Origin of the sequence: Bacillus cereus group sp. BfR-BA-01347, from assembly GCF_022663835.1 — a bacterium.
Taxonomy (GTDB): domain Bacteria; phylum Bacillota; class Bacilli; order Bacillales; family Bacillaceae_G; genus Bacillus_A; species Bacillus_A thuringiensis_K.
Window position 1 is genome coordinate 1 of sequence record NZ_JAKUGG010000004.1, and the last position, 115,343, is coordinate 115,343.

Genomic DNA, 115,343 nt, shown 5'->3' on the forward strand with positions numbered 1-115,343 from the left:
CTTGTAAGGCTTCGATTGATCCTTCATCTACTGGTTTTATTTTTTTATCTTTCATGGTTGGACGCCCCTTTTTCTTTGATTGTAGGGCATCCAATCCTCCTGTTTCATAAGCTATTTTCCATTTCCGAAGTGTTTCATAAGACGGTATATTGAAAAGTGCCGCTGTTTCTCTGATAGATGTCCCGTGTTCATTCATATAATAAAGTACATCTAGTTTATACTGGGCTGGGTAGAATGTATAGCACTTTTCAAAGGCCTTTTCACCTGAAGACTCATATCGTCTAATCCACTCACGAAGTACGCTAGGGTTAACTCCTATAGATTTAGCAATTGTTTTTCCACTTTCTGTACCATCTAAATATCGTTTCACCGCTTGGATTTTTTCTTTTGAAGAAAATTTAGCCATAAAAAATGCACCTCCAATTGTTAGACTGTGTCTAACAATTGGGGTGCACTTCATAAAGGAAATGGCTTTTAAATTTCCATAAAACAACCAAACTTTATTTCCCATCACATTGTTCTCATTATTATTTTGGCGATGTTAATGATTAATATTTATAGCCTGTACTATATTCACCTGTAAGAATCACTATATAAAAAAACATGTTAAACATTTTATAAAATATTTAATTTTACTAGTAAAGCTAATAAAATTTGGAGAAGAATTTGAACATTTACTGCTATGTCTGTATCCGTAGTCGTAACTGTAACATTTCTAGAATTTCTAATAACAGTTTCTTGTTTATTAATTTGTTTAATAGATGATTTTTGAAACAATTCTTGTGCTACACGATCAGCTTTTTCACTATCTGCTATAGAAATACTTATTATAACCACAATAGCTGCTTGTAAAGCTGCTTGAATAGATAACGCAGCTTTTGTATCAGTAGTAGTAACTTCTACATCTGCTGAATCAACTATTGTAATAGATTCTTCAGAAATTTGATAAGTTTTACTTTCTTGCGCAGCTGCTTCTGAAACGCTAGCATTTTTAAAAGACGGATGAGGATTTGAAGAATCTAATGCACTCCACTTTTTATTTCCATCTGAATGACATGTTTTTTCCATAAGTTCACCCCCTTTCAATCTAAATAATTATTAACCTGTGATTGTATTTCAGAAATAATACTTTTAATTTGCTGCTTTTTTTCTGGCGATAAATTTTTTAGTTTTTCTTCATTTATCCCATGCCTATTAAAAATATCTGAGAGTAAAAGGTCTATAATTATATTCTTTTGATCTTTATCAAACTTAAAGGAAGAAAATTTATTTAAATCATCCATTTACAATGTTCACTCCTATCAGTTTTCTATAAAAATTTCAAATAACTACCAGCATTATATGTATTTAAATAACAATTGCTTGGACAAGTAACTTAATCTTCTATTTTCCCTTCTTTTTACTAATGAAATCAAAAGGCTGTCTTCTAATGCGAAGACAGCCTCCCGTTACTTAACATATATAAGTTTTAATTACTGTTAAATAATAAGTTCACCTTTGCTATTGTATAGTTATCCCCACTTACCTTCCCATCAATCTTGAATTTTAATTTAGTCATAATAAGAAGTCCAAGCTTGTACCACATATTACAACAAAAAAATATTTACTTTGAGTGAACCATTATAGCTAAATATAAATGGGATAGACACTTTATAAAATGTTTAGTTTAACTAGTAACGCTAATAAAATTTGAAGGAGAATTTGAATATTCACTGCAATATCTGTATCAGTAGTTGTTACGGTTACGTTTCTGGAATTTTTAATAAATGTTTTTTGTCTATTAATTTGTTTAATAGATGATTTTTGAAACAATTCTTGTGTTATTTTATCTGCCTTTTCACTATCTGCTATAGAAATACTTACTACAACCACAATAGCTGCTTGTAACGCAGCTTGGATGGATAGCGCAGCTTTTGTATCTGTAGTAGTAACTTGTACATCTGCTGAATCTACTATTTCAATATATTCCTCAGAAACTTGATCGATTTCATCTGTTTGTATAGCTTCTTCTAAAAAATTTGCATTTTTACTATATGAATAAGAATTTACTGATTCGGAATCCTGATTTATTGGCTCAGAAACCTGTTTTTTTGGTTCACAATCCTTTTTTATTGGCTCAGAATCCACTTTTTTTCGTTCAGAATCCCGATTTAATGGATCCCGGTTTTTCTTTCGTCTACAAACTTCACAATCACACATAAAATCACCCCTTTTAAACTAAAAAATTAGCAATATTAAAATATTGGCTAACTACTAGCATTTTATGTATTTTTTAATAATTTGTTTGGACAAGTAACTTGAATTTATATTTTACTTCTAATTCTTTTTTGTAATAACAAAAAATAGCCTTCTAACAAGAAGACAACCATCTTTTATTTCACATTTATATAAAAGACCCATACTTAAATACACTTAACTTCATATAATATTTTTAGAATGAGTAGTCGTTACTGAAGGGCACTTTTCGAAGTGCTCTTATCTTTAATCTCCCTCTTTTTCAGGAAGAGTTTTTTTACTAAATCCTAATATGATTTGTATCACTAAGGCTGGCGATTACCACATTTCCTTAATAGCTTCAATGAATACAGTAGCTACTAATTAAAATATCCCTATGATTTTCTCTACACTAAAAAAATCGTGCGTTATCGAACACATGAACTATTTTTTATTTTGACTATGTAACACTAAATTCACAACATTATTATCCTATATTTGGTGAAGCCTACATTTCAATGCCAGCAACCCCACACTTTTAACTAATAACTTAAACAAATGTGCTATCTCAAGGTTCCTTTGATATAGTATCTTATGTTCTATATAATGAAGAGAGCGCTAGTATTCGGAAGGAGGATGTATATGAGTATTCAACTAGCTACATCTAACGATTTAAAATGGATTAATAGTCAATATGAATCAATAGGATTTGTACGAAGTGATTTAAAGAGAGATAAAGTTGCAATTATTACATATAACAACGAGTATGCAGGTGTTGGCCGATTAGTCCAAATAGATGAAGATACTTTAGAAATGGGCGGGATTTTTATTCTGCCTCAATTTAGAGGGCTACAATTAGCTGGTGAGCTTGTTTCATTTTTAGTAGAAACTGCGAAAAAATCACAAATACAAGATGTATATTGTCTTCCTTTTGAGGAATTAGAAAACTTTTATAAGAAATATGGCTATACTGAAGTCGATACTACGAAAGAAGTAGTCCATCCAATTATTCTAAAAAAATATAATTGGTGTTTGGAGAATTACGATAAACACGTTCTACTCTTCAAATTGTAAATGTAATAAAAAAATATATTCTCAATTGCTTTTCTATCCGTACTCCTAATCGGAGCTAAGGATTAATCAAAGATATTTTATCTCTCCTTTTATAAATGGTTGATTAAAACTCAATGTTCCGTTAATACTATAGGTAACATGATTGTATTTCTCCATTCTCCCTTGGAGAAGAGCAGTTAGCTTTTGCTAGCTGCTCTTTTATTTTTTCAAAAAGTCACATAAATATCTTTAATTCCAAACATTCAAAAGATAAAATGTGATAAGATTGTTATGAAGATATTTACCAACTAATAAATGCGCCCTAGACTTACGTACTAGGGCGCATTTATTTTTTAGTATGTAACTATCTATTATCCACAAAATAAGTATCATACGCTTTATCAAAAACATATCCTAACTTTTCTGCTAGGTTAGCAGATGTAGTATTCGCTGCGTCCCAGTTTGGATACTTTCCATTTTCTAAGCAATCCAATATAAGAGCTGCACTAACTACAGTTGCCAAACCTTTTCTTCTATGATTGTGATCAGTCGCAACTTCAATTTCAATTCCATCATTATAAATACTATACGAGGATGCACCACATACAACTTCTCCGTTATATAAAATGCTATAACCTATACCACGGTTTATATAATCTTCTACCGACTGAAATTGACTTATAAAATCTTCAGAGATTTTATGTAATGTAGGGCTATTTGCGATATGCTCATCTATTCTTTTTAACTCATATCCTTTTGGAAGTATTGATATAAAAGACTGTAATTTTGAACGATTAAAACCTTCTGAATTTCGTTTGAACTTATAGCGTAAAAACTTATCTATTTTTCTTTCATGGAATGTTTCTAAGCGTTGTTTCCACTCTTCACTATTTAAGATAACTAAAATTCTTTCAGGAATATTACGTAATAACTCTTCTGTTTCTTGCACATTTGGGTCTCCAGCGTAAAATGTGAAAATTCCTACCGTAACTTGTGCTACTGTTGGATTTTCAAGATCATTTACCCAAGCAGTCCCCATATGCCCTTGTAAATAAGAAAGTAAAACAACGTTATTGAAATCCTCAAACATAGAAACTAGTTTTTTTCTTGTATGTATATTCGCTTCATATATCATTTACATTCCCGCCTTCTTTAAAATCAATCGTATTCTAAATCTTTAAGAATCAACTTATATAATTTTTCACTCAACCGCTTGTTATATAAGCAAGCACTATTAAACTAAAATTTTATATAATTATAAATTATTCACAAATATAAAATTATTATAACATCTAATAAAAAAGAGTATCTCACTTTTTAAACTTTTGAATATACATCGTGTATGTATAAACCCTCAACATAATGTATGAGGATTTATCAAAAAATGCGTTACAACTCCTTCTTAGAAATAAAAGATTCCATTTCACCATTTTTATATACTTTAGTCAATTTAACAACTGACTTGTACGTGTTAACCTCATCCCTTATCATTTTTTTCAACTCTTCTATTTCGATATTACCAGTTCCACTCTCTACTTTTAAACAATTTGAAATGTTTAAGTATCCACTAGATGCGAAAAGAATAATGAATGTAATATCAGGAAAATTAATGAACAGTATTCCAAACTTTAAAGGGTTCGCAGCAGTATCGGATAAAACTAATCGAAAATCTAACAGTTCAGGTACTTGAACAAAGTCCTTAGAAACAATCGCTTTACCTACAATTGCAACTTGCTTTACTACATTCCCAAGTTCATCTGTAAATTCAGTACATATAGGTGTATCTATTGTTTTAGCTTGTAAAGATACATTTAATTCTACATTATGAAAATCGAAAAAGATTGTACTACCCTCTGTTAAACATTGCGGGCACACATTTCCTAGCAAGCTAAAGTCCTCTTCAATATATTTAACTTTTGTTTTGCAACTACATACTTTCCCTATTCGAATCGCATCAATCTTTGAACAATCGACAAATATAACCTCATTGTCTTCTTGTACGAATGATACGATACCTGTTTTCTTATTAAATGAAAGAAAATAAGATACAACAATTTCCTTTCTTGCTATTATGATATTTTCAACTTTAGTATACGCTTCTAGACTTTGTAAAAACTCACATATACTATTTTGGCAACACCCACAATCACGTTTCGGTTCACAACCCACTTACACTCCATCCCTTCTCTATATAGAATTGCTACTACATATATATGAGTAGCAAATAAGAAAAGCTTGGACAATATAACTTTAACGTAACATTATCGTTACCTACTCGTACATTTATATGGAAATTACACCAATTTTGAGTAAGGACACATAATTTTTACTATAAATACATATAACAATTTCATCTTTCATAAAAAAAACGTTATAATAAGGTGTAGCCTCTACGATTACGTTATAAAGGAGATTAAAACTATGGCTAAAATTAAAGTGTACCAAGCAAAAGAAGAAAATATGGATGCAGTAAAAAATATCATTGATGTTGAGGAACAAAACCCAACTGCTGAAAATTTACAAAATCTATATGCGTGTGTATTAGATACTGAAGATATGGCATTGCCTGAATCATATATTGAAGAAGATATCTTAATTGATTCTATTGAAGTTATGGTTAACGCTTCTCAAAGCAAAGTAAGAGACTTAGGCGCATACGATGTAATCGAAGTTCAAAACAAAGGCAAGAAAACGCAAATTTTATTACTTGCAGACGAAGAATACGAAATTATCGAAGGCTAATCTAACACCGTACATACGAAAAAGCTCCTTTCCAATTGGAAAGGAGCTTTTTCATTACGCTTTTGATGTTTCACTCTTTTTATTCATTTGTTCTTTCTTAATTACCATACGCTCATTTCCCATAAAGAAAATGAATATGAATGCTAATCCAGCTGGTACCAATGCCCACATGAATGTTTGAACAATTGAACTAGAAAGAGCGTCAATAATCTTATCTAATATTTGCGGAGGGATTTGAGATCTTGCCGATTCTGATAAAATGGCTCTTGAATCCCCTAATTTTGTATTCATTCCCCCGCTCATACCTTTAAACGCTTCTTCTAATTGATCTTGGAAACCTGTTCTTTGGATCATTCCGAAGATTGTAATGCCTAGTGTCATTCCTAATGAACGAATGAAGTTACTCGTTGAAGTCGCAGACCCGCGCTGTTCCATACCGAAGTTGTGAATAGCTGCCATACTTAGTACAGAGAATGAGAAACCGACTCCAAATCCGATAATAATCATATAAACTGTTAATAATGCACGACTTGTTTCTGGTGTTAACGTGCTTAATAAGAATAATCCAATTAGCATAATAACCGCAGAAATAATCATAATGTTTCGGTAGCTAAGCTTAGTTGTTAAAAATCCGCCTAACTGCGCTGTTACGACTGACCCTAACATCATCGGTAAAAGTAATAATCCTGAGTTTGTTGCAGTCCCGCCGTATACACCTTGAATGAATAACGGAATGTATACAGTTGCTGACATAAATGCAGCCCCGTAACATAATGCAATAATTGTACTCATTCCGAATAAGCGCTGTTTAAACATCTCAAATGAAATAATTGGTTCTTCTACTTTTCGTTCAATAAAAATGAATGCGATGATTAAAATAGCGAATCCACCAAATAAACTTAAAATAAAGCTAGAATCCCAATCATATTTTTGTCCGCCTAGTTCAAGCGCAAACATTAAAGAAACTACTGCACCAACTAAAGTAATTGCGCCAAACCAATCAATTTTTTGCTTTCTATGAACGCGTGATTCTTTATAAAAGAATGTAATAAAAATAAGTGCTAAAATGCCAAGTGGTAAGTTAATATAAAATACCCAGTGCCAGCTAATGTAATCGGTAATATATGCGCCAAGTAATGGCCCGAAAATACTAGATAATCCAAATACAGCTCCAAATAAACCACCCATTTTCCCGCGTTTTTCAGGTGGGAAAATATCAAAAACGATAGTAAACGCGATCGGCACTAATGCCCCGCCGCCAATACCTTGAATAGCACGATAAATACCTAACTGTGTAATATTTTCAGCAGTACCACAAAGTGCCGAACCAATCATAAAGACGATTAAACCGAAAATAAAGAATCTCTTTCTACCATACATATCTGATAGCTTACCGAAAATCGGCATGCCTGCCATTTCTGCGACCATATAGGCAGAAACGACCCATACAAAGTTTTCGAGGCCTCCTAAGTCACCAACGATTGTTCCCATCGCCGTTACGACAATGGTATTATCCATCGATGCCATTAAAATACCTAGCAATAAGCCCGCCACAACAAAGCCGAGCTTACTATTCTTCTCAACCATATCTCTTGCTCTCCCTCATACTACTTATATTTGTTTATGTTCTTTTACGACTGCATTACCTTTTTGATTAAAACTAGTATGATATTCTACAACACTAATTTCACATCCAGGACCAATTGTGACGTTGTTGCCTCTTACAACTTCAGCAATCGTATGTTCTAAATAGATATCATCTCCTTCAACAATCGAAGTTTGGAGGTTTCCAGCATGACTAGTAAAAGGAATAAATCTCGCTTTTTTACGAACGGTAATTTTTTTACCACCAATTTCTCTTACCTTACTGCCTTCATAACGAAGTGAGATTTGAATATTTTCAGCATTAAGTAATCCATCACTTTCAAGACCACCAGTTAATGATAAATCTTCTACTTCAATATCTCCCTTTACATTTAAAGCACCTTTTACATCTACGAAATCACCTGAAAACTTTCCTTCAATATCTATCATACCTCTAACTTTTGTTTTTTCAATATGAGCATCACCATGAATTTGTGTATTACCATATACTTTTACATATTCCGCATCTACATTTCCTTGTACTTCGTTATCTCCATACACGACATAGTTTTTCACTTTTACATTACCGCGTACATCACTCGTTCCGTACGTTTTAAACTCATTGCAACTCATATCATTCGTAATTGTTCCTTCACCGCGAATCTTCACTTTATTATAATCTCCGCCTGCTGAATTACCAGAACCATTTACTGTGAGACTATGTGGATGTTCCATACTGATTTCTCCCTTCCGTTAAACCTGCTTAATTTCTTTTACATTTGCATTTTTATCAACAGTAAGAACACCAGTATATTCAATCAGTTCAATCTCACAGTTTGCTCCTACTGTAACATTGTTTCCTCTTACCGTTCTTATGTGAGCATAATCAATATCGATATTGTCACCTTCTAATAGTTCAGCTTCTAACTGCAAGCCAAACACTGTTTTAAATAGTCTACTAAATGTACCTGATCTATGTCTTACTTTAATCGTTTGACCACCAATTTCTTTCGCTCGACATGTACCGTGAATATTTATATTAATTTCATCTGCGCTTAATAAACCACCGATTGTAAATTGTCCTTCTGAAGAAAAAGTATCCACTTCACAATTACCGTCAATTGTAGCTTGACCATTGACTTTAAATTCTTCACCAGTGACATTTCCACCTATTGTACCTTTTCCTGCAATTTTCAAACTGTTTGCTTTTACATTTTGCGTAATTGTTGCTTTTCCATCAATTCGCATCGTTTCAGCTTGAACTGTGCCATCAACTTTACCAGATCCGCTAATTCGTGCACTGCTACTTTTCAAATCGCCAGTAACTGCACCGTAACCGTTACATTCAAATTGCTCACATTCAACATTTCCATTCACAGTTCCTTTTCCGTTTAATTGCACTTTATGAAACTCGCCACCATTCGATGAACCGTAACCATTTATAATCAAATTATCTGTACGCATACTTTCTCCTCCACTACAACAATTTAGTTTTTAATGCTTCGGTATATTTCATAATCGCTTCGCGTAAAACGATTTTGGTGCCTTTTTCAAAAATTAAATCGTCCACGTTTGAAACTAATAAACATGTAGAAATCCCTAACTTTCGGACAATGATTAAATCACAAGTTTTATGTTTAATTGCTTCATAATTTTCACGTAAAACTTGCAAGACCATTTTTCCTTCTTCTAAACTAATCTCTCCTGATTGTAGTAATTCTTCTAACATGTACACATAAAGAATGTCTACAAATTGAAACTCTGCTGTTTTATTCGTTTGTTCTATGAAAAATTGTAAAACTGGTTCTGATGCAATCCCCTTGCATAAAATGTCTTCCTTTGTTAAAAGAATTTCTCTCACACTCGGCGAAAACATGTTCGCTAGTTCATCAAGTGATAAATCCTCTTTCATCGTTTGGATTTTATCGATACGCTCTAATATCTTTTCTTTCGGAAAAAATGTCTCTTGACCTGTAAACGTTGATTTTCGTACAAACCAATCTTCCGGAATTAAATTTTTTCTTTTCCACCTATATAACTGTCCGTATGAAATACCAGTTAGTTCTAATAAATCTTTTTTTGAAATTAAATCTGTACTCAACTGTACAACACTCCTTCCTGATAACAATGTAACATAACACTGTTACGTTGTAAATAAACTTTTATCACAAGTAGCGTAACAATGTGTAAAACAAACCTATTCCTACATACAAAAAAGGCTCTTACACACCTTATGAAAATGTGCAAAAGCCCTTATATATCAAGACTTAAACCAAATATTATAAAAATCAATCCAACCTTGTGAATTAATCATTATATTTTGAACTTTTTCATGTGTACTTACCTCTTGTTTATTACGATATAAAGGAATAATATGAATTTGACGTAACAAAGTATCCTCGATATCGCGTAACAGTGTAACTCTTTTCTCTAATTCTTCTTGTCTAAAATAAGGAGACAACTTTTCATGAAAGTCCATGCTGCTTTGTCCATGAATAAAACTATTTTTTGTAAGAAACATATATAATAGACTATCTTCTATTCGTTCACTAATTGTGGCACTATCATGCATCATATCGGCCTTTTGTATCGTACTTACTTCCAATAGCTCTTCTATATCAAGAAAATTATTTTCTACACGAACCCCGTATTTCGCACACTCTTTTTGTATCCACTGTGCATCTTCAACATGATCTCGTCCTGTAAATGTGTAGAGTTGTAGCACTTCATTATGATAAGTACTCCTTTTAATTAAACTTTCTACATCTTCCTCAATCTCTACAATGCTTTCACCTGCTAATATTAGTTTTTTTGCCACTTCTCCACGTTCTCCGCCGAGTTCTTGAACGATTGTATAACCATGAATGATGTTGTATAACGCTTTCCGAAATAACGCATCTTGCATTGGTCCTTCTTTCGTAAGATTACATGTTATATATGTCACGTTCGACTCAAGCCGAGACAATTCTTTATTATGTTTTTCTTTATCTTTATACTGCGCCTTTACTAAAACATCGTATGTACTTACACCTTGTTCTACATTCCACAACTCAACACGATCTAAAAAAGGTCTTTCACGAAAATATAAAGGATGTCCTTCTAAAATGAACAGATTTTCATTACTTTTAAATAATTGAAAAGGCCCTGTTCCAATTAGCCCTCCTGCTTCATCTTCATTCACGATAGAACACTGTTCTGCACTTAGCATATGTAAAAACATTCGATTTTCTGTATGTAATTGAATTTCGAAAACGTAGTCATCCACTGAACGGATACTTTCAACGTGTTGTAACATCCATGCGTGTGCATTATTTTCCAGCTTCATAAATCGATTCAACGAGTATATAACATCATGTGCAGTAAGTTGTTTTCCATTATGAAAGTGAACTCCTTTTCGTAAGTAAAACGTCCATATTTTTTTAGCGTCATTATATTCCCAGTGAAATGCAAGTCTTGGCTCTATAATGTTTGTATTACCGTCTACATACACGAGTGTGTCGAATATATGTTTTACCATATGGCATTCTGAGCGCATTGTAGCGTATACAGGATCTAATGTGATATCTAAATTCATTTGTACTTGCAACCGGAGTACATCTCTTCTCCCTTCAGATGTCATTTCAACCTTATGACCAAATATTGAATCCACCCAGCAGTGATATTCTCCCTTTACCGATGGAAAATGCGAGCTATAGCGTTCCACAAATATGCTTCCGCTTTTCACATCCCCTTTTTTCGTTATTTCTTTTCCTCTATCTAAAATTAAAGAAATCGGGTGCTTTTGAAATATTAACTTAGAACGATTTCCTCTACCGCGACCTGGAAACCACTTAATCCAATTTAAATCATCTAATTTTTTTATAATTAATTTACTATTACGCTCTGTACAAAATAAAGTTTCAGATATATTTTGCACTGTTACTTCCAAACGTTCTCCCTCTTTTTTTCCTTTTCCATAAGCAATCCATAGTTCAATGTATTGATCTAAAATAAACATCAAAATCCCCCTAAAAGGTGAAAAATACTCCCTATTCTTTCTACCCTTTTTCCAACTCTCCTTTCATCTTATCATTTCAATATAGAAAGGAGGAATTAATATTGAATTATCTCTTACTTCGTTACAATAAACCTATTTTTATTAGACTGTGCGGTGAATTATTAACCCGAACGACTGAATCTATGTTAGCTCTCATTATGATTATTTACGTCAATAAAATGTTAAACGGCAATGTAATAATAACTATGCTGATTTTCGGCTTACAGCCACTTTCAGACATTTTATTTACACTTATTGCTAGAGGAATTACTGATAAATATGGTCGAAAAAAGATTATGTTACTCGGATTATTACTACAAGGTGTTGCAATCGGTAGTTTTGTTTTCGCTCAATCCGTTTTTATATTTGCACTGTTATATGTCATTAATGGTATTGGCCGTTCCTTATACATTCCAGCTCAGCGTGCACAAATTGCTGATTTAACAAAACAAGAGCAGCAAGCAGAGATTTTTGCTCTCCTACAAACGATGGGAGCAATTGGATCCGTAGTCGGTCCTTTAATCGGTGCAATTTTTTATAATACTCACCCAGAATATTTATTTATCGTGCAAAGTGTAACCCTTACGATATATGCCGTTGTTGTTTGGACCCAGCTCCCAGAAACCGTTCCACCTATAAGTAAGTCGAAACAAACAGTTGAGGCAAGTTCACCAAAACAATTTGTTTTTAAACATTATGCCATATTCGGTCTTATGGTTTCTACACTTCCTATTAGCTTTTTTTATGCCCAAACTGAGACGAATTATCGTATTTTTGCAGAACATGTATTTACTAATCTCGTATTCATACTCGCATTTATTTCAATATGCAAAGCCATTTTGGAAATCATTCTACAAATCTTCCTCGTAAAATGGTCTGAACGATTTTCTATGGCGAAAATCATCCTTATTTCTTACGCCTGCTATACAATAGCTGCAGTTGGCTTTAGTTATTCAACGACGATATTGTCGTTGTTCTTCACCTTACTCTTTTTAGTCATTGGAGAAAGTATTGCTCTAAACCATTTATTACGATTCGTTTCAGAAATTGCACCTCATGATAAACGTGGTTTATATTTTTCAATTTACGGTATACACTGGGATATATCTCGAACGTGTGGACCAGTTATTGGTGCAGTTTTATTAAGTAAGTTAAATGGAAGTATGCTGTTTTATATTTGTGCTAGTTTCTTATTAATTGGAGGTATTGTTCAAGCGCTATTTGTTCAAAATTTGGAACGTAAAAAAATCGTGAACCATCCTACACATAATTTATAGGTTACTACTTTTTCAGTAGATCAACATTTCTTATTGGATGAATGCTAAAAGTATTTCGCATATGACAGGAGACGTTCCTTATTTACAACTAAAAACACCTCACTTAAAGAAAGTGAGGTGTTTTTGAAATCACTTAATTTCTTATCCTGCCATTTTATTAATACTATCCTCTGGTGAAAATACGGAAATATGATCTACCTTACCAGTCGATTTTGGAATGACAAATTTCAATTCATACTGGTTATTTACTTTGTATACATATATTTTGTCTTCACCATTCTCTTTAACTGAAGATGGTTTTCCTAATGCTTTTACAATTTCTTGTAATGTAATCGATTTTAGTTCTGCATGATATGAGCGTACATCAAAAACTTGTGATCCTTTATTAAATCCGAAAACAACATTTTTATTTGTAAAAGTTGCGTACATTCCGTTCCCTGCTTGTTCGGTTTTATTTGCTTTCCCCCACGCTTTTTCAATTTCTTCAATATCCCCTGTATGGGCTCCAAATGGTACATTAGGTACTTTTCCTTCTTTTGCGAGTTCAAACAAATCTTTAACGTGGTTAATTGATTTTTGATTAAGTGTTCTATTTTTCGAATCTGACTCAGGTGATGGGTTTGTTGTTTTTTCATTACTTGGTTTTGCTTCAGGATTTTTCTGTTCTTCTGAAGAATTGCTTTGTTCATTTTTATTATTTTCCGAGGTTAGATTTGTTTCCTTTCTTTCGTCTGTCCCTTTACATGCTGCTAATGCAAATGTGCATGTAAAAGTGAGGAATATCATACCTATTTTCCAATATACCTTCATCACTTTTACCCCCTATTGTATTTTATTCATTTCGATAACCAACCGGATGCGAAGTATAATATCGATTAAGGACTTCTAATTCTAAATCGTCACTTTCCCATAATTTAAAAAACTTGGATTTATATTGTTAATCATCGTATTCATCTCCTTATTTAAACCTTCTCTTCTCAATGATAATATCCTCTATCTATATACTTAAAACATGCTGTTACAACAGCTCCTTGAAACAGAAAAAAACCAGTAGGAAATAATTATTCTTTTCCTACTAGTTGAAATGAAATTAAACGGTAAATCTTAGCTTCTTAAAAAATATAACGATAGTGTTTTTTACAGTTTCAAAATTATAAGCAAACGTATTGTCTCCACTTAATGATGAAATACATGTTAAACCTGCAGCTTTAATAAAAGCTTTTACATCTACAAGCATAGAATTAGCCTCCATGAATTTAATTACAATCATTATAACAGGTGTTTTACGATGCTAACATGAAAGTAATAAATACATTTCTATTATTAATTTATCCCGCTATTTGCCGGGCAGTAAGATCCCCACCTCAAAATTCAGCGGAAACAAAGAAGTTAGGTGGGGGCCCTGTTGTCCGTAAAAGCCCGATTGGTGAGGGCTGATAATCAGTGGGGATGAACAAAACCCCCACTGATTAAAGTTTCACTTATTTAGCTCACAGTACACCATTCCAATGTCATATAAAAAAGCTGCCCAAAAAGGGCAGCTTCAAATATGTATATTACACTTCCACCGTTTTACCATCTTCAACAATATGATAAAGTAAATGCGCTAAATGATGAATTGGACCGTATTCTTCCTCTTCCTCATCTGTTTCACCTTGGAACTCAAGATCGTTTAAGTACAGTGCTAAAAATTGATAGTATAGTTTTAAATCAAATCCGTAGCACGCAGTTGGCTCTTCATGATCACCTTCGTACTGTAACATTAAGTATTGATCGTTTCCTTCTGCATCTTCTGCGTCAAAGAATACGAAGAATCCAACGTTTGTATCTAAATCAAATAGATGACGAGTGCCTTTTTCTGTTGCTTTGTTAAAGTCCTCTTCACTTAATTTATGTACTGTTGTCGCTTTAGCATTATCTTCTTGATGGAAATTTACTGTAAATGTTTTCAATGCTGACACCTCCTGATTGTATAATACTAGCATAACATATAAAAAGGACTGCTTACAAATGTAAACAGTCCTTACATTCATTTTCGCATTGCTCGTAATAAGAAGCTTACGATAAAAATTAAAATAATCGCACCGATTAAAGCTGGAATAATTGCATATCCGCCAATGACTGGACCAAAACTACCAAGTAATTTCGAACCAACCCAAGAACCGATAATACCAGCAATAATATTACCTATTACACCACCAGGTACGTCCTTTCCAGTAATTAAGCTCGCAAGCCATCCTAATATACCACCGACGATTAAAGACCAAATCATATAATAACCTCCTTTACATTTCACCAATCAAAATATAATTAGAAACAATTGCTTACCATTAGTTATGTGACATTTTTCATAAGTTATTCATGTTGTTCAACTTTAAGATTTTTGAGAATAATACACACAGATTAAACCTTTTTTTGAACTAACGATTTATCCGACTTGTTATTACACACATTAAGGACAATCTGGCTTCAATATTGTTCGCATAAACTCTTCTTTAAAAGCTGCATAGTTAAAACCAACAGCAATTCTTTGAATCGGCCGATCATCAAACCTTGTTGGCTCAGCTATTTTTCTAAAGTCTGCTACACTTTGGCCCCTAGTCACATCATTTGTCGTACTAATCCACACTGCCGATTTTTTATATTCGAAAATACTGTCATTTATAAACGAGATAAACGGTAGTAAATCGTGTATAGGACTTCCACCAATACCCGGATATTCTTTTTTATAGAAATTCTCATAATAAAAATCAATCATTGGTTTAATGAGTTTCGCCTGTCCAGTTCCTTGTTTATCTATTATATTGGCCATTTCAGGTGTAATAAGCGCGCCCTGTGTTACATTTAACGGGTATATGCTAGCGTTTTTCGCATATTTCATAACAATATTTGCTGCAATTGGATCACCATAAAAATTCGCTTCAGATACTGGTGTAACATTACCTGGACATAGGAAAGCGCCGCCCATTATATAATACGAACAAATACGATCCATTATATTTGGATACAATAAAAATAACGTAGCAAGCGTCGTTAATCTCCCTGTCGCCACAATTATAATATCTTCTGGACAAGGTTCGATTAATTTGATTAATTCACAAAAATTTTCTCGTTTACAAATTCTCATCTCAGGTGGAATAATAGGACCTAAACCGTGGTCCCCGTGGATTTCAGGGAAAAACAAAGGCTCTTCAGCTGTCATCGGTCTACTCGCACCTTCAATAATTTTCACTTGTGTAGCATAGTACCTTTCCAAAAAATAAACATTTTCCGTAACGATATCTCGTGATACATTCCCGTACTCAGCAACAATACCTAGAATATCTAATTTACATGTTTTATTTGCATAAATTAACGCTACGGCGTCATCAATACCAAAGTCTCCAAAAAAGATAATTTTCTTATTAACTATTCTCACCCCTCTTGAGCATAATCTACTATTATTATTATGTGAAAAAGACAAGGCGGTGAAACAGCGCAAACTAAAAAAGCCGCCTATTTATTGGCGACTTCAATCTTTTTATAAGACAAATATGCAAGTACATTTTTACTTGAATCGTATTTCGGGTTATTTCCTTTTCTCGGCTCTCTCATATGTGTCTTTTCAAATCCAGGAATGTCTGGCATTTTCCCCATAAATTCAAGCATTTCTTCCTCAGTACCTTCAATGCGTACACGAATCATTATAACTATTCCTCAATTCTCAGTTTCTCTGTACTAAGTATATCGTACTTCAGAAAGACTGCAACACATTTATCTTTTTAACGTTGTACTTTTTTTACATATAAACATAGCCATTTCAGTATAGAACGATTCTATTTTATTATTTTTAAATTGAATATTAAAATATCCCTTCATTTCGTTTGGTGCTTTCATCATACATTCTGTTAACTTTTCACGCTTTTGTACAGGGACATCCATCATATTACACCACCAGTCAAAATCAAACTTCTTATCAAAAGTCAGACATGACTGCATTTGCAAACCGTTTTTTTCTAATAAAGTAAGCCATTCTGTCTTTTTTAGAGCTCGTTCATGACTTGGGTCACGCTTTTTTTCTATAAAATTATAAAATGTATCATATTCATTATTTTCTGGCGAAACATTATCTATTAAGATGAATAATCCATTATCCTCCAACGTACGATTTACTTCATAAATAAATTGAGCCGGACTCGTAAAATGATGGGCTGCAATCCGGCATGTAATTGTATCAAAAAAATGGTCTGAAAATGGTAAATTCTCTGCATTTCCTGCTACAAATGATACATTTTCATGACCATTCTGCTTTATAAAAACTTTTGCTTTTTCTAACATCTGTTCTGTTAAATCAAGTGCAACTACTTCTTCAAACATAGGTGCTAACATATTTGCCACATGCCCGCCACCAGTAGCAACATCAAGAAGACGATTATTATGACGAGACTCAACTTGTTGAACTACATATTGTAAATCCAGTCCTTTAGCATGTATTTTACTATTTACATATTTATCTGCATTACTGCCAAACTGTTTTTTCACAAGCTCTTCTTTACTCATATTATCATCTTCTTTCTATTGTTATTTACATATACGACTCATATAATTATTACAATTCTCTTCATGTATTTTCAAATCCTCTTTTCATCTCACTTCTCATCATGTTCCCTTATAATCAAAATAATATGATTACACGTTCTTCCATTAAACAAAAAAAGGCTACGGGAACTTGCCCCCTAACCTGACTAAATATTTACTACATTTTTATTTCTTCGTATATATCTATATAATATAAATCCTCTTTCAACTTCATAATAACATCTACTTCGTTATAAGTAGCCTCACGAGCATGTAAACCGAATTGATCCATACCAATCCATATCCACCCAGGTGTAAGATATAAAACATCTATATTAAAATAATCTAACTTAGTAAGCTCCGATGTAATAAATTTATCTTTATTAGCGATTTGTTTATCTATTAAACCGTATTCTTTTCCATTTTCAAATAGCGAAATAAATTTCCCTACAATCGGATGTTCACGAACAATAAAATGATATTCTTTTTCCTCTATATTTACCACAATCAAACGAGAAACAGATAAATCAGGCCCTGAATTCGACATATTTGTTTATTCACCTCCTTATATAGGCTTCTTAAATATGATAACAAATGAATATTCAAATTAAGTTAATATAATGTAAAAAATAAAAAAGCTGAATTCCCTTTAGAAATCAGCCTTTATAATTTGATTAACTTTATTCTTTTACAAATTATTATAATGTTTCTTTTTCCTCATCATTTCCGGAAACTAAACTTCCTATAGCATCTGCTGTTACTTCCACTACAAATTCACAAATACCAGCTACAACTTCTCCAATTATTTCATCCATCTTTTTACCCCCTTATTTTATGTAACCTATTTGCATTATAGAAGAAATTGGTAAATACAAACTATCGAAAAAGGTGACATAAACCTTACAGAATTGTAAGCTCTTTTATCCCTTTACTTATTCCCTTTGAAACTCCAAGTATTTTTAGCAGACATATAGGCCATCATAATATGAAGCAAGTAATAATCTAGTGTCAGGAGGCGTTTAATATGTATTACGTAAAATTAATTAAAGGTCAATCTTTCTACGCTTTTGATCATCGTTTCTTAGTGTCTGAAGAAGAAGAGGTTTCAGAGAAAATTTATAATTACTTACGACGTAATGAATTTTTTGAAGTACGTAAACAAGAATATTCTGCTTAATTACAAAAAGCATTAAGAAAAATATCATTTAGTTGGGATATATTCTTGATGCTTTTATGTGAATTGCTTCTTTCCAACACTTGTTTTCGACTTTATTAAAATATTCTAGTATTTGTCCAAACTACTCATCCTGTAAGTAAAACTGATGAAACAACTTTTGCAGTCCCATTTTCTCCAAATAAAGCAATTGTACGTACAAACATTTCAAGCTATAGATCAAAACGTTGGCAGTGGAACACACGAATATTCATTAACTGTAGAAAACCTTACTAGTGGTGCAAGCGCAGAAGTTGTTGGCCCACTATCTTTTAGCGTTTTAGCTATTGGACAAGAGCGTAAATGTTGCTAAGTGAATCTAATATTTAATTTTGTACTTGAGAAAAGCGAGGCGTAGTTATACGTTCTTGCTTTTTTATATGTACCTTTACTTTCTATTAGCTTTAATCATAAATTTTTTACGTTTTGATTCACTTATTTCATCAATTAACACATCAAACTTTTGACAAATCAAAAAGATTGAAATCCAATTATGAAACACGTAATATAGACTCTGACTCTAAAAAAGTTCGTATGAAAATAATACATAAATAAGGAGGTTTTATATACGAGTTTTTCATTTTAAAAGACGGAGAGGTTTTATGTTATGTGGCGTAATAAAAACGTTTGGATTGTTCTAATTGGGGAGTTTATTGCAGGTCTAGGATTATGGCTTGGTATTCTTGGCAACCTTGAATTTATGCAAAAATATGTCCCTTCTGATTTCATGAAATCAGTTATATTATTTATCGGACTATTAGCCGGTGTTCTAGTTGGACCTATGGCTGGCCGTGTCATCGATCAGTATGAAAAGAAAAAAGTTCTTCTTTACGCTGGATTTGGTCGAGTTTTAAGTGTTATTTTCATGTTTTTTGCTATTCAATTTGAAAGTATCGCATTTATGATTGCATTTATGGTTGCTCTTCAAATTTCAGCAGCATTTTATTTCCCTGCATTACAATCTGTAATTCCACTCATCGTACGTGAGCATGAGTTATTACAAATGAACGGTGTACATATGAATGTTGGTACAATTGCTCGTATTGCAGGTACTTCACTAGGTGGAATTCTTTTAGTTGTGATGAGTTTACAGTACATGTATGCCTTCTCAATGGCAGCATACGCCTTATTATTCCTCTCGACTTTCTTCCTACAATTCGAAGACAAGAAATCAACAACACCAAGTAAACAAGCTGCAAAAGATAATAGCTTTATGGAAGTATTTCGTATTTTAAAAGGAATTCCTATTGCTTTTACAGCACTTATATTAAGTATCATCCCTCTATTATTTATAGCTGGGTTTAATTTAATGGTTATTAACATTAGCGAAATGCAACATGATCCTACGATTAAAGGGTTCATATATACAATTGAAGGTGTCGCATTTATGTTAGGTGCCTTCGTAATTAAACGTCTATCTGATCATTTCAAACCTGAAAAATTACTATATTTCTTCGCAGTTTGTACTGCTTTTGCACATCTGTCATTGTTCTTTAGCGATATAAAATGGATGGCTCTTACATCATTTGGTTTATTTGGGTTTAGTGTTGGCTGCTTCTTCCCTATTATGTCGACGATTTTCCAAACGAAAGTGGAAAAAAGTTATCACGGTCGCCTCTTCTCATTCCGTAATATGTTTGAGAGGGTTATGTTCCAAATCGTCTTACTTGGCACAGGCTTCTTCTTAGATACAATTGGGTTACAATATATGGTTCTCATCTTCGGAGTCGTTTCATTATTGATTATTTCTATTTCCCTTTCTAAGCAGAAACATTATGAAAAACAGCATTCGCAATCTGCGAATTTATAAAATAAACAAAGAAGTATGGATCTAATATTGAATCCATACTTCTTTGTTTTATAATACGCCTATTTATTACGTTTATTGAAATTACCTAAAGGAGTATCCCCCTTTTATTTCGAATAGATTATAAAAAGTACTCTTTATAAAAGGAGTGGTAAAATGTCTGATGGCATCGAAGTATTTATTATCCTGCTCTTTGCAATTGTTCTGTTTAGCATCCTAAACTTTTTAGCCATTTCCTTATCTGGACATAGTTTAAAAAAAAGAATCGTGGCAGGTTTCATATTTTTACTACTGACTCCCATTATCTTTTTGACTATCGCAACATTTGCTTCTATATTCGATAAAGCAGGATTTGGCGCAGGTACGTTAGCCTTTATGATCGCAAGCGTATATATATTAAATGGAATAGTAATTCTGCTTTCCTCTTTATTTATCCTCAAAAAAGACATAACATAGGCTATAGTACTAGCATGAATCTGACTTTACACTAGATTCATGCTTATTTAATTTCTCCTAAATTTTTATATGAAATTAAATAATTCTTTAAAAAAATTTAAACTTTATTTATTATAATATCCCTATCGCATTCGCACGTTTATTCAAATTTAAAAGAAAGGAGCACAAAATGAAAAAGGTTCTACTTACAATTCCTATACTAATTATCCTACTTAGTGGATGCAGCAATAACGATATATACGGTTCTTGGGAAGTCGTTGACAATAAAAAAGGTGAATGTCCTGTATATTATAAATTTGAAACAGTTGTCAAAAAAGAAAATAAAGAGAAAATTGTGCAAAATTTAGTAGAAATGCAAACAACAAAGAATAAAGACGATTTATATAAAGGCTCATTTGTAAAAAATTCTAATGTATATCACATTGATTATGGTAATTCATTTACATCGGACCAAACTTTAAAAGTTGCCGACGGTACATTAAATGTATACTTTTTGACAGCCGAAAAATTATGCACATATAAAAAGAAATGATTACATTTCAGAGGAGACGCAGAAAATATTTTCTGCGTTATTTCACTTTAGAAATCGTCCACAAAAATAGCCCTTGTTTTCGTATTCTTTTTCATTCAAAACATGAGAAATATGCTTAATAAAAACTAGAAAATACCTTAAGTTATATAAAATGAATCATATAATACACATTTCAATTAACACATCTACGCTATTTACATCGATACTTTTCAAAATAGGCTGATCCTTCCTCTAAATTTGTCAATCGTTTTAATTTTCATAAAAAAATGATAAAATATAAACATGTGTTTTCAGAATAATTAAAAATGCAGAATGAAAGCACTGTTTTAGGAGGGGTTTTGATGACTTACACGTTAGCAACTAGAATGAAAGCATTCCAATCTTCTATATTTAGTGAATTAGGAGCCTATAAAAAAGAAAAAATTGCAGCAGGTCATAACATGATTGATTTGAGCATCGGAAATCCTGATATGCCGCCCGCTGATTTTGTAAGAGAAACAATGGTACATACAGCGAGTGAAAAAGAGAGCTACGGGTATACATTATCCGGTATTCAAGAATTTCACGAAGCTGTAACTGAATATTACAACAACACTCATAACGTTTTATTAAATGCGGATAAAGAAGTTTTATTATTAATGGGTTCACAAGACGGGCTCGTTCATTTACCTATGGTTTATGCAAATCCAGGTGATATTATATTAGTTCCTGATCCAGGATATACAGCTTATGAAACAGGTATTCAAATGGCTGGTGCAACATCTTACTACATGCCTTTAACGAAAGAGAATGATTTCTTACCAGACTTAGAAGTTATCCCTGAAGAAATTGCCGATCAAGCGAAGATGATGATTTTAAACTTCCCAGGGAATCCCGTTCCAGCAATAGCTCATGAAGATTTCTTTAAAGAAGTAATCGCATTCGCGAAAAAGCATAATATTATCGTTGTCCATGATTTTGCTTATGCTGAATTTTATTTCGATGGTAATAAGCCAATTAGCTTCCTCTCTGTACCTGGTGCTAAAGAAGTTGGTGTAGAAATCAATTCTTTGTCAAAAAGTTATAGTTTAGCAGGTAGCCGTATTGGATATATGATTGGAAACGAAGAAATTGTTCGTGCACTTACTCAATTTAAATCTAATACCGATTACGGTGTATTTTTACCAATTCAAAAAGCGGCATGTGCTGCACTAAGAAACGGTGCTACGTTTTGTGAGAAAAACCGTGAAATTTATCAAGAACGTAGAGATACACTAATCGATGGATTCCGAACATTTGGCTGGAATGTCGATAAGCCAGCTGGTAGTATGTTTGTCTGGGCTGAAATTCCACAAGGATGGACTTCTCTAGACTTCGCTTATGCATTAATGGATCGTGCAAATGTCGTTGTTACACCTGGTCATGCATTTGGACCTCACGGAGAAGGCTTCGTACGTATTGCACTCGTTCAAAATAAAGAAGTGTTGCAACAAGTTGTTGAAAACATTAGAAATAGCGGCATTTTCGTCCTTGAAAAAGTAAATGAATTAGTTAAAAATTAGTTCCCACTCCCCTGCTTAACTTTAGCAGGGGTATTATTAATTGGAGGTACTTTCATATGCATATTAAAGACACACTTCCCCATCGTTATCCATTTTTAATGATTGATAAAGTAACAAATGCAAAACAAGATGAATTCGTTACAGGATATAAACTCATTACAAATAACGAATGGTTTATAAATGATAGTCAAAAACATATGCCTCATATGTTAATTGTAGAAGCACTTGCTCAGCTTAGTGCATTTGTACATACAAGTGATTCTGAAGGACTAGGATTCCTCTCCTCTTTAGATGGAGTTGAATTCCACGGAAAAGCATATCCCGGTGATAAACTTGATTTACATTATGAGCTAACACGCAATCGCCGAGGTTTTGTTCTTGGTAAAGGTATTGCAACTGTCAACGACCAGCCTATTGTAACTATAGAAAAACTATTAATATATCAAGCAGATTAAAGTGTTCCTTATATCAGTTGGAAATATCTATTCTCAACCAATTAAGTAAATAGGAAAACATATTACGTAGTTAGGAGCAGGAAAATGGAACGTACTATCGGTATCGATGCTGGAGGCACATTAACGAAAATAGCTTATTTTAACGAAAAAAAGCTATTAACTTTTAAAAAATTTTATTCTCATGAACAACATAAAATAATAGATTGGATTAAAAACAACAATGGCATAAAACAAATATGTATTACGGGTGGTAAATCGAAATTATTACAGCAACTGCTTACAGGTTCATATAAAATAATAGAGCTAAACGAATTTGAATCTACTCTTGCAGGTGTCCAATACATATTAAAAGAAGAAAAACACACTATAAACAATTTTATTTTAACCAATATCGGTACAGGTACTTCTATCCATTATGTTTATAATGAACAATATATTCGCGCTGGTGGAACCGGAGTTGGCGGTGGGACTATTATGGGACTTTCAAAATTGTTAACAAATATAGATCATTTTGAAGATATAATACCTCTAACAAAAGTAGGATCTAGAAAAGAACTAGATATTACGGTTGGAGATATTTATGGTGGTATTCTTTCCCCTATCGATAATAACTTAACTGCTAGCAACTTCGGAAAAGCAGCCATTACAGAATCAAATAATAGTAGCTCCGATATACTAGCTACTGTGCAAGGACTTGTCGGTGAAGTCGTTACTGCATTAAGCCTTCAATTCGCTGAAACAAAAAACATTGAACATATTATTTATATTGGTTCGACTTTATGTAATAACGTACAACTTCAACATATTATTAGTAGCTACACCGAATATCAAAATAAAACACCAATCTTTTTACAAGATGGTGGTAATAGCGGTGCAATTGGTGCATTACTTCATGCTACGAAATAAAAAGCTGACTTTTGTCAGCTTTTTAGAAATGGCACTTCAAATTCAATAATTGATTCCCCGTTCTCTCCAATTCGCTCCACGCTTATTCTATCAATCACACAATTTAACTCCCCATGAAAACTAGGAATCTCCTTCACTACTTCAGCAGCTAATTCGGCACTTTCTTTTCTTCCGACTGTTACATGCGGGATGTACGGAATGTCTTCTTTCAAAAATTGTAATAAAGGTCCTGTATACAGCCTATCATGTAGTTCTTCTATTTGTTTTCTTCCTCCATCAACTTCTAAAAACAAATAGTTTCCTACACTAGTGATACGATTTGCAAACTCAATTTCAATTTTGCCTCCCCCTATTGATACATTAAAAATATGAGATTTTAATTCATCATTTGAAATATTACTCTTAAATGGGAATACGATTGTTATATGCGGTAGAATTAATCCAAATAAAGGATCATGTTTATGTCTAATGTTCTCTATTTTATCGATGGACATGTTGTTTAGAAAAAGTAAAATTGTACGCATTTTTATACTTCCCACTTTCTCGCGAAGTTTTTATATTTATCATATTGAATAGTAGCTTGCACTTCAACAAATTATTTCGCTTACACATAAAAACAAAAAACTTCTCAAATGAGAAGTTTTCATATAGCATGATTATTATTTTCCCGCCAAACTTTCCTAAACTTATACTTTGAACTGTTCCACCACCGGGTAAATGATTAACAATTGCAACCACATCTGAATTATTACCAACGTATGTCCCAGTATATTTCTTAAAATCATCTGACCTAACATCATATATATCTTTTATTCTTTCTCCGTCAGAACAAGCCGCAATGAATAAAAAAATTGTTAGCATAACGATCATGTTATGATGCATATATTTCATTTAGCATCCCCCATTTTTATCGATATTCGTTAATTACAATATTTACTTTCAAATCCCTTTTTAAATATACGCATTTTAATCAAAATTAAAAATTTTCATTTTTTATGTTTACAATTATCCATTAATTGTATATACTTACTAACGTAAGAAAAAAATTCTAAAAGGAGGTCGAAGGAAATGATGAAATTACAATTACATGCATTAACTTTAGCGTTAACTGCACCTGTGTTTTCTGGACAATTAAATATGAATTCGACCACCCTAATGGAGAATTGAAAATCGTACTTTATTTCATTTAATTCATAAATTCGCCACAGGAGGTCGTATACTTTCCTGTGGCTTTTTCACGCCCAGCCATAGGAGAACTGTATCTTCCTGTGGTTTTTTTGCGCGATTTTTTTAGTCTCTTACATTATTTTTCTAAGAAAGGAGCAACATTCAATGACTATTAGCGTATTGTTTTTAAGTATTACGATTCAAAGAAATACAATTTCCAAAGATGAAATTCTTCATAATCAGCAAATTGAAAAAGCTATGAATGATGTTAAGGAGCGCCAAGCACTTTACTGTGATCACCTGTAATTCCTTTTCGAAAGGAGGAATTCATTTATGACTTTTCATATTTTCTTTTTTACGACTGTGCTTCAAAAAAATACTTTATCTGAAACTGAAATCAATCGTAAACAACAGTTAAAACGACTGACTGATAAAATAACTGACATTAAAAGTTCGCACTACACTCAAATGTATTAAAAATATATTTTAAAGGGGTAATATATTCATGAAATTTAAAGCATTCTTTTTAACAATCACCATTCAAAAACGTAAGCTCTCACAGAAAGAGATTTTACGCGAGCAACACATCCAAAACATTATGGACGAAGTAAAAGAGCGCCAATCTTCTTATTACACTCGTCTTTTCTAAATCACTTATAAAGGGGTAATTATCTAATGAAATTTAAAGTATTCTTTTTAACCATTACCATTCAAAAAAATAAATTTTCCGAGTCTGAAATGCTCCATGAGCGACAAATTAATCAGGCTATGGATTCTGTAAAAGAAAGACAAAGTCATTACTGTAGTCACCTTTAATTTCTTATTACACTCGTTTTTTCTAAATCACTTATAAAGGGGCAATTATTTTATGAAATTTAAAGTATTCTTTTTAACCATTACCATTCAAAAAAATAAATTTTCTGAGTCTGAAATGCTTCATGAACGACAAATTAATCAGGCTATGGATTCTGTAAAAGAAAGACAAAGTCATTACTGTAGTCATCTGTAATTCCAATTCGAAAGGAGGAATTCACATATGAAGTTTCACCTTTTCTTTTTAACGATTACGATTCAAAAAGAAACAATATCTCAAAATGAATTAAAACAAGAAAGACAATATAATCAAGTTATTAATGAAATTCGAGATCGTAGAAGCAAATACTACATTCATCTTTAATCGTTTAACTATATAGAATTGAAAGGAGTAGATTATGATGTTAATAGCACGCTGTAAAGAAATGATTTGGATAGTTCAGAGGGATTCCACATAGTTTTATAGAGCTTATATCACACAAGTTCATCACTGAATTTGATATATAAAAAATATATAATAAAATCAAATCAACCCGCTTTTAATTATTTTTTTATAAACAAAAGATACACCACTTAAAAAGAGGTGTATCTTTCTCAGGTTTTACTATTTCCGATTACTTCTCTTCGTCTTAAACAATCTCACTAAGTTCGAAACAACTGTTTTTGTTACTGCATAAACTGGTACTGCTAAAATCATTCCGATGATTCCAGCAAAGTTACCTACCCCTAAAATTAGGATAATAATTGTTAATGGGTGGATGTTTAATTTTGAGCTCATAATACGTGGTGAAATAATATTACTTTCAAACTGTTGTACAATTGTTACGATAATAATTACGTATAAGGCTTGCATCGGAGATACGAACAGTCCTACAATAACAGCTGGTGCTGCTCCGATAAATGGACCTAAGTTAGGAATGATGTTTGTAAATGCTGCTATAATTCCTAAAACAAAAGCGTACGGTAAATCGATAATTAAATAACCGATAAAAGTAAAAGCACCTACAAATATACAAACGAGCGCTTGCCCTTGAATATATGCAGATAATGTTTCGTTCGTTTCCTTAATGATACGAAGCCCCTCTTCACGGTAAGACTCTGGTAATAAACTTACCGCTTTTCCTGGAAAGGCATGTCCATCTTTAAACATGTAAAATAAAATGAACGGTACAGTAAATACAACTAACGCAACGTTCGTGATAATACCAAATAAAGCCGTTGCACTCGACGTAATTGTATTTGGTATATCTTTTAAGTATTCAATCGCATTTTTTTCAATTGTTTCAATGGAAACGTAGTTTTGTGTAGATAACCATTCAAACAACCTATGATGTGATAATTCTTGTATGTATACTTTTCCCTCTTTTATGTAGCCTGGCATATTTTTTACTAAGTCCATTAGCTGTTGTGAAATCGTAGGAACAACTACTCCAACGCCAACCGCAGTTAATGTTATGATAAAAAGATATAACAGCAATATCGCTAAATTTCTAGGTACTTTTTTATTCTCCAAAAAGATTAATACAGGATTAAATATGAAGTATAAAAAAAGCGCGATTAAGATTGGGAAAAATAATGTTGATATGAAGATACCAATCGGTTGAAATAAAAATGATATTTTTGTGCAAATAAATATGATTCCTACAACCATTAGCACTTCTAATGTCCAAAAGTGCACTTTTGATTTCAAAAAAATGGCCTCCTTTAAACTAGCACTTCTCTTCATTGTACCAAAATAAGTATGAATTTCACATAATATTTTCCTTTACAATATTCCAAAATACCGATAAATACACTACAATGAGATTACATACAAATTTGCAGGTAAAGGTGATAAAAATGACACAATGCATCATTTGCAGAAAAGATACGAAAGAACTTAGTGAACAATATGTCATTCCAGAAATATTATGTGGATATTATTTCACAAACTCAATTTGTGATACTTGCCATGAACAAATGACAACAAATATTGATCGTCCTTTAATTAGGCATAAATTGAGTCAATTTAAGATTGAACAAATGAAAAGACAAATTGATTCCCCACTCTATACGAATGAGCACGGCGAAGAACTTGCGGCTGCTGAGACTGATGTTGTCGAAGTAAGCGACGAAATTCTTTATTCTAATGCATTAATTATGAAACTATGTAAAAAGCACGATATTTCCTTACATAATGAAATTTGGAAAGAGGAACGTGTAACGAAAGTAGCGAGTTCTATTCAACGTGAATTGCTATTAGATAACCGTAAATATAAAATGAGTATATTAAAAATGGCTTATACATTCGCTGTACAAACAGTTGATGGCTACTTTGAAAATCAAGATGCAATTGATATCTCTACCATTCTCTCAAATGCAGATTTCGTGGAACTAAAAGAAAAAAGCATTGTACGTGATTTAAGCAAAAGTTCTTTATGGAATACGCTAAATACAAGTAGTGAAAATCATTACTTTATTTTACTTAGCGATAAAGACGGTCTGTTTTGCTTCATTCGTTTGTTTGACATCTTTGATGTTGTCGTTCATTTATCAGAAAAAAGATTTGACCTTCCATCACCCATTGTCGGTGTAAATAATGTGAATACACAGAAATTTCATGTCCAAAGTTTAAAACAGTATATGGATGGGCTGTTTAAAGAAAAAGCACCTACTATATAACAAGGACCAGAACATACGGTCTCCTTTCTTGATGAAAAGACACTGTGTTATAATGAGTATGAAAAGAACAATACAATCACATAAACCAATTATAAATTGTATATAAATAAAAAAGACTAGTGTGCGGCTACACACTAGTCCACGTAACTTAGCAGATTGGATTGTTCATTTATCCTATTTGTTTCTTACAAACAAAACAACCCACATTCTATAGGCATAGGTGGGTTGTTATTTTTTGAGCTTGTCTATTAAAACGACGACGAACGTTAACAATGCAACGAGAAACAGTCCACCCTGCAGTAGCAACGCTATTTCACTCACGTATTATCACCCCCCTCCTACTCGGAGAAGTGATAATTGAACAACCAACCGCACCTTAAGTTACCCTTTAATTTTACCATATTTTCTAATAATTTACGATGAAAACCCGCAAGCGAATAACTTGCGGATTTTTTATCCCGTATTAACAGGCAATAAACAAAATGAAGCAATAAATAGATGAAACTTTATTTCTGACTATTTTTTTAATGCATATGCATCAGCAATCATTTCACCAACAATTTTATTTTCTTCTTTCTTCTCGTCTTTCAATAATGGGAATAACAATTCTGCCACATCATATGCTTCTTCTAAATGTGGATATCCTGATAAAACAAACGTATCAATTCCTAACGATTCATATTCTTTTATTCTTTCTGCTACTGTATGCGGATTGCCTACAAGTGCAGTACCTGCCCCACCTCTTACAAGTCCGATTCCAGCCCATAAATTAGGGCTTATCTCTAACGACTCTCTCGTACCTTTATTTAAATGTGTCATCCGTTTTTGACCAACCGAATCATATCTTGCAAATGTCTTTTGAGCAAGCTCAATTGTTTCATTATCCACATATTGAATTAAACGTTCGGCCTCTTCCCATGCTTCTTCTTCTGTCTCTCTTACAATTACGTGTAATCTAATGCCAAATCGTACTGTACGCCCCTTCTCTTCTGCAAGTTTTCTTACTTCTTCTATTTTCTCTTTCACTTGCTCTGGCGGCTCTCCCCACGTTAAGTATACATCACTATGTTGAGCTGCTACTTCTTTTCCAGCAGTTGATGATCCCCCGAAATATATTGGAGGATAGGGCGTTTGAACTGGTGGGAAGACAACTTTACTATCTGTAACTTTAATATGTTTTCCTTCTAAAGAGATCGTTTCACCTTGCAATGTCGATTTCCAAACTTTTAAAAATTCATCCGCTGCTTCATATCTTTCATCATGCTCAAGATATAATCCATCTCCTTGTAGTTCAACTGGATCTCCTCCAGCTACTACATTGATAAGTAGTCTCCCATCTGAAATTCTATCAAATGTAGATGCCATCCTCGCTGCAACTGTAGGTGACATTAGTCCTGGTCTCACTGCTACTAAAAATTTTAGTTTTTCTGTTTCAGCAGCAAGAGCTGAAGCTAACACCCAAGGGTCTTCACATCCTTGACCAGTTGGAAGTAAAACACCCGTATATCCTAAATAATCAGCTGCCGCAGCAACTTGCTTATAATAACCATATTCAGCTGCTCTTCCTCGTTTTGTCGTTCCTAAATATCGACCATCTCCATAAGCCGGAATAAACCATAATAATTCCATACCTTTACACACCCCTTATTTATTTTGAATCGTATACTAACACATTCTATATAAATTACCCCTAATAATTTATATGTTAATCCCCTGTCTCACCTTTAAAGTTATCTCGCCATCTTAAAAACTTCACTTCTAGTAAACGTACTAGAGAGTCAGAAAACTTCCCAACAAATGCAAATATAATTATGCCGACAAATACGATATCTGTATTTGAAAATTGCCTTGCATCCATAATCATATAGCCAATACCTTCTGTAGACCCCATAAGTTCTGCTACTACTAAACTCACCCATGTAACACCTAACGATAACCTTGCTCCTAGTAAAAGGTTAGGCAATGCAGCTGGTAAAATTAGTTTCGTGATTAATTTTCTTTTACTAAACTCTAACACTCTCGCAACATCAAATAACTTTGAATCCACACCTCTAATACCTAAAAATGCGTTTACGTATAAAGGAAAAAATGCACCATCTGCAATTAATAACACTTTCGATGTTTCACCAAAACCGAACCATAATACGAAAAGCGGTGCAACAGCTAAATGAGGTATAGTTCTTAACATTTGCACAGATGGATCTAAATATTGCTCACTTCTCGTTGAAAATCCAACAATCGTTCCTAAAATGATTCCTAAGCCTCCGCCAATAAAGAAACCAGCCGCAGCCCTAAATACACTAATACTTAAATGGCCGAATAACTCTCCTGTTTTAATAAGATCTTGGAAAGCTAGAAAAATATCTAATGGTGTTGGTAAAACTGTTTTAGAAACAAGACCGAATACACCAGCTAACTGCCAAATTATTAATATAATAACCGGTATAGTAATCGCCCTTACTAAAACTTTTACATTTAACTTTCGCACCTTCTTGACGCTGTTTTTCTCAATCGTTATACTCGCTGGTTTCATAACAGCTTTCGTATTTTCCACTTTACAAAACCTCTTTTCACTTCGCTTTCAATGCTTTTTCTACGAAAGAATTATTTACAACTTTTTCTGTCTTAATTTCTTTCTTTATAGAACCGAGCTTATATTGAAAATCCGCTGTCTTTTGTTGTTCTGCTATTATTTCCTTCGTTACTGGAACTAAAATTGGTTTGTCGTGATTAAACACTTCTTTTACGATCTTCGCATCTATCTTTTTTACAGAAGTATATACTTTTATTGCTTCATCTAAGTTAGCATCTTGCCATACACGTGCTTTCTCATAAACTTTGAGGAATTTCTCAACTAATTCTGGATGTTCTTTCGCAAATTTTGTTCTCGTAATTAAAAATTCTGGTGAAGAGACATTTAATGTTTCACCGTCTGCAATCACCTTCGCACCTTTATTTAACGTATGTAATGATATGAAAGGGTCCCAAATCGCCCATGCATCTACTGATCCTGATTCGAATGCAGGCTGCGCTTCATCTGGTTGTAATTGAATGACATTTACATCTTTTGAATCAATCCCTTCTTTATCAAGTGCTCGATATAATAAATTAAAAGCACTACTTCCTTTTGCTACTGCAATTTTTTTACCTTTCAACTTTTTTACACTCGCAATCTTGCTATCTTTTCGAACGAGAATTCCAGTTCCTTTTCTCGCATAACTTGTATTGGCGATTTCGGTAAATCCAATACCTGCTGCTTGCGCTGAAATGACTGGGGAATTCCCTACTTCACCAAAGTCTAATCGGTTTGATGCGATTGCTTCAAAATAAGGAGGTCCACTTTGGAACTCTGTCCATTTCACTTTAACTCCTTCTTTTTTAAACTCCTCTTCAAACCACCCCTTTTTCTTTGCTAGTAATAGCGGGCTTAATCCTTGTTGTATGCCAATTTGTATTGTTACATCTTCTTTTTTACTACTTGCTGTACTTTTTTCACATCCTAACAAACATACTGATATAGCTAAAGCAAAAGAAAGAATTTTTAATTTTTTATACATATAAAATCACCCTTTTCCTATATACTTGTTTGAATCAACCCTCCATATTCAAACTGCTGTAATACTTTCGTTCGAAGTTGTTGAAACGATTGAGAAGTTTTATTCCGCGGATAAGGCAAATTATTTTCAATCACTTTATGTATTTTCCCTGGTTTTGCACTCATAATGATGATTCGGTTTGAAAGATATATCGCTTCGTCTATATCATGTGTAACGAATATCATTGTTGTTTTCTTCTGCTCCCAAATATTTAGCAATACTTCTTGTAAATGACTTCGAGTAAAAGCATCCAGCGCTCCAAAAGGTTCATCAAGTAATAATACATTTGGATCTCTTAATAACGCTCTTGCTATCGCAACACGTTGTGACATCCCGCCTGAAATTTCTTTCGGATACGATTTTTCAAAGCCATCTAACCGAACGATTTCAACCCATTCTCTCACCTTATCTTTCACATACTTATCTTTTAACGACAAATCTGCCGCTATATTTTCTTCAACTGTTAACCATGGAAAAAGCCTATGTTCTTGAAAAATAAAACCTTGTTTCTTGCTGGTTTTTAAAATAGGCTCCCCGTCAATAACAACTTCACCTTCAAAATCATTATCTAGACCTGCAACAATTTTTAGTAATGTACTTTTTCCACACCCACTCGGACCAATTACTGTAACAAAATCCCCTTTCTCTAATTGAAAATTAATATTCTCTAGCACTTGAACCGTACCAGTTTGTTTCAAAAAACATTTTGATACCCCATCAATTGAAACAGTCATTTCTTCCCCTCCTTAAAATGATTCATATAAATGAACAGATTCAGTATTTGTGCAATAAAAAAACCAAAGGCATTTTATCTGTTGATAAAATGCCTTTGGTTTCTCCAATCAGCAATACGTTATAGAATTAAGTACATATTATACAAATTTTTCCGATAAGTCAACTAGGTTTTATTAAAACATACATATGATTTGTTTGAACATTTTACTTTTGTTTATTTAAACGATATCGTTTACTTACTATTTTTTATGATCTTTAATCCACTGTAACCAATAAGAAAACTCACACGCTAAATGCATTTGATGGGATTTAATAACTAAGCGACGAAATTTCTACAAAAAAAGAGTAATTTCAAGAAATATGCTACTAACCTTAGATTTATCAAAAAAGTTAGATCGTATAACTTAAGACTACTCATTCCTATTCAAAATATTTATGTAATTTAATTTTATTTCCTCTGCACCCTGGCTGTCTCCAAAACTATTGATGGAAGCTCTTTTTGAATGATTTCTTTTAATCCATAAAGAGCTTTCTTCACATAACCACCTTCGAAATTTCCTAATGGTTCTGGTACTTCATCCTCATCCAATATGAAGTATTCTCCATTTGGAAGTACCATAATATCGATGATTAAATCTTCAAAGGAAACCACTCCATCTTTTATTTGTGTGTTTTTTACGATATTAAAATATGAACCTAAATACTTTCCTTTTATATCTCTCCATACGTATAAATTGTACGGACGATCTTTCCAGTAATATGCGATTGTATAACTCCCTTTTGGGATTGTTAACTTAGTATCATTTGCAGTCATTGTAAATGAATACTGCACCTCGTGAAACAAAACGATACTTTGTGATTGTTTTTCAAGTAATAAGCAATTGTGATCTACTATTGTTGAGTTATACCGGATTTTTCTTTCTATAATTTCAATTTTCGATGTAAGTAACTTATTCATTATTTTGTTTCCCCTTATGCTAGTTCTATCCTCAATTATATCCATTTATGTAGTGATAAAGAAGTATATAGTTTTTTATATAATGATTTATACAAGTACATAATAAAAACTCCTTCTTATTTAGAAAGAGTTTTTCACTATCCATGTTTCATATTTTTTCACTTCTAACGGAAGCTCATTTGTTTTTATGCAACTAACAGCACTATTACTCATGTTTTAACTTTTCCTTAACCGCATCATAAAATTTTCGTTCTTCATCAACATTTAAGTAAACACGACTTACTGTTTTAGAAAAGCCGTATAACAACTGCGCTTTCACTGGCTCTTTTAATGTTATTTCAAAAGTAGCAGGTTCTTTTATGAACTCCATAACAGTTGCATCCAATACCTGTTTCCCTTCTTTTGCCGTTAGCAATTCCCCCTTGTAGAACGCAATACTATCTATTTGTGTAAATGGCATAACGATTTTCTTTCCTAATCCGATTTGAATGATTACTTGTTCTTCTGTTACGACAAGGGGATTTTTGAGCATCGCTTGTATTTCAGCTATAAAATAAATCATCGCGTATACATTTAAAATAAGTAAAATCCATGCTATTACTGAATTCCACTGATGTAGTAAATAATGAAAACCAATGCTTTCAATTACTGTTGCGTGAATAATCATGATATACACACCTATAGCACCAGTCTTTTTATGATATGAGTATACAGATTTACCTGTTGGTACTTTTTCACGCCACGATAAAAACGCATAATAGATTAACTTACACTCTGTTAGAATGACATCTACTAACTTACTTCTTTTCATAGTAGCGTCAAACGCTGCATCAATTGCATAAGAAAAGGAATAATTTTCTCTTCTATATTCTTTATATTTTTTTATTATTTTAGGAAGCACTCTAACAATTTTATAGAGAAGGAATAATTCTATACCTACAAATGCAATTTCAGCCGCAACAATAATATAAGAGATGAATGAAAAAGCTTGTAAATAGTCACTTGGAATAATAAATCTTGCAAAAATATAACCAGCTATTACAACAGGAACTATATACGTTAATGAGTATCTTTTTCGAATAATGAAGAAATACGTGATGATTGGAATGACAAACATGCAATCTAATAATGACCCAAGCACAACTTCTTTCGGCGCAACTGGTACAATTGGAAGGGCATACAATAAATAGTTTGATAGCATAATTAAAGAGACGAGTCCAATCCAAATATCTTTTCGCCTTTGTGATAGTGTAGCCTTCATACGTTCACTCCTTTATTTAAAAACCTCATTTAAATGGTCTTTATAAAATGAAATGGCACGTTCAAATTCTTTTACTTCCTCTACTTTCACGACAGTTTCAAGTAATAATTTCATCGCTGATTCGTGATCGTTTACGTTATATTTTGCTAATGATAAAAATACTTTCATCGGAGCGTTCTCTGGGAATTTTTTCACCCCAGCTTCTAATACTGTAATTGCCTTTTCATATTCCCCTATACAACGATATGTACTTCCTAAACCAATATAAGCACCGCAAAGCGATTCGCCATCAAGTCCATTTGCGATTGCCTGCTCATAATACGGAACTGCTTCTGTTTCTAGCCCCATTACATCATGTATCCACGCACACTGATACAGTACTTCTGCATCCTTTGTAAAGTTTGTTAATCCTATAAGCATCTCTTTAGACTGCACATACTTCTTTTCGTTTCTAAGTTTAATAGCTTGCTTTAATAAATGTTCCATAGAATCCACTCCTCACCAATTATTCTGTGTATAGCTCTTGATTGATATACGCTTCACATTCGTGTAAAAGTAAAATTCCCACCAATTAAAGTTTCGCTTACTTATTACTATGCGGATTCATTCTTATCTAAAAACTTAATTTTAAAAAGCAGTGACACGATTACATAATATCTCTAAGCTTTTGACAATTTCTTTCGCTGTTTCATCTTTCCCATTGCACAACTTCCCTTTACCATTCTGTCCAATTACATAATGCACAGCTCCGCGCGAATATAAAGAATGTGGTGAATTCGCAATCATTACATTCGCCCTTGCTTCTTTCATTCTATTTTTTGCTCTTTCAAACAGTTCTTCTTCACTTAAATCACTTTCAAGTTTAAAACCAACAAGCACTGTTTCTGGGTCCCATTCTTTTATTTGTTTTAATACTTTTGGAGCCTTTTGAAAATGAATAATCGGTGCTATATCACTTGAAATTTTTCCGTTCATATTAAGAACATTACCATCTTGATCACAAATCTTCTCCACAATCCAATCTGATCCAGCCGCTGCCATAATGACTGCATCAACCTTTTCATGTGTGATGATACTTTTCATTTTATCTTGTAAATCAACGATTCCTTCAAACGGATGTAATTCTAACCCTCTATGTACATCACTCGGTTTCTCCGCAAAATAACCGTGTAAATATATAACATGTGCCCCTTTAGCTAGAAGTTCTTCTGCGATTATCCTTCCAATTGTACCTTTGGCCATATTCGTATGCCCGCGTACTTGATCCCATTTTTCTAGACAACCACCGCTCGTAATTAATACCTTTTTCCCCTTCATTGTAACCATCCCTTACTAATTTTTCTTACGAAACCATTCTGTTCCAAAGTCAACTATATCACGCTGTTTCATTAGACGACACGTTGCATTCCCTATCTTCCCATTTTTTACAGTTCCTTTTCGCTCAAACTCCACACCAATTTCTACAAACTTCTCAGATTCGTAATCCATTTCAACAAACTCTTTCCACACTCTTTCACCGTTTTCTATAATAGGTGCTCCTACTTGTATTAACTCACATGCACCAGAACGCACCTCGGATAAATGAACAGACGTATTGGAATCATATCCAACACCAATTAATAATACGTACCCGTCTAAATCATATATTTTTCTTAATGGAGATTCTTCTCCAAAGCTCATTGATAACGAATGGTTCATTGTTATTTCTACTGCATGTTTTCCCCATGCAGCAAAACTTCCTAACGGATGATTACTACGTACTACATTCGGATATGTACGAAAACATTCAACTATTTCACCCATTCCCCTTGTTGGGGTTATACGTGAATCAAATGCTGGGACGTTATCTCGGATAATTTGCCACCAGTCTTCCGGTACAGGTGGTCTTGACCAATGTTTCGGATCGGACAAATCCGAAGATTGCGTTGGCATTATTATCGTTCCTTCTTCCGTAACAACTTTCATTAATGCTTCTACTACAGCAACCGCACCACCAGATATCCACCCGATAGAACTTAGTGATGAATGAACGATAATTGTCATTCCTTTTTCGACTCCTAATGCTTTTAAATCTTTTGTTATTGTTTCGATTGTATTTGGAAATTGTGTACTTGCAACTATTTCATTCATTTTCATATTGGTTCCCCCACTAGCTACGTAAATTTAAACTTTTATATAAATATATTATCATATTTTTCTTAATTTTTAACTTAATCATTTTTCATATCTATAAAAAATGGTAATATTATTACACAAAAATATTTAAATTATAATATTAAGATTTAAATTAAAAAAGAAAGTGAAGATTTTACATCCAACCATAAAAAGCTGTTTTATACATAGACGAAAGAGCTCATCACAAATGATGAGCTCTTTGTTTACTTTATCCTTCAATTGTAACCCCAGTAAACATTGATAAGTTTCCCGTTTTTTTCTCACCTACACGTAAAAATAAGCCTGCTGCTCTTCCGCTTATACAGTGAGAGCCAATTAATAGTTTACCAGTATATGGACCATCCCATGTGTCAATGGTATAGTCAGGCATTTCTATGTATTGCTGGTATATCTTCCTTTGTTCAAAGTAATACTCTGTTTTATCTTCAGCTAATAATTCATCATTTTCGTATATAGATACTCCGCCACCTTCACGACCAAATACAGGTTTTGAAACGTATGATTCATGTCTTTCTAGAAATCGCTTATTTGAAAAATATGTTGGTAGAAAGTATTTATAAATAATGTCTTGCTCTTCTTCTGTAAAGAAAACACTTTCTTCATAAAACTTCCAAATTAGTGCGAGTACACTTTTGTTTTGCATAACAAACGCGGCTGGCGGATTAATAATTTTCACTCTTTCTTGCGCAATATGATCTAAAAATTGCAAACCAATCCTTTTCCCATTCTTATCAACGTCCGTTACTAAATACTCTATTGGATACAGTCTATATAAATATTTTATTTTTTCTCCACTTGGCGTATATATACCATCTTCCGCAACGACAATGTCTTGTATTCCTACATAGTCCGTTGACTGATTTAAGCAATACGTTCTTAAAAACTGGACCGTTTGTCTATCTTCATCGTGCCAATCATAACTAGTAAAATATATCGTCTCTTCAGGGCCTATATGATAGTCATGTTTAATTTGTTCCCATGCTTGCACAATATGCTCTTCTATATGGTTTGGGTGATTTACATCATGATAACGGCATAACACTTCATTTGCGACAGACGGTTCTAAATAGCCTGTTGGCGTATCACAATTTACTTCTATTAATTTTATATCGTCACCATTTACGATAAAATCAAACCTTGTAAAATATGAAAATAAACCATTATGTTTCATTCTCGCCATTTCCCACGCTTCAGCTGGAAATCCAAGTTTTTGAAAATCTTCTGTCGTATTTACAATATATTGATACGTTCTATATAACACATACATGATTTCTTCTGTCGCTTTTGAGATAGCAGTATAAGTTTTTGCTGGCATGCGATACATCCCTGTTGCCATATATTGATTCCATTCTTCATTCTCTAACAGACTAGGCCAAGTGAAACCATTCCTACTAGCCTCTTCTGCAAGTGAAAACCATACTTTCATATACTCTTCTTGCTCTCGTTGTGTATACATTACTCCATTACCCTTTCGTTTTAGGATCCTGCTGGCGCTTTTGCGTTTCCAATTCCACTTGAACCAGAGTTTACTTTCGGTGTTTGCGTAGTAGATGATTTTGGCGTATTTGTATCTGGTGTTACTTTATTGGATGGATTTGGCTGCTGTTTATTTAAATCCACTTTATTGGAAGAATTATTGTTACCGTTAGAACCACCAGAATAACCACCGCTACTACCGCCACCTGTTCTACGCTCATCTTTTTCACGATATGGAATAACATTATTTGCATATGGTTTCTTCATTAAATTTGGTTTTGCTGTATAATTCATATTTGAAGTTCTACTCGCTAATAAATATCCTGCTACAAATGGAAGTATCGGTAAATGAGAGTTTTCATGATAAGATGAAAATGACGGATTATTTTCCTTGCATAACTCATCTGTCTCTATATTTTCATTGGTTGGGGCTTTATCATCACAATTTAATGTTTCTTGTTCATTTCTTTGTTTTGCACCATCTGTTTTAACAGCTGTACTTTCTTGCTGAGCAGTTTCTTCTTCATAATCACCACAACCTGTTAATAAAAAAGATGACATCCCTATTGAAGTAGCTATTTTTATAAACTTACTTTTCTCCATTCTCACGTGTTATACACCTATCTTCTTTTATCTATATTTTTCCAGATACCTATATTATATAATGAAATTATTATTTTTTTCAAACTATATTCAATATGTACAATTATATATTTTCATGCTATTTTTCCATGTAACAATGAAATCTTTCTATCCCTGGATATTTTTCTCCTAAACTTTTAACTTGAAAACCAATTCTTTTATAAAATTCTACCGCCCCATCGTCTGTCTCCGCTTCTATATAAGTCAATTGGTATACTCTTACAATCTCTTTAATCATTTGCAGTGCAATTCCTTTTTGACGATAATCTGGAGCCACTGCTATATGACATATTCTTGCTTTAGTTTCTCCGATTATTTCAATACCTAGACAAGCTTTTTCTTCATATTTGTACAAAGTCCCTTTATTACTTTGATAAAATATTACTGCCTTCTTTAAGCTTATTTCATTTGGACCGACAGCATATTGTAGCACATTTAATATTGAATCTTTTTCAATTTGTTCAACGCGCTGTATATTCATACTTTCATCCCTTTCTATGAAAAAAGACTAGCTCTTAATAAAAAGAGCTAATCTCATTACGCCGTTATTTTTTCTTCTTTTTTTACAACGACAGCCACATAACTATGAAGTATCATTCCAATAATAACGAGACTCATACCAATCCAAGATAATGATGACGGAATTGGTGCAGATAACCAGATCAGCTCTCCTACTAGCGCAAATAAAACTTCACCAGACTGCGTCGCTTCCACTGTTGCTAATTTTTGCGGATCATCTTTTACAAGATCTGTCGCAAAGAAAAATAATACTGTCGCGATTAACCCAGAGCTAACTGCTACAATAAAACATTGAAAAACTTGGCTACTTGACGGTAATCCGCCAGTTGATACTTCGTAACCAGATAATAAAAACCAAAATGGTAAACTTGCTAATGTCATACCGAGTACTCGCTGAAATACATCTAATTCCCCTTTACAAACTTGCATCATTTTTCTATTTCCAAGAGGATACGCAAATGCTGCAATAACTACAGGAACTACACATAAAATGGTTTCACGAATACCTAATGAAGAAGCATGTTCTACTTGCATGAGAACAACACCGAATAAAATAATGCCCGACATAACTAATTCCTTCATCGGAAGTTTTTTATGTAGTGGATCCACCGCAAAAAATGGTGTTAACAAAATCCCTGCAACGATTGTAATTTGCCATGTTGATGCAACGAGCCAACCTGGTCCGAACGCTCCAGCAAAACTAAGCGGTGCATAAAAGAGACCAAATCCAACGATACTCCAAACTAACCATTCTTTCGGATTGTTTTTCATATATTGAAAGAGTTGCTTTAAGTTCCCTCTATACATAACAATAAGTAATAGCATTGGAACCATAAAATAATACCGTAATGATGCACTCCAAATCCAGCTTCCACCTTCTAAGTCCATTGCCCTGTTTAAAACAAAAGTAAAGGCAAAGAAAAATGATGCCAGTATCCCTATAACAATTGCTTTCATTGTAAAACCCCTTGTATTTAATTTTTAATCTCTATGACATATATTTTAGTATACGCGATGAAAAATCTACATACAAACTTACATTTCATTTTGGGATAATGAAGGAATTGTGGTAGATTTACATGGGAATAAAGTGCATTGGTATGAAATCGAGGTCATTACATACCAAAATTTTCAAGGGGCAAAATCTACTTTAATCTCGACCCACTATACTCACCATGAAAATATACGCATCCGCTATAAAAGATGGCTACCAACTATTGCACATTCAATTTACTGGTTTTCTATTGAGAAACCAGTAAATTGAATGATAGCTTGGGAAGAAAAGCGAACGAATAAAAACAAACGCCTCCTTTAATTATTATTTAGAGGCGTTCGTTCATTCAAAAATTAAAGAATATGTAGTTTATATTCTCTGTATAATTTCCTCAATCGACTTATATGAGCTTGATGATACCGATTATGATCTGCTATATGCCATATTCCCCATCTTATTGTCGCAGTTTCCCCTTTTTCATACAAAACTTTCTCTCTTAAAAGAACAACACCATATGTTCATCATCACTATACACACCATTCATTTTTATAGCCCTTTTTTCAATTCCGTACGTTTTAAATCCCATTGATTCATATAATCGTTTTGCTGGTTCGTTCGTTGACACAACCCCTAAATTGAATTGCTCTAGCTTCATCTCTTTTGCCCTTTCAATTGCTTTACGTATTAAATCACGTGCAAGACCACTTCTTCGATTTTCAGTATCTACATACATCGCAACGATATGTCCTTTATGCTTATATGCGTCCTTTTCTTCTGTTAATAAAGTAACAACCCCAACTAAACGATTTTCATTATTAAAAGCACCAAATGTAAAACTACTGTTGGATGAAAGATTACTAGCAACACGTTCAAGAGGTTTTTCTTGACGTACTGCTTCTTCATAAGTCGTTACAAATGCTTCTGGATTTACTTGTAATGCTTGTAAACGTAACTCCCAATATTGTTTTGCATCCGCTTTTGTAAGTAATCGAATCATTTTATCTTCCCCTTTTTAATTTACATAATATTTTTATAGGCTACTTTTTTTGATTCATACTCTTCTTTTAATATACTGTAACGATTGCGATGAATGAACTTCCCCTGTCTCAATCGATCATTTCTCATTAACCCTTCGCATACAAATCCGGCATTTTCATAACTCTTTTTAGCTTGTGTATTATCTTCATCTACACGTAACCAAATTTTCTCCAATTCAAACTGGGAAAAACCTATTTGTAACATGCTGTTTAGAGCTGCCATTCCAAATCCTTTACCCCAATAGTCTTTATTTCCAATCGCAATTCCTAGTTCTGCATTTTTATTTGTTTTATCAAAATTTTTAAGGTCTACCCATCCAATATGTATACCTGTCTCAGTAACGATTGCCCTTTGTTCATAACCATTTTTTCGGCTTATACAAGCTTCAATCCAGTTTCTCGTATCTCCACGAGTGAACGGAGGATATTGATCTGGTACAACTAAATGCTTTGTTACATTTCTATCTAATGACCATTGATAGCGATCTTCTACATCATCTATTGTCAATTCTCTTAATTGAACATATGGTACATTCATTGTTCTCTCCCCTTTTTATTTACCAATAGAAAATCCTTCGAACACTCTTCCACCATACTGCTCTAACGTCTTTTCTATAAAATGAATTAATTCATTTTTCTCTCCCGTTTTATAAAAATAATCAAAAGCCGCTACAAATTTGTTTGCATATTGCTCATCATATCTTCTTAGCACTCTAATAAACCATTTTGAACTCCCAAGCCACATACCATTTACTCTTAATACATATTCATGTACTAAATCCGCTAATAAATTAGCGATAAACAATTCTTCTTCTCTTTTCGTTGCACCAATAAAGTCATCTAAAGTATCCGTAATAAAATATCGCTTCTGCTTAATCGTTTCTTCGGTCCATTTAGCTGGTCCTTTATGTAGTAAATCATTCGCTTCTGTTTTTAATTTCTCAACAATTTCCTGTTCCCCTTTTAATGCAATCCCTTCTGAAACTAATTGTGGTAACGACGGTCTCCCTCGATCACAATCCATTTTGAAAAAAGTTTTATATGTTTCAAAATTATGAACAAACACCTCAACAGGCCATCCATTACTATAGAAAGATTCTCTATAACAAGAAGTTAAACTGTGGTCAACTATTACAATATCAAGGTCAGATGTTTTCGTCGCTTCTCCTCGTGCAACGCTTCCGCCGAGTAAAGCTACATCACAATTCGGAAATTGTGATGTAATTATGTTTTGTGCTGCTTCGATTGGTTTCATAACCGCTCCTCTTTTCTTATTCCACTTTCTTTTTTTTAGCTCTTTCTCTCGCTTTTTTTATATAGCTTTCTGCATCTGGTGTTTTACATGATGTTGCACCGTGATCAACCTCTACTTTTCCAATTTCACTTGCAATTTCAATCGCTTGTCGCTCTAAGTCTTCATTACGAATTCCTATTGCGATTAAAGCACTATTCATCGCTTCTTTTTTTCTATTTTTTTCATTATGTATATTTTCTTTAATCTCTTCTAAGTACGAAGAGAAGAAATCATCATGTAACGTTTTATTTTTAATCGCTATATTTGCTAATAAAGACCAGCCAGCTCTTCCAATCCATTCATCATTAGACTTTGTCCACTCTTCCATTCTTTCTATTGCAATTGGCGAAGTACATATAGATGTCATAAGAACATCCATTAAACAGTAATAATCAACATCCTGAACCCAACTATTAAGCTGCTCTGTCGTTATTTTCTTCGGGTCTAAAATATAAGTTGCTAATGTCATCGCGTCCATATTTTTCGTTTCCCACAATTCAACTGCTAAATCGTGATCTTTTTTTATCATCTTTTTTAACAATTTTAAATTTGCAAAACTAACTCCAAATAACGGCTCTTTCGCTCCGTGGTTTTTATACGTTTTTCGATTTTGTTCTGTTCCATATCCTTCTAGTTGCTGCATTACTTCCTCAAGTAACATATACCCACCTCTTTATCTTTTATGTTGACTCTATATATGTATGTACGATATATTCTACATTACTTTTTGGTTTACCTATATTTATTTTTAAAATACGGTATGTGAAATTTCTAAACATTGCACAACTACACTATCAAAAAACTGTATATTTAACATGTACAGTTTTTTGATGGTAACAATTTTCCGTAGAATAAGATATAAACTACGAAAGAATTTTTAATGAGAGGTGTATTTCCAACATGTTTAGAAAACTCTTTAAAATGGTTTACTATCATACTTTTATACCTCCTTCATAAATTATGTGTATTACATTTGTTCTTAGCCAAAATCTTTCTACATTTTAATAACTCTCTCAATAAGATTTTCTTATATAGAAATCCCTACAAACGCTGTAGGGATTTTTGTATAAATCATTTTGTTACACTCTTTTTCATATGATAATAGTTTCTTTATTCAGATGCATTCATAAGCACAATTCTCCAACCATCTGGATCCTCTATTGTGGTTCCTTTCTCTATCCAATACGGGTTTTCTGGTTCCACCTCATGATAGCCCATATTACTTAATCGATTTACTATCTTTTCAATTTCATCTTTATTAGGAATATAAAAAACTAGTAAATTATCTTTTGTCGGTGCTGGACATGGACTTCCATTAACATGTGTAGTAAACTCCAAATGATACTCTTCATCTGGTAATCCAAACATAACCCCGTCATATCCTTCGTGATTGTGAAATTCTCCTATACGTTTTAGTCCTAATCCTGTTTCATAAAAACTTATCACTTCTTCAAATTTATCTGTTGGTCTTGCAATTCTAAATTGAACCCAATTCTTCATGCAAATCTCCTCCTTTTCATTTTCCAAAGCTTTATAGTAATTAGTATAGGTTACATATATTTCCTTTAACATCCCTCATTAGTGTGAGCTTCCTAAGTTGAAAGACCTATTAGTTAATAAACAATAGGTCTTTCGTATAAAATTCATATAAAACTAGTTATATAAATGTAGAGATGAAATATAAGCTATTACGTATGAAATAATTCTCCTTGCAGAGCCTTTATATACCGATCAGCAAATCTTTGTACAGCTTCATTCGCATCTTCCACCACACCATGAAATGCATTATATAGTCGGCTAAATACAAATATTCGAATCAATAATTAGAACGAAAATGAAGTGATACGAAAGTATGATTAGCCTTCTTTCGGTTTTAAGACTTTAGTCTCATTCCTATAAATTTTTTATTTCCTACTTCCAAGGTAATAGTTTTTAATTTTATTAAAACTTTCTAATATATTTAACACTTTAATCGTTAAAAGAAAGCACAAATCTTCATAAAATAAACGAATCAATTAATTTTTTGTCACAACTTTAACACAACCATACCTACTATTACACATCAGGAGGGTATTAGGTTTAAATTAAGGAGAGAGATAATTATGCTGTATGAAGTATTTGATACGGAAGGCAGTAACAATATAAAGTTTGTTGATAAAACTAACAGGTGAATTTAATATGATAATTGAAGAGTTTGTAAAGAAAGATTAATATTGATTTCAAGCTTCATTTTAGGGGAAATAAACATTACAAACTATATGAATTAATAAGTAGCATTAAAGCAAAATTTATATCCACGAAATATTTAAATTCATATACAATTTTATACAACCACTTTTTATAAAACAAGAAAAGTGGTTGTATGTGTTAGAAAGTATTCTTTTTTACAAAATCACGCTACATATTTCATTAAACTACAACTACTCGTTTTCTTTTTTCTTCTTTTGTTCCTCAGAAGGTTCTTCTGTTGGGTCTGGTTCTTGTTCATCCTTTTTGTTTAATTCATTATTTTTTTCTTTAGCAGGATCTTGTTTGTCATTTTTTTCCTCCTGCCTTTGTTCAGAAGGTTCCTCCGTTGGATCTGGCTCCTTTTCGTCTTTTGGAGCTGGATTACAACCAATTAATAATCCTACTGTAAATATGCTTGTCATAAATATTGAAAACATTTTTTTATAATTCAATTAAAACACCTCCTAAAATTAATATCCCTTATATTGTTTCCAATTAATAATTCAATTTATCCAATTATTTGTGACATTTCTTTAAAAATGACATTCCTTTAAAATCTTGCATACATTTGGCTAAACTTTTTTACACTTGTAAAAAAGTTTCTTTGCATTTCCCTACCTATAATTGCTAATATAGTAGAGTAGAACTTTTATAGAGAGAAGGAAAATTATGCACAATGGAATTCGAATGACAACTTTAGTAAAAAGGGCTATGTTAGTGTGTGCGGGGGTATTATTCACATACGAAGCGGCTTTTGGATCAGTACATACCGCTCTAGCTAGTACAGAGGATGAAGCAAAATCTGTTCAACTTGTAAGTGAGATTCAAACATCTCTTGCTCCGAAAGAAGCGCCAAAACATTATAACGGGCAAGTTAGAAAAGTCGCTTATTTAACATTTGATGACGGTCCTGGAAAATACACAGCTGAGCTTTTAGATATGTTAAAGAAAGAAAATGCAAAAGCAACATTCTTCCTAATTGGTTCAAACGTAAAAGCTTTCCCTGATCTTGTAAAACGCGAAGATGCTGAAGGCCACTACGTTGGGATGCACAGTATGACTCATAACTACAAGAAACTCTACACTGAAGGTCATTACGTAGATGAAATGAAGGAAGACCAAGGCTTAATCGCTGGTGTTTTAGGTAAATCACCAGTATTAACTCGTCCATCTTACGGCTCTATGCCAGGATTAAACGAAGCTCTTCGCAACAAAGTTGTAGAAAATGGCTTAAAAGTTTGGGATTGGACAATTGATTCTTTAGACTGGAAATATAACAAAATGCAAGTTGATGCTGCATCTGCTAAAATTGTAGAAAACGTGTTACATGGTGCTACAAATCCAACAGAAGTTATCCTTATGCATGATATTCATCCACAATCAGTAAAAGCAGTTCCTGGAATTATTAAAGGACTGAAAGAAAAAGGATATGAATTAGAAGCATATAATGAGAACGAACACTTCCCATTAAACTTCTGGCATGATAATCGTATGTAATGAAAAGACTTGATTTCCTCTAGTAGGTTATCAAGTCTTTTTTATCGTTTTTAGAATTTCCTTATAGAGAAAACCTATACACGCTTGCACCATATCAATATTATACGTCCCTTCCCTTTTATCAAATAAATTTAACTTTGAAATATCACATGCTATCTTTAACCTAGTTTAAATAAGTCGATATTATATGATCGTATTTATAGTACAAACTGAAGAAGCTTGGAATCAATTTAAGAAAGAAACGCGATAAGTAAAAAACTACAAAAGCGACTTATTCAAAATAAAAACATACATATCAGAATACAGACAAAAAAAGGATTGAATATACAATTTCAATCCTTTTTTTATATTATCAACACTTTAGCACATATTACTCTTAAGGAGTGATATGTATATGGATTTTCTTTCACCTGAATATTTGTCTGCCCTACTGGCCATCATTGTAATCGATTTAGTGTTAGCCGGAGATAACGCCATCGTAATTGGATTAGCAGCAAGAAGATTACCGAAAGATCAACAAAAGAAAGTTATTATATGGGGTACAGTCGGGGCAATCGCTATTAGAGCCCTCGCTACCTTAGTTGTCGTTTGGTTATTAAAAATACCTGGTTTACTTTTAATTGGTGGTGTACTCCTTATATGGATTGCTTACAAATTAATCGCTGAAGGCAAAGATCATGATATTAAAGCAGAAGAAGGATTTTGGTCTGCCATTAAAACTATTATTATTGCTGATGCGTTAATGGGCATTGATAATGTACTCGCTGTTGCAGGAGCTGCCCATGGTAACTTTTCTTTAGTAATCATTGGGCTATTAGTTTCTATTCCTGTAGTTGTATGGGGCAGTACATTGATTTTAAAATGGGTAGATCGTTTTCCTGTCATCATTACGATTGGAGCAGCCGTTTTAGCTTATACTGCCGCGAAAATGATTGTAGATGAGAAATGGTTCGCTGGATTTTTCGAAAGTAACCCTTTCGTTAAATGGGCATTTATCATTATTATCATCGTCGGTGTAGTTTTCTTCGGAAAGGCAAAACAAAAAGCAAAAGCTGGTTCTGTCTAATAATGATGGTATATTTACAAATAAAAGGCACTATTCATATGAATAGCGCCTTTTATTATTTATTTAGCTTCCCCTTCCGGAGTCGTTTTTACTTTCGTTTTGTTTTTATCACGGTTGTTATAGTTATACTTCGAACGGTCTACTGGAGTAAATCCTTCCGGTGTGTAGAATCGTAATAAGTCACCATTTACGACTTGGTCAGAGTATTTTAGTGAGTTTTGAACCATTTGTTCATTTTTCTTTATTTCATCTGTAAATTCTACTGGTTTTCCAGTAGTTGTATCATAATATTTGCCGTTTAGTGCCGTAACTGTTGGGCTTACGTAATTACCGTTACGGAACGCAACGACTTGTTTATGATCTGGTGATAATAAATCAGAACCAAATTGAACATAATTCTTTGTATCTGTACCTAGTAAGTGTAATAGTGTTGGAAGAACGTCAATTTCACCACCGTATTGATGTTGTACGCCACCTTTCACTCCTGGTACACGAACGATTAAAGGTACACGTTGTAACTGTGCATTTTCAAATGAGTTCATTTCTTTACCCATTACTTTTGACATTGCTGCGTTATGGTTATCTGAAATACCGTAATGGTCTCCGTACATAACGATAATTGAGTTATCATATAAACCAGATTGTTTCAAGTAATCGATGAAGCCTTTTACAGATTCGTCTAAATAGCGTGCTGTTTGGAAGTACGTATCTACTGATGAATCACCTGTTGTTGCTGGTTCAATCGTTGCTTCTGCCTTATCAATTGGATAAGGGAAATGGTTTGATAACGTAATAAATTTTGTATAGAACGGTTGTTTCAACGTTTGTAATAACGGAATAGATTCATTAAAGAATGGTTTATCTTTTAATCCGTAGTTTACTACGTCTTTTTCATTCATATCATAGTATGACGCATCAAAGAATTTATTAAAACCAAATGATTTATAAATATCGTCACGGTTCCAGAATGTTTTGTAGTTACCGTGGAATACTGCTGATGTGTATCCTTGTTGTCCTAAAATAGCTGGTGCTGATTGATACGTATTATGAGATTTCGTTGTAAAGACAGAACCTTGCGGTAAACCAAACATTGAATTCTCTAACATAAACTCCGCATCAGATGTTTTCCCTTGTCCTGTTTGATGGAAGAAGTTATCAAAGTATAGTGTATTCGCATCTTTTGTAAATGAGTTTAAGAACGGTGTAACTTCTTGACCATTTAATTTGTAATCAATTAAGAAGTTTTGGAATGACTCTAAATGAATGTAAATTACGTTCATTCCCTTTCCTTTACCGAAATACTCAGGATTTGGACTTGCATAAGTTGATGTTAAATAATTTCGTACTTCTGTCATATTATCGCCATCAGCTAATGCTCGTTCTGTCGATGCTTTCGCACTTTGAATTCCATCATAAATTGTGTAGTTGTATGCACCTAAATATTTCACAATATAATTACGGTCAAACGTTCTAGTTAATAATTCAGGACGGTCAGACTCTGCAAGACCTAAGTTAACACTGAATAATAAAATACCTGCTACAAATACTAATGATAATTTATGCTTCGCAACACGAATTGGTTTCGGATTTGCAAATTTCGTTGCTACTAATCCAATTAAAATAATTGTATCTAAGAAGTATAGCGGATCATAAAGATGTAGCAACGCAACAATACTACCACCTAAATCTCCAAAGTTATTCGTTTGTGTTAATGTCGGGAACGTAATAAAGTCACTGAAAAAGCGATAATATACTACGTTTGCGTATAAAAGAATCGACAATAACAAGTTGATAACAATTAACCAAATATAAGATCGTTTCCCTTTTGCAAATAATGCAAGTCCTAAAAATAGAACTGCTGAACTAAGCGGGTTAAAAAACAGCAAGAATTTTTGAATTGTGTTTGAAATTCCTAAATTAAATTCCGTTACATAAGCTGCATATGTTTTGAGCCAAAATAAAATAACGGCAAACAGAAAGAATCCAAAATGATTGCTTAACACATTTTTGCTCTTTAATAAGAACTGTTTCATTTCTCCACCTCTTTTAATCATCCAAGGCTTATTTTTTATAAGTCTGTCTCTCTATTCAAATTTTCTTCTTCAAATAGATTATCTTTATTTAACTATATGAAGAATATTAGTAATTATAATTTGAAGCTAGTATTTATTCAACTATTTCTTTCTAGACATTTTGACCTTGGTTTCTATTTAACAAAATAAATTTGTAACATTTCCTGTTTTCTCCCAAGATTCATCCACTAATTATGACACCCCATACTATATACCTTTATAAACTCATTCGCAAACTATTCTATCTCCAAATTTGGTACATATTTCACATGATAAAATAATGCGATTTGATTATATTACTCCACTTACATTTCCTTTCTTCAACTAACTCTTTAAATCTTAAACTCATTACATCCCTTCCATACATAAAAAATTCTCATGTTCATTGATATTATATTTGAATAATTATTCATTTGATCTCCCAGCGATGTTACGTTTTCTCGACAAAAAAACTCGCTCTTTTTAGAGCGAGTTTTTTCATTATATATTATTGACCTTTGTACATTGCATCTACTTGTTTTTGAAGTTCCTCATTTTCTAAGAACTCATCATAAGTAGCCTCTTTATCGATTACACCGTTTGGTGTTACTTCGATAATGCGGTTTGCAATTGTTTGTACGAACTGATGGTCATGAGATGTGAATAAGATTGTACCTTTGAATGCGATTAAACCGTTGTTTAACGCTGTGATTGACTCAAGGTCTAAATGGTTCGTTGGATCGTCAAGTGTGATTACGTTCGCACCACTTAACATCATTTTAGATAACATACAACGAACTTTTTCGCCTCCAGATAATACAGAAACGTTCTTCTTAACTTCTTCACCTGAGAATAACATACGGCCTAAGAAACCACGTAAGAAGCTTTCAGACTCATCTTGTGGAGAGAATTGACGTAACCATTCAACTAAGTTGTAATCACTGTTCTCAAAGTACTTAGAGTTATCTCTTGGGAAGTAAGATTGAGAGGTTGTAACACCCCATTTGAATGAACCACTATCCGGCTCCATTTCACCCATAAGGATTTTAAATAATGTTGTCATTGCAATATCGTTACGGCCGATAAATGCAACTTTATCACCTTTATTTAAAGTGAAGTACACATTATCTAACACTTTTTCACCATCAATTGTTTTAGAAAGACCTTCAACAGTTAATAAGTCATTTCCTACTTCACGCTCAGGTGTGAAGCCAACGAATGGGTAACGGCGTGATGACGGTCTAATATCATCTAATGTAATTTTGTCTAATAATTTTTTACGAGAAGTTGCTTGTTTCGCTTTAGAAGCGTTTGAACTAAAGCGTGCAATGAAGTTTTGTAACTCTTTTACTTTCTCTTCTTTTTTCTTATTAGCATCTTGTGTTAATTTTAAAGCTAATTGGCTTGACTCATACCAGAAGTCATAGTTACCAACATAAAGCTGAATTTTACCGAAATCAAGGTCAGCCATGTGCGTACATACTTTATTTAAGAAGTGACGGTCATGGGATACTACGATAACTGTGTTTTCAAAGTTCATTAAGAAGTTTTCTAACCATTGAATCGCTTTTAAGTCCAAGTGGTTGGTAGGCTCATCTAATAATAGAATGTCAGGTTGACCGAATAAAGCTTGAGCAAGTAATACTTTTACTTTCTCTGCCCCAGTTAATTCTGACAATTTCTTATCATGAAGATCTTCACCAATACCTAAACCTTTAAGAAGGATTGCAGCTTCTGACTCAGCTTCCCAACCGTTAAGCTCAGCGAACTCACCTTCAAGTTCAGCAGCACGCATACCATCTTCATCACTAAAGTCTTCTTTCATGTAAATAGCATTTTTCTCTTGCATTACTTTGTAAAGTTGCGTGTGACCCATAATTACTGTTTCTAATACTGGGAACTCTTCATATTCGAAGTGGTTCTGTTTTAATACTGCTAGACGCTCACCTGGCGTAATATGTATGTCACCTGTTGACGGTTCAATTTCTCCAGATAAAATCTTTAGAAATGTTGATTTACCAGCACCGTTTGCTCCGATTAAACCATAGCAGTTACCTGGCGTGAATTTTATGTTAACATCTTCAAATAATTTGCGATCCGCGAAACGCAAACTAACGTTACTTACTGTAATCATTTGTGTCCTCCTACTAATACCTAGGGTTTCTCAACCCTACTCCAATTTTAACAGAAATCCATAATTTACGATTCCTTTATTTTCATCTGTAAACAATTCTACTAGAACATGCTAATCATTACAACTTATAATTATGATATAAGTAGTTTTATTACACTTTTTAAAGAATTATTTAATAATATCCTCTAAAATCCATTAACAAATTAAGGCGCTAAACACATATATAATTACAAGAATTGCTACCATTATAACCGAAAAAGACGCAGGTCTAAAATCCATGCCCCTCTCATCGCTATTACACTTTATATTTTTTGAAAAATTCACGAAGCGCAATCTCTATAATATCATCACGATTGATTCGAAGCACATCTTCGGCTATACCTAATTTTGAACATGTCTCCTTGCCGAGATACACCGTCCTACTAACCTTTTCTTTCGCCCCACCTTCCCTAATGCGTTCATGTAACGAATGAATCAGACTAGCATTCTTAGGCGACGAACTCTTTTCCTTTTCTTGCATAAGCGTATTAACTGCGCTTTTAATCGAAACCCATTCGTTTTGCATTTTCCGTAATTCACTTACATCTTTTTTCGTAAGTACATCGTCTGTAGTTGCTACCTTCGCATTATCCGTAATTGCTATAAATTCTCGGATATCCGCTTTTAAAGGTGGTTCTCCTTGCCCTGTAAAATGCCAACCTAAATCACTTTTTTTACTATATTCATACCCCGCATTTTTCATCCCCCTTAGCAACCTTTTATCACATATGCCAATTTCTTTTCCAACTACCTTAGCGGTATTTCCTTTGAGTAATTTTATTAACTCTTCAATCTTCATAATTTATCCCCCTTCAATTACGCAACTTGCTAAATAATCCTATTATTACAATAAATGGATGATACTTTTTTAAATATAGCACATAAAAATAAAAAGATGTAGCGAATCTGCCACAACCTTACTTTTGTTCTTACCTTAATCAACTTAAAATGAACTAGAATATACTTAACTATAAAGCTGTTCATCACATTAAATCTAATTGCCTTAAAACGCTAATCTCGGCATCGTAGTTTTTGAATGTAGTTTATAAAAAAGAAAAGCGACGCCGTTAAGCATCGCCAATCTTTACTATATTTCTTATATTCCGCGAGCACGTTCCCTAGATCGTTCTAATCGCGACAATTCCTGCGCTACCTTCTCGATGTCTGCGTCTTCGCGTACGTTCATTTCCGCAACTTGTATAATAACCTGCTTCGGCTTCTCGGTGCTGACGTTCTTTCCTTTGTCCCTACTACCGAATAAATCACCTGCGACACTCGGACGATTTGCCGTCTCAATCGCTTTGAATAAATTCGCTTGCTGCGCTTGTGTTAATACCATTTCATTTTTGAGTAGACGTGCATCTACTTCGTCGAATTTCGGGCGGTGCGCTGCTAATCCGTATGGAGAACCGCCGTTATGATACTTCGGCTTTTTCGTAACTTGTGATAGTGTGCCGCCGTTGTGACGTTTTTCCGCATTCGAGAAGATATTTGATACTGTACGTTGTATCGACTCTTTAATATTAACGAATACGTTTTTAGTCTCGGATTTTGTCGCTTCCTTCTTAACTCTATCTAGCTCCTTATGCGCTTGTGAAGCGTCCATATTTAGATTTTTTTGTACTTCTCGTCTCATTTCCGCCTCGGCGTCGGCGTTTTTTTGTTGTACGTCGGAAATATCGCCTTTTGTCTTCTTCGTATTCTCTTTTTGCGCATCCTTATCGGCTTTTGCATTTTTGGAATCGAAGTCGGACGTGTCACCCTTCGTCTTCTTCGTATTTTCTTTAGATCCTTTCTTGTCGGCTTCGGCATTCTTTTTATCGTGATCCGACGTATCACCCTTCGTCTTTTTAACGTTTTCCTTAGATCCTTTTTTATCCGCTTCGGCATTCTTCGCATCAAAGTCGGAAGTATCTCCCTTCGTTTTCTTGTTGATCGGCTTTTCTAGTTCGTTATTCATATCGATAGCCTGATCTTGTACCGCCTTAACGCCATCTTTAAACATCTTCGCTTGATTTTCCGCTTGCTGAATGCTGCCCTTCGCATCTTGCAACTTATCGACCATTTTGTTCGATGCGTCTAACGATTGCTGCTGCTCCTTAGTAAGTCCGCCCGCTGCCTCTTTCTGCTTTTCTAGCGCTTCGACGTTCTTTATTTCACCCTTTAATTTATCGTTAATCATACTAACCGCGTTCGACATTTCACCGCTAACGCCCGCCGCTGCCATTTGTTCCTCGATAACGGCTTTTGTAATTTTATCGTACTGCATCGATTTACCGTTTAACGCTAAAGTCTGCGCATTAAATTCCTGCGTTGCCGATTGTGCTTCGCGATATTCTTCACGCGCTTTTTCCGTGATCTTGTTTTGTTTCTCTAGCTGCTCGCCCGCAAACTTCGCTTTCTCCGTCATTTTTCCGTTTGAGTCCGCTAATGTAGAGTTATAAGCCGCCTGTAATCGCTCGGATTCCTTTTGCTGCGTGTTATACTCTTTTTCTAACTTCGGAAGATCCTTTTTAACTTCACGCGCCTTTTCTAATGCCTTCGTATAGTTCTCTAGATCCTTCGCTTGATTCATCATTAATTTAGATTGTGCTAAAATTAACTCTTCTCGCTGCATTTGTCGATACTGATCCGATAACTTACGTGCTTCGTCCGTAGTTTTAATAATCGCATTCCCTTTACTATCAAACGCCGTAACCGTCGCGGGCGCTTTTTGTATGATCTCATCATTGACCTTTAGAAGTTTAGCTAATTCATCTTTTGATAGTCCTGATTTCTTCGCTAATGCTTCGTATTCTGCGATTAATTTTTGCTTAGAATCGCCTTCTTCCGTACGTTTGATCTCGTTTTGTATATCCTTATAACGAAGTAATTCGTCAGTAGTTAATTTAACTCTTCCTTTTAGTTCGTCGTGCGTATTCGCAAGATCGTCTAACGTTTTAGCTTGTTCACCTAATTTCTTATACGTTTCGAGATTTACGTCTTGGAAATCTTCCGTATCTTTCTTCGCACTCTTAATATATGTCGATAAACCTGCGACCGCTGCGCCTACTAGTGATATAGCTGCAACGTATGGATTCGCCTTCATAGCGCCTTGTAATATCTTTAGCGCACCGACTACCTTTCCGATATTCGTCGTTACTACCATTAATCCCGTTGCCGCTCCCGCTGCTGCTAATCCTGCCGATAAGAATGCGGGATCGATGCTTGCTAATCCTGATACAAGCGCCGTCGCTCCATTAACTACCGCCGTAAATGCAGGTAATAACGTTGTACCTAGCCCGATTGCTAATCCTTCCATTGCCGATTTTGCTTGATTCCATGCGCCGACGAGCGTTTCTTGTTGGATCTTCGCTACACGTTCCGCAGTTCCGCCCGATAATTCTAATTCTGTTTTATAATCCTGTAATGATCCTTGTCCCTGCTCTAGTAATGCTAGGAATCCCGCACTTGCTTCCGTTCCTACTAATTGTGCCGCAGTTACGGTTTTTTGTGCGTCTGTCATTCCGTCCATCTTAGAACTAATGTGACCGATCAATTCGGGTAGCGGTTTGAATTGTCCGTTTGCATCTACTACGGAAATTCCCAGTTCATCGAATGCCTTCGCAGTTTGTCCCGTTGGATTCGCTAATGATAATAGCGCAGCCCTTAACGATGTACCCGCTTGTGATCCTTGAATACCTGCGTCGGACATCTTCGCTACCGCCGTAGCTGCGTCCGTCATATCCCAACCTAATGCACTTGCTACTGGCGCCACATATTTCATAGCCATACCCAACTGATCTAAATCAGTATTTGCAGTCGTCATTGTCTTCGCTAAAATATCGACGGCTTTCCCCGAATCTGCTGCATTAAGTCCGAACCCAGTCATAATATTCGAAGTTATGTCGGCGGATCGTCCTAGATCCATTTGTCCAACTGCTGCTAGATTTAATACGGAAGGTAACGCCGACATACTATCGGATGCGCTGAATCCCGCCATAGATAAGAACGATAACCCTTCCGCTGCTTGTGACGCGCTAAACTGCGTCGTAGCACCTAAATGCTTCGCCGTATTTTCTAATTGTTTAAATTCGGAATCGGTCGCGCCTGATATCGCCTTTACCTTCGCCATTGATTGCTCGAAGTTAGCCGCAGCCTTTACGGAAGCACCGACACTTGCTACGATAGCTACGCCCGCTACTGCTGACGCTTTACCTAATGCCGACATTCCTTCCGAAGTTTGTTTTGATTTAGTTGATGTTTGTTGCATTTGTGTTTGTGCTTCTTGCATTCCCCGTTTAAATTGTGCATTATCGAGGGTTAATTTTGCTTTTATTTCACCCGCATTTGCCATCTTACATCGCTCCAATTCGTGTTAGTGCGGCATAGTAACCGCCAATTGACGATGTATATCGATCTCCTTTCTTTATGTTTAAAATACGGTATGTGAAATTATAGATTACCAAAAATTAGCGTCGTACCCTCGTTGCCTAGCGTCATACGCATAGATACCGCCGTCACCTTTTAACGTAGTACGTTCTCGTGCTTCCCATACATACGTAGTATGATTATACTCAATTATATAATTATCGTATCCGTAAACTTTCCGTGCTTGTGCGATTACATCTTGTAACGTCCCTTTTAAGGTATTGTTTTCCTTATTCATTCATACTACCTCCGATAATATAGAAATATGTAGGGCGTTATCGTACGCCCTTGACGTTTTATTATTGATATTCCCGCAGTACTATCGGATTAAGTGACCGAATTTGTGCGCTTTTAGATATGCCTGATACTGATCGTTATATTTTTCCATATACGTTTTACGATCGTTGGCATATTCGAATGTATTTTTTGATACTTCACGAAGTCCGCGTTCTAGTGCGATCGTGTTAACGAAGTTAGCACCTTTCATTCTCTTCGCCGAATCTAGTAATTTAGCGAATTCTTTTTGTTCGCCGCTAGTCGTTTGATTTTCTAACTTTGTATTAATATCACCTAACGCCTTTGTTAACATTAATTTGTCAGTCGGATTTGCTGCGCCTTGAATCGCTGCTGCCGCCATTTCCGTAAAGTTCGCGTGTATTTGCTGCGCGTATGCTTGTCCTTGTTCTGCTAACGCTGCATACTTTTGAATCGCTACTAACTTCGCCTTTGCCGTAGGTGCAAACATAACGCCGTTTGCTGCTTTCTTCGCATCCATATCGAATAGTGCTTGTTCTCGTTCGCTAGGTGCTTCGACGCCCTTTAATAGAACGTCTTCCGCCGCCGTGATTACTTCGCCAAGAACCGCCGAATAGTTTTTATGCTCGTTCTCGATATGAGTTAATAGCGCCGCTTCTCGTTGTAACGTATGTTTCTCGCGCTTCTCGTGCTTACCTTGTGTCGATAACGTCTTATCTTGGTTAATTCGTTCGCGTGACTCTCTTAATTGTGGAATAAAGTCACGTGCCATATATCCAGTTAAGTTATTTTTAATTTGATGCGCCTCCATTAATTTCCCTTGCATTTCCTTTACGTTTATTTGTGTGCTTTCTACTGTTATTCTCCATTACCTCCAATTAGTTTTAGTTTATTTTATTTGATGTTGCTTGGTTTTCTTTGCTCATTAATTTGGTGAATGTAATTCACTCGATATACGGCGTATAGTACGGCGTGATCTTTCCGTTTGCTGCGCCATGCTTGATGAAATAAGTTGTTTAAAACTTCGTATGATATAGCGATATCGCCTTTACGAATTGGTGACGGCTCTACGGTAATTCCCGCACGTTCTAATAAAAATCCGTCGCCTTCTATATCGACGTGGCTTCCATGATCTCGCAAAATCATACTTTTAAACCTCGCCATAACTTCGTGATCCAATCGCACCCTTTACCGAATAGTGATCGTTCTTCCTTCGGTATTTCTTCGATGTTGTGACGTTCTTTCAGTTCTGCTAACGCCTTTAATCGCTTGTTCTCATCTTGCTCTAACATTTCTAAAATCCATTCTTGTACGTGTGGATTCTCGATATTACGCTTCGTTTCAGTCGTCTTTTCAGCTTCTACTAGTAAGCATAAAATCTCGCTTTCTTTTAGTAGTTCGCCGTAAATTACGTTAGTATTTGTCATAACATCGAACGCCATATTCTTCGATGGATTACGAGAATTTAAAAATACAATCTCGCGTAGCTTATTTGGAATCGTGCCGCCCTCTTCGACTAGTTGATCTAGTGGCGTAACTATATTCGCTATTACATATCCTTCTTCGTACATTACTGCGATAAGAAACCACTTATCGACAAATTCATGTACGTCTGCGATAACTAATGGTCGTAAACTTTCTTTTTTGTTTTGTTCTCTCTCGTGAGTTCCCACTATTTACTCGCCGCCTTTTCTTTTAGTTTTATAGATAAGTCTTGCAATGGTAGCGCATACATTACCGAATCTAGTAGCCTAAAATCTTCTTCACCGACAAAATCTACGATCTTTTTAACGCTATCTACGTTCGGAGTCGATCGACCGATTTCCCACGCTGAAACGCTGCGTTTGTTTGTCCCGATTAAGTCGGCAAATTCTCGTTGTGATACGCCTGTTAGCGTTCGGATTAACCGTAATTTCTCTTTAGTAATTTGATACATTGTATCGCTCCTTCTTTCCGTGTTACATTGACCTATCACCTAATAGATTTTGTAACATCGAGTATTTAAATAAAAAGGTGTGGCGGGTGGGCAATTTCCGCCGACTACATGCAAGGTGACCTTTTCCGCATATTGCCTATATAGGTCTTTAAATTTGCCCTCAAGTGTTTTATTTCTGTAATAAACCGAAACGCTACCGCAGCCAATGGCGTTTAAATGCGGTAACATCATTCATAGGAAGTTACTAATACGTTGCAGACGGTAAAAGCGAAACCATCCCAAGGAAATGAAGTAAGGTGACGAGCCTCGCTCCGAATGTGATACTATTATCATTGAAAGTCCTACGGTGAGTAATCGAAGAAGTGGCGCGATTAGAGGAAATCACATCTATACTTCTTCTCACTATATATGTCCCACCAATCAGCACTTTCTTGTATACGTTGACCTATTATTTAGTAGTTTTTGTAACATCGTTCATAAATTCACCGTTTAGTGCCCGACGTATAGCCTTTGATTTCCTATCTCTCGCGTTATAGCACATTTTGCAGCGTGGTTTAGATCCACCGCGCCCGTTACTGTAAAAACTATCTAACGGCAACGTATCGCCACAATCTTTACACTCACGATGATCTATAATTTCCCCGCTAACTTCGATTGGAATAATTAACGTATGTGTATTCGTAGTCTTCGCAGCGACATTGCACGGCTTGCAGCGCGATTGTAATCCGTCGTGCGCCTTCGAACTTTTATGAAAATCCTCTAGCCATTTCATTTTTCTACATTTTGTACATTGTTTTTTATTTTTCATCTTAAAAACCTCCGATTATTTTTATAATTTAGTCGTCTAATATTCTCGTAATCAATTCCGATCGATCCCCCTTCTCTTCGTAGGTTTCTATTAAAGCGATATTCCTTCGCCTTCTCTTCGTTCTCTATTCGCCTTCATATGATCGGGCATTCGCTCCATATCGCGTAAATCGTGATCTTTTAATTCCGCGCATAGCTTCGTATATCTCTCGTTTGCTGACGTGAATCGAGATAATAAGACGCTTTTTTCTAGCGGTTGTAACGGAAGGGAGCGATTAGAAAAACCTTTTCCGCGTGATACGACTCTAATCAATCCGACGTCTTTTAACGTTTTAATGTATCCTTTTACCGCGTTTGGCTTCTTATTCATTAGTAACGCTAGTTGACTTTGTGTAGGATATGCGCAGCCATCATCTTCGTTGAAATACTCAACTAGAATCATATAAAGCATTAGCGTTGCTTCCCTGACGCCGTAGTCCGATAAGTATAAGTAGTTCCTTAGATCGCTAGGAATACGAGTCCAACGAATACCGTCTTCAAAATTGCCCTTGTTGAATGTCGGCTGCGCTGCGTATTTCTTTAATATTTCCGATGCTGATTCGATTTTCTTTTTCTTGTTGTCCTGCATTCTTAACCTCTCCTTCTGACATGGTATCTTTCCGAATACTACTAAGTATCGTGCCAAATACTACTAGGTACCTTTCCGAATACCAGTTAGGTATCTTTCCGAATACGTAATATATCTTTAAATAAATCTTTAAAATAGAACTTTAAAATATATCTCTGCTTCGAATTCAAAAACCGAATTCTTACAGTTACGCATATAAGGTAGTAAGTAATTTAATAGTGAAGAGAATTTATATAATATATCCTCGCCGCCTCGTTATACGTTTTGTTGCTGACTCTTATATAAACGCTTGTACTTTATCGTTTTGGGTTAACGTCGATAATTTCTTTTTACCGTATCGCTTGTTTACCCTGACACTTATATAAACGCTAGCTTACGAGAATAAGGGCGATATCTATTAAAATTAGGTTAATGCGCTGAATCGCTAATAAGGCGCACAAGAATCGCTTGTATGACGTTTTAACGCAGAATAGGCACAAATATATCAGAAGGCGTCAGAAGAGCGCACACAAGACGATATATGACGTCATGAATTTAAAATGTGGGAGCGAATTTTTTACGAAGTGTGACCGCTGGATTTCGTTAGGATAGCGATAAGATGAATAAAAGAGGAATTTCGGTAGGAATTTCGGTAGGATCTTCGGTAGGATCTTCGGTAGGATATCGTTAGGAATTCGTATAGGCTGCGCAAAAGTGTCGTTAGCTGCTGCGTATAAACCCTTCGAGTTAAAAATGGTGCGCGCTTTGTGAATACCGTTGCTGCGGGTGCTTCGACGGGGCGGTTGGGGGGCACGAGATTTTTCGTTTGAAGGGGCGGCGACGTGTCGTGCCGTGCTCTCGACTCTTCCGACTCGCTGCGATGCGTTCACGACAATCGCTTCGACTCGTTCATTCGCTTGTTACAAGTCTTTGTTAATAGTTTTGTTAATTCGCTTGTTAATCGAAGAGAGAACAAAGAAAGAAGTTTAATTAAATTCTTTTATTCTTTTTAATAGAAGAAAGATGAACGAAGATACTCGAATCATTCCGAAGACAACGATCAAAAAGAACGAAGACAAGTGTTTTATAATTCTTCTCACGATTCCTTTACGCAGCTTTTAAATAGATTCGAATACAAATACATACGGAAGGCGCAGGCAGCAGCCGTTACATGACGTACAACGAACGTATAACACTATGGTATGATGTCGTGTAGGTATGCAGCATATTCGTGTAGACATGTCGATCTATTGGCGTGTAGTCTCGTGACGTTAGCGCATCGAAGGGAATAGCAGCGGGAATATATTGAGCAGGTACGGTAATATATAAGAGGCATTTGTACGGACATATAGCGGGCTTGTTATATCGGGGTAACACGTATCGAGGATATACGATTGGGTATCGGGCTATTGTGAAATACATATCCCCTATTGATCGATATATATACAACAACTAGGAAAACCGAGAACATATAGCAGGGTGTGTTTATATCATATGCGGATATGGGCAATGTCATAATTATTCTATGTCATAACTCTTGAGTATTGACATGAAAAATAGAATGCTTTACTATAAGGGTATCAACTTATGTCATATCTTTATGTCAAAATGCAAGGCGCAGAAATGGGGAATTATAATGAAATATGGATATGCTCGTGTTAGTACAATGGCGCAGGAATTCGAGACACAATTACAAACGCTAAAAGATGAAGGCTGCGAAGTTATTTATTCGGAAAAGTTTACGGGAACAATGACAGATCGTCCCGAATTAACGAAGGTACTCGAAGTACTATGCGAAGGAGATACGCTTGTCGTAACGAAGCTAGACCGATTAGCACGTAATACAAAAGAAGGTATCGCCATAATCGAAGATCTTTTTAATAGAGGCGTAAAGGTTCACGTTTTAAATGTTGGGTTACTAGAAAATACAACTATGGGACGCTTTTTTATGCAAACTATGTTAGCAGTAGCGGAAATGGAACGTAATTTGATCGTAGAACGTACACAGGAAGGAAAGGCGCTCGCTAAACAGAATCCGAACTTTACGGAAGGTCGCCCGAAGGTACACGCTAATAAGAAACTTGACGAAGCTATGCGAATGAAAGCGGAAATGAAGTACAGTTTCCGTCAATTATCAGAAGTTACGGGAATATCAATGAGCACATTACAACGACACGCACGTAAATTAAAAAGCGAGGGCATCGGGATTTGATCGGTGTCTTCTTTTTGTGCGCAGAAATTACCGAACACATAAACCCCTTGAGTTGTCGACGACTCCTTTAAACCCCTGCGGTGCTGCTGAAATCGGAAATAAACGAAGTCGTACCGCCCTACTAACGCCCTGTATTCGATTCCATGTAAACATTTGTAATCCTATCGGTACCTTTATCGTATCAGTGTATTAGCGAATCCCTATCGATATAAAAGCGCTTTAAACATTGATATGACGACATTTATCGCCACAATTAGATACCTAATAACGGTATATTTATCACCATTTTATCGAATTATTGAAAGTTTACATTGCGTAAATAGATAGCGGGAATGTAACGTTTGTGTATCAATATTCCCTATCGATTAAAATCGATCCTTAGATTTCTATTAGTGCATATATTGCATAATTTACGATAAGTTTTACGTTATAAAATAGAAAAAATCCCGCCGTTTCATCGATAAAATTACATAAGTTACATTAAGGCTAGCGCCAACGTAACGCCGATGCTTATGCATAATTAATAAACGCCCCTAAAGCCGATTTGTAGGAGCGTTTTATTTACGTTATTTTTATATTTCGTCCTTAATAACGTAGTTTTTATATTTTTTCTGCAATTGATTCTTGCTCAATTTCGTTTTGAACCCTATCAAATTCTAATGTTGCATTATCAGTGTATTTGTTTAAGACATTCGCCATTATCAATCTATCCATATTTGGATTTAAGAGTAAAAAAGCACCCGCAATTTGAGTTAATGATATGATCGTTAATTGCCCTGGTATTGATAAACCGTAATTACTAGGTCCGAAAACATATCCATATTGATGCACTCTTTCGTCTTGAATATTTCCTAAGCTATTATACAACCCTGTTGGACTAGCATGGACATGATAGTTTGCTTGTTTATAATAAATAGCGAGGTGGTCTATCCCTGCCAATTTCTCTAAATCACTAAAATATATTCTATCTTTAGAAGGAAACAAAGTTTTTGCCCATGAATACGGTTTATAGAAATTTTTACCATGTTTCTTTAAGATTGCGTTATACTCTTTTTCTATATTATCTGCTTCTATTCGATCTATTTCAAAGTCACTATCTTTTTTCCTATATTTAGTTAACTCTTGATAATCTTCAACTATCGAATAATCTACAAATTTACATATTAAATCTTTTGTAAATTCTTTATCTTTATACCTTAAAGTTAAATTATGAAAATATACACTACATTCATGAAGACTTCTCCATCTAGACATTGCCCCATCTGAAAATCCAGATTTAAGTAAAGTATATATCTCTTTACTTATAACTACAGCTTTTGCAAAAAGTTTCATAAGTACGTCAAAAGTGACGGAAACAGAATATTTATTATCTTTCACCTTAGCATAGGTTTCCATATATTCATCTATAATAGCCATCGCATATTCTTCAGCAAGCTTTATAACTGAAGCTAAATCATATAAAGCATCTAACCACCTAAGTTGAAGCTGTGATTCAAATTCTTGTCTAATTAACCTTTCTTCCTCTACCATTTGGGGTGCTGTTTGTTTAAAGGTCGTATAAAGTGGGCTTGCATACTTATCAATGTTTTCCGTTGAATACACTCCTTTTATAGCGGATAATAATTTATCTTCATCAATTTCTTCTCCATTTTTTAATTTTTCTCCAACAACTTTTTTAACCATGTTACCAAGTTCATTTTCAAACGTATTTAAGCTCAATAAAATACCCCCATGCTTTATAGTTGTAGTTGTTCTTATCTTATAGAATATATTTCCATAATAATTGCGTCAAGGTTTCGAAAAAACAAATGATGATGTGTGCAGACTCCCCTACGCAATCACTCACGATTACTTTTATTTCGCGCCTTTAGGTATATGTCGGTTAAACATGCCAAACCTACCGATAATCCAAACGCTACGCCGAACGCTGCTACGTATAGATTACCGAATGCTTTCGCTGCTGACATAAATAAAAATGCGAATATGATTAGGTACGTTACTTTACGATTATTTTTCATAGTATAATTCCTCCACCTTCTTTCTTAAATCGAACCTTAATGCGTTCTTTTTTCTTTCCTCTTCCGCATAAAGTCGCCAATCCTAGCAGTAATAACCGATGCGACTACGGCTAATCCGAATACTACTGCCAGTCCGCCTATAATGACGTTCCCTATTATCTTCGTAACTATCAAAAGTACGAACGCAACTATTAACAGAATCGCGGAAGGTTTCCGTCCCTTTTTTATTTTAATTTTTATCTTCACGCTATATCCTCCCTTCTGGCATCCCTTGTACGCAACCTCTTCTTAAAACTTCTTATCGAACTTCTAGCAGAATCAAATGATCGCCCCGTCTTTTTCGATAATACTCTAGAGATTTCGGCTTCCGTAACCCTATCGTAATTCTTCGCCGTATGTATCATCGCATCTAACACAATAAAATCTATTTCCTTTACGCATATAGTCTCGTATAACCATGCGTAATTCTTTTGGTATGTACTTACATTATAGATCGCTTTTTCTTCGGTGGTATTTGTACATTCCCCCACCTTTCTAAATGCGTTACTATCTTCTATAAGCGTTAACTTGTCTCGTTTTCCGCCTCTTCTTCCGCAATAATCTCGTAACGATCGATAAATAAAGTACTTCACTCTTTTGTCGAAGTCTCCTCGATCTATATCAAACGTTCTTATCGCATATCTTATTCTACGGAAACAATCATCGATGAAATGTACCTCATTGTTTATACGATGCCAATTAACGTTGGTTAGGCGCTCTATTAACGGTATATAATGCGCCTCAATCCTCGTTCTATATTTATTATTGTATATTCCCATGTAATAATCTTCCACTTCTTTTTTAGCTAGTATCGCTATTCTATTTAATGTTTCGTTTATATTCTCGCCTTCAATTGCGTATTGTCCGATAGTAAGTCTACTTTCCATGCGTAAGTCTTCCACCTTTTATAGCACCTGTACCCCCGATATTCAACTCACTCCGCTAGTGGCGTTTAATATCGAATTTATGCTATTTACAATCGGTGACGCACTTACTAGCAGAATGGAGCGATAACAGGAAATAGGCGCGAGTTCGTTCCCTACTCGCAGTAAATGCGAATAGAGAAGCGGATCAAACTAGCGTCATGTCACGCATAACGAGGTTTCTAGTACTTGCCGTTCCTGCCCGTGTACTTCCGTACTCAACGACTTTCTACATACAAGTTTGCCCCTGTATGCGATATCTTTCGTTGATTCCTGCGATCGTAATCGCAACAAACACCACCCTAGCCGATTATGTGCGCTACCCACTAGACCTACACACGCAAGGGAACGGTATTACGTTAATCGTGTAGCGCTAGTGTTTGCGGCGGTCTAGCTCCCCTTTTACGTTTTTATAGCGGTACGGCTTCCGCTTTTTGACTCACCGCATCAGTACTTAAAAAAGACATTACTAAAGACGCCTTGCAATCTTCGAATTTTTTCGATAGAATGCAAAGTAGATGGTCGGACTGATACGGCTTGTCCGTTATTTAGTTTCGATGTTTGTAGTTTTGAGTCTCCGATTGCCGTCGGGGACTTTTTTCTTTTTAATTAATCGCTTAATTTTCTTAATGGACTGTATTTTTTATGTAATTCTGTTATATCGTCAAACATAAAGTGCGTGTATCTCCTTGTCATCGTAATATCGCTATGACCCATTATTTGTTGTAGTGAAAATAAATCTCCACCGTTCCTTAAATATATGGACGCAAATGTATGTCTAAAAATATGAGGACTACACCTAGATTGAATATTTGCTAATTTGGCATACTTATAAATCATTTGTCTTAATCCACTATTTGTTAAAGCATTTCCAGATATTCCGCAAAACAATCTTTTTGTATGTACTTCCCCTCTAATCAGTAACCATCGCTTTAGTGCGTTCTTGGTGTTATCTGTAATCGGTACTTTCCTTTGATGAAAAGTTTTAGTGTGTTTCACTAATAGTAAATCTTGTTCCCATACTACATCCAATACGCTAAGGTTTAATATTTCATTTTGCCTTAATCCTGTTTCTATTAAAACTAATAAAATGGCATAATCTCTAACACCATTCCAAGTCTTTTTGTCTACCTTAGAAAGTAAAGTTTTAAGTTGTTTTGGTGTAAGGACTTCAACTTCTTTTGTACGAGTCTTTAATTTTTTAATATCTTTTATTGGATTTATGGGAATGTGTTTGTTCTCAAATAGAAATTTAAAAAATGTTTTGTTTGCCCTAATTACAATGTTGATTGTTGAAGGCTGCAAATTTCTTTTTTCTTTACAGAATACAATAGCATCCTCTATCTGTTCTTTCGTTACCTCGTATGGCTTAATTCCAACAGGTAATGCCCTTAAAAGTGATTTCAATTGGGCTTGATAGTGAAATAAAGTCGCTTCCCTCAATCCTTTTAAAATGCCCGCTTTATGAAAAAGTTCAAAAGCCTCCTCCCAACTCTCGATATATTCCTCGGCTGCTTCTAATTCTCCGAGAACATCTAATTCTTCCATAGACAATCTGAAATTTCTTTTTGTTTTACTTTTTTTAGCCATTAAAAAACCCCCAGTTTACGATTCAATAAAGCAGAACCGCAAACTAGAGGTTGTTATAACTGGGTTTATATAGGTTTTATAGAGGAGTCAAATAATTTGCGATCCGCGAAACGCAAACTAACGTTACTTACTGTAATCATTTGTGTCCTCCTACTAATACCGCTTATTTCAGCGTTTTCTCACCGATTGTCTTAAAAAATCGCATATTACGACTCAATTATTGTAGACTATAGCTATTATATAGTAGAAGCTGGATGAATAGCAACGGTTGATTACCTTTCTACAATGAAATCGGATAGTTTTTGTCCATTCCCCTAGCTATTGTATGTATATCATCGACCTCTTTCTCATATAACCTTTCACTGCTCATTCTGTAATATATCGGATTCATTTTCTTCTGAAATATTATATACCGAAAAAACTGTAGAGAAATCATTCCCTACAGTCTCTTCTTATTTCGTATTTATTATTTTCTCTTTGTAACTCTTCATTTTACTCGTTAACCCTATTAACGCTGGTAATAATATCGGCATCACAATTAAAGCTAATAGAAGAAGTGCAACGCCAACTACTGATGCAACTTGTATAAGTGTTAATACACCTGATGGAATTAATGCTGCAAATGTCCCGCCTAAAATTAGCGCAGCTGATAATACAACTCCTCCTATATGACGAGATGCAGTTACAATTTTCGTTACCGAATCCCCTTCTATCTCGTTATAGCGCATCATTACGAAAATACTATAATCCACTCCTAAAGCGACAATCATAATGAAGCTAAAGAATGGAACATTCCAGCTTAATGACTCTACATGTAATACATGTGCACTAATTTGTTCGCTTATACCAAGTGATGCAAAGTACGCCAATAGTAATGAGCCAATAATAAATATTGTGTTTAGTAATGAGCGTGTAATTACGATTAATACAATCGCAATGCCAATCAACATAATCGTAGCTGTACGTAAGAAATCTTGCCCTGTTACTTCTTTTAAATCCACGTTTCTAGCTGTTGTTCCGCCAATTGCTGTTTTCGCATCATGTAATTCCGTTCCTTTTACAGTGCCATCGATTGTTTTATTAATTTCTTGAATAATTGGCATCGCTTCTTTTGAATACGGATTTACATCTAAAATGATAGTCATTTTAGCAATTTTTCTATCCTGTGACATGTACGTGTTCAATGCTTTTTGGAAATCTTCTCCCTCTAGCACTTCTTTTGGAATATAAAACTTCTCAGAGCTTTTCGATTCATTGAGCTCCCCTAAATATTTCTGTGCGTCATGCAGGCCATTACTTACTTTTCCAAGCCCTTCTGTACTTTTAGATAAACCGGATTGTAATTGGCCCATCTTTTCTTGCAGATCTTTAAGGCCCGTTAAAAGTTGTCCTTGCCCATCGTTTATTTTCGTTAATCCAGACTGTAACTCAACTGATTTATTTGCAATTTGTTTTGAACCTGAAGAACCTTCATTTAATCCATTTTTAAGATCGGCTGCTCCCTTTTGTAACTTATTAACTCCATTGCTCATTTCTTTTAAGCCGTTATCCACTTTCAGTAACGATTGATTCGCTTCTTTAAATGAACTCATCGCCGTTTTGTGCTGTGTTGCTAATTGATTTAATTCATTTGAAAGTACGCTTAATTTCTTTTGAGCCTCTTTAGCAATTCCTATCGTTTGTTGTATGTTTGGATCATTCGCTAATTCTGGTTTCGTTTGAACGAAATTGGTCATTAACATTTCAATTTGTTCATATCCCTTTTTCGCACCATCAATCGCTTGAGAAATACTTCCGAAGTATTGATCGTAAGAGTTTAAACCTTTTTCTAACTGTGCATAACCAGCATGCAGCTGCGACGTTGCATTAGATAGAACATTTATATTTTCGTTTACTGAAGCTAAACCACTCTCAATTTGCTGTGCTCCTTGTGCACCGTCGTTTATGCCATTTGATAATTGATGTAAAGCTGTTCCTAATGCTGATACCCCGTTTTTCGCCTCGTTCGTTCCATCAATTAATTTTTGAACATTCGCAAGACTATTTGAATCATTACTTCCCATTTTATTTTTCGCATCTGTTAATCCATCATTAATTTCCTTTATGCCACCATCGGCATCCCCTAATCCTGTATTCAATTCTCCCGCTTGCTTATTTAAATATAATTCTTTTATCTTCTCACCAGTTGGACGTGTTGGTGCATATACTTCTGACACACCTTTAACTTTCGAAATTTTATCAGTTAATTCGTCTAAAATTTGTAGAGAAGTTCCTTCATCCAGCTTTTTATCAGATTGAATGACTAATGTACTCGGTGAAGAGAAACCAGGCGGAAAATGATCCTCTATTACGTTAATACCCATCTTGGATTCATACTTATTATCCACTTCAAATAAATCATTGTAATTAAGTGTATTAGAGTATTTTAATACGAAAGGAATCGATATTACGACTACGATGATTAAAGCGACAAATGGTCTTGCTACTGAGTTTTTCGCAAAGAATCCCCATAAGCGACTATCCTCATGACCTTTAAATGTTTTAACTGGATAAAACATTCCTTTTCCTAAAAGCACCATGAAAAATGGATTTAAAGTCGTTAATACGAGTAATAATACTAAAACACCAATTGCTACCGCTGAAGTAGATTGATATAATTTAAAACTTGCTAACGCAAGTGATGCAAAACCAATTAGCACCGCTATTCCGCTATATAATACAGTTTTACCTGCTGATTTGAATGTTTCTTTCGTAGTTAAAAATGCATTTTCTTGTTTACTTAATTCTTCTTTAAACCTCGTATATAATAAAATGTTATAATCTGTTCCTACCCCAAACAGGACGACGACTACGAACACTTGTGTAAAGTTTGAGAATGGAAAATTAAATTGATCTACAAGCTGGGCAATAATCCCCATTGAAACTAAATACGATATACCAACTGTAAGAAGAGAAACAATTGGAACAACTGGTGAACGGAATACAAGGATTAATACTACAAGAATGAAAATGATTGAAATAACTTCTGTCTTTTTCACTCCCTCTTGAGAGGATTTAAGAAAATCACCCGCTATTAAGTCACTTCCTGTTAAATACGTTTTTACCCCTTTCGTTTGCACTTTTTCATGAAGATTATTTGAAACTTTTGATATTTCACCATGTTTTTTATCTATCGATATTTGCGTTAAAATAGTCGTATTATCTTTAGAAACTAATTGTTTCTCCAAGTCTTTATTGTCTAAATGTGAAACAACTTCCTTAATTCCTAATTGCTCTTTTTCATTTCGCAGGGCGTTGATTGTTTTTGTTATTTCCTTTTTTTGTTCATCTGTTAAAACTGCCTTATTGCCACTATTAAAAACGGCTATAATTTCATACTTTTCAACCCCTTCTTTATCCATCTCTTTCATCATCTTGTCAGCAATACTGCTTTGCTTTGTATTAGGGATTGTAATTTTCCCTTTTTCTTTCACTAATTTATCCATATTAGGCATCGTTACGACCATTGTAATAGTAATAACTATCCATAATAGAAAAGTTAAACTTCTCCAACTTTTTAACTTGCTCATTTGAATCATCTCCCGTTTTGAAATTTACACGTGGAATGAATATTCATTCCTAATCTTTTGAAAAAATTTATAGGAATGAACGTTCATTCCTATCATTCTATTAAATTATTAATTAACTATATTAAACTAGGTAAATCGGAATGAATATTCATTCCTATCCTTATAACGCTATAGAATCAAATGATTCTAATAGCATTCCAACAGCTTTCTTCCAATTCCTTTACCAATTCATCTGTATATTCTAACTGCCCTGTTTCCATTACTTTAATTAATTTTTCAATTGGTTGATATACAATAATAATTAAAGCAATTGGTGGTAATGGACGAAGCAAACCTTTTTCGATTCCATCTTCAATCAAGTTCATGAAGAAACCCATGAAGTCCTCGAATATTTCATTGCTATGTTCATCTAGAAAATAACTATCACAGTGAGAATTTGTAAAAAGAAAAGCATCTGCATTTTGTCTCGCAAATTCAAATAAACGGTTGTATGTATGGCTAAACTGTTCACGAATATTTGCATCGACCGGGAAATCATTTTTTATTAATTCCGATAGTTGTAAAACACTTTTCGTAAATAAAGAATTAACAAGCGCTTCTTTATTTTCAAAATAACGGTAAATCGTACCTGCACCTACTTTTGCTTTTTCAGCAATCATGGGAATTGTTGTACCATCATAACCTCGTTCTGCAAAAAGTTGTATTGCAGCATCAAAAATATCCTCTTGTTTGTTTTTAGCCATTTTTCCACCTCAATTTCCAGGAATGAAAATTCATTCCGTTTTTAATTATAAATTAGATACGCTAAAAGTCAAGTGTGTGACAAAGTATAGCTGTCATTTCTTATCCCCTATTTGTGAATGAAATTATATGAGCAACTTTCTGGATATATTGGTGCAACTTAAAATTATATCAGCGATTCTCATGATATATCGGCGCAACTCTAATTATATCAGCGATTCTCATGATATATCGACTTACCGAAAGAAATTCACAATATAAGAGGAGGATATCCCAAAATTTCACTTGGGATAGCCCGCCTTCATACATGCAAATTAAAAGAAATCATAAATAAACGGCTTACGCACTGGTACTAAATTATCAAATGACCGTATTACTTCGTCACTTCCACTAATGAATTCCAGTTCATTTAGTTCTAACGGACGTTTATATCCAAGCATTATTGCCGATAGCGCAGTTATATCCAGTTTAATTCCTTTTTCCGTTGTTTCTTCTACAATTGTTATTTCATGATTTGCAAGTCTCACTGTTATGTTATTCCATGGAGCAAATGCGTCTGTAATGTTTAGGATCACTTCTTGCTGTACATTGTTCCAATTCAACTCATATTGTTTTAAAAACTGCTCCACATCTACAATTCTTCCCATAAAATATGGTTTTATTTCTGTCTTCACGCGTGGCTCTTGCAATGTATATAATAATGGTTCGCTCTCACTTACTGTCATTTCAATTTCTTTAATCATAGAATCATGCTGACAAATAAAGTTCCACAGACCATTTCGTGCTTCATTATGCAGTGGTACAAATTCTTCTACTGTCATTTTATAGTTTTCTATTTTGTATAACATGTAACCTGCTGCCTTTTTATTTTCATCATAGTAAATGGCTAATGTTAAATCATCATAAACCGCTTGTAACCACCAGTTCTTCTCTCGAACTAACATACATGAAAAACGTTCTGCAAATGCTTCATAGAGCTTCTCGACTTCTTCTGGATGATTTTCTTTATTAAAACGTTTCACAGTACCATTTACTTGTTTTTTCATTACTAAATCGCTCTTACTCATATGACATTTGAGTAGATTCGCACAAAGTTCCCAGCCGTATTTACGATAAAATGAAACAGCAAATGGATGTAACATAGAGACTGTATAGCCATCTTTTTTCATTGTTTGAAGTGAATGTTGAAGTAGCTCTTTTACATACCCACTTCTTCTGTACTCTGGATACGTCGCTACTCCTGCAACGCCACCCATTTTAAATTTTTCTTTACCTATGTAAATATGAAACGGAATGAGGTGTAGTTTTGCAGCTAAGTCTTCCCCTTCCATAATGCCGTATATTTCATGACTTTCCTTCATTTTTGTAAGTTGCTGCTGTAATCGTTCCTCATCTACTTTATATTGAAAAGCGTATTCTGATAAACGTAATGCTTCTCTGAACTTATCTTCTTTTAATTGTATGACATTCATATAATTCTCCTCCATTCCCTATTTAAATTGTATCATAATTCTTACTATTATAGTTCGGTAAGTGAAATTACACGGACGTTTTAACAAAAAAAGCAGATACATCACGTATCTGCTTTCCACCCTTTTTATTTAGCTAACTTTTGAAGTTCGTCAAAGAATGTAGGATATGATACACCTACTGCTTCTGCATCTTCAATAATTGTTTTTCCTTCTGCCAGGCAGCCAGCAATTGCAAGCATCATTCCGATACGGTGATCACCATAACTATTTACTATATTGCCTTTTAGAGCTGATTTTCCATAAATGATCATACCGTCATCAGTTGCTTCTATTCGAGCTCCTAGTTTCGTTAACTCAGCAACGACTGTATCAATACGATTTGTTTCTTTTACTTTTAATTCGTGTGCATCTTTAATTACTGTAATTCCTTCTGCTTGCGTTGCCGCTAATGCAATAACAGGAATCTCATCAATTAATCTTGGGATAATATCCCCGCCAATTTCAATTCCTTTTAATGAAGATGTTTCAATCGTAATGTTTGCAGCTGGTTCTGATGATCCTTCGTTAATTGGCTCTACAGTGAACGTAGCACCCATTTTCTCTAAAACATCAATAATACCTGTACGAGTTGGATTCATCCCTACATTTTGTAATACTAGTTTACTATTTGGAATGATTGCACCGGCTACTAGGAAAAATGCAGCTGATGATACGTCACCTGGCACTTGAACATCTGTTGCTGTTAGCTTTTGTCCACCTGCAAGTTTCACTGTTTTTCCTTCGCGCGTTACTGTAACGCCAAATGCTTCAAGCATTCTTTCCGTATGATCACGGGAAATATGTGGTTCTGTAACAGCTGTTACACCTTCTGCGCGAAGTCCTGCAAGTAAAATAGCTGACTTTACTTGTGCGCTTGCTACAGGCGAAGTGTATTCAATTGCTTTTAAATCTCCGCCCCGTATTGTTAGCGGTGTAAACGTTCCTTCTTCCCGCCCATCAATGTTTGCACCCATTTGTTTTAATGGATTTGTAACACGTTTCATCGGTCTTTTTGCGATAGATGCATCACCTTGTACGCAAGAGAAAAATGGTGTATTTGCCAAAATCCCTGACATTAAACGTATAGTTGTACCAGAATTACCAACATCTAATACAGCTTTCGGTTCTTGTAAACCTTCTAATCCTTTGCCAACTACAGTGACTTCATCACCGTTTTGCACGATGTCTACTCCCATTTCTTTAAAACAAGAAATCGTACTTAAACAATCTGCACCGGGCAAGAAACCTTTAATTGTTGTTTTTCCTTCTGCAATCGCACCGAACATGACAGCGCGGTGTGAAATGGATTTATCTCCTGGAATTGTAATGTTACCATTTAATCCGTTATTAACAGGTTGTATCGTTCTTTCCTTCACGTTTTCACCTTCTCATTTAAATTGTTTCATAAGTTTGGTATTTTTCTTCTCCAAGCGCTAGCTTTGCTTTCATACGATCTTCTTCTCTTTGGAAGCTAATACGTAATACCCCAAGCAATCCTTCACGCGCTTCTAATATTTGCAAGTTCGTAATACTAATTTCTTCGCGCGCCAAAATACTCGTAATATGAGCCAATGCCCCTACTTTATCTAAAACATCGACGTATAAGTCGTGATAGGCAGGAATTGCCCCTCTCTTTCGTACTGGTAAAGAGTCACGGTATTCTTTCGCGTCTGCAAAATAGTTTTGAATCTCGCCTGCATCTCCGGTCGAAACTGTATCATATAAATCTTCCATTTCAGAGATCCACTCTTTTAATAATACCATTAAATGCTCACGATTTTGTTTAACAATATCACTCCACATTTTTGGGCTACTAGATGCGATACGTGTAATGTCTTTAAATCCTCCGGCAGCTAGTTGATGAATGAGCGGATTATCTCCTGCATGTTTCTCCACTTGCTTTACTAACCCAGCTGCGATAAGATGCGGAAAATGACTAACGATCCCTGTTACATAATCATGTTCTTCCGTATTTAAAACGAGAAAATGAGATCCCGTTCCATTTAACCAACGCTTAAGTTCTTCTACATGTTCATTTGGCACATGATTCATCGGCGTTAAAATGTAAAATGCATTTTCAAATAAATGCGCTTTTGCACTTTCAACGCCTGTTTTATGAGAACCTGCCATCGGATGTCCGCCAATGAAAGAAACTTCTTTTGAAAACAAAGCTTCCGCTTCATTCATAATCGTCCCTTTTGTACTACCAACATCGGTTACAATCACATCTTCTCGTAAACGAAATGACGCTAATTTGTGTAATAACTTCTTCGTTTCTTCAACTGGAGAAGCAAAAACAATTAAATGTGCCTCTTCACATGCATGCTGTAAATTAATTGCTATTTCATCTACTACATGTAATTCTTTTGCACGCTCTACTTGCTCTTTAAATATATCGTACCCTGTTATCGTTACATCGTGCTCTTTCTTAATTGCTAATGCGAGAGAGCCTCCTATTAAACCTGTTCCAATTAATACTACCTTTTTACGCATTTTCCTCATCTCGAGACTTTCTTTTTTTATTTTCAAAGTGTTGTTGTAACACTGAAATCACCCCTTCATTTTGCTCCCTTGTTCCGACTGTAATACGGATACCATTCGGGAACGGACGAATAATAAATCCTGCGTGTGCACAAGCTTCATAAATCTCTCCAGCATTCTCAACTGGCAAGAAGATGAAATTTGTTTGCGATGGATAAAATGGAATTTCATTTTCCTTACAAAAGCTTTCATATTGTTGTAATCCCTCTGTATTTACACGAACTATTTCCTCAATAAACTCATCGTCACCAAAAGCAATCGTCGCTGCTTTTTGCGCTAATGAAGATACGTTAAATGGCAAACGAACGACATTTAATTTTTCGATTAACTCTTCCTGTCCAACCGCATATCCAACGCGGAAAGAAGCTAATCCGTACGCTTTAGAAAATGTTCTAAGTACAAGAATATTTTTATGTTTTTCTAAAAGCGGTAATGTCTCTGGGAAATCTTTTGCTGTTACGTATTCATAGTACGCTTCATCAATGACAATTAACGTATTTTCACTAATACCTTCAATGAATTGAGTCAATTTTCGGTCATTCACATATGTGCCTGTTGGATTGTTCGGGTTACAAATCCATACAATTTTTGTATTGTTATCTACTACTGAAGAAATTTCTTCTAAGTCGTATACACCGTTATTTAACGCAACTTCCTTCACTTCGCAACCTTCTATAATTGCATGATGACGGTACTGCGGGAATGTTGCACCTGCTGTTACAATGTTATCTCCCGCTCGTAATACGGCGCGGCTTATTATTTGAATGATTTCATCTAAACCACTACCACAAAGTACTTGTTCCATTTGCACATGCAACTTATCTGCGATTGTTTGACGGAGCGTTGTAGCACCTCCGTCAGGATATAAAGCATGTTCCAACCAAGAGTTTTGCAACTCTTCTAAAACTCTCGGTGAACAACCAAATGGATTTTCATTCGATGCTAATTTCACAAACAAATGATCTCCGTACACTTCTTTCATTTGTTCTGGTGATTTACCTGGTTTATATGGTTGTAATGATGATAGTTGATCTTTTACTTGCACGTTAAACCCACCTTTTTATTAAAATTCTTTTGCGTAGTTATTGTGTTGCATAATATTTTGTTTTAATAATTCCATACGATCTTTTCCGAATTGTTCGACTAGAGCATCTGCAAGTTCCCATGCCACAACAGATTCAGCTACTACACCCGCCGCTGGTACTGCGCAACTATCAGATCTTTCAATACTCGCTTGGAATGCTTCTTTCGTATCAATATCAACGCTTGCTAACGGTTTGTATAAAGTAGGAATCGGCTTCATCACGCCTCTTACGATAATTGGCATACCTGTTGTCATACCACCTTCTAGACCGCCGGCATTATTCGTTTTTCTCGTGTATCCTTTTTCTTCATCCCACAGAATTTCATCATGCACTTTGCTTCCTGGTTGTCGTGCCGCTTCAAAACCTACGCCAATTTCAGCACCTTTAAATGCATTTATACTCATAATTGCACCAGCAAGTTTTGCATCTAATTTACGATCGTAATGGACGTAACTACCGACGCCAATCGGCATACCTTCTGCAATGACTTCCACAATACCACCGATTGAATCTCCACTACTTTTTGCGTTGTCAATCGCATTCATCATTTCTTGCTCTACTTCTTTATCTAAACATCGAACTGGTGAGTTTTCAGTAATTGTTTGAATTTCTTCAATCGATAAGTTTGAAATATGTTTTGCTTTTACTCCACCAATTTCAAGAACATGTCCTGCAATTTCCACGCCTAATTCGCTTAAAATTTGTTTTGCAACTGCACCAGCAGCTACACGAACTGTCGTTTCTCTTGCAGATGACCGCTCTAATACGTTTCTTATATCACGATGACCATATTTAATTGCTCCATTTAAATCTGCATGTCCGGGACGTGGTTTTGTAATTGTACGTTTCATGTCTTTACTTTCTTTTTCCGAAATTGGCTCTGCACCCATTACTTTCGTCCAATGTTTGAAATCATCATTTTTTACAATTAACGTAATCGGTGATCCAAGTGTCATCCCGTGACGAACACCACTTACAATTTCAACTGTATCTGTTTCAATTTGCATACGTCTTCCGCGTCCATGACCTTTTTGTCTTCTTAATAATTCTTTATTAATATGTTCCGCCGTAAGTGTCAAACCGGCTGGTACACCTTCTAAAATAACTGTTAACTGCGGTCCATGTGATTCTCCAGCTGTAATGTATCTCATTTCTCTTGCCCCTTTACTATTTTTTTGTACAAAAAAGTCCCTACTGAGCGCTCAGTAGGGACGATGTTTATCGCGGTACCACCCTAGTTGTAGACTTCTTTCGTCTACCTCTCTTCTTCTTTAACGATCGTTTGACCGTCTTCCCCTCCAAAAGTTGTCGGGAAAGATGCTCCAAGGCTGTAATTCATGCTTACCTTTGTACTGATTCACACCGACCATCAGCTCTCTTTAACAGTGAGATAAGCACTACTGTTTCCTCTTCAACGCATATATGATATGGAATTAAGATAATTTATTTTTGAAACCTTTTAACTCATCCATGAATCTATGGAATTCTGGAATGTCCATTTGTTGTGCAGAATCTGATAATGCAACTGCTGGATCTGGATGAACTTCAGCCATTACTGCATCTGCGCCAATTGCAAGTGCCGCTTTCGCTGTTGGTAATAATAAATCTCTGCGTCCAGTTGAATGTGTTACATCAACGATAACTGGTAAATGTGTTTCTTTCTTTAAAATTGGTACTGCAGAAATGTCTAATGTGTTACGTGTTGCTCTTTCGTATGTGCGGATACCGCGCTCACAAAGAATAATTTGATCGTTACCTTGCGCAATGATGTATTCCGCTGCGTTAATGAACTCATCAATTGTTGCTGCTAATCCACGTTTTAATAATACTGGTTTGTTAACTTTACCTACAGCTCGTAATAAATCGAAGTTTTGCATGTTACGTGCGCCAACTTGAATTACATCAACGTAGTCTAATGCCATTTCAACATCGTTCGGATTTAAAATTTCACTAATAATTGCTAAGTCAAACTCATCTGCTACTTGACGTAAAATTTGAAGTCCTTCTACTCCTAAACCTTGGAAATCGTATGGAGAAGTTCTCGGTTTGAATGCACCACCGCGCATTAATTTTAAGCCTTGGTCTTTCATCGCTTGCCCTACTTGGCGAACTTGTTCTAAGCTTTCTACCGCACAAGGTCCCATGATGAATGTTTGTGTTCCGTTACCAATCAATTCACCTTTTACATCAACGATTGTGTTTTCTTGTTTCTTTTTACGTGATACTAATAACGCTTTACGGTTATCATCTTCTTGTAACTCTAAGCTAGCTTTGAAGATTGTTTTGAAAATATGTTGAACTGTTGATGTTTCGAATGGTCCTTCGTTATGCTCTGCGATCATATCAAGTACTTCACGCTCACGTACTGGATCAAAGCGTTTCGTACCTTGTACTTGCTTTTGCTCTCCAATTTTTTGAACGATTTCACCACGTTTGTTTAAAAGGTGTAATAGTTGTAAGTTAATTTCATCTACCTGTTTACGTAATTGATCTAATTCATGATTTGCCATTTGGAAATCCTCCTCTAATGTTTTAAAAGTATAGTAAGAGAATAAAAAATTCTCTATTTTCTGAACTGACTAATTATACAAATTTATAGTGGAATCGATACCTCTTCTTATCTTAAACTAATAATTCGTACAAAGACATGAACTACTAGTTAGAAACCCACTTTTTTGTACAAAAAAGCCCTACTGATCCAATCAGTAGGGACGATATTTATCGCGGTACCACCCTAGTTGTAGACTTCTTTCGTCTACCTCTCTTCATTGTTAACGATCATCTGACCGTCTTTCCCTTCATAAAGACAATACTATCTTTACTACGAAAAAGATGCTCTAGGACTGTAATTCGCTCTTGTTTATGTACTGGTTCGCACCAACCACCAGCTCTCTGTTACAGGGAAACAACAACTACTGCTTTTCCTTTCAATGCATGACTATTTTATTTTCAAGTTGGACCACTAAAATACAAAAAGTCCCTACTGAATAAATCAGTAGGGACGATATTTATCGCGGTACCACCCTAGTTGCAGACTAACTTTCCGTCTACCTCTCTTCACTGTTAACGATCAATTGACCGCTTTTTCCTCATAAAGACAAACTATCTTTATTACGAAAAAGATGCTCCAAGACTGTAATTCATGATTATCCCTGTACTGGTTCACACCAACCACCAGCTCTCTGTTACAGTAAGATTAACCACTACTGTGATCTCTTCATTGCACTTTGTTTATTCAAATGTTTTTTGAAATTGAATAAGTATGATTCGTATTATAGAACGCTTTTCAAAACACTGTCAACAACTTTTTATATATTTTTTAAAATTCCACTTTCGTCCTATAATTCTTTTTGTAAATCACCCATTACAATTCCTATGCGAATCATTTCATTTTCTAGTAAATGTAAAACATATTCCTCTACTTCATACTGAACTAATAATTCTTTTATTTGTATGATTTCTTTTTCAAATAAAACGGCTTCGTGACATGTTTGTAGTAAAATAAAAAACACATTTGCAAATATTTCTTTATGCGCTTTCATACTTTCTTTTTTATGAAGCATTTCAATCAATAACTGCTTCATTTCCTCACCTGTACATTTACCATGTACACTTGAAAATGCACGAGACATAATACATAATCCTTTTTCTAATATTTCATCCATGTATAAAATAATACGTAAAAGCATTACATATTCTCTTGCAGTTATCTCACCCATTTTTGGTCGTTCTCGCAAAAATACACTGAGCCAAGCTGTCCAAAATTTTTGTTGTTCTTTTACACTTAATGTTTTGACGTAATAGCATAAAAACTGCATAAACTTAATTTTATTTTCTTCATTTTCTAGTATGAGTAACGGGTATAACCAATCTGTTTTTTGCTCCCAATATAGTACACATTTAATAAATACAAAGCTAAGCCACTTCAAGAAAGCTTCTCTCGTATGCGGATGTAATACTTCCAAATGTTCTATCGCATACTTAATAAATCGCTTCATTTCTGTAAATAAAGGTAAATTTATTTGCGTGTAACATAAGCCGGCCCATGCATATTCCGTAATCTCATTTTGTTTTTTTAAATCTAAGTATGGTAACAAATATTTTCGGCACCATTGTTTTTCAATATGATATAAAAATGTAATATCTGCTATTAAACGGGCAAACATAAAGTTTGTTCGTTCCGAATTAACTCTTACTTGTTCTTCAAATAAAAATAAATATTCATATACATTACGATCGTATAAATGATCATATGATAACAACTTTAATAACACAGCCGTCATTTTTCCAACTGGATGCTGAATTGATTCATTATAAAAATCTTGTTTCCCAAGCTTAAAATCTGTATCACTCTTCATAACTTGAGGAAACACTGAAAAAGCAAATCGTTTTACAACACGTATACTATTCTCTTCTAACTCTTCTAGTCGATTACTAACTTCATATAGAAAACTACTAATTAACCAATGAAAAGCGGTATTTCTAACAAATTTCTGCAATAGCGGAATAATTTTTTGGATTTGCTCATTCGTCAATCCTCGATTATTTCGCCATTCTCTAATACAAACAAACCATACTTCATTACTTATTTCTTGCACTCCTACTAATCGGTATGCAAATGAAATACTCCACTCTGTGTTTAATTTACATGCTTTTGATAACATCTCTAAAAAATGGCGTTGTTCAAAAACACCATCTTGCGAAAATTGCTGAACTTGCTTCATAATTTCAACATCTTTCAGCTGCAATAATCCGTCAGCAGTTACATTGCAAGTAATGCTTTCTGCTGTATCTTCTTTCTTTTGTACACTGTATCGTTCAGAATGAAAATGAGGATGCTTTTGCTTCATTAACTCATACCCATTTGCCGTAGATGGGCTACTCGAATCACACTTGAATAATAAGTCTAATACGAGACATGCATCAAATACCCTCTCTTCTGTAAGATGCTTTATTACAGTTCGAGTGACTTCTTCTTTTGTTTTTTCTAAACAATGTGCATAATGCCTTTTTAAAAGTTGAAAAACTTCGTGTTTATAAGTGAAATCTAAAAGAAGTCCTTCATGTAACAACCATTTCATTTTGTCATCTACACGAACAAAAATATTTTTATTCATCGCATCAATTGCAATTCGCTTTTGAAGTACACTATTTGCTTCTATCATTTCTGTAATATAATAATCCGCTTTTTTCTCATTGTTTTCGCATAAATAAGTTAGACACTCTTTTACAATTCGTATTAAAAATGCAAGATCATTTTGATGAAACTCTTTCTCTACATTTTCCTTATTTCTTTTTTTCAGTGCCGTTTGTCTTAACGACAACATTCTCAATTTTTCTAATCCAATCATCATAATTGGAACAGCATAATAAGCGATATATGGCCTCATCTTTTCGTTCCAAATTTGCTCCACATGAGAAAATGTAGATACTGGTAAGCGACTCGATTCCTCGAGTTCTATTGATTCTTGCGTATCATTCCCCCATTTTCTTACACGTTTCAACTTCAGTTTTCCGTCTAAAATAAAAGTTAGTAACAATAAGGCAATTTCTTTATGCTCAGGAAAAGAACATTTTTGCAGTAACTTAGAAATCTTTTCTATAGAGCTACTATCTTTTTCAGCTGTTTCTAATAAAAGGAGTGTCCACCTTGCAAACAACAGCGGGTCCATCTTACTCTTCGTTTCGTTTAAGTAGTTACAAATTGTTCTCCATAATAACGGTGATATTTTAGAATAGTTTTTATAAATTAATTGAAATAATTCTTTCTGATGACTAAAAAGAAATTGTTCCACTAACCATTCTGCAAGTAATTCATCTACTTCATTATAGTTTGGCGTAAGCATAAACAAATTTTGTAATTTACCTTCTGCTTCTAACCATTCGACCCATTCATAATCATGAGCAAATTCCACAAAGTAACGTACTGTTTCAATTTTTTTAATCGATTGCTTTATGTATGATAATTGTTCCTGTTCTACTGACGGGGGAACCGTTACAATATCCCGAATACGCATTCTTTTCGTAATATAATTATCACCCATTAATTCAGCCCAGCGTTTTACCGCTTTTACGAGGGATTGATGATTATTCACCTTATTCGGATACACAATTGGTCTTATCCCTAAATGTTCCCAATGGTACGTATTTTCTCCTTGTGCGACAAAAGCAAATCGTCTTGTACTTGGTGGTAAACCAGTTGCTAAATATTTCATTACTGGGTCATTATGACTATATCCAACGAATAAAACGGTGTAATTTGAGAATAGATCAACTAAAAATCTTCTTGCCCATCCTTCTGTTAAGTAAGCCCTTCCAAAATCACCGTCTGTTAAAATTAAAGCCTCTTTCTCCTGTTCTACATTACCATGTATATAAGCAAGACCTTTAAAAGCTCTCCCAGTCGGTAAAGCTGGAGCGTAATAAACATTGATATCTCTATTTATTTCCTTAATTGCTGTTGTAAAATGTTGATCAAAATTTGTTGTTACAATGCGGATATCTGTATCTAAAGGAAATAGCCTTGGAATTGCATAATGCAATGGATTCGGTTTTGATTTCTCTATATGAACAAGATCTCTTGCGACTTGATGTACATCTTTTGTTTTCGCAATTTTACCAAGATAATAATCATGTGGTTCTGTTATTTCGCGTTTTTCGACATATAACGTTTTTGCAATTTCATCAACTAAATCATCAAAATTCGGTAAGTTTGATTTCCCTTTCATAGAAACTCCCGCTCCAACAAATAACACTAACTTTCCTTGCTCAAGGTGATCAATTAACTCATCTGGAATTTCTACTTCTGAAGTAATCCACATCCTGGATTCCCCCTTACCTAAAAATGTCATACACTCTCATTTTACTATAACATTTTTTCAATGTTTTTATAATATTTAGACTAAATTCCGAACATGAAAAAGTTTTATATAAATAAATCCGTTACAATGTATGAACTTCAGAGTTTATTGAAAAACTATGTATAAATCGGAGGTGTAAATTTTGAATGATTTCACAGTAGTGCTTATCAAGTTTATATCGTGCATTATCGCATTTAGCATTGGGCTTGCTTTATTTTTCCCTGCAACGTTTGTTCAAATTATTTCATTCAGTCTCTTTGTTACAATCGTATCCTACATGTTCGTTGATAAAATTATTTTAAATCGAATTGGCAATACTGGTGCCATTATGTCGGATTTCTTATTAACATATTTAAGCGTATGGATTTTCGGTAATATTTTATTAGACAACTATATGCAAATTGCATGGGGCAGTATCCTTTCTGCCATCGTCTTCACTTTATCTGAAGTAATCGTTCATCGCTTCTCTAACTCTCATACAAGGCACAACAATGATAACATTCGTATTAATCGCCGCTTTGCATATGGTACGGAGTTTGCTGAAGAACAAAATATATTGGATAAAGACAAGAAGAAGTAACATTTTAATGCAGGAGCACCCTTTTTAATTATGTGGTGCTTCTTTTTTGTATATTTTCATTATGGTACGTGAAATTATATAAACGATTATTTCAAAATATCGACTTACCGACAATATTTGACGCTTTTTTCTAATAAAAAAACTACCTCTTATTTAGAGGCAGCCACTTTCAAGTCTTTTAATGCAACAACATCCGCAAACGCTCCCAATACTGCGTTATGATGTTGCACAATATCTTCAGCACGTAACACTTCTGTATTAAATGTACTATGCGCATCACTCACTAACGTTACTTTATATCCTTCACTACATGCTCTGCGCGTTGTCGTATCTACACAATACTCTGATTGCATTCCCGAAAGAATAACGTGTTCAATTCCTTTCTCTTGTAACACTTCGCTTAAGTTTGTCTTATGGAATGAATCTGGCGTCGTCTTTTCAACAATATTATCTCCTTCTTGCGGAGCGATTGCCGCATGGATTCGCCACCCATCCGTACCTTTTTCTAACGGATGGTCTTTAGGACCGTTATGTTGGACATAAATAATTGGGATATCATTTGAACGACATTCCCTAATAAGCTCTTGCAATGTTTGTAAAAACTTTTCCCCATTATGTACTGGCATTCCAGCTGTATACATACCCACTTGCACATCAATTACGATTAATGCTTTTTTCATTTCACACATCCCCCTTTATTTGTATAAGCCATTATTATTGTTTATATTCCATCATCCAACAATCTTCTAATTTCCCCTCATGCAACTCATGTTCCTTTAAAATCTTTACTTTTTTAAATCCACTTTTTTCATAACACTTTATTGCTCGTTCATTATTTACTTTCGGATCCATTGCAATTGCTTCTGCTCCCATTTCACCCATAATATATGTAATTGCTGCCTGAACGAGTTTTGTTCCAATTCCCTTTCCCCAATAAGCTGGTTCACCGATAAATTGGTCCATACCCCATACATTTTGTGATTCTTTATAGCCATATGACGCTTTCCACTCTGAATCCACTGGGTACATTTGTATGTAACCAATGGGAACGGTATCAAATTCTATTAAACATCTTTTTTCATTACCGTTTGGATTATGTATAAAATGATCAAGCACCTTTTCTACAGACTGCGGATTATCTCGTCCTTCGTAATACCGCAGGACTGCTGGGTCCGTTAACCATTTAGAAACGATAGATGCATCATCTTCCATTACGTATCTAATCAATAAACCTTCTTTTTGAAAAAGCATATTATACCTCTATTATTCCTTTATATTTTTTCTTGCTGTTACATCTTTCATTGCACCTACTAATGCATATGGTAGTAATGTAATCGCAAAAAATGCTGTAAATACGTTAAATTGCGGGATTGTATAGAGTGTAAACCATTCAGTGAAAAATTGAGAATTTAATATTCTATTAAAAAACTCTCCACCTGGCCTAAAGTTTGGTGCCCACCCAGTGATTTCACACAAAATAAAGTGAAACTTTAATCAGTGGGGGTTTTGTTCATCCCCCACTGATTATTAGTTGAACCAATCGGGCTTTTATGGGCAGTTGATCCCCCACCTAACTTCTTCGCTTTCGCTGAATTTTGAGGTGGGGTCTTACTGCCCGTTAATGCGGGATAAACAGTAACTGAACAATAAAAAATGCACTTAGATAACGAAACCACATCCGTTTCCATATAGGTTTTGCATTTTTTAATGTATCTCCCGTCTAACCCCCTTCTTAAATATCCATCATATTGATTATACACTTCCCTCACTTTTTTTGTTAAAATTTTCTATATAATTAATACTGTTGGAGGAATACATTATGTCTAAACCTATACTTACATCCACTTTAATCATTCTTAGAGGAAACTCCGCAAGTGGTAAAACAACGATTGCAAAACAACTACAAGAACATTTTGGACAAGGGACACTTTTAGTATCACAGGATGTTGTACGTAGAGATATGCTTAGAGTACACGACACAATGGGTAATTTATCACATGATTTACTATTTGAAATTACGAAGTACGGAAAAGGAAAATGTAAATTTGTTATTTTAGAAGGTATTTTGAACAGTCATAGGTATGGTGAGATGTTAAAAGAATTAATTCGTTATTTTGATGAAAATGCATTTGCATATTACTTTGATTTATCATTAGAGGAAACTATTAGAAGACATAACACAAGGGACAAACGACATGAATTTGGTGAAGATTCCCTACAAAAATGGTATAATCCGCACGATACAATTGAGGTTACGAGAGAAACTATTTTTACAGATAACTTTACGCAAAAAGATATATTTGATGTGATTTTTAATGATATTAAGATATACAAATAAGACTGACATAATCAATCAGTCTTATTTACATTATGTACCTTGTATCTCGGTCTTCATTACAGGACAATCTTGACATAAATAAAAATAGATATTCATTTTCCCAAACTATTCTTCTCTACTTCTCAATAAACTTCTGTTCTACTTCCTTACCTCATTCTTAATAGTTTTTCTAAACATGAGACAATTTTTATGTTTTATTACAGGTTTATTAGTAAGCCATTTAAAAATCCTATTATACTTCTACTAAAAAAATAAAAGCCAGCCTCAATAAAGAGAACTGACTTCTATTTGGATCATTATAGTTACTATAAAATTTTCACTTTAACAGTTTGTCTTCCCCAATTCATAGCTTTACTTTTTGAACCCATTAATACATCAATACGATTACCTTTAATTGCACTTCCAGTATCACCAGCGATAGCTTCTCCATAACCTTCTACCCATACTTTAGATCCTAACGGGATTACTTTCGGGTCAACTGCGATAATTCTCATATTCGGATTTGCCGTTAAATCATGCCCCATCGCAGTTAAAACGCGTCCACCATATGTACCATTTTCACTTGGATCAGCAGTATACGCTGTCGCTACTACCGTTAATTCACGTTTAGCAGACTGTATGTTGTTTTTAGATGTTTCTTTCGCTCTCTCTTCTTCTTTAGCCTTTGCTATTTCTCTTGCTTTTTCTTCTTCTTTAGCTTTTGCTATTTCTCTTGCTTTCTCTTCTTCTTTAGCTTTTGCTATTTCTCTTGCTTTCTCTTCTTCTTTAGCTTTTGCTATTTCTCTTGCTTTTTCTTCTTCTTTAGCTTTTGCTATTTCTTGTGCTTTTTCTTCTTCTTTAACTTTTGCCTCTTCTTTAGGCTTTGCTATTTCTTTCGCTTTTTCTTCTTCTTTAACTTTTACTTCTTCTTTAACTTTTACTTCTTCTTTAACTTTTACTTCTTCTTTAGGCTTTACTATTTCTTTAGGCTTTACTATTTCTTGCACTTTCGGTTCTTCTTTAACTTTTACTTCTTCTTTAGGTTTTACTATTTCTTGCGCTTTCGGTTCTTCCTTAACTTTTACTTTCTCTGATACTATTGCCTCTTCTTTAGGCTTTACTATTTCTGGTGCTTTCGGTTCTTCCTTAACTTTTACTTTCTCTGATACTATTGCCTCTTCTTTAGGCTTTACTATTTCTGGTGCTTTCGTTGTTTCTTTCACTTTTGCTACTTTCTGCGTCTTTACTTCTTTCTTTTCTTTAACTGATTTTTGTACTTTCGCTACTTGCTTTGTTTTCTCTTCAGTTTTCTTTTCAGTTGGTGCTGTACTTGATAGGAAAGAAACGTTTGCATAAGCAGTTTTTCCTTTATACTCAAATTGCAGCCATCCGTCTTTTACTTGATGCGTTGATTCAATTACATCATCTTTTTTTAGTCTGCCAAGAATTTCTGAATCTGTGTTTGCTTCAGTACGTACATTTAACAAATCCGCCGTTACATGATACACATCTTTTGTAAACTCCGAACTAACAAACACTTCTTTACCGTTTAACTCAATTTTTGACCAGCCATCTTCGGTATTTATGACTTTTAACTCTTGCCCATTCTTTACTTTTTCGACCACTTTTGATTCTGTAGTCGGTTTTTCACGTACGTTAAGTACATCTGCTGTTACGATTGTTTCTGCGGTAGCAGTTGTGGTAAACGCCCCCAATCCAAAAACAGTTGCGGTTGCTGCGCCAATTACTTTTTTCATATTAGCCTCCATTATATTTTTTTGAATTTTATCAAATGCCTCCGTAAAATTGTATAATTTTACATAATATCAAAACATTTGCAACAATATATTAATATTGTTTAATATACTGTTATTAAAACTCCTTACTCCAATACTATCAAATTCTCATTTCTAATTCTATATATTATAGATCTCCTTATCTTTTATAAAAGCTCCATGCCCTTCTTCACACTAAATAGTTGTGGCAATTCCCGCCAAAAATAAACTTACGATTGCTAAAATTTGAGTAGCGACTATAGCCCCTCTTAAATGAAACTTATAATCTTTATATCCTTTCATACCTTCCGTACTAGGAATCACAACAAACCTTGGAGTAATCCAGCAAAAAATTAGCCAATCAATTATAAGTAAATCTACTAAATTGAAAATCATTAAAATACCAAAAGTGTGTAAATAGGCATCCATATACATTAATTTTTCATGCTTATGTAGTATATATGTAGAAACGAAGGGACTACCGAAAAGAATAGTATTATATACAATATTAAAATAAATGGTTTGCTTTCTTTCATGAATCGATTTTGGAAAAACTACTTTTTGAATATCTTTCGGATAATCAGTTAACGAAAGTCGAGGATTATAATATAAGGACCCTAAAATCATTACGGATAGTACAATAGACATGATGACACCAACGTACATCATTTGCTCAAATTGATTCATATGCTTCATTCACCCTTTTCTGTAATTACTATGATGGTCATTCACTTAATTACATATTGTATGTACGTATATAATCAAAAATTAACAACTAGCTTTAACACCAAAGCAAAATTGTTGCAATGCAAATGTAAATTTAATACAGTAGAAGCCTAATTGATACAGATAGGATTGGTGAAACCTATGAAAATTGAACATATTGCAATTTGGGTAAATGACTTAGAATGTATGCGTGATTTTTATATAAAATACTTTAACGGTAAAGCAAACTCGTTATACCATAATGAAATGAAACAATTTGAATCTTATTTTATCACGTTCGAATCTGGAGCAAGGCTTGAACTTATGCGTAAAAAAGGGGTTGAAAATAAGCCTAATTTAAACATAACTGGCTATGCTCATATGGCTTTTTCTGTCGGTAGTGAAGAACGAGTGAATGAACTGACAAAGGTGATAAAAGATGCTGGTTATCCTTTATTAAATGGACCACGTTTTACTGGAGATGGCTATTATGAAAGTGTAATAGGTGATCCAGAAGGCAATCAAATAGAAATTACGATTTAACTTACCCTTTTTTACCACCTCCATATTTTCCCGCGGATTAGGCGGTGCTGTTGCTGAGGTGCCAAATGGGGCAACTGCTTACTTTTACCGAAAAGCACTATCAAACATGTCAATATTCGCTACTTGGGAGCAACCAGAAGGTGCCGCTGGAAGTATTCGATGGGTTGAAGACTTCCGCTTAGCGATGCTTCCATTTACAAAAGGTGTCTACGTTAATACGCCTGACCTATCCATTAAAAATTGGCCAGATGCATACTTCAGTTGTAACTTTGACCGATTAATGAAAGTAAAAGCGAAATATGATCCGAAAAATGTTTTTATCTTTCCGAAAAGTATTCCGCTTTTTTTAAATATACACTCCACCTAATCTATCTAAATGCAAAACATCCATTTTTAAAAATGGATGTTTTGTAAAAAAGAAGTTTACATAATATAATTATCAATCACTTATACCGAATAACTATTCAATCATCGAAAGTAAAACGTTCTCAATCTCTTTTTTAGACAGCATACTATCATTTATATACACTTGATATGCATTTCTCCCTTCCCTTGCTGGCACAATTATTTTCATAGCCCTTACATTCGATTCTTTATACTCACCGAATGTAACGTCATAGCCATTTAATTTATATTTCTTTATATTTCCAGTAAAATTAGGTCCTCTTTCAGATGGTTTATCAAATGGTCTATCAATAAAGTAATCTTTATATTCTCCTTCAACAATTTCTAATTGATGAATTGTAAAACCTAATTCTGCCTCTGAAGTATGTGGCTGTTTTTTTACATTTTGTTTTTCATATCTCATCGTAATAAGTGGCATAGGTTTTCCTAGTGTTGCTTCAGCTTTTACCTCTTCAAATACTAATTGATGTCCAACTGGAATATATGTTGGATGCTTGATTGGAAAACCAGTTATTTGTTCAGCTTGTTCAAATGTATAGGTAAAATGTTGATCTATTCTTTCTTCATATGTATGTAATTGTTCCATTACCGCTCTTTCTCTCATTTCTTCATCAGCATTTAGACGATTTGTAGCTGTATATTGTCTCTCACCATTCTCTACGACACTTACTTTTTTATAAAAATAGTACGATTCCTGTAATAAAGTTACATACTTATCAAAATCCTTTTCTGTAAATATACTTTTAGCAATTTCTATACGTTCCATTACGCCATTATAACCATCCTCAGTCATTCCCATATCTTGTCTTGCTTTTTCTGGTGTCCCTACAATTTTATCCATTAATGTTGTACCTGCAAAAGTACCGGTCGGTATTAAAATTGCCGCAGCTACAAATCCAAGCAATAATTTTTTCTTCATAGAAATCTTCCTTTTCATTTTCGACAGTTGGTATTTATAAAAAGAGTTTTTCACTTGATTATCTAGATTTGGAGACGGGTCTAGACTCTCTGCTTTTCTTTTTAGTTCATTCGTTACATATCTCTCAAAATCCATTTACTTCTTCCTCCCTTTCGTTTGGCATTTGTTCCATTTCCATTCTTAATCGTTTTAGTGCTGTGTGTAGTCGAGATTTCACTGTACCAATAGGGATTTGAAGAAGTGTAGCAATTTCATCCAAGCTATATTCATGGAAGTAACGCATAATGACTACTTCACGATGTTTATAAGATAAATTTTGTACAACTTCTACTAATTCACTTCGTGTTTCTTTATGTAAAATAGCTTCATCCATTAAGTAAGGCCGATCTTGTTCATACATTTTCTTCTTTTCAAAGATTCGAAATCGTCGCCACGATTTACGACGCCAATCCTGTACTTCCTTGACAACTAGTCCATGTAACCAAAAACGAAATGAACGATTTATATCATAGTTTGTTATGGACTTCCACATATTGATGTACACTTCATTAACTATATCGTCTACATCTTGGTTTTGACTTCCTACTAAAAATACTACTGTTCTATAAATATCTTTACATGTATATTCATAAATAATTTGAAAGGCTTCTTGGTCCCCAGACCCCATTTTATATAGCCATTCTTTTAATTGTACTTCATCCAAAGCTCCGTTCCCCTCTCATAATCTTTCACACTATATTCGCTCGTTTTTCACAAAAGGTTCATTTTACATGAAAATTTATTTATTACAATAAAAATATAAGGTATATTTTTATGAAAAGGAGGAATTCAAGAATGAATACAGAGGATAAAATTTACGCTGAAAAAGTGTTAAAAAATCTCTTTATCGGATCACAAGTTGATGGATTACAATTTGGTATTTCTTCAGGCACTATAAAGATTCAGTTTACAAACTTTCACGACTCCGTTGATTATGACGGGCAATTATATATCAATATCGAATCAAAATGGTGTTTATTTCATAAACCTCAAAAAAGATACCCATTAAATGAAGATGAATTTGAAGATTATTCTGAGGAAGAAGAATATGAGAGAATATTTGAGATAAGAAGACAAAAAGTTACCGATATACAACTCGGCTTAGAAAGCCCTCATTTAATTATTAATTTAGAGAGCGGACAAATTATTTTTGTAAATGGTTTTCATGATTATTATGAATGTTGGCAAGCTGGTGTCCTATGTGAGCAATGGCTTGTAGCCGCTGCACCTGGGAATGAAATCGCCACTTGGACTCCTGATGAGTTCATCGATAAATAAACTGTTTTCACGAAGAAAAACCGAAAATATTTTATGAACTACATAACTATTTCTATTACACTTAAACGAATAGACATTTTACTTTAATAGAAATCATTTTATTAAATTTGAAAGGATGATAATGATGGCATGTGTCCATGATTTTGGAATAATTGACGAATTTAATTCTCAAAAAAGTTACAATGATTATACACCAGAGAAATATTATTGTATTTCTGTTGCTGATGATATTATCAGTAGCTTAAGTCGAAATTTATCAATTATGAAAACCTACTTTCATACAGTCAAAAATCAGGAATACGGTTTAGCTTATTACGGTATTACAATTATCCCGCCTGAATCATTAGCAATTTTCTATGAAACAGTTACATCTTCAAAGTTCTTCAAAAAATCTGATGAGCTGAATGAGTTAGCTTCAAAAATTGTACAAGCTGCAGCAGAACAGAAGTACATGATCCATTATGGGGTTTAAATGTAATTCAAAAAATGCTTAGGATTTCTCCGAAGCATTTTTTGTATGTTACTAATACATTTATTCCTTAACCATTTAGTCAATGCTTGAGCCTATGGTCCCTTCTTTTACAAGTGAGGGCGCCCATATTAATCTAAATAAGCGTCTCATTTCCAATTTTCCAGCTAAACCATCTCCCGTGTCCTTCTGTTTCTCCAACCGTTTCACGATATTCGTTTCCGTTAATATAATAATCAATATGAAGGTCACGATCCCACATATTGTTATACAGGTGGAATACATCACGTTTTGCGCCGATTTCTTGTATTTGTTTTTCTAATTTCTGTTTAACTTGTTCTGGTATTTGATTTGCGACGTGTGTATGGAAAATACAAATAACAGCTTCTTCACTTATTTGTTCAATAATAGATGATAATAGCTCTACACCGTCTCCTTCTATTAATTGGACAGATTCATTTTTCACTAAAGATGCAGCTTGATCAAACATCTCAAGCCTTTCTTTATGTTCTGGCCAAATTAAAGCACGTAACCATAAATAATCTTCCTCATTATGTAAATCATTCACATGTAAGTCCAGTCCGATTCTTTCTACGACAGATGGGCTTTCTTTTAGAAAATGCGGTACATTCTCCCCTCTTATTTCAGAAGTTACATGCACATTTGAATTTATATTTCCGTACATTTCATCCGTCCCGTACGAATAACGATATTGGTCCCAGAACAGTTGCAACCCAGAACTTGTCCCAATTTCAATTAACGCTAACGGCTTCTTCACTTTGTTAAATATGTAGCAGAAACTTGGGTATAAGTATGCGCACCGTCTTACTTCATTTGTTTGAACGAGTTTCGTTTGTAACAAAGTAATGATTTCTTCTCGGTACTCTTTACAGAAATCTTTAAAATGATTAAAAGCTTTATCTAAATTTGTATCAATATATTCGACTAAGCTACTATAATACGTTTTTAAATAATGTTCTTTCCCTGCTAGCAATAAATAATGTACTGCACCTAATAGTAAGTTTGGGACTGGTTGACCTACCTGAGCATAGGAAGATAGTGTAAGTACTTCCTCATCTTCAGCAATTTTTATCGATAAATATTCATATAAATCACTTGACCCTTTACATTCCTTTATTGAAAAGTTTCGAAATAAGTTTGAAATTTGCTCTTTTGTACGCATTAAAATCCCTCCTTTTTATTTTTCAGAATAATCTTACCATTACAGAAAGAATAATCCCATAAAAAGGTACTCGATCTAGTCACTTAAGGATACGTAAGCTTTTTCGAGATAATTTCAAACTGTAATTTTTTTCTATTTACCACCTTAAAAGAGCTTGTTAAATAAGATTTTTAGCGAATAAAACGTTAAATAGTTTAAAATTATCAGATAACACTAGATATTTTAGTCTATTAATTATTATAATAGAGTATGAGATGGTTATATAATTGAGACAAAAAAGGTATACACCTAGGTGGGGCCTAGGCGGTGTTTCTCTTTTACGGCTTAGACATAGAAAACACCTACACTTTTTTGCCAATATAGGGGATGGAGAGATTATCATGAGCAACATGCAGCAAAAAACAGACGTTATCTTAATTGGTGCAGGAATTATGAGTGCAACGTTAGGCTCATTACTAAAAGAATTAGCACCAGAATGGGAAATTAAAGTTTTTGAAAAACTCGCAAGTGCCGGGGAAGAAAGCTCTAACGAATGGAATAATGCAGGTACAGGGCATTCTGCGCTATGCGAACTGAACTATACTTCCGAAAAAGCTGACGGATCTATAGATATTAGTAAGGCTGTAAAAGTGAATGAGCAATTCCAGCTTTCAAGACAATTTTGGGCATATCTTGTAAAGAGCAAATTAATTCGTAATCCACAAGATTTTATTATGCCACTACCTCATATGAGTTTAGTACAAGGGGAAAAAAATGTTGAGTTTCTAAAAAACCGTTTTGAAGCGCTTTCAAAAAATCCACTCTTTCAAGGAATGGAATTTTCTGATGCTCCTGAAACATTAAAAAAATGGCTTCCACTCATTATGGAAGGCCGCACATCTAATGAACCGATGGCGGCAACGAAGATTGACTCTGGAACAGATGTTAACTTCGGTGCATTAACACGTATGTTGTTTGATTACTTAAAAACAAAAAATGTCGAGCTAAACTACAAGCATAGTGTCGAAAATATTAAGCGCACGAAAAATGGTTTGTGGGAAGTAAAAGTACACGATATGAATAGTGGTAAAATTGAGCATCATACTGCTAAATTCGTATTTATTGGCGGCGGTGGCGGTAGCCTACCTCTACTTCAAAAGACTGGTATCCCTGAATCAAAGCATATCGGTGGCTTCCCAGTAAGTGGACTATTTATGGTATGTAAAAACCAAAAAGTTGTAGAGCAGCATCATGCGAAAGTGTACGGTAAAGCTAAAGTTGGCGCTCCGCCAATGTCTGTACCTCATCTAGATACGAGATATATAGACAATAAAAAAGCTTTACTGTTTGGACCATTCGCAGGCTTCTCACCTAAATTCTTAAAAACTGGCTCAAATCTTGACTTAATCGGTTCTGTAAAACCGAATAACGTCTTAACGATGTTAGCCGCTGGTGTAAAAGAAATGGGACTTACAAAATACTTAATTCAGCAAGTTATGTTATCACATGAAAAACGTATGGAAGAATTACGCGAATTCATTCCGAACGCGAAAAGTGAAGATTGGGATATTGTAGTTGCTGGACAACGTGTACAAGTAATTAAAGATACTGATGCTGGCGGTAAAGGAACACTTCAATTTGGTACAGAAGTAGTAAGTGCAGCTGACGGCTCAATCGCCGCATTACTAGGCGCATCACCAGGTGCTTCTACTGCTGTTCACGTCATGCTCGAAGTATTAGAAAAATGTTTCCCAAGCCGCATGGTAGAATGGGAAGAAAAAATAAAAGAAATGATTCCTTCATATGGCATTTCACTAACTGAAAATCCAAGATTGTTCCAAGATCTTCACACTTCTACTGGTCGTACACTTGGATTAAACGAAAAAGAAACTGTTCATAATTAATGCAGAAATAAAAAAACGTCCGATATATTCGGACGTTTTTTTGTCTACTAAAAATTATACTTATCAATATTATCTTTCGTAAATACAACTCGTTCTGGTAATACGATAATTCCGTTCCCTTCTGCCTCATAATCATATCCTTGAATGGAGTTTGGCTCTACTTTCACTTTTCCAATTCCTTTTACTTCGAAGCTATCCCCTACTTTTAACTTCTTCCCTTTTACAACAATTTCATTTGCTACATACGTTGCGAGAGCACCTTGTTGTTTTACATCCCATAAACCAAATTGTTGTACTGTTCCTCGTTTTACATAATCACGCATAACGTTCGGTGTAGAAAATCCAGTTAACACTACTTTTTTATCCATTTTTAAGTTTTCAGCTGCCTGCGCCATTGCTGGGAGTGCTGTTGCATCTGGACAAATAACTGCGTTAATATCTGGATACGTTTTTAATATGTTCTCCCCTACGGATAAAGATTTTTGTGCATTATTTTCACCGTACTGCGTCGTTACAATTTCCCAGTTCGGATATTTCTTTTTAATAATTTCTTTCGCTTTCGTTACCCATTGGTTTTGATCCGTTACTGTCGGGCTAGAATAAAAGAATGCTACTTTTCCTTTATCTCCAATTTGCTTAGAAGTCATTTCTATTAATAAGTTAGCAAGTTGGTCTGGTGTTCCTTGGCTTATATAAAAAGAACGATCTTTCGGATTCACATCAGAATCCCATGTTAAGACGGTCATTCCTTTTTTCTTAGCACGTTGTAGTGATTGCGATAAACCATCAACTGATGTAGAGGAAACCATAAGTGCATCATAGTTTTGGTTAATAAAATTATTTATATACTTTACTTGCCCTGATACACTCGCTTCAGACGGCCCATCATATTTCACTTGTACGCCTAGCTTCTCTCCCATCTCCTTTGCTCCTTCACCGCCCGATGTAAAGAAGCCAACTCCTGTTAATTTCGGAATAAATGCAAATTTCACATCATCCGCTTTTTTCTTATCTACCGTTTGACTGGAACAAGCTATTAAACCAATTAGGCAAATACATACGATCAATACAATCCCTAGTTTTCTCTTCATGACATTTCCCCCTTATGCAAACTCTGTCTTTTTCCCGCTAAAAATTGATGTAATTTGAAATGTCTCATAATAACTGAAAGAATAAGGATAATACCAATAACTACGTTAGATTGTTCATTTGTTAAACCCGTCATTTGCAAGCCATACTGCATGAGCCCAATGAAAATACTCGCCAGTACAGTACCGATAATGCTTCCTTTTCCGCCTGTAATAAGTGTACCGCCTAAGACGACTGCTGTAATGATTGGTAATATTGTTTCGCTTCCTATATCAGTACGTGCAGAACTGAAATATGCAGTTAAGAAAGCTCCTCCTAATCCACCTCCTAACCCAGAAAGTATGTAAGCAATGATTACTACTTTTTTCGTTTTAATCCCGGTGTATTTTGCTGTATTTTCATTCGCGCCTGTTAATTTTACGTGGCGCCCATATATCGTTCGGTGAAACAAAATCGTGCATACAATTGTTAATAAAATAAGTAGCCATAATAAATTGGGTATTCCTATAAAACTACCATTTGCTAGTTGTACATAAGTATCAGGTAAACCGCTTATCCCTTCATATCCAGAAGCACCTGCCCCTCCTGAAATGACGAGTGCAATTCCTCCGTATAAAAACATCGTTCCGAGTGTAACGACTAGTGGTTCTACATCTGTCAATTTTATAATGATTCCGTTTAAAGCTCCTGCTAAGCAACTGACTATAAGTGCCATTATTACTGCTAGTAAAATATGAATTCCATTCATCCAAAACACACCAATTAAAATCGAGGTTAGCCCCATAATTGATCCTACAGATACGTCAATTCCTCCTGTTACAATAACGAAAGTCATTGGAATTGCCGCGATTGCTATGAATAGAAAATCATTTGTACTAAAAAGGAGATTACTAATATTTAAGAAATTGCTGTTTATAAAACTAAAGAAAATGAATTCTATAAGAAGTAATATGATTAACACACCTTCCCATTTGTAAAAATACTTCATAGATTCATTCTCCTTTCTGCTTTCCACTTCTTCATGACGCTATCTAATATGATAATAAGTAATAGTAAAAAACCTGAAATAGCATTATTCCAAAATGCTGGTATTTTTAAAAAGATAAGTGAACTGCTTATCACTTCTAAAAACAATGCTCCTAGTGCAGCTCCAAATATAGAACCTGTTCCTCCTTTTAGATGAATTCCTCCTAGCACAGCAGCTGCAATCACCTGTAGTTCTATTCCTGTACCAGTTTGATTTGGAACGAACCCGATATTCATAACAAATATGCAACCAGCGATTGCCGCACTTATGCCCGATACAATAAACGCATTTATCTTCACTTGATTAACAGGTATACCAATGAGTCTCGCACCATCTTCATTGTCACCTACCGCATAGAAGTATCTTCCGTAAGGTACCTTCCTTAAAAAGAAATATAGTAGTAATAAAACAATTAGAATACCCCATACAGTTATCGGCAGACCAAGTATGACGATAGATGAAAGTTTCTTAAAATTATTTGGAATATCTTCAATCCACTTCCCGCCTGTGAAGATTAACATTGCACCCCTAACAATTCCTAGCATCCCTAATGTCATAATAATGGCTGGTACCCGAAACTTTGCAACGCCAATCCCGTTTATGAAACCAATACTAGCACCAAGCATTACAGCAGCAAAAATTGACAAGAATGTATTATACCCGTTCGTTAACAACATCCCGCAAACTGCCGCGCTTAATCCCATAATTGAGCCAACTGATACGTCTATATTTTTCGTAAATAAAACGAACGATTGGCCAATTGCTAGAACGACTAAAATAACGCTTGATTTCATTATTAAAGATAACGAGTTAAACTGAACAAAACTAGGATTTATTATACCGACAATGGCTATATAAATTAGTAGTAACAGTATGATAGACGTTTCATGCATTTTTAACATGCGTTTCATTCCGTTACACCTCCGTATGCAAAGCGTGTAACTTCATTCACACTCAGTTGTTCTTTTTCCATATGAGAAACAAATCGCCCATTTCTCATTACATATACACGGTTTACTAATTGGACAATTTCTTCAACATCTGAAGAGATTAATAAAATTGCGAGTCCTTCCCTTTTCATTTTTTTTATCGTCTCATACACTTCAAGCCTTGCTTTCGCATCAATTCCGCGAGTCGGCTCATCAAGAATAATAATTTTAGGATTACATGCAAGATACTTCGCAAGCACGACCTTCTGCTGATTACCTCCTGATAAAGATGCCAATTCTTTATTCATATTCTGTACAACAATTCGGAACTGTTCTATAAACGAATTAACTAAAGCGCTTTCTTTTTCTTGATTTATAAAAAAGCGATTATTTTGATATAAACTTGCTGCTGCAATATTTTCTTTAACAGAAGCAATTGAGAAAATTCCATTCCTCGCCCTATCCTCTGGCACATAAACTAGTCCTTCGTCTAGCCTTTTATGCAAAGAACACGTATCAATTGATTTTCCACCCAATAAGATAGACCCTGATTTTATAGTTTTCAATCCAAATATCGCTTCTGCTAATTCCGTTCTGCCAGATCCTATAATGCCAGCAACACCTACAACCTCACCCGCATGTACAGTGAATGATATATTTTCGAATGCGTGACCATTTATATCAACCACTTCTAATATTTTTTTCGTCTTTGCTGTCTCTTGAACTACTTCTATTTTCTCTTTCTGTTTATATCCTTTTGGCAATAGTCCCTCCATCAGCATGTCATATGTATAGTCACATACATCACCTTGGCTTACAACCATTCCATCACGTAGTATTGCTACTTTGCTGGCAATTTCAAAGATTTCTGGAAATCGATGCGTAATATAAATCATCCCAATTCCTTTTTCTTGTAAACTTTTCATCAACACAAAAAGACTCTTAATTTCATGTGTTGTTAATGTCGATGTTGGCTCATCTAGAATAAGAATCTCAGCTTCTCTTATTAATCCTCTAACGATTTCTACTAACTGTTGTTGCGCAATCGATAATGTTCCTCCTAGTTTATTAAGGTCAATATCCCATCCTAAGCTGCTAATCAATTGCTGAATCTGTACTTTTAGTTTCTTTTTCTTTTCTTTTAACCCAATACATATATTTTCTTCAATGGTCATATGCGGAAAAATGAGCGGTTCTTGTGGTATTAAATAAATCCCTTCTTGGTGTGCTTCTTTTGGATTTGCAAACTGCTGTCTCTTTCCTTTCACATACATTTCTCCACTATCATACGAATATAACCCCATTAATATTTTCATTAATGTCGATTTCCCGGCGCCATTTCCACCAACTAAAGCGTATATATCACCATGCTCTACTTGTAAGTTCACTTCCTTTAGCACAAGTTGATTCGAAAACGCCTTACTCATTTTCTTCACTTGTAATAAGGGCACATTCTCCACATGATGTCACCTGCCTTTACCCAGAACATTTTTTGAGAAAATGATTATTTGTTCTACTTGTTTTGTAGCATTGTATATTCCTTTTTTCATATCTAGAACACTTTTTTCAATGTACTATTAATCGTTTCAACTGGAATAAACAAAATATGTGACACATATGTTTAAGCATTGGTCAATTGTTGAAAGGGATGAAGAGTATGTCACAGCTGAACTTTGAAGAAAATTTATTAACTAAAGTAGCCTGGTACTATTATAAAGATCAATTAACACAACAAGAGATTGCTTCACTTCTTCATATTTCAAGAAATAAGGTTGTCCGGTTATTAGATAAGGCACGCAGTGAAGGTATCGTTACATTTCACGTAAAAGGAACCGGTTTGCATTGCTTGAGCATTGAACGTGATTTAATGAAAAAGTTCTACTTAAAAGATGCTTTCATTATCCCTACTCCAATAAACAATTATGCTACTTCTCTCGGAAAAGCCGCTGCACAATATTTAGAGACTCATCTCCAACAAGGTGATTTACTCGGCATCGGCTGGGGTGAAACGATAAGTAAAATGCTAGAAAACATTCATTTTGAAAGTTCTATTAATCTTTCATTCGTAACGCTAACAGGCGGAGTAAACCACTATCTCCCAAGAAAACAAAACTATTTACACTACATGCAAGGTGATCTTCATATTATTCCTACTCCTTTTCTAGCATCTTCTACTGAAATGGCACAAAGTATTTTATCAGAACCAAGTGTGAAAGATATGCTTCATGTCGCTTCACTTGCACATACAGCAGTTGTCGGTATTGGCGGGTTATCTCAAGACGCTACGATTGTAAAAGAAGAAAAATTAACGCTACGTGAAATGACATATATTCGAAGTCAAAACGGGGCGGGCGATATTTTAGGACAGTTTTATAATACGAATGGTGATTTATTAGAGCTCTCGCATCACAATCGTCTAATTGGCACGCCTCTCTCTATTTTGCGCAATATGAATCATGTCGTTGGTGTTGCTGGAGGTACAGAAAAGATAGATGCAATTTATGGTGCCTTAAAGGGAAAGTTCATTCATACATTAATTACCGATGAGGAAACGGCCCTCTCCTTATTACGAAAGGATGGTGATTGTTAATGTCTCATTTATTAGCTTTTGATGCTGGTACAGGAAGCATTCGAGCTGTTCTTTTTGATTTACTAGGTAATCAAATTGCGGTCAGTCAAAAAGAATGGGTTCATAATACGGATCCTCGTTACCCAGGTTCTATGAATTTTGATGTAATAGAAAACTGGAAGCTAGTACAACAATGCACGAAAGAAGTTTTACAAAGAAGTAATGTCACGCCTTCTTCTATTCAAGCTATTAGTGCTACTAGTATGCGGGAAGGTTTTGTTTTATATGATAAAAATGGGCAAGAAATTTGGGCTTGTGCAAATGTTGATGGGCGTGCATCCGCTGAAGTTAGTGAGCTAAAAGAAATACGGTCACATCTTGAAGAAGATTTATATACTAGATCTGGTCAAACTTTTTCATTAGGTGCTTTACCTCGCCTACTTTGGATTAAAAAACATGAACCAGACGTCTACAACAATATTCACTCCTTTACGATGTTAAATGATTGGATTTTGTATAAATTAAGCGGCGTACTGCAAATCGACCCTTCCAACGGTTGTACGTCTGGAATCTTTGATTTACAAAATAGAAATTGGGATAACGATGTCGCTAAAGAGTGTGGTATATCTTTGCCATTTTCACCAAAAGTAAATGAAGCTGGCACTGTGATTGGTAATGTTACAAAAGAGTGTGCAGCACTAACTGGTTTACTTGAAGGGATTCCTGTCGTCGCTGGCGGCGGTGATGCTCAAATGGCAGCACTCGGGACTGGAGTCGTAAAACCAAATCAAACTTTAATATGCGGCGGCAGCTTTTGGCAACAGGAAGTGAATATTGCAGAGTCAACAACGGATCCAAATGCTGCAATTCGAGTAAATTGTCACGTCGTTCCGAACCTTTGGCAATATGAAACGATTGCCTTTTTCCCTGGCCTCGTTATGCGTTGGTTTCGAGACGCTTTTTGCCAAGAAGAAAAAAAGCTCGCTGAAAAACTCGGTGTAGACGCTTATGAATTATTAGAAGAACAAGCGAAAGACGTTCCTGTCGGTTCATATGGTATTATCCCTACTTTTTCAAACGTTATGAACTACATTTCTTGGCGTCATGCCGCACCTTCATTCTTAAATTTAAGTTTAGACGCTGACAAATGCGGAAAAAAAGAAATGTTCCGTGCTATTGAAGAAAATGCCGCCTTCGTTACACTTGGAAACTTAAAACTAATTGAAAATCTTACTGGTACATTCCCTTCTGAAGTCATTTTTGCTGGCGGTGCCGCTAAAGGGCAACTATGGCCACAAATTCTATCAGACGTTCTCGGCATTCCTGTAAAAGTACCAGTTGTGAAAGAAGCAGCTGCTTTAGGAACTGCAATTGCTGCTGGAGTTGGCGCTGGCATATATTCATCTATGGAAGAGACTGCCGAACAATTTGTACAGTGGGAAAATACATTTGAACCAATCACTGAAAATCACGAGCTATACAAGGAATTCTATGAAACATGGAAAACCGTGTATAGCAGTCAGCTCGCTTTAGCTGATAAAGGACTTACAACACATATGTGGATTGCGCCTGGTGCACTGTAACACATTTACATAAAGGAGTGAACTGTATGTTAAAAGCGAATGAAAATGATTTCTCCTATCGCTTCGGTGATAACGGGCCGAAATATTTAATACAAGGCCCGAATATTGATCTTGGTCTTGTTGTCATTCAGCCTGGGCAAGAGTTTCAAAATCATTACCATACAACGTGTGAAGAAGTTTTTTATGCGTTAGAAGGTGAAATAGACTTCTATGTAAATAACGAAAGAGTTCCGATTAAACAAGGTGATGTCCTGCAAGTTCGCCCTCATGAATCTCACTATCTGATTAACCATTCTGACAAACCTTTTAAAGCTGTTTTTATAAAGTCACCACATTTACCAAATAAAGATACGGTACAAAAGGAAAATCCAACATTAACGAAGGAGTGATTTGGAATGACTTGGGGATTTAAAAATCGATTAAATACAATTTTACCTGATGGCAGAGCGGTAATGTTAGCGATAGATCACGGCTACTTTTTAGGGCCAATCCACGGGCTTGAACAGCCACTTGAAACTGTTAAAAACTTACTTCCTTACACGGATTCTCTCTTTTTAACACGTGGTGTACTTAGCTCCTGCATTCCTGAAAACTGCAGCACACCGATGGTTATGCGTGTATCTGGCGGCGCTACTGTCGTCGGTAAAGATTTAGCGAATGAAACAATTGTTACACCTGTGAAAGAAGCAGTGAAGCAAAACGCAATTGGCGTTGGCGTTTCTGTTTTTGTCGGATCAGACTATGAAACACAAACTGTTTCAAATCTCGCAAATGTAGTCTCTGAAGCTCACGATTACGGCCTACCTGTACTCGGCATTACCGCAGTCGCAAAAGAATTACAAAAACGTGAAGCTCGCTTTCTAGCACTTGCTTCCCGCGTATGTGTTGAAATGGGTGCTGATATTATTAAAACGTATTACTGCGAAGGATTCGAAAAAATAACGAGCACATGCCCTGCCCCAGTTGTCATCGCGGGCGGCCCAAAACTAGATTCAATTGAAGATGCATTAAACATTACGTACAATGCACTGCAAGAAGGTGCAATCGGCGTAGACATGGGCCGGAACATATGGCAATCTGAACATCCTGCTGCGATGATTCAAGCGATACATGGTATTGTGAAAAATGGATTGAATGTGAAAGAGGCGCTTGAACTTTATAATGACGTGAAGAATTAATGTGAAAAGACAGACTATTTATTAGTCTGTCTTTTTTACTTTACAGTGAAACTTTCTTAATCCGTCTTCTAATATGATACATATTTAAATTTTATACACCTTCAAATGATTACTCTTGATGATCACTATTAAGCTTTGAAACTTTCTTATCTTCTCTATAATCAAGACAAGACACTTCAATTAATAAGCCATTAAATACTGTAAAATAAAAACCATAACTACTACCTCTCATCGAATAAGGTTCCTTGTCTATTTCAATGCCGCCGGCTACTAAACGATTATACGCTTGATCCACTTCACTTGATGTATCCACTAAAAAACCAATATGAAAAGCTTCCGGATACGTAACTTCCTTATTCCCCTTAAATGCCTTTGGATCACTTAGTACAAGTATAAATCAACTCTCATCACTACTAGTGCCTTTCCCTTTTGCTCCAAAAATTGAAAATCAAAAAATGTTTCAAAGAAATATGTCGCTTCTGATAAAGTGAAACTTTAATTAGTGGGGTTTTATTCATCCCCCACTGATTATTAGTTGAATCAATCGGGCTTTTACGAGCAGTTGATCCCCCACCTAACTTCTTTTCTTTAGCTGAATTTTGAGGTGGGGGTCTTACTGCCCGTTAATGCGGGATAAATCATCAACACATAAATTTAAATGATTCAGCTTCATGTACTCATCTCCTTTTAAACAGAGGGTATATAGACTCATTTTCATAACACTTAAATATGTAAGACAAGATATTCAAGCGTTCCATCTAAGACCATGCTTTATAAGTCTAATATTTTTTCTATAGCCTAGAACTTTTTTTAAATGAATGAAAAATTTTCTATCATTCCCATCCCCCAGTATTAAAAAAGAGGATACATGTTTGCTTCTACAACATGTATCCTCTGCTTGTATATTACGACTGTTGATAAGCCGCTTTCGATGATTTCACATAATAAACCGCATGATCCACATTAATAATATGATCTGGTTTTGGTTTACCACGGCCCGCTCTATGTCCAGCTAAGTGTTCTTCACTTGTTTCCCAGTTTTTCCATGCTTCTTCCGATTCCCAGCGAATCATAACGACAACTTCTTCGTCTCCTCGTCTTACTTTTTTCACAAGAACACTCAAGTCGATAAAGCCTTCAAATTTTTCAATAATACCTTCTCCAGTGAAACGTTCTACAACTATATTTGATGTACCTTCTTTTACTGTAAATGTTTTCGTTTCGATAAACATATATCCCACTCCCTCTTTGTAATACGAATACTACTATTCTTCTATTATAATTGATTATGATAATTATTTTCAATTGTAAAGTTTTAATTTTTTGAATTATGCTGATTTCTTTTCTATCGCCTCATCTAAAAATTTGAAATATGGAAGTAACATTCCTATTAAAGAGGTGACACATATAATTGCACCGATGATTAAATATAGCACTCTTACTCCCCACATTTCACTCAATATTCCCCCTACTAACACACCTAACGGCATAGCGGATCGTATGAAAAATAAACGCACTGAAAATACTTGTCCTATCATATTATTCGGCACGGTTTGTTGGCATATTGTTGTGTTATAAACATTGAAAAATGCAATACAAATCCCTGCTATTACTTCAATTATTATTGCAATAATAATACTATGATTGAACCCTAATGAAATGTATGTGAGTCCTCCTATAAACAATCCTCCAAGCATAAGTATACGCCGGCTTTTATATGTTACTTTTCCGACTAATACTGAGCCAATTACATAGCCAAGTGGAAAACCTGCCATGAAATAGCCGTACTCTGCATATCCTGCTGACAGCTCGTCTTTTATATAAGGAAGATTTGTGACCATTGTTACCCCTACTCCAAACTGCACAAAAGTAAGAAATATACCGAGCCAAACGATGATTGGTTTTGTAAAAAAATATGTAAAACCTTGAAGGAATTGTTCTAGCCACGTTTTTCGTATATCTGTTGTAGTTCTCTTTTCTTTTATATAAAGTAAGAAAGCACCACTAACAAATAGACAAATACATACGAAAGATAATGTAAGTTCTGTTCCAATGAAATGAATGACTACTCCACCTAATACTGGCGCAAGAAACATCATGAGACGAGTCATTCCATCAATATACGCATTTGCGTCTTGAAGTTGTTCTTTACTTACAATGCTCGGTGTAATTGCCTGACTCGCAGGTGTATAAAGAGGTGTAATAAGTCCCACTACAATTTGAACAACATAAATATGCCAAACTTCTATACTACCTGTAACTAGCATCACCAAAGGTAATAAGAATACGGATGCTCGTATCCATTGTGAAAAAATCATAATCCACTTCCGGCTCCATTTATCAATAAATGGGCCACTTATTAATTGCAGTATGAGTGATGGGATGAAATATAATAGCCACATACTACTTAAAGCTGTTTTTGACCCTGTTAATTCATAAACAAGAATCGAATTACATAACGTTCCGAAAGCCCCGCCCAATTCTGAAATCGCGCTACCTATCCACATGAAAAAGAACGAACGATTTTTCAATACATTTTTCAATTTCATACACCAACTTTTCTTTTATATTCCTCCCTCTATGTACATTCTCGTTGTTAATTATCTATTCAAAAACATATCTAATTCTTTCGCTAACGACTGTACTGCTTTCTTTCTTAATACATATTTCCCGTCATGTATATCTACTAACTTCGCTGCACGTAACAATTTCAAATGATGGTGTACAGTCGATTTACCGAGTTGCAGTCTTTCTGTAATTTCCTGCAATGTTCTTTCTTTTTCAAACAACATTTTTACAATGCGTAACCTTGCTTCATCCCCAAGCGCCTTATGTTTTTGAACTAAAAAATAATTCGGTTCATATAGATCTTCAGGATGGATGCTTTCGTTTGCAACTGGGTAATGAAATACTTTCGTATCTTCAATATCCGCCTCAATATTCCACGGTCTGTACGTCATTTGCGGGATAAGAAGTACATTATGAACACTTGGTTCTGGCATATAGTTCACACCGCCAGTCGCCCACTCGACGAACTCTTCCGGTTTCATCTTTTTATTCATCTCATTTTTCGCTTCATAGTCTCTTTGTAATATAGAAAGTATTTTCTCTTCCTCTTTCTGAATAACACTCTCATACCAACCTGTCATTACAGCGATTAAATGAGGTTTCAGCACTTGTACATCCACATTACATATAAAACGAATATACGTAGAGAAAAACTGATGATCCTGCGTTAGTTCCTCTAGTTCATGTATTGCAGTTACGTCTCCACTCGCTGCTAAATGTCTTTTCTTTTCATGCTTCTCGCCTAAAAACGGTAAACATATATATTTCAAATCTACTTCTGAAAGCGCATTGATTTTAGTATGAAACTGTGATATTTCCTGAAACTCCCCTTTATACAACAACTGAAGTAACGCTTTCCACGTATTATGTTCCTCTACAAACTGTAAGTGCTCTCTCATTTCTTCTGTTAATGATTTCTTAATTTCTTCCCATTCATTTTGACTCTTTTCAAGAGTATCAATTAACCGCTTATGAGTAATCGCAGCAATGCCAAGTGCACATTCGAAAAGTATCGAATATTTCACTTGAACGTTATAAGTTTCTCTCTTTCTACTCGTTATGTGATAGACCTCCATTTTTATCCCTCCTTGTTTGCTATATATTTAATTCTATTTTTATCGAATTATACCTTCTATATTTTTAGAATTATATTACAACTTTAAAAATATTCTAATCAATGAGCAAATAGAAAAGATTTATACTCTTTTTTATTCTGACTCAATTAAAACCTTGATTATTAAAAATGAAAGTTTTTAATGCCTCTTTTATACATTGCATTTCCTTCTCTTGATCAGCTATAAAGAAGGTTTATTGAAGAGAAAAGAGAATTGATTTTATTAAGAAAAATGAATAGGAGGCTATACGAATGGGGAGAAAAGAAATGTTGCAAAATGGAGTCCAACAAGTTTTTTACGAAGAAGAATGGTACCCACCAATATCAGAAGCGTTAAAAAATCTTACTGCTGAACAAGCATGTTGGCAACCAGAAGGTGCTGCCAGTAATACGATTTGGGAAAATGTGAACCATTTATTAATCTTTAAAGAACGCCTACTTTCCCGCTTACATGAAGACAACACATTTGTTGCTCCACAAAATAATGATGAAACCTTTATCCAAGGTGAGCCTAATGATGATAACGCTTGGCAACAAACAGTAAAGCGAACGCTTCAAGTACATGATACCTTACAATCTTCATTAACCGCCCTTCAAGAAGCAGAACTAGATCAACTAAGTCCTTCTCTACCAGTTTGGCAACAATATATGAATATCCTTTTGCATGATGCTTATCATACAGGACAAATTATACAGCTTCGGAAACTTCAAGGTTCATGGCCAACTCACCGTTCTTATTTATAAAGTGAAATTTTAATCAGCTCTTACCAATCGGGATTTTGCGGCAGCCCATCCCCACCTCACTTCTTTGCTTTCCCTGAATTTTGAGGTGGAAGTCTTACTGCCCGTTAATCCGAGATAAACGATGTTTAAAATCGCATACGTTTAATATCCAACAAAGCAATTGAAAATAGCTACTTGTTTTGTAATTACTGCGATTGCTCAAAATAAAGCAAATTAAAATACGTGAATCCCAAACATCATTTACCTTCTTCATAACTTCTGATCATAATCCAAATTTGGAAGAATAGAGGCTTTTTTATATACAAATAATAAGCCTCAAGGAGTTGTTGACATGTATTTCATATTGAATATGTTAGGGATTTTCGTTGTCATATTAATCGTTTTCTTATGTTCGCCTAATAAAAAACATATAAAATGGAGACCAATTGTAATTCTCATCCTATTGGAGCTTTTTATTACGTGGTTTATGTTAGGCACAAAGCTCGGCAGTATTATCATTAATAAAATTGCGTCATTTTTCAGTTGGCTACTAGCATGTGCGAATGAAGGTATTCGATTTGCATTTCCTTCAGCTATGGAAAGTCAGCACATTGATTTCTTCTTTAGTGCGTTACTTCCTATCATTTTTGTTATTACTTTTTTCGATATTCTTTCTTATTTCGGAATCTTAACTTGGATTATTGATAAAGTAGGTGCAGTTATTTCAAAGATTTCTCGTTTACCAAAGTTAGAAAGTTTCTTTTCGATTCAAATGATGTTTTTAGGAAACACCGAAGCACTTGCGGTTGTTCGTGATCAATTATCTGTTTTAAAAGAAAATCGATTATTAACTTTTGGAATTATGAGTATGAGTAGCGTTAGCGGATCCATTCTTGGTGCTTATTTATCAATGGTTCCAGCAACATATATTTTCAGCGCAATCCCATTAAACTGTATTAACGCATTAATTTTAGCCAATGTATTAAATCCTGTGGAAGTTTCGAAAGAAGAAGACGTTGTTTACACACCTTCAAAACATGAAAAAAAGGATTTCTTTTCTACTATTTCAAACAGTATGTTAGTTGGGATGAATATGGTTATCGTTATTTTAGCTATGGTAATTGGTTATGTAGCTTTAACAGCATGTTTAAATGGGATTTTAGGATTTTTTGTAACAGGGTTAACAATTCAAAAAATCTTCTCCATTATCTTTAGTCCTTTTGCATTTTTACTCGGTTTATCAGGCAGTGATGCTATGTATGTAGCTGAATTAATGGGGATCAAAATAACGACAAATGAATTTGTTGCAATGATGGATTTAAAATCAAACTTAAAGTCGCTACAACCACATACGATTGCGGTTGCAACAACATTTCTAGCTTCTTTTGCTAACTTTAGTACAGTAGGTATGATTTACGGAACTTACAATTCATTATTTGGCGGAGAAAAATCATCAGTCATCGGTAAAAATGTTTGGAAGCTTCTTGTTAGCGGAATGGCGGTTTCTTTATTAAGCGCTATGCTTGTTGGACTATTTGTATGGTAAACATTCTTTAAAACGAAAGACACCCAATCGAATTGAGTGTCTTCTATTTTTATTTTCGAATTTGACCATTTCCACGAATCACATATTTTGTAGAAGTTAATGCAGGAAGCCCCATTGGTCCTCTTACGTGTAACTTTTGTGTACTGATGCCAATTTCTGCGCCGAATCCGAATTCAGATCCATCAGTAAAACGAGTTGACGCATTATGATACAGTGCAGCCGCATCTACAGCTGTGAAGAATTTGCTGACGTTTTCCTCGTTTTCTGAAATAATCGCTTCGGAATGCATAGATCCATACGTATTTATGTGATGAATCGCTTCTTCTATAGAAGAAACTACCTTCACTGCCAGCATGAGTGATAAAAATTCTGTACCCCAGTCTTCTTCTGAAGCAAGTACTATTGAAGAATCAATTACCAATGCTTTCTGATCACCACGTAACTCCACGCCGCTTTCCTTCAAAGTAGAAAACAACTCGCTACCATATCGCCGCGCCCACTTCTCATGAAGTACAATCGTTTCAATGGCATTACATACAGATGGACGCTGCGTTTTTGCATTTATAATAATATCAATTGCCATTTGTTTATTCGCTGTTTCATCAATGAAAATATGACAATTTCCTGCACCCGTTTCAAGTACTGGAACAGATGCTTCTCTCACTACCGTATCAATTAATTGTTTGCCACCTCTTGGAATAAGAACGTCTAAGTAATCATTCATTGTAAACAACTGCTTTGCGCTATCCCGTGTTGTGTCTTCTATGAGCTGTACACTTTCTGGAGGCAAGCTTGTTTGTTTAAGCGCCCGGTGAATAACGTCAACAATAGCTTTGTTAGAATTGATAGCAGAAGAACTACCACGTAATATAACTGCGTTTCCTGTCTTTAAACAAATTGTAGCAGCATCTACTGTTACATTTGGCCTTGCCTCATAAATCATACCAACAACACCAAGTGGTACACGCATCTCCTGAATAAATAGTCCATTTGGTCGCTCCCATTTGCTTACACATTCTCCAACAGGATCACGTAATTCAATTAATTGCTTAATTCCCTCTGCCATATCAATGATACGCTGTTCATTCAGCATTAGACGATCAAGGAGTGAATCAGAAAATCCTTTTGCCTTACCTTCTTCGATATCTCGTTTGTTTTCCTCTAAAATATAAGCTGTTTCTACTATTAACCTTTCAGCAATGGCAGCAAGTGCTTCGTTTTTTTGACTTGTAGATTTTAGTACAAGTTCTCTAGCAACTTCTTTCGCCCTTTTCCCCTTTGCCAACACTTCATTCATTTTTGTTTCCTCCTTTTTAACATCACTATTCTTAAAGTGAAACCCAATAATCTCTATGAATAACTTCATAATTATGTCTTTCGCCTCTTGCTTGAATATGTTGGCTTTGCATACCTTTTATCTCTCTTAATTCCTCTGCGCTATAGGTGCATTGCCCTTTTCCAATTACGTGCCCTTGTTGCGTCATTACTTCTACGACATCGCCAACTTTGAAAAATCCTGACACATTTGTAACGCCGGCAGGAAGAAGACTCTTACCATGCTGAATGATAGCAGTAGCTGCACCAGCGTCTACTTCAATTTGTCCGCTAACGAGCGAATGCAACGCGATCCATTGCTTGTTCATCTTCATTTCTTTTTGAGGAGCATTTCCGATATATGTTCCATCACCTTTGCCCTTTAAAACATCTACAAATTTCTCTTGTCCACGTCCTGTTCCAATAAATACACTCGCACCAAGAGAGAGTGCTGTCTTTGCAGCATCGATTTTTGATTTCATTCCGCCAGTCCCAAGTTTTGAGCCAGCATCTCCTGCAAGAGAAGCGATTTCTTCTGTAACTTCAGGAAGGAAATAATATTTTTTTGCATCCTCATTTTTCTGAGGATTTTTGTCATATAAACCGTTCACATCTGTAAAAATCATCAGCATATCCGCCGAAACAAGTCCGCTTACTAAAGCTGACAGCATATCATTATCACCGAACGTTAGCTCTTCTAAAGAAATGGAATCATTTTCATTAATGATTGGAAGAGCAGAACGGTTTAATAACTCTCCTAAAGTAGCGTAAGCGTTACTATATTGTTCTTTTCTAGAAAAGTCACTTCTCGTCAGCAATAATTGCGCAGTTACAATACCATATTTACGGAATTCCTCCGTGTACGCCTGCATTAACAAGCTTTGTCCGACAGCCGCAGCAGCCTGTTTTCCTTTAATTGTCACAGGTCTACTTGGATATCCTAGAGCAGAAAAACCTGCAGCAACGGCTCCAGATGTAATTAACAAAACTTCATGTCCTTCCTCTTTCAATCGAGCCAATGCGGCAACATGATCTGAAAGTTGTTCTTTAGAAATGCCTCCGTGACTATCTGCCAAGGAGCTGCTCCCAATCTTAACGACAACTCGTTGTTTTTTCACTTTTGTATCCCCCAAATCTAAAATCAAAGTTTTTTATACATTACACTTTTATTCATACAGCTTTCAGTCATTTCTATTCTCATTATTGCTGCACCTAGCCTATTCAAGAGCAAAATAAAAATGACCGCTTCGCCCTTAATAAAATAAAAAGGACGAAACGGTCATTGTTCCGCGGTACCACCTTAATTGATATACATAGATATCCACTTGGCGCCTATAACGCAGGCGAACGCCTAAACTTTCATTTAAGACTCAGGGATAGGTTCGATATATTCTATACGAGGAATCTTTCAGCCGGTGAATTCCACTCTCTTTCGCAAGAAGACATATGTACTATTTCCCTTCAACGATTTTCGGTTTAATTTTTTTATATTATGCGATATAGTTTGATTTGGTGTCAAGAGGTATTTTAAAAAATAAATAGAGCGACAAGTTCTTGTATGAAATGATTGCCCTACTGAATGAAAATACAAATTGATATAACTGCAACTCATATTCATAAACATAATACCTTACATTATAGTGTATATATTTACAGAATGTCGAATATAATTCATTTTTATCTTTTACTGTTGCAAAAAGGAATATATTCTCTTAGAATGTTTCTTTATATTGCATGGAGATGTTATTGTTATTTTAAGATAACAATTTCGAAATAATATAATTTATTAAAAAGGGGCAAGATTGAGTTATTATGGATAAACAAATTGGATTCATCGGATGCGGAAATATGGGAATGGCTATCATTGGCGGAATGCTAAACAAAAAGGTAGTGTCTGCAAATCATGTTATTTGTTCGGATTTAAACACTACGAATTTAAAACATGCTAACGAAAAATATGGGCTAACTACAACTACTGACAATAATGAGGTAGCTAAAAATGCTGATATTTTAATTTTATCAATTAAACCGGACCTATACGCAGCGGTCATTAACGAAATAAAAGAAGTCATCAAAAACGATGTTATCGTCGTAACGATCGCTGCCGGCAAAAGCATTAAAAGTACTGAAGAAGCTTTTGATAAAAAATTAAAAGTTGTAAGAGTAATGCCTAATACACCTGCTCTTGTTGGAGAAGGAATGTCTGCGTTATGCCCTAATGAAATGGTGACAGAAAAAGATTTAGAAGATGTGCTAAACATTTTCAATAGCTTTGGTCAAGCAGAGATTGTAAGTGAAAAATTAATGGATGTTGTTACATCAGTAAGCGGTTCTTCACCAGCATACGTATATATGATTATAGAGGCGATGGCAGATGCTGCTGTACTAGATGGTATGCCTAGAAATCAAGCATATAAATTCGCTGCTCAAGCTGTATTAGGGTCTGCAAAAATGGTACTAGAAACAGGAATACATCCAGGTGAATTGAAAGATATGGTTTGTTCTCCTGGCGGAACAACGATAGAAGCTGTAGCAACATTAGAGGAAAAAGGCTTACGCACAGCCATCATTTCAGCTATGCAGCGCTGTACGCAAAAGTCTATTGAACTGTCTAGCCAAACAAAAAAATAAAACGATAAAAGAGATCATGTTAGCTATGAATTCATATGAATTTAACTAGAAATGCACTACATGATAAACGGCCAAATTCGAATATACTTGAGTTTGGCCGTTTTAGTTTTTAATTATATTAAAATAATTTTACTCATCACACTACTTTACTTGTGTAATTTTATTAGAAACTAATAATTTTTCAATGCATTTCGGTAACATGTCTAATAGCGTTTCAAATGCGTAATTTACATCTAAACGTTCTGTCCATTGATGGGCATCTTTTCCTACCGGCCCCATATTTAATACTGGAACGTCAAACTCTTCTAGTTCCTGAAGTGGAATCGAGTAACCTTTATCCCATAATGGCATATTGTCTACAAGTGAACTCATTGAATGTAGTGGATACTGCAAGCCTACATAGCTTAAATCTGAAATCCCCCCAAAATAATTTTGGTTTTCAAATGTAATCTTATGATTGTAGTGTGCATACTTTTCCATTTCTACAACTACCTCTTTTATTAAAGGATTGTTGCGTGAACTCACAGCTGGATAGTACGGCGGAGCGAAGAAAAGTACAATCATCGGTGCCTTTTCTTTACATAAAATCGCTAATTTATCTACTAAATCAATCGTTACCGCACGATCATCTTTATCTTCTCTATTTTTTATAATATTAGATTGAATATGATTTATTTTTTCTTGTCCATGTTGCTCAATTGCATATGTGATAAGCTCTTCATACGTTAATACATTTACTTTGAGATTAGGTGGTATAAATGGATTATATTTAGAAAAACGATACGCATGTTTTTCATACGACTCTTCTATTTTCTCTGCTACTTTCGTTACTTTTTGACGTAACAATGAAACTACATCTGTCATTGATTTTTCTAATAAAAACAAATTAAATAATGTAACTGCACGATGCGGAATTTGTACAGAATAATCCTCCTTTAAGTCCCTTTGAAGTAAGTTAGTTGGCGGAGGACTCGCTTCCCCTTCTACAATATCACAAAGGTCTGTGTTTAACTCTAATTCTGCTGTTATTAATGAAGCCATATAACTCCCATTTAAGCCTGCAAAAGGTTCACCTACATGTGTCTCTTTTCCATAGCAAAGAAAACCAGGTAACACTTTACCAATAGAGCCAGTGTAAATATACTTATTTTGGTC

117 protein-coding genes, 6 pseudogenes and 4 other annotated features (1 of these 127 running past the window's edge) are annotated in these 115,343 nt (G+C 34.7%); of the genes and pseudogenes, 35 read left to right on the forward strand and 88 right to left on the reverse strand.

Annotation, left to right across the window (positions count from 1 at the left end):
* The 4 genes from MR143_RS08150 to MR143_RS08165 all read right to left on the reverse strand — a co-directional run.
* On the reverse strand, positions 1-406 hold a 406-nt coding region (locus MR143_RS08150; RefSeq protein WP_242280700.1), incomplete at its 3' end, for a transposase.
* 209 nt (positions 407-615) lie between these two features.
* Positions 616-1,068: a spore coat protein gene (locus MR143_RS08155; RefSeq protein WP_000415813.1), complete on the reverse strand. Its 453-nt coding sequence runs from the start codon at positions 1,066-1,068 to the stop codon at positions 616-618.
* 14 nt (positions 1,069-1,082) lie between these two features.
* Entirely contained in the window at positions 1,083-1,283 is a 201-nt protein-coding gene (locus MR143_RS08160; RefSeq protein WP_000342252.1) for a spore coat protein, read from the reverse strand.
* Positions 1,284-1,650: 367 nt separating this feature from the next.
* Entirely contained in the window at positions 1,651-2,199 is a 549-nt protein-coding gene (locus MR143_RS08165) for a spore coat protein (protein WP_000332789.1), read from the reverse strand.
* Between the two features lie 657 nt (positions 2,200-2,856).
* On the opposite strand from MR143_RS08165, the gene MR143_RS08170 reads away from it, so the two are divergent.
* The gene (locus MR143_RS08170; protein WP_000027168.1) at positions 2,857-3,288 is read left to right on the forward strand and encodes a GNAT family N-acetyltransferase; all 432 of its coding nucleotides are present in this window, start codon (positions 2,857-2,859) and stop codon (positions 3,286-3,288) included.
* A gap of 343 nt (positions 3,289-3,631) precedes the next feature.
* Here the strand turns inward: MR143_RS08170 and MR143_RS08175 are convergent, their stop codons facing one another.
* Both MR143_RS08175 and MR143_RS08180 read right to left on the reverse strand, forming a co-directional pair.
* Positions 3,632-4,402 (reverse strand): GNAT family N-acetyltransferase, encoded by a 771-nt coding sequence (locus MR143_RS08175; protein WP_000638738.1) that lies wholly within the window; start codon positions 4,400-4,402, stop codon positions 3,632-3,634.
* Positions 4,403-4,656: 254 nt separating this feature from the next.
* Positions 4,657-5,436, reverse strand: coding sequence for a BC_2878 family exosporium-associated protein (locus MR143_RS08180; protein WP_000501704.1), 780 nt, complete (start codon positions 5,434-5,436; stop codon positions 4,657-4,659).
* 252 nt (positions 5,437-5,688) lie between these two features.
* Here MR143_RS08180 and MR143_RS08185 point away from each other — a divergent pair, with 252 nt between their 5' ends.
* Positions 5,689-6,009 carry a hypothetical protein gene (locus MR143_RS08185; protein ID WP_001062727.1) on the forward strand — a complete coding sequence of 107 codons (321 nt, stop codon included), beginning with the start codon at positions 5,689-5,691 and terminating at the stop codon, positions 6,007-6,009.
* Positions 6,010-6,063: 54 nt separating this feature from the next.
* Here the strand turns inward: MR143_RS08185 and MR143_RS08190 are convergent, their stop codons facing one another.
* The 5 genes from MR143_RS08190 to MR143_RS08210 all read right to left on the reverse strand — a co-directional run bounded on the left by MR143_RS08190 (position 6,064) and on the right by MR143_RS08210 (position 11,590).
* A complete protein-coding gene (locus MR143_RS08190) occupies positions 6,064-7,596 on the reverse strand; it encodes an MDR family MFS transporter (protein WP_000229654.1) in 1,533 nt (510 codons plus the stop codon).
* 24 nt (positions 7,597-7,620) lie between these two features.
* Positions 7,621-8,328 carry a polymer-forming cytoskeletal protein gene (locus MR143_RS08195; RefSeq protein ID WP_000400908.1) on the reverse strand — a complete coding sequence of 236 codons (708 nt, stop codon included), beginning with the start codon at positions 8,326-8,328 and terminating at the stop codon, positions 7,621-7,623.
* A gap of 18 nt (positions 8,329-8,346) precedes the next feature.
* Positions 8,347-9,057 (reverse strand): bactofilin family protein, encoded by a 711-nt coding sequence (locus tag MR143_RS08200; RefSeq protein WP_001258385.1) that lies wholly within the window; start codon positions 9,055-9,057, stop codon positions 8,347-8,349.
* A 13-nt stretch (positions 9,058-9,070) separates the two neighbouring features.
* Entirely contained in the window at positions 9,071-9,694 is a 624-nt protein-coding gene (locus tag MR143_RS08205) for a YhbD family protein (RefSeq protein ID WP_000102239.1), read from the reverse strand.
* Positions 9,695-9,853: 159 nt separating this feature from the next.
* A complete protein-coding gene (locus tag MR143_RS08210; RefSeq protein WP_000470193.1) occupies positions 9,854-11,590 on the reverse strand; it encodes an ABC transporter substrate-binding protein in 1,737 nt (578 codons plus the stop codon).
* A gap of 101 nt (positions 11,591-11,691) precedes the next feature.
* On the opposite strand from MR143_RS08210, the gene MR143_RS08215 reads away from it, so the two are divergent.
* A complete protein-coding gene (locus MR143_RS08215; protein WP_242280701.1) occupies positions 11,692-12,906 on the forward strand; it encodes an MDR family MFS transporter in 1,215 nt (404 codons plus the stop codon).
* Between the two features lie 141 nt (positions 12,907-13,047).
* Here MR143_RS08215 and MR143_RS08220 read toward each other — a convergent pair whose 3' ends face one another.
* The 8 genes from MR143_RS08220 to MR143_RS08255 all read right to left on the reverse strand — a co-directional run bounded on the left by MR143_RS08220 (position 13,048) and on the right by MR143_RS08255 (position 18,010).
* Complete coding sequence (locus MR143_RS08220) at positions 13,048-13,716, reverse strand: YjgB family protein (protein ID WP_000870490.1); 669 nt, start codon at positions 13,714-13,716, stop codon at positions 13,048-13,050.
* Positions 13,717-13,996: 280 nt separating this feature from the next.
* Positions 13,997-14,143, reverse strand: coding sequence for a hypothetical protein (locus MR143_RS08225; protein ID WP_000959549.1), 147 nt, complete (start codon positions 14,141-14,143; stop codon positions 13,997-13,999).
* 319 nt (positions 14,144-14,462) lie between these two features.
* Complete coding sequence (locus MR143_RS08230) at positions 14,463-14,858, reverse strand: hypothetical protein (protein ID WP_000847589.1); 396 nt, start codon at positions 14,856-14,858, stop codon at positions 14,463-14,465.
* Positions 14,859-14,935: 77 nt separating this feature from the next.
* Positions 14,936-15,178 (reverse strand): GlsB/YeaQ/YmgE family stress response membrane protein, encoded by a 243-nt coding sequence (locus MR143_RS08235; protein ID WP_000638306.1) that lies wholly within the window; start codon positions 15,176-15,178, stop codon positions 14,936-14,938.
* Positions 15,179-15,358: 180 nt separating this feature from the next.
* Positions 15,359-16,324: a nucleoside hydrolase gene (locus MR143_RS08240; RefSeq protein ID WP_001223678.1), complete on the reverse strand. Its 966-nt coding sequence runs from the start codon at positions 16,322-16,324 to the stop codon at positions 15,359-15,361.
* A gap of 77 nt (positions 16,325-16,401) precedes the next feature.
* Positions 16,402-16,590 carry a DUF3970 family protein gene (locus tag MR143_RS08245; protein ID WP_000621885.1) on the reverse strand — a complete coding sequence of 63 codons (189 nt, stop codon included), beginning with the start codon at positions 16,588-16,590 and terminating at the stop codon, positions 16,402-16,404.
* A gap of 69 nt (positions 16,591-16,659) precedes the next feature.
* Positions 16,660-17,445: a class I SAM-dependent methyltransferase gene (locus tag MR143_RS08250; RefSeq protein WP_000031307.1), complete on the reverse strand. Its 786-nt coding sequence runs from the start codon at positions 17,443-17,445 to the stop codon at positions 16,660-16,662.
* 196 nt (positions 17,446-17,641) lie between these two features.
* Positions 17,642-18,010 carry a hypothetical protein gene (locus MR143_RS08255; RefSeq protein ID WP_000071478.1) on the reverse strand — a complete coding sequence of 123 codons (369 nt, stop codon included), beginning with the start codon at positions 18,008-18,010 and terminating at the stop codon, positions 17,642-17,644.
* 477 nt (positions 18,011-18,487) lie between these two features.
* Between MR143_RS08255 and MR143_RS08260 the strand changes: the two genes are divergently transcribed.
* The 8 genes and pseudogenes from MR143_RS08260 (at position 18,488) to coaW (ending at position 24,373) form a co-directional block, all read left to right on the forward strand.
* Entirely contained in the window at positions 18,488-18,640 is a 153-nt protein-coding gene (locus MR143_RS08260) for a YqbF domain-containing protein (protein ID WP_000291906.1), read from the forward strand.
* Between the two features lie 181 nt (positions 18,641-18,821).
* Positions 18,822-18,989: pseudogene (gene exsC / locus MR143_RS08265) on the forward strand (exosporium protein ExsC); the annotation flags it as partial.
* A gap of 294 nt (positions 18,990-19,283) precedes the next feature.
* On the forward strand, positions 19,284-20,486 hold the full coding sequence (locus tag MR143_RS08270; protein WP_000269261.1) for an MFS transporter: 1,203 nt from the start codon (positions 19,284-19,286) through the stop codon (positions 20,484-20,486).
* Between the two features lie 153 nt (positions 20,487-20,639).
* The gene (locus MR143_RS08275) at positions 20,640-20,939 is read left to right on the forward strand and encodes a hypothetical protein (RefSeq protein WP_001279458.1); all 300 of its coding nucleotides are present in this window, start codon (positions 20,640-20,642) and stop codon (positions 20,937-20,939) included.
* A 169-nt stretch (positions 20,940-21,108) separates the two neighbouring features.
* Positions 21,109-21,471, forward strand: a complete 363-nt coding sequence (locus tag MR143_RS08280; RefSeq protein WP_000757018.1) for a hypothetical protein — start codon at positions 21,109-21,111, stop codon at positions 21,469-21,471.
* Positions 21,472-21,812: 341 nt separating this feature from the next.
* Positions 21,813-23,012, forward strand: coding sequence for an LL-diaminopimelate aminotransferase (locus MR143_RS08285; protein WP_000222707.1), 1,200 nt, complete (start codon positions 21,813-21,815; stop codon positions 23,010-23,012).
* Between the two features lie 56 nt (positions 23,013-23,068).
* A complete protein-coding gene (locus tag MR143_RS08290) occupies positions 23,069-23,467 on the forward strand; it encodes a 3-hydroxyacyl-ACP dehydratase FabZ family protein (RefSeq protein WP_000547642.1) in 399 nt (132 codons plus the stop codon).
* A gap of 84 nt (positions 23,468-23,551) precedes the next feature.
* On the forward strand, positions 23,552-24,373 hold the full coding sequence (gene coaW / locus MR143_RS08295) for a type II pantothenate kinase (protein WP_000442497.1): 822 nt from the start codon (positions 23,552-23,554) through the stop codon (positions 24,371-24,373).
* Positions 24,374-24,387: 14 nt separating this feature from the next.
* Here the strand turns inward: coaW and MR143_RS08300 are convergent, their stop codons facing one another.
* Together MR143_RS08300 and MR143_RS08305 are read right to left on the reverse strand one after the other, a co-directional pair.
* Positions 24,388-24,897, reverse strand: coding sequence for a 2'-5' RNA ligase family protein (locus MR143_RS08300; RefSeq protein WP_001259202.1), 510 nt, complete (start codon positions 24,895-24,897; stop codon positions 24,388-24,390).
* A 157-nt stretch (positions 24,898-25,054) separates the two neighbouring features.
* Positions 25,055-25,264: pseudogene (locus tag MR143_RS08305) on the reverse strand (DUF4825 domain-containing protein); the annotation flags it as partial.
* A gap of 441 nt (positions 25,265-25,705) precedes the next feature.
* On the opposite strand from MR143_RS08305, the gene MR143_RS08310 reads away from it, so the two are divergent.
* Genes MR143_RS08310 through MR143_RS08335 form a run of 6 tightly spaced genes read left to right on the forward strand, consistent with a single transcriptional unit; the run spans position 25,706 to position 26,717 of the window.
* Positions 25,706-25,846, forward strand: coding sequence for a YrzI family small protein (locus MR143_RS08310; RefSeq protein WP_000156196.1), 141 nt, complete (start codon positions 25,706-25,708; stop codon positions 25,844-25,846).
* Positions 25,847-25,873: 27 nt separating this feature from the next.
* Positions 25,874-26,017 carry a YrzI family small protein gene (locus MR143_RS08315; protein ID WP_000142730.1) on the forward strand — a complete coding sequence of 48 codons (144 nt, stop codon included), beginning with the start codon at positions 25,874-25,876 and terminating at the stop codon, positions 26,015-26,017.
* 28 nt (positions 26,018-26,045) lie between these two features.
* Positions 26,046-26,189 carry a YrzI family small protein gene (locus MR143_RS08320; RefSeq protein WP_000668963.1) on the forward strand — a complete coding sequence of 48 codons (144 nt, stop codon included), beginning with the start codon at positions 26,046-26,048 and terminating at the stop codon, positions 26,187-26,189.
* A 26-nt stretch (positions 26,190-26,215) separates the two neighbouring features.
* Positions 26,216-26,356, forward strand: a complete 141-nt coding sequence (locus MR143_RS08325; RefSeq protein WP_000669805.1) for a YrzI family small protein — start codon at positions 26,216-26,218, stop codon at positions 26,354-26,356.
* 52 nt (positions 26,357-26,408) lie between these two features.
* Entirely contained in the window at positions 26,409-26,549 is a 141-nt protein-coding gene (locus tag MR143_RS08330; RefSeq protein ID WP_000669805.1) for a YrzI family small protein, read from the forward strand.
* Positions 26,550-26,576: 27 nt separating this feature from the next.
* Positions 26,577-26,717: a YrzI family small protein gene (locus tag MR143_RS08335; protein WP_000668499.1), complete on the forward strand. Its 141-nt coding sequence runs from the start codon at positions 26,577-26,579 to the stop codon at positions 26,715-26,717.
* 240 nt (positions 26,718-26,957) lie between these two features.
* On the opposite strand, the gene MR143_RS08340 is transcribed toward MR143_RS08335, so the two are convergent.
* Positions 26,958-28,043: an AI-2E family transporter gene (locus MR143_RS08340; RefSeq protein WP_000837892.1), complete on the reverse strand. Its 1,086-nt coding sequence runs from the start codon at positions 28,041-28,043 to the stop codon at positions 26,958-26,960.
* Positions 28,044-28,192: 149 nt separating this feature from the next.
* Between MR143_RS08340 and MR143_RS08345 the strand changes: the two genes are divergently transcribed.
* Positions 28,193-29,014: an HNH endonuclease gene (locus tag MR143_RS08345; RefSeq protein WP_000189712.1), complete on the forward strand. Its 822-nt coding sequence runs from the start codon at positions 28,193-28,195 to the stop codon at positions 29,012-29,014.
* A gap of 228 nt (positions 29,015-29,242) precedes the next feature.
* On the opposite strand, the gene MR143_RS08350 is transcribed toward MR143_RS08345, so the two are convergent.
* The 22 genes and pseudogenes from MR143_RS08350 to MR143_RS08450 form a co-directional block, all read right to left on the reverse strand.
* Entirely contained in the window at positions 29,243-29,335 is a 93-nt protein-coding gene (locus tag MR143_RS08350; RefSeq protein ID WP_001289320.1) for a putative holin-like toxin, read from the reverse strand.
* Between the two features lie 195 nt (positions 29,336-29,530).
* A complete protein-coding gene (ssuD, locus tag MR143_RS08355) occupies positions 29,531-30,643 on the reverse strand; it encodes an FMNH2-dependent alkanesulfonate monooxygenase (protein WP_000422250.1) in 1,113 nt (370 codons plus the stop codon).
* A gap of 76 nt (positions 30,644-30,719) precedes the next feature.
* The gene (locus MR143_RS08360; RefSeq protein WP_199717571.1) at positions 30,720-31,568 is read right to left on the reverse strand and encodes an ABC transporter permease; all 849 of its coding nucleotides are present in this window, start codon (positions 31,566-31,568) and stop codon (positions 30,720-30,722) included.
* 16 nt (positions 31,569-31,584) lie between these two features.
* Positions 31,585-32,571, reverse strand: coding sequence for an aliphatic sulfonate ABC transporter substrate-binding protein (locus MR143_RS08365; protein WP_000277091.1), 987 nt, complete (start codon positions 32,569-32,571; stop codon positions 31,585-31,587).
* A gap of 17 nt (positions 32,572-32,588) precedes the next feature.
* Positions 32,589-33,344, reverse strand: coding sequence for an ABC transporter ATP-binding protein (locus MR143_RS08370; RefSeq protein WP_000218573.1), 756 nt, complete (start codon positions 33,342-33,344; stop codon positions 32,589-32,591).
* A 449-nt stretch (positions 33,345-33,793) separates the two neighbouring features.
* Complete coding sequence (locus MR143_RS08375) at positions 33,794-34,303, reverse strand: ribonuclease FAU-1 family protein (protein WP_001037881.1); 510 nt, start codon at positions 34,301-34,303, stop codon at positions 33,794-33,796.
* A 205-nt stretch (positions 34,304-34,508) separates the two neighbouring features.
* Complete coding sequence (locus MR143_RS08380; RefSeq protein WP_000648427.1) at positions 34,509-35,564, reverse strand: hypothetical protein; 1,056 nt, start codon at positions 35,562-35,564, stop codon at positions 34,509-34,511.
* 12 nt (positions 35,565-35,576) lie between these two features.
* Complete coding sequence (locus MR143_RS08385; protein ID WP_000400646.1) at positions 35,577-36,050, reverse strand: tetratricopeptide repeat protein; 474 nt, start codon at positions 36,048-36,050, stop codon at positions 35,577-35,579.
* Between the two features lie 141 nt (positions 36,051-36,191).
* Positions 36,192-36,881 carry a phosphopantothenoylcysteine decarboxylase domain-containing protein gene (locus tag MR143_RS08390; RefSeq protein WP_000676728.1) on the reverse strand — a complete coding sequence of 230 codons (690 nt, stop codon included), beginning with the start codon at positions 36,879-36,881 and terminating at the stop codon, positions 36,192-36,194.
* Positions 36,882-36,896: 15 nt separating this feature from the next.
* On the reverse strand, positions 36,897-37,700 hold the full coding sequence (locus MR143_RS08395) for an AAC(3) family N-acetyltransferase (protein WP_000783346.1): 804 nt from the start codon (positions 37,698-37,700) through the stop codon (positions 36,897-36,899).
* Positions 37,701-37,947: 247 nt separating this feature from the next.
* Positions 37,948-39,195: a glutathionylspermidine synthase family protein gene (locus MR143_RS08400; RefSeq protein ID WP_242280702.1), complete on the reverse strand. Its 1,248-nt coding sequence runs from the start codon at positions 39,193-39,195 to the stop codon at positions 37,948-37,950.
* 20 nt (positions 39,196-39,215) lie between these two features.
* Entirely contained in the window at positions 39,216-39,824 is a 609-nt protein-coding gene (locus tag MR143_RS08405) for a hypothetical protein (RefSeq protein ID WP_001242220.1), read from the reverse strand.
* A gap of 112 nt (positions 39,825-39,936) precedes the next feature.
* Positions 39,937-40,338, reverse strand: a complete 402-nt coding sequence (locus tag MR143_RS08410) for a GNAT family N-acetyltransferase (RefSeq protein ID WP_001025789.1) — start codon at positions 40,336-40,338, stop codon at positions 39,937-39,939.
* A 56-nt stretch (positions 40,339-40,394) separates the two neighbouring features.
* A complete protein-coding gene (locus tag MR143_RS08415) occupies positions 40,395-41,333 on the reverse strand; it encodes a DMT family transporter (protein ID WP_000644589.1) in 939 nt (312 codons plus the stop codon).
* A gap of 390 nt (positions 41,334-41,723) precedes the next feature.
* Positions 41,724-41,870: pseudogene (locus MR143_RS08420) on the reverse strand (DinB family protein); the annotation flags it as partial.
* On the reverse strand, positions 41,867-42,367 hold the full coding sequence (locus MR143_RS08425; RefSeq protein ID WP_000620319.1) for a GNAT family N-acetyltransferase: 501 nt from the start codon (positions 42,365-42,367) through the stop codon (positions 41,867-41,869). The pseudogene MR143_RS08420 and the gene MR143_RS08425, both read right to left, overlap by 4 nt.
* Before the next feature lie 20 nt (positions 42,368-42,387).
* Complete coding sequence (locus MR143_RS08430) at positions 42,388-42,945, reverse strand: GNAT family N-acetyltransferase (protein ID WP_001102489.1); 558 nt, start codon at positions 42,943-42,945, stop codon at positions 42,388-42,390.
* Positions 42,946-42,960: 15 nt separating this feature from the next.
* Positions 42,961-43,662, reverse strand: coding sequence for a nucleotidyltransferase domain-containing protein (locus tag MR143_RS08435; RefSeq protein ID WP_000802427.1), 702 nt, complete (start codon positions 43,660-43,662; stop codon positions 42,961-42,963).
* A 16-nt stretch (positions 43,663-43,678) separates the two neighbouring features.
* Positions 43,679-44,362 (reverse strand): DNA alkylation repair protein, encoded by a 684-nt coding sequence (locus tag MR143_RS08440; RefSeq protein ID WP_000923464.1) that lies wholly within the window; start codon positions 44,360-44,362, stop codon positions 43,679-43,681.
* Positions 44,363-44,811: 449 nt separating this feature from the next.
* A complete protein-coding gene (locus MR143_RS08445; RefSeq protein ID WP_000800666.1) occupies positions 44,812-45,201 on the reverse strand; it encodes a VOC family protein in 390 nt (129 codons plus the stop codon).
* Between the two features lie 188 nt (positions 45,202-45,389).
* Positions 45,390-45,503, reverse strand: a pseudogene (locus MR143_RS33405) (hypothetical protein); the annotation flags it as partial.
* Between the two features lie 618 nt (positions 45,504-46,121).
* Complete coding sequence (locus MR143_RS08450; RefSeq protein ID WP_001106981.1) at positions 46,122-46,382, reverse strand: hypothetical protein; 261 nt, start codon at positions 46,380-46,382, stop codon at positions 46,122-46,124.
* Positions 46,383-46,599: 217 nt separating this feature from the next.
* Between MR143_RS08450 and MR143_RS08455 the strand changes: the two genes are divergently transcribed.
* Complete coding sequence (locus MR143_RS08455; protein ID WP_000551445.1) at positions 46,600-47,427, forward strand: peptidoglycan-N-acetylglucosamine deacetylase; 828 nt, start codon at positions 46,600-46,602, stop codon at positions 47,425-47,427.
* Between the two features lie 394 nt (positions 47,428-47,821).
* On the forward strand, positions 47,822-48,493 hold the full coding sequence (locus MR143_RS08460) for a TerC family protein (RefSeq protein ID WP_000346948.1): 672 nt from the start codon (positions 47,822-47,824) through the stop codon (positions 48,491-48,493).
* Positions 48,494-48,552: 59 nt separating this feature from the next.
* On the opposite strand, the gene ltaS is transcribed toward MR143_RS08460, so the two are convergent.
* The 11 genes from ltaS to MR143_RS08515 all read right to left on the reverse strand — a co-directional run bounded on the left by ltaS (position 48,553) and on the right by MR143_RS08515 (position 60,753).
* Positions 48,553-50,526 (reverse strand): lipoteichoic acid synthase, encoded by a 1,974-nt coding sequence (gene ltaS, locus MR143_RS08465; RefSeq protein ID WP_000808745.1) that lies wholly within the window; start codon positions 50,524-50,526, stop codon positions 48,553-48,555.
* Positions 50,527-51,052: 526 nt separating this feature from the next.
* Positions 51,053-52,678 (reverse strand): ABC-F family ATP-binding cassette domain-containing protein, encoded by a 1,626-nt coding sequence (locus MR143_RS08470; RefSeq protein WP_000633864.1) that lies wholly within the window; start codon positions 52,676-52,678, stop codon positions 51,053-51,055.
* A gap of 295 nt (positions 52,679-52,973) precedes the next feature.
* On the reverse strand, positions 52,974-53,516 hold the full coding sequence (locus MR143_RS08475) for a hypothetical protein (protein ID WP_061660903.1): 543 nt from the start codon (positions 53,514-53,516) through the stop codon (positions 52,974-52,976).
* A 297-nt stretch (positions 53,517-53,813) separates the two neighbouring features.
* A complete protein-coding gene (locus MR143_RS08480; protein WP_199717573.1) occupies positions 53,814-57,053 on the reverse strand; it encodes a phage tail tape measure protein in 3,240 nt (1,079 codons plus the stop codon).
* 105 nt (positions 57,054-57,158) lie between these two features.
* Positions 57,159-57,365 carry a hypothetical protein gene (locus MR143_RS08485; protein WP_061660901.1) on the reverse strand — a complete coding sequence of 69 codons (207 nt, stop codon included), beginning with the start codon at positions 57,363-57,365 and terminating at the stop codon, positions 57,159-57,161.
* Positions 57,366-57,446: 81 nt separating this feature from the next.
* Positions 57,447-58,193 (reverse strand): hypothetical protein, encoded by a 747-nt coding sequence (locus MR143_RS08490; RefSeq protein WP_242280703.1) that lies wholly within the window; start codon positions 58,191-58,193, stop codon positions 57,447-57,449.
* An 83-nt stretch (positions 58,194-58,276) separates the two neighbouring features.
* The gene (locus MR143_RS08495; RefSeq protein WP_030026072.1) at positions 58,277-58,528 is read right to left on the reverse strand and encodes a hypothetical protein; all 252 of its coding nucleotides are present in this window, start codon (positions 58,526-58,528) and stop codon (positions 58,277-58,279) included.
* Complete coding sequence (locus MR143_RS08500; protein ID WP_061660899.1) at positions 58,525-59,055, reverse strand: hypothetical protein; 531 nt, start codon at positions 59,053-59,055, stop codon at positions 58,525-58,527. The genes MR143_RS08495 and MR143_RS08500 overlap by 4 nt, the downstream gene beginning before the upstream one ends.
* Positions 59,055-59,357, reverse strand: a complete 303-nt coding sequence (locus MR143_RS08505; protein WP_199717574.1) for a helix-turn-helix transcriptional regulator — start codon at positions 59,355-59,357, stop codon at positions 59,055-59,057. The genes MR143_RS08500 and MR143_RS08505 overlap by 1 nt, the downstream gene beginning before the upstream one ends.
* A gap of 409 nt (positions 59,358-59,766) precedes the next feature.
* Positions 59,767-60,126: a hypothetical protein gene (locus MR143_RS08510; RefSeq protein WP_061660897.1), complete on the reverse strand. Its 360-nt coding sequence runs from the start codon at positions 60,124-60,126 to the stop codon at positions 59,767-59,769.
* A 90-nt stretch (positions 60,127-60,216) separates the two neighbouring features.
* Positions 60,217-60,753: a helix-turn-helix domain-containing protein gene (locus MR143_RS08515; RefSeq protein ID WP_199717575.1), complete on the reverse strand. Its 537-nt coding sequence runs from the start codon at positions 60,751-60,753 to the stop codon at positions 60,217-60,219.
* A gap of 1,615 nt (positions 60,754-62,368) precedes the next feature.
* Here MR143_RS08515 and MR143_RS08520 point away from each other — a divergent pair.
* On the forward strand, positions 62,369-62,944 hold the full coding sequence (locus tag MR143_RS08520; protein ID WP_061660895.1) for a recombinase family protein: 576 nt from the start codon (positions 62,369-62,371) through the stop codon (positions 62,942-62,944).
* A gap of 600 nt (positions 62,945-63,544) precedes the next feature.
* Here MR143_RS08520 and MR143_RS08525 read toward each other — a convergent pair.
* The 14 genes from MR143_RS08525 to MR143_RS08590 all read right to left on the reverse strand — a co-directional run bounded on the left by MR143_RS08525 (position 63,545) and on the right by MR143_RS08590 (position 83,782).
* Positions 63,545-64,663 (reverse strand): DUF5677 domain-containing protein, encoded by a 1,119-nt coding sequence (locus MR143_RS08525; protein WP_238363667.1) that lies wholly within the window; start codon positions 64,661-64,663, stop codon positions 63,545-63,547.
* Between the two features lie 119 nt (positions 64,664-64,782).
* Positions 64,783-64,962 carry a hypothetical protein gene (locus MR143_RS08530; protein ID WP_061660894.1) on the reverse strand — a complete coding sequence of 60 codons (180 nt, stop codon included), beginning with the start codon at positions 64,960-64,962 and terminating at the stop codon, positions 64,783-64,785.
* 36 nt (positions 64,963-64,998) lie between these two features.
* Positions 64,999-65,208, reverse strand: a complete 210-nt coding sequence (locus MR143_RS08535) for a hypothetical protein (protein WP_080451147.1) — start codon at positions 65,206-65,208, stop codon at positions 64,999-65,001.
* Complete coding sequence (locus tag MR143_RS08540; protein WP_199717576.1) at positions 65,205-65,888, reverse strand: hypothetical protein; 684 nt, start codon at positions 65,886-65,888, stop codon at positions 65,205-65,207. The genes MR143_RS08535 and MR143_RS08540 overlap by 4 nt, the downstream gene beginning before the upstream one ends.
* Before the next feature lie 645 nt (positions 65,889-66,533).
* On the reverse strand, positions 66,534-67,514 hold the full coding sequence (locus tag MR143_RS08545) for a tyrosine-type recombinase/integrase (protein WP_061660892.1): 981 nt from the start codon (positions 67,512-67,514) through the stop codon (positions 66,534-66,536).
* Positions 67,515-67,966: 452 nt separating this feature from the next.
* Positions 67,967-71,083, reverse strand: a complete 3,117-nt coding sequence (locus tag MR143_RS08550; RefSeq protein ID WP_000040308.1) for an MMPL family transporter — start codon at positions 71,081-71,083, stop codon at positions 67,967-67,969.
* A 176-nt stretch (positions 71,084-71,259) separates the two neighbouring features.
* Positions 71,260-71,826 (reverse strand): TetR/AcrR family transcriptional regulator, encoded by a 567-nt coding sequence (locus MR143_RS08555; protein ID WP_001107290.1) that lies wholly within the window; start codon positions 71,824-71,826, stop codon positions 71,260-71,262.
* Positions 71,827-72,138: 312 nt separating this feature from the next.
* Positions 72,139-73,296, reverse strand: coding sequence for a GNAT family N-acetyltransferase (locus MR143_RS08560; RefSeq protein WP_001100921.1), 1,158 nt, complete (start codon positions 73,294-73,296; stop codon positions 72,139-72,141).
* A gap of 125 nt (positions 73,297-73,421) precedes the next feature.
* Positions 73,422-74,711, reverse strand: a complete 1,290-nt coding sequence (aroA, locus tag MR143_RS08565) for a 3-phosphoshikimate 1-carboxyvinyltransferase (protein ID WP_000664613.1) — start codon at positions 74,709-74,711, stop codon at positions 73,422-73,424.
* A gap of 16 nt (positions 74,712-74,727) precedes the next feature.
* On the reverse strand, positions 74,728-75,828 hold the full coding sequence (gene tyrA, locus MR143_RS08570; RefSeq protein ID WP_001228129.1) for a prephenate dehydrogenase: 1,101 nt from the start codon (positions 75,826-75,828) through the stop codon (positions 74,728-74,730).
* Positions 75,821-76,921: a histidinol-phosphate transaminase gene (gene hisC / locus MR143_RS08575; protein WP_001197237.1), complete on the reverse strand. Its 1,101-nt coding sequence runs from the start codon at positions 76,919-76,921 to the stop codon at positions 75,821-75,823. The genes tyrA and hisC overlap by 8 nt, the downstream gene beginning before the upstream one ends.
* 18 nt (positions 76,922-76,939) lie before the next feature.
* Positions 76,940-78,112: a chorismate synthase gene (gene aroC / locus MR143_RS08580; RefSeq protein ID WP_001269424.1), complete on the reverse strand. Its 1,173-nt coding sequence runs from the start codon at positions 78,110-78,112 to the stop codon at positions 76,940-76,942.
* A gap of 53 nt (positions 78,113-78,165) precedes the next feature.
* Positions 78,166-78,385 (reverse strand) — a binding site (T-box leader).
* A 9-nt stretch (positions 78,386-78,394) separates the two neighbouring features.
* Positions 78,395-79,471, reverse strand: coding sequence for a bifunctional 3-deoxy-7-phosphoheptulonate synthase/chorismate mutase (locus MR143_RS08585; protein WP_001273575.1), 1,077 nt, complete (start codon positions 79,469-79,471; stop codon positions 78,395-78,397).
* A gap of 194 nt (positions 79,472-79,665) precedes the next feature.
* Positions 79,666-79,901, reverse strand: a binding site (T-box leader).
* Positions 79,902-79,955: 54 nt separating this feature from the next.
* Positions 79,956-80,191, reverse strand: a binding site (T-box leader).
* A 108-nt stretch (positions 80,192-80,299) separates the two neighbouring features.
* Complete coding sequence (locus tag MR143_RS08590; RefSeq protein ID WP_000265218.1) at positions 80,300-83,782, reverse strand: DUF4020 domain-containing protein; 3,483 nt, start codon at positions 83,780-83,782, stop codon at positions 80,300-80,302.
* 181 nt (positions 83,783-83,963) lie between these two features.
* On the opposite strand from MR143_RS08590, the gene MR143_RS08595 reads away from it, so the two are divergent.
* Positions 83,964-84,401 carry a YndM family protein gene (locus MR143_RS08595; RefSeq protein ID WP_000997702.1) on the forward strand — a complete coding sequence of 146 codons (438 nt, stop codon included), beginning with the start codon at positions 83,964-83,966 and terminating at the stop codon, positions 84,399-84,401.
* Positions 84,402-84,550: 149 nt separating this feature from the next.
* Here MR143_RS08595 and MR143_RS08600 read toward each other — a convergent pair whose 3' ends face one another.
* From MR143_RS08600 to MR143_RS08610, 3 genes and pseudogenes are all read right to left on the reverse strand, one after another.
* Positions 84,551-85,081, reverse strand: coding sequence for a cysteine hydrolase family protein (locus MR143_RS08600; RefSeq protein WP_000709547.1), 531 nt, complete (start codon positions 85,079-85,081; stop codon positions 84,551-84,553).
* A 34-nt stretch (positions 85,082-85,115) separates the two neighbouring features.
* Positions 85,116-85,652 (reverse strand): GNAT family N-acetyltransferase, encoded by a 537-nt coding sequence (locus MR143_RS08605; RefSeq protein ID WP_000898777.1) that lies wholly within the window; start codon positions 85,650-85,652, stop codon positions 85,116-85,118.
* Positions 85,653-85,664: 12 nt separating this feature from the next.
* A pseudogene (locus MR143_RS08610) lies at positions 85,665-85,883 on the reverse strand (YfzA family protein); the annotation flags it as partial.
* A 337-nt stretch (positions 85,884-86,220) separates the two neighbouring features.
* Between MR143_RS08610 and MR143_RS08615 the strand changes: the two are divergent.
* Positions 86,221-86,739, forward strand: coding sequence for a kinase (locus MR143_RS08615; RefSeq protein ID WP_000042588.1), 519 nt, complete (start codon positions 86,221-86,223; stop codon positions 86,737-86,739).
* Between the two features lie 305 nt (positions 86,740-87,044).
* On the opposite strand, the gene entB is transcribed toward MR143_RS08615, so the two are convergent.
* Complete coding sequence (entB, locus tag MR143_RS08620; protein WP_242280704.1) at positions 87,045-88,475, reverse strand: cell wall-binding protein EntB; 1,431 nt, start codon at positions 88,473-88,475, stop codon at positions 87,045-87,047.
* A 213-nt stretch (positions 88,476-88,688) separates the two neighbouring features.
* Entirely contained in the window at positions 88,689-89,180 is a 492-nt protein-coding gene (locus tag MR143_RS08625; protein WP_001071245.1) for a hypothetical protein, read from the reverse strand.
* Positions 89,181-89,360: 180 nt separating this feature from the next.
* On the opposite strand from MR143_RS08625, the gene MR143_RS08630 reads away from it, so the two are divergent.
* A complete protein-coding gene (locus MR143_RS08630) occupies positions 89,361-89,741 on the forward strand; it encodes a VOC family protein (protein WP_000687533.1) in 381 nt (126 codons plus the stop codon).
* 58 nt (positions 89,742-89,799) lie between these two features.
* Complete coding sequence (locus MR143_RS08635; RefSeq protein WP_002164073.1) at positions 89,800-90,108, forward strand: BBE domain-containing protein; 309 nt, start codon at positions 89,800-89,802, stop codon at positions 90,106-90,108.
* A gap of 93 nt (positions 90,109-90,201) precedes the next feature.
* Here MR143_RS08635 and MR143_RS08640 read toward each other — a convergent pair whose 3' ends face one another.
* Both MR143_RS08640 and MR143_RS08645 read right to left on the reverse strand, forming a co-directional pair.
* Positions 90,202-91,200 carry a hypothetical protein gene (locus MR143_RS08640; protein ID WP_000345240.1) on the reverse strand — a complete coding sequence of 333 codons (999 nt, stop codon included), beginning with the start codon at positions 91,198-91,200 and terminating at the stop codon, positions 90,202-90,204.
* On the reverse strand, positions 91,190-91,768 hold the full coding sequence (locus MR143_RS08645; RefSeq protein WP_000344753.1) for a sigma-70 family RNA polymerase sigma factor: 579 nt from the start codon (positions 91,766-91,768) through the stop codon (positions 91,190-91,192). The genes MR143_RS08640 and MR143_RS08645 overlap by 11 nt, the downstream gene beginning before the upstream one ends.
* 131 nt (positions 91,769-91,899) lie before the next feature.
* Here MR143_RS08645 and MR143_RS08650 point away from each other — a divergent pair, with 131 nt between their 5' ends.
* Positions 91,900-92,382, forward strand: coding sequence for a hypothetical protein (locus MR143_RS08650; RefSeq protein WP_001090922.1), 483 nt, complete (start codon positions 91,900-91,902; stop codon positions 92,380-92,382).
* Between the two features lie 124 nt (positions 92,383-92,506).
* Positions 92,507-92,854 carry a hypothetical protein gene (locus tag MR143_RS08655; RefSeq protein WP_000752494.1) on the forward strand — a complete coding sequence of 116 codons (348 nt, stop codon included), beginning with the start codon at positions 92,507-92,509 and terminating at the stop codon, positions 92,852-92,854.
* 133 nt (positions 92,855-92,987) lie between these two features.
* On the opposite strand, the gene MR143_RS08660 is transcribed toward MR143_RS08655, so the two are convergent.
* Positions 92,988-94,034, reverse strand: a complete 1,047-nt coding sequence (locus MR143_RS08660; RefSeq protein WP_242280705.1) for a DUF2332 domain-containing protein — start codon at positions 94,032-94,034, stop codon at positions 92,988-92,990.
* A 380-nt stretch (positions 94,035-94,414) separates the two neighbouring features.
* Here MR143_RS08660 and MR143_RS08665 point away from each other — a divergent pair, with 380 nt between their 5' ends.
* Positions 94,415-95,917, forward strand: a complete 1,503-nt coding sequence (locus tag MR143_RS08665) for a malate:quinone oxidoreductase (RefSeq protein ID WP_000069138.1) — start codon at positions 94,415-94,417, stop codon at positions 95,915-95,917.
* Between the two features lie 47 nt (positions 95,918-95,964).
* On the opposite strand, the gene lsrB is transcribed toward MR143_RS08665, so the two are convergent.
* The 4 genes from lsrB to MR143_RS08685 are packed head-to-tail and all read right to left on the reverse strand — an operon-like array spanning position 95,965 to position 100,422.
* Positions 95,965-97,008 (reverse strand): autoinducer 2 ABC transporter substrate-binding protein LsrB, encoded by a 1,044-nt coding sequence (gene lsrB, locus MR143_RS08670; protein ID WP_000823668.1) that lies wholly within the window; start codon positions 97,006-97,008, stop codon positions 95,965-95,967.
* Positions 97,005-97,994 carry an ABC transporter permease gene (locus MR143_RS08675; protein WP_242280706.1) on the reverse strand — a complete coding sequence of 330 codons (990 nt, stop codon included), beginning with the start codon at positions 97,992-97,994 and terminating at the stop codon, positions 97,005-97,007. Before MR143_RS08675 ends, lsrB begins: the two co-directional genes overlap by 4 nt.
* Entirely contained in the window at positions 97,991-98,944 is a 954-nt protein-coding gene (locus MR143_RS08680; protein WP_074593322.1) for an ABC transporter permease subunit, read from the reverse strand. The genes MR143_RS08675 and MR143_RS08680 overlap by 4 nt, the downstream gene beginning before the upstream one ends.
* Positions 98,941-100,422 carry a sugar ABC transporter ATP-binding protein gene (locus MR143_RS08685; RefSeq protein ID WP_000432622.1) on the reverse strand — a complete coding sequence of 494 codons (1,482 nt, stop codon included), beginning with the start codon at positions 100,420-100,422 and terminating at the stop codon, positions 98,941-98,943. Before MR143_RS08685 ends, MR143_RS08680 begins: the two co-directional genes overlap by 4 nt.
* A 197-nt stretch (positions 100,423-100,619) precedes the next feature.
* Between MR143_RS08685 and MR143_RS08690 the strand changes: the two genes are divergently transcribed.
* The 4 genes from MR143_RS08690 to lsrF are packed head-to-tail and all read left to right on the forward strand — an operon-like array spanning position 100,620 to position 104,292.
* Complete coding sequence (locus MR143_RS08690) at positions 100,620-101,552, forward strand: sugar-binding transcriptional regulator (RefSeq protein WP_000080669.1); 933 nt, start codon at positions 100,620-100,622, stop codon at positions 101,550-101,552.
* Entirely contained in the window at positions 101,552-103,114 is a 1,563-nt protein-coding gene (gene lsrK / locus MR143_RS08695; RefSeq protein ID WP_000018829.1) for an autoinducer-2 kinase, read from the forward strand. Before MR143_RS08690 ends, lsrK begins: the two co-directional genes overlap by 1 nt.
* Positions 103,115-103,140: 26 nt before the next feature.
* Positions 103,141-103,503, forward strand: a complete 363-nt coding sequence (locus MR143_RS08700) for a cupin domain-containing protein (protein WP_000909983.1) — start codon at positions 103,141-103,143, stop codon at positions 103,501-103,503.
* Between the two features lie 6 nt (positions 103,504-103,509).
* Positions 103,510-104,292, forward strand: a complete 783-nt coding sequence (lsrF, locus tag MR143_RS08705) for a 3-hydroxy-5-phosphonooxypentane-2,4-dione thiolase (protein WP_000219774.1) — start codon at positions 103,510-103,512, stop codon at positions 104,290-104,292.
* A gap of 109 nt (positions 104,293-104,401) precedes the next feature.
* On the opposite strand, the pseudogene MR143_RS08710 reads toward lsrF, so the two are convergent.
* The 4 genes and pseudogenes from MR143_RS08710 to MR143_RS08725 form a co-directional block, all read right to left on the reverse strand.
* Positions 104,402-104,778, reverse strand: a pseudogene (locus MR143_RS08710) (VOC family protein); the annotation flags it as partial.
* Positions 104,779-105,197: 419 nt separating this feature from the next.
* Positions 105,198-105,524, reverse strand: coding sequence for a heme-degrading monooxygenase HmoA (gene hmoA / locus MR143_RS08715; protein WP_000469496.1), 327 nt, complete (start codon positions 105,522-105,524; stop codon positions 105,198-105,200).
* A 96-nt stretch (positions 105,525-105,620) separates the two neighbouring features.
* Entirely contained in the window at positions 105,621-106,841 is a 1,221-nt protein-coding gene (locus tag MR143_RS08720) for an MFS transporter (protein ID WP_000769367.1), read from the reverse strand.
* Between the two features lie 51 nt (positions 106,842-106,892).
* Positions 106,893-107,936 carry an ArsR/SmtB family transcription factor gene (locus MR143_RS08725; RefSeq protein ID WP_000454557.1) on the reverse strand — a complete coding sequence of 348 codons (1,044 nt, stop codon included), beginning with the start codon at positions 107,934-107,936 and terminating at the stop codon, positions 106,893-106,895.
* Positions 107,937-108,226: 290 nt separating this feature from the next.
* Between MR143_RS08725 and MR143_RS08730 the strand changes: the two genes are divergently transcribed.
* The gene (locus MR143_RS08730; protein ID WP_000532730.1) at positions 108,227-108,718 is read left to right on the forward strand and encodes a DinB family protein; all 492 of its coding nucleotides are present in this window, start codon (positions 108,227-108,229) and stop codon (positions 108,716-108,718) included.
* Between the two features lie 331 nt (positions 108,719-109,049).
* The gene (locus tag MR143_RS08735; RefSeq protein ID WP_000273601.1) at positions 109,050-110,243 is read left to right on the forward strand and encodes a NupC/NupG family nucleoside CNT transporter; all 1,194 of its coding nucleotides are present in this window, start codon (positions 109,050-109,052) and stop codon (positions 110,241-110,243) included.
* A 49-nt stretch (positions 110,244-110,292) separates the two neighbouring features.
* Here the strand turns inward: MR143_RS08735 and MR143_RS08740 are convergent, their stop codons facing one another.
* Positions 110,293-111,540: a glutamate-5-semialdehyde dehydrogenase gene (locus MR143_RS08740; RefSeq protein ID WP_002181437.1), complete on the reverse strand. Its 1,248-nt coding sequence runs from the start codon at positions 111,538-111,540 to the stop codon at positions 110,293-110,295.
* 31 nt (positions 111,541-111,571) lie between these two features.
* Positions 111,572-112,675: a glutamate 5-kinase gene (gene proB / locus MR143_RS08745; RefSeq protein WP_000744796.1), complete on the reverse strand. Its 1,104-nt coding sequence runs from the start codon at positions 112,673-112,675 to the stop codon at positions 111,572-111,574.
* 145 nt (positions 112,676-112,820) lie between these two features.
* Positions 112,821-113,031: a binding site (T-box leader), on the reverse strand.
* A 338-nt stretch (positions 113,032-113,369) separates the two neighbouring features.
* Here proB and proC point away from each other — a divergent pair.
* On the forward strand, positions 113,370-114,188 hold the full coding sequence (proC, locus tag MR143_RS08750; RefSeq protein WP_000360712.1) for a pyrroline-5-carboxylate reductase: 819 nt from the start codon (positions 113,370-113,372) through the stop codon (positions 114,186-114,188).
* A gap of 141 nt (positions 114,189-114,329) precedes the next feature.
* Here the strand turns inward: proC and MR143_RS08755 are convergent, their stop codons facing one another.
* Positions 114,330-115,343: the 3' portion of a M20/M25/M40 family metallo-hydrolase gene (locus tag MR143_RS08755; RefSeq protein WP_242280707.1), read on the reverse strand. It continues 654 nt past the right edge of the window; 1,014 of the gene's 1,668 nt are visible here — the last part of the coding sequence; the start codon falls outside the window, past its right edge — the gene reads right to left on this strand; its stop codon occupies positions 114,330-114,332.

Excerpts from the sequence above, each read along its gene's own strand:
- MR143_RS08335 (WP_000668499.1), top strand. The coding sequence starts at position 26,577 with ATGAAGTTTCACCTTTTCTTTTTAACGATTACGATTCAAAAAGAAACA.
- MR143_RS08425 (WP_000620319.1), bottom strand. The coding sequence starts at position 42,367 with ATGATTCGATTACTTACAAAAGCGGATGCAAAACAATATTGGGAGTTA.
- MR143_RS08390 (WP_000676728.1), bottom strand. The coding sequence starts at position 36,881 with ATGAAGGGGAAAAAGGTATTAATTACGAGCGGTGGTTGTCTAGAAAAA.
- MR143_RS08515 (WP_199717575.1), bottom strand. The coding sequence starts at position 60,753 with ATGCAGGACAACAAGAAAAAGAAAATCGAATCAGCATCGGAAATATTA.
- MR143_RS08700 (WP_000909983.1), top strand. The coding sequence starts at position 103,141 with ATGTTAAAAGCGAATGAAAATGATTTCTCCTATCGCTTCGGTGATAAC.
- MR143_RS08690 (WP_000080669.1), top strand. The coding sequence starts at position 100,620 with ATGTCACAGCTGAACTTTGAAGAAAATTTATTAACTAAAGTAGCCTGG.
- MR143_RS08280 (WP_000757018.1), top strand. The coding sequence starts at position 21,109 with ATGAAAAAGGTTCTACTTACAATTCCTATACTAATTATCCTACTTAGT.
- MR143_RS08555 (WP_001107290.1), bottom strand. The coding sequence starts at position 71,826 with ATGGCTAAAAACAAACAAGAGGATATTTTTGATGCTGCAATACAACTT.
- MR143_RS08195 (WP_000400908.1), bottom strand. The coding sequence starts at position 8,328 with ATGGAACATCCACATAGTCTCACAGTAAATGGTTCTGGTAATTCAGCA.
- MR143_RS08210 (WP_000470193.1), bottom strand. The coding sequence starts at position 11,590 with ATGTTTATTTTAGATCAATACATTGAACTATGGATTGCTTATGGAAAA.
- MR143_RS08725 (WP_000454557.1), bottom strand. The coding sequence starts at position 107,936 with ATGGAGGTCTATCACATAACGAGTAGAAAGAGAGAAACTTATAACGTT.
- lsrF (WP_000219774.1), top strand. The coding sequence starts at position 103,510 with ATGACTTGGGGATTTAAAAATCGATTAAATACAATTTTACCTGATGGC.
- lsrK (WP_000018829.1), top strand. The coding sequence starts at position 101,552 with ATGTCTCATTTATTAGCTTTTGATGCTGGTACAGGAAGCATTCGAGCT.
- MR143_RS08445 (WP_000800666.1), bottom strand. The coding sequence starts at position 45,201 with ATGAAGAATTGGGTTCAATTTAGAATTGCAAGACCAACAGATAAATTT.
- MR143_RS08640 (WP_000345240.1), bottom strand. The coding sequence starts at position 91,200 with ATGGATTTTGAGAGATATGTAACGAATGAACTAAAAAGAAAAGCAGAG.
- MR143_RS08375 (WP_001037881.1), bottom strand. The coding sequence starts at position 34,303 with ATGAATAAGTTACTTACATCGAAAATTGAAATTATAGAAAGAAAAATC.
- MR143_RS08615 (WP_000042588.1), top strand. The coding sequence starts at position 86,221 with ATGTCTAAACCTATACTTACATCCACTTTAATCATTCTTAGAGGAAAC.
- ltaS (WP_000808745.1), bottom strand. The coding sequence starts at position 50,526 with ATGAAACAGTTCTTATTAAAGAGCAAAAATGTGTTAAGCAATCATTTT.
- MR143_RS08260 (WP_000291906.1), top strand. The coding sequence starts at position 18,488 with ATGTATTACGTAAAATTAATTAAAGGTCAATCTTTCTACGCTTTTGAT.
- MR143_RS08545 (WP_061660892.1), bottom strand. The coding sequence starts at position 67,514 with ATGGCTAAAAAAAGTAAAACAAAAAGAAATTTCAGATTGTCTATGGAA.
- MR143_RS08200 (WP_001258385.1), bottom strand. The coding sequence starts at position 9,057 with ATGCGTACAGATAATTTGATTATAAATGGTTACGGTTCATCGAATGGT.
- MR143_RS08225 (WP_000959549.1), bottom strand. The coding sequence starts at position 14,143 with ATGCTTGTAGATGTAAAAGCTTTTATTAAAGCTGCAGGTTTAACATGT.
- MR143_RS08585 (WP_001273575.1), bottom strand. The coding sequence starts at position 79,471 with ATGGCAAATCATGAATTAGATCAATTACGTAAACAGGTAGATGAAATT.
- MR143_RS08165 (WP_000332789.1), bottom strand. The coding sequence starts at position 2,199 with ATGTGTGATTGTGAAGTTTGTAGACGAAAGAAAAACCGGGATCCATTA.
- MR143_RS08385 (WP_000400646.1), bottom strand. The coding sequence starts at position 36,050 with ATGGAACATTTATTAAAGCAAGCTATTAAACTTAGAAACGAAAAGAAG.
- lsrB (WP_000823668.1), bottom strand. The coding sequence starts at position 97,008 with ATGAAGAGAAAACTAGGGATTGTATTGATCGTATGTATTTGCCTAATT.
- MR143_RS08490 (WP_242280703.1), bottom strand. The coding sequence starts at position 58,193 with ATGGAGGCGCATCAAATTAAAAATAACTTAACTGGATATATGGCACGT.
- MR143_RS08325 (WP_000669805.1), top strand. The coding sequence starts at position 26,216 with ATGAAATTTAAAGTATTCTTTTTAACCATTACCATTCAAAAAAATAAA.
- MR143_RS08170 (WP_000027168.1), top strand. The coding sequence starts at position 2,857 with ATGAGTATTCAACTAGCTACATCTAACGATTTAAAATGGATTAATAGT.
- MR143_RS08460 (WP_000346948.1), top strand. The coding sequence starts at position 47,822 with ATGGATTTTCTTTCACCTGAATATTTGTCTGCCCTACTGGCCATCATT.
- MR143_RS08175 (WP_000638738.1), bottom strand. The coding sequence starts at position 4,402 with ATGATATATGAAGCGAATATACATACAAGAAAAAAACTAGTTTCTATG.
- entB (WP_242280704.1), bottom strand. The coding sequence starts at position 88,475 with ATGAAAAAAGTAATTGGCGCAGCAACCGCAACTGTTTTTGGATTGGGG.
- coaW (WP_000442497.1), top strand. The coding sequence starts at position 23,552 with ATGGAACGTACTATCGGTATCGATGCTGGAGGCACATTAACGAAAATA.
- hmoA (WP_000469496.1), bottom strand. The coding sequence starts at position 105,524 with ATGTTTATCGAAACGAAAACATTTACAGTAAAAGAAGGTACATCAAAT.
- aroC (WP_001269424.1), bottom strand. The coding sequence starts at position 78,112 with ATGAGATACATTACAGCTGGAGAATCACATGGACCGCAGTTAACAGTT.
- MR143_RS08435 (WP_000802427.1), bottom strand. The coding sequence starts at position 43,662 with ATGAAACCAATCGAAGCAGCACAAAACATAATTACATCACAATTTCCG.
- MR143_RS08285 (WP_000222707.1), top strand. The coding sequence starts at position 21,813 with ATGACTTACACGTTAGCAACTAGAATGAAAGCATTCCAATCTTCTATA.
- MR143_RS08235 (WP_000638306.1), bottom strand. The coding sequence starts at position 15,178 with ATGATTTGGTCTTTAATCGTCGGTGGTATATTAGGATGGCTTGCGAGC.
- MR143_RS08270 (WP_000269261.1), top strand. The coding sequence starts at position 19,284 with ATGTGGCGTAATAAAAACGTTTGGATTGTTCTAATTGGGGAGTTTATT.
- MR143_RS08495 (WP_030026072.1), bottom strand. The coding sequence starts at position 58,528 with ATGATTTTGCGAGATCATGGAAGCCACGTCGATATAGAAGGCGACGGA.
- MR143_RS08320 (WP_000668963.1), top strand. The coding sequence starts at position 26,046 with ATGAAATTTAAAGCATTCTTTTTAACAATCACCATTCAAAAACGTAAG.
- MR143_RS08720 (WP_000769367.1), bottom strand. The coding sequence starts at position 106,841 with ATGAAATTGAAAAATGTATTGAAAAATCGTTCGTTCTTTTTCATGTGG.
- MR143_RS08510 (WP_061660897.1), bottom strand. The coding sequence starts at position 60,126 with ATGAAAAATAAAAAACAATGTACAAAATGTAGAAAAATGAAATGGCTA.
- MR143_RS08410 (WP_001025789.1), bottom strand. The coding sequence starts at position 40,338 with ATGAATATACAGCGCGTTGAACAAATTGAAAAAGATTCAATATTAAAT.
- MR143_RS08600 (WP_000709547.1), bottom strand. The coding sequence starts at position 85,081 with ATGAAAAAAGCATTAATCGTAATTGATGTGCAAGTGGGTATGTATACA.
- MR143_RS08480 (WP_199717573.1), bottom strand. The coding sequence starts at position 57,053 with ATGGCAAATGCGGGTGAAATAAAAGCAAAATTAACCCTCGATAATGCA.
- MR143_RS08735 (WP_000273601.1), top strand. The coding sequence starts at position 109,050 with ATGTATTTCATATTGAATATGTTAGGGATTTTCGTTGTCATATTAATC.
- MR143_RS08315 (WP_000142730.1), top strand. The coding sequence starts at position 25,874 with ATGACTTTTCATATTTTCTTTTTTACGACTGTGCTTCAAAAAAATACT.
- MR143_RS08740 (WP_002181437.1), bottom strand. The coding sequence starts at position 111,540 with ATGAATGAAGTGTTGGCAAAGGGGAAAAGGGCGAAAGAAGTTGCTAGA.
- MR143_RS08655 (WP_000752494.1), top strand. The coding sequence starts at position 92,507 with ATGGCATGTGTCCATGATTTTGGAATAATTGACGAATTTAATTCTCAA.
- MR143_RS08395 (WP_000783346.1), bottom strand. The coding sequence starts at position 37,700 with ATGAAAATGAATGAAATAGTTGCAAGTACACAATTTCCAAATACAATC.
- MR143_RS08440 (WP_000923464.1), bottom strand. The coding sequence starts at position 44,362 with ATGTTACTTGAGGAAGTAATGCAGCAACTAGAAGGATATGGAACAGAA.
- MR143_RS08625 (WP_001071245.1), bottom strand. The coding sequence starts at position 89,180 with ATGAATCAATTTGAGCAAATGATGTACGTTGGTGTCATCATGTCTATT.
- MR143_RS08660 (WP_242280705.1), bottom strand. The coding sequence starts at position 94,034 with ATGCGTACAAAAGAGCAAATTTCAAACTTATTTCGAAACTTTTCAATA.
- MR143_RS08250 (WP_000031307.1), bottom strand. The coding sequence starts at position 17,445 with ATGAGTAAAGAAGAGCTTGTGAAAAAACAGTTTGGCAGTAATGCAGAT.
- MR143_RS08665 (WP_000069138.1), top strand. The coding sequence starts at position 94,415 with ATGAGCAACATGCAGCAAAAAACAGACGTTATCTTAATTGGTGCAGGA.
- MR143_RS08730 (WP_000532730.1), top strand. The coding sequence starts at position 108,227 with ATGGGGAGAAAAGAAATGTTGCAAAATGGAGTCCAACAAGTTTTTTAC.
- MR143_RS08470 (WP_000633864.1), bottom strand. The coding sequence starts at position 52,678 with ATGATTACAGTAAGTAACGTTAGTTTGCGTTTCGCGGATCGCAAATTA.
- MR143_RS08255 (WP_000071478.1), bottom strand. The coding sequence starts at position 18,010 with ATGTCGAATTCAGGGCCTGATTTATCTGTTTCTCGTTTGATTGTGGTA.
- ssuD (WP_000422250.1), bottom strand. The coding sequence starts at position 30,643 with ATGGAATTATTATGGTTTATTCCGGCTTATGGAGATGGTCGATATTTA.
- MR143_RS08275 (WP_001279458.1), top strand. The coding sequence starts at position 20,640 with ATGTCTGATGGCATCGAAGTATTTATTATCCTGCTCTTTGCAATTGTT.
- MR143_RS08560 (WP_001100921.1), bottom strand. The coding sequence starts at position 73,296 with ATGAATGTCATACAATTAAAAGAAGATAAGTTCAGAGAAGCATTACGT.
- tyrA (WP_001228129.1), bottom strand. The coding sequence starts at position 75,828 with ATGCGTAAAAAGGTAGTATTAATTGGAACAGGTTTAATAGGAGGCTCT.
- MR143_RS08650 (WP_001090922.1), top strand. The coding sequence starts at position 91,900 with ATGAATACAGAGGATAAAATTTACGCTGAAAAAGTGTTAAAAAATCTC.
- MR143_RS08540 (WP_199717576.1), bottom strand. The coding sequence starts at position 65,888 with ATGGAAAGTAGACTTACTATCGGACAATACGCAATTGAAGGCGAGAAT.
- MR143_RS08415 (WP_000644589.1), bottom strand. The coding sequence starts at position 41,333 with ATGAAAGCAATTGTTATAGGGATACTGGCATCATTTTTCTTTGCCTTT.
- MR143_RS08190 (WP_000229654.1), bottom strand. The coding sequence starts at position 7,596 with ATGGTTGAGAAGAATAGTAAGCTCGGCTTTGTTGTGGCGGGCTTATTG.
- MR143_RS08290 (WP_000547642.1), top strand. The coding sequence starts at position 23,069 with ATGCATATTAAAGACACACTTCCCCATCGTTATCCATTTTTAATGATT.
- MR143_RS08550 (WP_000040308.1), bottom strand. The coding sequence starts at position 71,083 with ATGAGCAAGTTAAAAAGTTGGAGAAGTTTAACTTTTCTATTATGGATA.
- MR143_RS08605 (WP_000898777.1), bottom strand. The coding sequence starts at position 85,652 with ATGCTTTTTCAAAAAGAAGGTTTATTGATTAGATACGTAATGGAAGAT.
- MR143_RS08300 (WP_001259202.1), bottom strand. The coding sequence starts at position 24,897 with ATGCGTACAATTTTACTTTTTCTAAACAACATGTCCATCGATAAAATA.
- MR143_RS08330 (WP_000669805.1), top strand. The coding sequence starts at position 26,409 with ATGAAATTTAAAGTATTCTTTTTAACCATTACCATTCAAAAAAATAAA.
- MR143_RS08590 (WP_000265218.1), bottom strand. The coding sequence starts at position 83,782 with ATGTGGATTACTTCAGAAGTAGAAATTCCAGATGAGTTAATTGATCAC.
- MR143_RS08455 (WP_000551445.1), top strand. The coding sequence starts at position 46,600 with ATGCACAATGGAATTCGAATGACAACTTTAGTAAAAAGGGCTATGTTA.
- MR143_RS08475 (WP_061660903.1), bottom strand. The coding sequence starts at position 53,516 with ATGAAGATTGAAGAGTTAATAAAATTACTCAAAGGAAATACCGCTAAG.
- MR143_RS08185 (WP_001062727.1), top strand. The coding sequence starts at position 5,689 with ATGGCTAAAATTAAAGTGTACCAAGCAAAAGAAGAAAATATGGATGCA.
- MR143_RS08680 (WP_074593322.1), bottom strand. The coding sequence starts at position 98,944 with ATGAAACGCATGTTAAAAATGCATGAAACGTCTATCATACTGTTACTA.
- MR143_RS08220 (WP_000870490.1), bottom strand. The coding sequence starts at position 13,716 with ATGAAGGTATATTGGAAAATAGGTATGATATTCCTCACTTTTACATGC.
- MR143_RS08310 (WP_000156196.1), top strand. The coding sequence starts at position 25,706 with ATGACTATTAGCGTATTGTTTTTAAGTATTACGATTCAAAGAAATACA.
- MR143_RS08675 (WP_242280706.1), bottom strand. The coding sequence starts at position 97,994 with ATGAAGTATTTTTACAAATGGGAAGGTGTGTTAATCATATTACTTCTT.
- MR143_RS08365 (WP_000277091.1), bottom strand. The coding sequence starts at position 32,571 with ATGTATAAAAAATTAAAAATTCTTTCTTTTGCTTTAGCTATATCAGTA.
- MR143_RS08485 (WP_061660901.1), bottom strand. The coding sequence starts at position 57,365 with ATGAATAAGGAAAACAATACCTTAAAAGGGACGTTACAAGATGTAATC.
- MR143_RS08245 (WP_000621885.1), bottom strand. The coding sequence starts at position 16,590 with ATGATTCGTGTACGCATTGAAGGTACTGAGGAAGAAATGCTTGAATTT.
- MR143_RS08400 (WP_242280702.1), bottom strand. The coding sequence starts at position 39,195 with ATGTATACACAACGAGAGCAAGAAGAGTATATGAAAGTATGGTTTTCA.
- MR143_RS08370 (WP_000218573.1), bottom strand. The coding sequence starts at position 33,344 with ATGACTGTTTCAATTGATGGGGTATCAAAATGTTTTTTGAAACAAACT.
- MR143_RS08380 (WP_000648427.1), bottom strand. The coding sequence starts at position 35,564 with ATGAAGGCTACACTATCACAAAGGCGAAAAGATATTTGGATTGGACTC.
- MR143_RS08520 (WP_061660895.1), top strand. The coding sequence starts at position 62,369 with ATGAAATATGGATATGCTCGTGTTAGTACAATGGCGCAGGAATTCGAG.
- MR143_RS08155 (WP_000415813.1), bottom strand. The coding sequence starts at position 1,068 with ATGGAAAAAACATGTCATTCAGATGGAAATAAAAAGTGGAGTGCATTA.
- MR143_RS08345 (WP_000189712.1), top strand. The coding sequence starts at position 28,193 with ATGACACAATGCATCATTTGCAGAAAAGATACGAAAGAACTTAGTGAA.
- MR143_RS08530 (WP_061660894.1), bottom strand. The coding sequence starts at position 64,962 with ATGAAAAATAATCGTAAAGTAACGTACCTAATCATATTCGCATTTTTA.
- MR143_RS08630 (WP_000687533.1), top strand. The coding sequence starts at position 89,361 with ATGAAAATTGAACATATTGCAATTTGGGTAAATGACTTAGAATGTATG.
- MR143_RS08430 (WP_001102489.1), bottom strand. The coding sequence starts at position 42,945 with ATGAATGTACCATATGTTCAATTAAGAGAATTGACAATAGATGATGTA.
- proC (WP_000360712.1), top strand. The coding sequence starts at position 113,370 with ATGGATAAACAAATTGGATTCATCGGATGCGGAAATATGGGAATGGCT.
- MR143_RS08160 (WP_000342252.1), bottom strand. The coding sequence starts at position 1,283 with ATGGATGATTTAAATAAATTTTCTTCCTTTAAGTTTGATAAAGATCAA.